The sequence below is a fragment of the Herbiconiux liangxiaofengii genome (assembly GCF_041927335.1).
Lineage (GTDB): Bacteria > Actinomycetota > Actinomycetes > Actinomycetales > Microbacteriaceae > Herbiconiux > Herbiconiux liangxiaofengii.
Window position 1 is genome coordinate 56,157 of sequence record NZ_JBHFHD010000006.1, and the last position, 111,411, is coordinate 167,567.

General features: G+C 68.8%; 112 protein-coding genes and 1 pseudogene (2 of these 113 running past the window's edge). 61 read left to right on the top strand and 52 right to left on the bottom strand.

The annotated features are described in order from the left end of the window. The 3 genes from ACEXOR_RS04010 to ACEXOR_RS04020 form a co-directional block, all read right to left on the bottom strand. On the bottom strand, positions 1-822 hold the 5' portion of the coding sequence (locus tag ACEXOR_RS04010; RefSeq protein ID WP_374848100.1) for a cupin domain-containing protein. It extends 471 nt beyond the left edge of the window; 822 of the gene's 1,293 nt are visible here — the first part of the coding sequence; its start codon is at positions 820-822; its stop codon lies off the left edge, out of view. Continuing rightward, positions 819-1,076 (bottom strand): BatC protein, encoded by a 258-nt coding sequence (locus ACEXOR_RS04015; RefSeq protein WP_374848101.1) that lies wholly within the window; start codon positions 1,074-1,076, stop codon positions 819-821. The genes ACEXOR_RS04010 and ACEXOR_RS04015 overlap by 4 nt, the downstream gene beginning before the upstream one ends. A 216-nt stretch (positions 1,077-1,292) precedes the next feature. Next, on the bottom strand, positions 1,293-1,520 hold the full coding sequence (locus tag ACEXOR_RS04020) for an RNA-binding S4 domain-containing protein (protein WP_374848102.1): 228 nt from the start codon (positions 1,518-1,520) through the stop codon (positions 1,293-1,295). A gap of 69 nt (positions 1,521-1,589) precedes the next feature. Here ACEXOR_RS04020 and ACEXOR_RS04025 point away from each other — a divergent pair, with 69 nt between their 5' ends. Next, positions 1,590-2,687, top strand: a complete 1,098-nt coding sequence (locus ACEXOR_RS04025; RefSeq protein WP_374848103.1) for a hypothetical protein — start codon at positions 1,590-1,592, stop codon at positions 2,685-2,687. 58 nt (positions 2,688-2,745) lie between these two features. On the opposite strand, the gene ACEXOR_RS04030 is transcribed toward ACEXOR_RS04025, so the two are convergent. Beyond that, on the bottom strand, positions 2,746-3,042 hold the full coding sequence (locus ACEXOR_RS04030; RefSeq protein ID WP_374848104.1) for a hypothetical protein: 297 nt from the start codon (positions 3,040-3,042) through the stop codon (positions 2,746-2,748). Positions 3,043-3,186: 144 nt separating this feature from the next. On the opposite strand from ACEXOR_RS04030, the gene ACEXOR_RS04035 reads away from it, so the two are divergent. Then, positions 3,187-4,470 (top strand): DUF445 domain-containing protein, encoded by a 1,284-nt coding sequence (locus ACEXOR_RS04035; protein ID WP_374848105.1) that lies wholly within the window; start codon positions 3,187-3,189, stop codon positions 4,468-4,470. A 37-nt stretch (positions 4,471-4,507) separates the two neighbouring features. On the opposite strand, the gene ACEXOR_RS04040 is transcribed toward ACEXOR_RS04035, so the two are convergent. The 3 genes from ACEXOR_RS04040 to ACEXOR_RS04050 form a co-directional block, all read right to left on the bottom strand. Beyond that, positions 4,508-4,882 (bottom strand): VOC family protein, encoded by a 375-nt coding sequence (locus tag ACEXOR_RS04040; protein WP_374848106.1) that lies wholly within the window; start codon positions 4,880-4,882, stop codon positions 4,508-4,510. A 111-nt stretch (positions 4,883-4,993) separates the two neighbouring features. Beyond that, the gene (locus ACEXOR_RS04045; RefSeq protein WP_374848107.1) at positions 4,994-5,701 is read right to left on the bottom strand and encodes a helix-turn-helix transcriptional regulator; all 708 of its coding nucleotides are present in this window, start codon (positions 5,699-5,701) and stop codon (positions 4,994-4,996) included. After that, on the bottom strand, positions 5,698-5,826 hold the full coding sequence (locus ACEXOR_RS04050) for a hypothetical protein (RefSeq protein ID WP_374848108.1): 129 nt from the start codon (positions 5,824-5,826) through the stop codon (positions 5,698-5,700). The genes ACEXOR_RS04045 and ACEXOR_RS04050 overlap by 4 nt, the downstream gene beginning before the upstream one ends. A 73-nt stretch (positions 5,827-5,899) precedes the next feature. Between ACEXOR_RS04050 and ACEXOR_RS04055 the strand changes: the two genes are divergently transcribed. Together ACEXOR_RS04055 and ACEXOR_RS04060 are read left to right on the top strand one after the other, a co-directional pair. Next, on the top strand, positions 5,900-6,232 hold the full coding sequence (locus tag ACEXOR_RS04055) for a hypothetical protein (RefSeq protein WP_374848109.1): 333 nt from the start codon (positions 5,900-5,902) through the stop codon (positions 6,230-6,232). A 44-nt stretch (positions 6,233-6,276) separates the two neighbouring features. Further along, on the top strand, positions 6,277-7,515 hold the full coding sequence (locus tag ACEXOR_RS04060) for an MFS transporter (protein WP_374848110.1): 1,239 nt from the start codon (positions 6,277-6,279) through the stop codon (positions 7,513-7,515). A gap of 4 nt (positions 7,516-7,519) precedes the next feature. Here the strand turns inward: ACEXOR_RS04060 and ACEXOR_RS04065 are convergent, their stop codons facing one another. Beyond that, positions 7,520-7,879 carry a nuclear transport factor 2 family protein gene (locus tag ACEXOR_RS04065; RefSeq protein WP_374848111.1) on the bottom strand — a complete coding sequence of 120 codons (360 nt, stop codon included), beginning with the start codon at positions 7,877-7,879 and terminating at the stop codon, positions 7,520-7,522. 47 nt (positions 7,880-7,926) lie between these two features. After that, positions 7,927-8,385, bottom strand: coding sequence for a nuclear transport factor 2 family protein (locus ACEXOR_RS04070; RefSeq protein WP_374848112.1), 459 nt, complete (start codon positions 8,383-8,385; stop codon positions 7,927-7,929). A 116-nt stretch (positions 8,386-8,501) separates the two neighbouring features. On the opposite strand from ACEXOR_RS04070, the gene ACEXOR_RS04075 reads away from it, so the two are divergent. The 3 genes from ACEXOR_RS04075 to ACEXOR_RS04085 all read left to right on the top strand — a co-directional run bounded on the left by ACEXOR_RS04075 (position 8,502) and on the right by ACEXOR_RS04085 (position 11,214). Then, positions 8,502-9,560, top strand: coding sequence for a DNA topoisomerase IB-related protein (locus ACEXOR_RS04075; RefSeq protein WP_374848113.1), 1,059 nt, complete (start codon positions 8,502-8,504; stop codon positions 9,558-9,560). Between the two features lie 108 nt (positions 9,561-9,668). Then, positions 9,669-10,271, top strand: a complete 603-nt coding sequence (locus tag ACEXOR_RS04080; protein WP_374848114.1) for a type 1 glutamine amidotransferase domain-containing protein — start codon at positions 9,669-9,671, stop codon at positions 10,269-10,271. Beyond that, positions 10,264-11,214 (top strand): SDR family NAD(P)-dependent oxidoreductase, encoded by a 951-nt coding sequence (locus ACEXOR_RS04085; protein ID WP_374848115.1) that lies wholly within the window; start codon positions 10,264-10,266, stop codon positions 11,212-11,214. The genes ACEXOR_RS04080 and ACEXOR_RS04085 overlap by 8 nt, the downstream gene beginning before the upstream one ends. A 16-nt stretch (positions 11,215-11,230) precedes the next feature. Here the strand turns inward: ACEXOR_RS04085 and ACEXOR_RS04090 are convergent, their stop codons facing one another. Beyond that, positions 11,231-12,190 carry an alpha/beta hydrolase gene (locus ACEXOR_RS04090; RefSeq protein WP_374848116.1) on the bottom strand — a complete coding sequence of 320 codons (960 nt, stop codon included), beginning with the start codon at positions 12,188-12,190 and terminating at the stop codon, positions 11,231-11,233. A gap of 138 nt (positions 12,191-12,328) precedes the next feature. On the opposite strand from ACEXOR_RS04090, the gene ACEXOR_RS04095 reads away from it, so the two are divergent. Both ACEXOR_RS04095 and ACEXOR_RS04100 read left to right on the top strand, forming a co-directional pair. Continuing rightward, entirely contained in the window at positions 12,329-15,079 is a 2,751-nt protein-coding gene (locus ACEXOR_RS04095; RefSeq protein WP_374848117.1) for a helix-turn-helix transcriptional regulator, read from the top strand. Further along, on the top strand, positions 15,076-15,594 hold the full coding sequence (locus ACEXOR_RS04100; RefSeq protein WP_374848118.1) for a MarR family winged helix-turn-helix transcriptional regulator: 519 nt from the start codon (positions 15,076-15,078) through the stop codon (positions 15,592-15,594). Before ACEXOR_RS04095 ends, ACEXOR_RS04100 begins: the two co-directional genes overlap by 4 nt. Here the strand turns inward: ACEXOR_RS04100 and ACEXOR_RS04105 are convergent. From ACEXOR_RS04105 to ACEXOR_RS04120, 4 genes are all read right to left on the bottom strand, one after another. Then, positions 15,585-16,790, bottom strand: a complete 1,206-nt coding sequence (locus tag ACEXOR_RS04105; RefSeq protein WP_374848119.1) for a low temperature requirement protein A — start codon at positions 16,788-16,790, stop codon at positions 15,585-15,587. The genes ACEXOR_RS04100 and ACEXOR_RS04105 overlap by 10 nt on opposite strands. Before the next feature lie 100 nt (positions 16,791-16,890). Beyond that, a complete protein-coding gene (locus tag ACEXOR_RS04110) occupies positions 16,891-17,598 on the bottom strand; it encodes an MBL fold metallo-hydrolase (RefSeq protein WP_374848120.1) in 708 nt (235 codons plus the stop codon). Positions 17,599-17,608: 10 nt separating this feature from the next. Beyond that, positions 17,609-18,163, bottom strand: a complete 555-nt coding sequence (locus ACEXOR_RS04115; protein ID WP_374848121.1) for a TetR/AcrR family transcriptional regulator — start codon at positions 18,161-18,163, stop codon at positions 17,609-17,611. Next, entirely contained in the window at positions 18,160-19,167 is a 1,008-nt protein-coding gene (locus ACEXOR_RS04120) for a hypothetical protein (RefSeq protein ID WP_374848122.1), read from the bottom strand. Before ACEXOR_RS04120 ends, ACEXOR_RS04115 begins: the two co-directional genes overlap by 4 nt. 189 nt (positions 19,168-19,356) lie before the next feature. Between ACEXOR_RS04120 and ACEXOR_RS04125 the strand changes: the two genes are divergently transcribed. From ACEXOR_RS04125 to ACEXOR_RS04135, 3 genes are read left to right on the top strand one after another with little or no spacing between them, the layout of a single operon-like run. Further along, positions 19,357-20,121, top strand: a complete 765-nt coding sequence (locus tag ACEXOR_RS04125; RefSeq protein ID WP_374848123.1) for an ABC transporter ATP-binding protein — start codon at positions 19,357-19,359, stop codon at positions 20,119-20,121. Continuing rightward, a complete protein-coding gene (locus ACEXOR_RS04130; RefSeq protein ID WP_374848124.1) occupies positions 20,118-21,461 on the top strand; it encodes an FtsX-like permease family protein in 1,344 nt (447 codons plus the stop codon). Before ACEXOR_RS04125 ends, ACEXOR_RS04130 begins: the two co-directional genes overlap by 4 nt. Before the next feature lie 57 nt (positions 21,462-21,518). Next, the gene (locus tag ACEXOR_RS04135) at positions 21,519-22,217 is read left to right on the top strand and encodes an NADPH-dependent F420 reductase (RefSeq protein ID WP_374848125.1); all 699 of its coding nucleotides are present in this window, start codon (positions 21,519-21,521) and stop codon (positions 22,215-22,217) included. A gap of 33 nt (positions 22,218-22,250) precedes the next feature. Here ACEXOR_RS04135 and ACEXOR_RS04140 read toward each other — a convergent pair whose 3' ends face one another. After that, positions 22,251-22,874, bottom strand: a complete 624-nt coding sequence (locus ACEXOR_RS04140; RefSeq protein ID WP_374848126.1) for an N-acyl homoserine lactonase family protein — start codon at positions 22,872-22,874, stop codon at positions 22,251-22,253. Between the two features lie 113 nt (positions 22,875-22,987). On the opposite strand from ACEXOR_RS04140, the gene ACEXOR_RS04145 reads away from it, so the two are divergent. Beyond that, on the top strand, positions 22,988-23,551 hold the full coding sequence (locus tag ACEXOR_RS04145) for a dihydrofolate reductase family protein (protein WP_374848127.1): 564 nt from the start codon (positions 22,988-22,990) through the stop codon (positions 23,549-23,551). A gap of 61 nt (positions 23,552-23,612) precedes the next feature. Here the strand turns inward: ACEXOR_RS04145 and ACEXOR_RS04150 are convergent, their stop codons facing one another. The 6 genes from ACEXOR_RS04150 to ACEXOR_RS04175 all read right to left on the bottom strand — a co-directional run bounded on the left by ACEXOR_RS04150 (position 23,613) and on the right by ACEXOR_RS04175 (position 26,710). Then, positions 23,613-24,071, bottom strand: coding sequence for a hypothetical protein (locus ACEXOR_RS04150; protein ID WP_374848128.1), 459 nt, complete (start codon positions 24,069-24,071; stop codon positions 23,613-23,615). A gap of 123 nt (positions 24,072-24,194) precedes the next feature. Beyond that, entirely contained in the window at positions 24,195-24,542 is a 348-nt protein-coding gene (locus ACEXOR_RS04155; protein ID WP_374848129.1) for a type II toxin-antitoxin system PemK/MazF family toxin, read from the bottom strand. After that, positions 24,536-24,781 (bottom strand): CopG family transcriptional regulator, encoded by a 246-nt coding sequence (locus ACEXOR_RS04160; RefSeq protein WP_374848130.1) that lies wholly within the window; start codon positions 24,779-24,781, stop codon positions 24,536-24,538. Before ACEXOR_RS04160 ends, ACEXOR_RS04155 begins: the two co-directional genes overlap by 7 nt. Positions 24,782-24,870: 89 nt before the next feature. After that, positions 24,871-25,281 (bottom strand): putative quinol monooxygenase, encoded by a 411-nt coding sequence (locus tag ACEXOR_RS04165; protein ID WP_374848131.1) that lies wholly within the window; start codon positions 25,279-25,281, stop codon positions 24,871-24,873. Then, positions 25,278-26,351, bottom strand: a complete 1,074-nt coding sequence (locus ACEXOR_RS04170; protein WP_374848132.1) for a hypothetical protein — start codon at positions 26,349-26,351, stop codon at positions 25,278-25,280. Before ACEXOR_RS04170 ends, ACEXOR_RS04165 begins: the two co-directional genes overlap by 4 nt. Continuing rightward, positions 26,348-26,710, bottom strand: a complete 363-nt coding sequence (locus ACEXOR_RS04175; protein WP_374848133.1) for a PadR family transcriptional regulator — start codon at positions 26,708-26,710, stop codon at positions 26,348-26,350. The genes ACEXOR_RS04170 and ACEXOR_RS04175 overlap by 4 nt, the downstream gene beginning before the upstream one ends. A 227-nt stretch (positions 26,711-26,937) precedes the next feature. Between ACEXOR_RS04175 and ACEXOR_RS04180 the strand changes: the two genes are divergently transcribed. Both ACEXOR_RS04180 and ACEXOR_RS04185 read left to right on the top strand, forming a co-directional pair. Continuing rightward, entirely contained in the window at positions 26,938-27,792 is an 855-nt protein-coding gene (locus ACEXOR_RS04180; RefSeq protein ID WP_374848134.1) for an SDR family oxidoreductase, read from the top strand. A gap of 22 nt (positions 27,793-27,814) precedes the next feature. Further along, the gene (locus tag ACEXOR_RS04185; RefSeq protein ID WP_374848135.1) at positions 27,815-28,693 is read left to right on the top strand and encodes a helix-turn-helix domain-containing protein; all 879 of its coding nucleotides are present in this window, start codon (positions 27,815-27,817) and stop codon (positions 28,691-28,693) included. A 45-nt stretch (positions 28,694-28,738) separates the two neighbouring features. On the opposite strand, the gene ACEXOR_RS04190 is transcribed toward ACEXOR_RS04185, so the two are convergent. Further along, a complete protein-coding gene (locus ACEXOR_RS04190; protein ID WP_374848136.1) occupies positions 28,739-29,857 on the bottom strand; it encodes a Fic family protein in 1,119 nt (372 codons plus the stop codon). Positions 29,858-30,112: 255 nt separating this feature from the next. Between ACEXOR_RS04190 and ACEXOR_RS04195 the strand changes: the two genes are divergently transcribed. Both ACEXOR_RS04195 and ACEXOR_RS04200 read left to right on the top strand, forming a co-directional pair. After that, the gene (locus tag ACEXOR_RS04195) at positions 30,113-30,625 is read left to right on the top strand and encodes a hypothetical protein (RefSeq protein WP_374848137.1); all 513 of its coding nucleotides are present in this window, start codon (positions 30,113-30,115) and stop codon (positions 30,623-30,625) included. A 29-nt stretch (positions 30,626-30,654) separates the two neighbouring features. Next, positions 30,655-31,299, top strand: coding sequence for a hypothetical protein (locus ACEXOR_RS04200; RefSeq protein WP_374848138.1), 645 nt, complete (start codon positions 30,655-30,657; stop codon positions 31,297-31,299). A 95-nt stretch (positions 31,300-31,394) separates the two neighbouring features. Here ACEXOR_RS04200 and ACEXOR_RS04205 read toward each other — a convergent pair whose 3' ends face one another. The 4 genes from ACEXOR_RS04205 to ACEXOR_RS04220 form a co-directional block, all read right to left on the bottom strand. Next, complete coding sequence (locus tag ACEXOR_RS04205) at positions 31,395-31,814, bottom strand: hypothetical protein (protein ID WP_374848139.1); 420 nt, start codon at positions 31,812-31,814, stop codon at positions 31,395-31,397. Positions 31,815-31,857: 43 nt separating this feature from the next. After that, on the bottom strand, positions 31,858-32,016 hold the full coding sequence (locus tag ACEXOR_RS04210) for a hypothetical protein (RefSeq protein WP_374848140.1): 159 nt from the start codon (positions 32,014-32,016) through the stop codon (positions 31,858-31,860). Then, positions 32,013-32,159, bottom strand: coding sequence for a hypothetical protein (locus ACEXOR_RS04215; RefSeq protein ID WP_374848141.1), 147 nt, complete (start codon positions 32,157-32,159; stop codon positions 32,013-32,015). Before ACEXOR_RS04215 ends, ACEXOR_RS04210 begins: the two co-directional genes overlap by 4 nt. A gap of 859 nt (positions 32,160-33,018) precedes the next feature. Continuing rightward, entirely contained in the window at positions 33,019-33,597 is a 579-nt protein-coding gene (locus ACEXOR_RS04220; protein ID WP_374848142.1) for a hypothetical protein, read from the bottom strand. A 173-nt stretch (positions 33,598-33,770) separates the two neighbouring features. Between ACEXOR_RS04220 and ACEXOR_RS04225 the strand changes: the two genes are divergently transcribed. From ACEXOR_RS04225 to ACEXOR_RS04250, 6 genes and pseudogenes are all read left to right on the top strand, one after another. Further along, positions 33,771-34,799 (top strand): DNA adenine methylase, encoded by a 1,029-nt coding sequence (locus tag ACEXOR_RS04225; protein WP_374848430.1) that lies wholly within the window; start codon positions 33,771-33,773, stop codon positions 34,797-34,799. 50 nt (positions 34,800-34,849) lie between these two features. Continuing rightward, on the top strand, positions 34,850-35,641 hold the full coding sequence (locus tag ACEXOR_RS04230) for a hypothetical protein (protein ID WP_374848143.1): 792 nt from the start codon (positions 34,850-34,852) through the stop codon (positions 35,639-35,641). A 276-nt stretch (positions 35,642-35,917) separates the two neighbouring features. Beyond that, a pseudogene (locus ACEXOR_RS04235) lies at positions 35,918-36,343 on the top strand (recombinase family protein); the annotation flags it as partial. 214 nt (positions 36,344-36,557) lie between these two features. Further along, a complete protein-coding gene (locus ACEXOR_RS04240) occupies positions 36,558-37,430 on the top strand; it encodes a hypothetical protein (protein WP_374848144.1) in 873 nt (290 codons plus the stop codon). Between the two features lie 159 nt (positions 37,431-37,589). Then, positions 37,590-37,970, top strand: a complete 381-nt coding sequence (locus tag ACEXOR_RS04245) for a hypothetical protein (RefSeq protein ID WP_374848145.1) — start codon at positions 37,590-37,592, stop codon at positions 37,968-37,970. An 800-nt stretch (positions 37,971-38,770) separates the two neighbouring features. Beyond that, positions 38,771-39,151, top strand: coding sequence for a hypothetical protein (locus ACEXOR_RS04250; RefSeq protein ID WP_374848146.1), 381 nt, complete (start codon positions 38,771-38,773; stop codon positions 39,149-39,151). 166 nt (positions 39,152-39,317) lie between these two features. Here the strand turns inward: ACEXOR_RS04250 and ACEXOR_RS04255 are convergent, their stop codons facing one another. Further along, complete coding sequence (locus ACEXOR_RS04255; RefSeq protein ID WP_374848147.1) at positions 39,318-40,844, bottom strand: LA2681 family HEPN domain-containing protein; 1,527 nt, start codon at positions 40,842-40,844, stop codon at positions 39,318-39,320. Between the two features lie 605 nt (positions 40,845-41,449). Between ACEXOR_RS04255 and ACEXOR_RS04260 the strand changes: the two genes are divergently transcribed. From ACEXOR_RS04260 to ACEXOR_RS04275, 4 genes are all read left to right on the top strand, one after another. Beyond that, complete coding sequence (locus tag ACEXOR_RS04260) at positions 41,450-42,457, top strand: nucleoid-associated protein (protein ID WP_374848148.1); 1,008 nt, start codon at positions 41,450-41,452, stop codon at positions 42,455-42,457. A 92-nt stretch (positions 42,458-42,549) separates the two neighbouring features. Continuing rightward, positions 42,550-43,443, top strand: a complete 894-nt coding sequence (locus ACEXOR_RS04265; protein ID WP_374848149.1) for a RelA/SpoT-related domain-containing protein — start codon at positions 42,550-42,552, stop codon at positions 43,441-43,443. A 276-nt stretch (positions 43,444-43,719) separates the two neighbouring features. Next, positions 43,720-43,986 carry a hypothetical protein gene (locus tag ACEXOR_RS04270; protein WP_374848150.1) on the top strand — a complete coding sequence of 89 codons (267 nt, stop codon included), beginning with the start codon at positions 43,720-43,722 and terminating at the stop codon, positions 43,984-43,986. Positions 43,987-44,234: 248 nt separating this feature from the next. Next, a complete protein-coding gene (locus ACEXOR_RS04275) occupies positions 44,235-45,023 on the top strand; it encodes an MFS transporter (RefSeq protein ID WP_374848151.1) in 789 nt (262 codons plus the stop codon). Positions 45,024-45,261: 238 nt separating this feature from the next. Here ACEXOR_RS04275 and ACEXOR_RS04280 read toward each other — a convergent pair whose 3' ends face one another. The 3 genes from ACEXOR_RS04280 to ACEXOR_RS04290 all read right to left on the bottom strand — a co-directional run bounded on the left by ACEXOR_RS04280 (position 45,262) and on the right by ACEXOR_RS04290 (position 48,017). Then, a complete protein-coding gene (locus ACEXOR_RS04280; protein WP_374848152.1) occupies positions 45,262-45,819 on the bottom strand; it encodes a hypothetical protein in 558 nt (185 codons plus the stop codon). Positions 45,820-46,281: 462 nt separating this feature from the next. Further along, positions 46,282-47,130, bottom strand: a complete 849-nt coding sequence (locus ACEXOR_RS04285; RefSeq protein ID WP_374848153.1) for a hypothetical protein — start codon at positions 47,128-47,130, stop codon at positions 46,282-46,284. A 383-nt stretch (positions 47,131-47,513) separates the two neighbouring features. Then, positions 47,514-48,017 (bottom strand): DinB family protein, encoded by a 504-nt coding sequence (locus tag ACEXOR_RS04290; protein ID WP_374848154.1) that lies wholly within the window; start codon positions 48,015-48,017, stop codon positions 47,514-47,516. A gap of 237 nt (positions 48,018-48,254) precedes the next feature. Between ACEXOR_RS04290 and ACEXOR_RS04295 the strand changes: the two genes are divergently transcribed. The 3 genes from ACEXOR_RS04295 (at position 48,255) to ACEXOR_RS04305 (ending at position 49,160) form a co-directional block, all read left to right on the top strand. Beyond that, on the top strand, positions 48,255-48,590 hold the full coding sequence (locus ACEXOR_RS04295) for a VOC family protein (protein WP_374848155.1): 336 nt from the start codon (positions 48,255-48,257) through the stop codon (positions 48,588-48,590). Further along, complete coding sequence (locus ACEXOR_RS04300) at positions 48,587-48,868, top strand: ArsR/SmtB family transcription factor (RefSeq protein WP_374848156.1); 282 nt, start codon at positions 48,587-48,589, stop codon at positions 48,866-48,868. Before ACEXOR_RS04295 ends, ACEXOR_RS04300 begins: the two co-directional genes overlap by 4 nt. A gap of 73 nt (positions 48,869-48,941) precedes the next feature. Next, complete coding sequence (locus ACEXOR_RS04305; RefSeq protein WP_374848157.1) at positions 48,942-49,160, top strand: hypothetical protein; 219 nt, start codon at positions 48,942-48,944, stop codon at positions 49,158-49,160. A 9-nt stretch (positions 49,161-49,169) separates the two neighbouring features. Here the strand turns inward: ACEXOR_RS04305 and ACEXOR_RS04310 are convergent, their stop codons facing one another. The 4 genes from ACEXOR_RS04310 to ACEXOR_RS04325 form a co-directional block, all read right to left on the bottom strand. Then, on the bottom strand, positions 49,170-49,517 hold the full coding sequence (locus ACEXOR_RS04310; RefSeq protein WP_374848158.1) for a pyridoxamine 5'-phosphate oxidase family protein: 348 nt from the start codon (positions 49,515-49,517) through the stop codon (positions 49,170-49,172). 110 nt (positions 49,518-49,627) lie between these two features. Continuing rightward, positions 49,628-50,893, bottom strand: a complete 1,266-nt coding sequence (locus tag ACEXOR_RS04315) for an NAD(P)/FAD-dependent oxidoreductase (protein ID WP_374848159.1) — start codon at positions 50,891-50,893, stop codon at positions 49,628-49,630. Between the two features lie 5 nt (positions 50,894-50,898). After that, complete coding sequence (locus ACEXOR_RS04320; protein ID WP_374848160.1) at positions 50,899-51,651, bottom strand: hypothetical protein; 753 nt, start codon at positions 51,649-51,651, stop codon at positions 50,899-50,901. A 61-nt stretch (positions 51,652-51,712) separates the two neighbouring features. After that, entirely contained in the window at positions 51,713-53,221 is a 1,509-nt protein-coding gene (locus tag ACEXOR_RS04325) for a helix-turn-helix domain-containing protein (RefSeq protein WP_374848161.1), read from the bottom strand. Positions 53,222-53,363: 142 nt separating this feature from the next. Between ACEXOR_RS04325 and aceA the strand changes: the two genes are divergently transcribed. The 4 genes from aceA (at position 53,364) to ACEXOR_RS04345 (ending at position 58,671) form a co-directional block, all read left to right on the top strand. Next, a complete protein-coding gene (gene aceA / locus ACEXOR_RS04330) occupies positions 53,364-54,656 on the top strand; it encodes an isocitrate lyase (RefSeq protein WP_374848162.1) in 1,293 nt (430 codons plus the stop codon). A gap of 29 nt (positions 54,657-54,685) precedes the next feature. Next, a complete protein-coding gene (gene aceB / locus ACEXOR_RS04335; RefSeq protein WP_374848163.1) occupies positions 54,686-56,314 on the top strand; it encodes a malate synthase A in 1,629 nt (542 codons plus the stop codon). 153 nt (positions 56,315-56,467) lie between these two features. Then, the gene (locus tag ACEXOR_RS04340; RefSeq protein WP_374848164.1) at positions 56,468-58,066 is read left to right on the top strand and encodes a Na+/H+ antiporter; all 1,599 of its coding nucleotides are present in this window, start codon (positions 56,468-56,470) and stop codon (positions 58,064-58,066) included. After that, positions 58,063-58,671 (top strand): DUF2127 domain-containing protein, encoded by a 609-nt coding sequence (locus tag ACEXOR_RS04345; RefSeq protein ID WP_374848165.1) that lies wholly within the window; start codon positions 58,063-58,065, stop codon positions 58,669-58,671. The genes ACEXOR_RS04340 and ACEXOR_RS04345 overlap by 4 nt, the downstream gene beginning before the upstream one ends. On the opposite strand, the gene ACEXOR_RS04350 is transcribed toward ACEXOR_RS04345, so the two are convergent. The 3 genes from ACEXOR_RS04350 to ACEXOR_RS04360 all read right to left on the bottom strand — a co-directional run bounded on the left by ACEXOR_RS04350 (position 58,640) and on the right by ACEXOR_RS04360 (position 62,865). Further along, positions 58,640-59,398, bottom strand: coding sequence for an HAD-IIB family hydrolase (locus ACEXOR_RS04350; protein WP_374848166.1), 759 nt, complete (start codon positions 59,396-59,398; stop codon positions 58,640-58,642). The genes ACEXOR_RS04345 and ACEXOR_RS04350 overlap by 32 nt on opposite strands. A gap of 46 nt (positions 59,399-59,444) precedes the next feature. Beyond that, entirely contained in the window at positions 59,445-61,199 is a 1,755-nt protein-coding gene (locus ACEXOR_RS04355; RefSeq protein WP_374848167.1) for an EAL domain-containing protein, read from the bottom strand. 70 nt (positions 61,200-61,269) lie between these two features. Beyond that, positions 61,270-62,865 carry a carboxylesterase/lipase family protein gene (locus tag ACEXOR_RS04360; protein ID WP_374848168.1) on the bottom strand — a complete coding sequence of 532 codons (1,596 nt, stop codon included), beginning with the start codon at positions 62,863-62,865 and terminating at the stop codon, positions 61,270-61,272. A gap of 28 nt (positions 62,866-62,893) precedes the next feature. Between ACEXOR_RS04360 and ACEXOR_RS04365 the strand changes: the two genes are divergently transcribed. From ACEXOR_RS04365 to ACEXOR_RS04380, 4 genes are all read left to right on the top strand, one after another. Continuing rightward, positions 62,894-64,507: a DUF7059 domain-containing protein gene (locus tag ACEXOR_RS04365; RefSeq protein ID WP_374848169.1), complete on the top strand. Its 1,614-nt coding sequence runs from the start codon at positions 62,894-62,896 to the stop codon at positions 64,505-64,507. 143 nt (positions 64,508-64,650) lie between these two features. Then, positions 64,651-65,391 carry a hypothetical protein gene (locus ACEXOR_RS04370; RefSeq protein WP_374848431.1) on the top strand — a complete coding sequence of 247 codons (741 nt, stop codon included), beginning with the start codon at positions 64,651-64,653 and terminating at the stop codon, positions 65,389-65,391. 50 nt (positions 65,392-65,441) lie between these two features. Further along, on the top strand, positions 65,442-65,654 hold the full coding sequence (locus ACEXOR_RS04375; protein WP_374848170.1) for a hypothetical protein: 213 nt from the start codon (positions 65,442-65,444) through the stop codon (positions 65,652-65,654). A 12-nt stretch (positions 65,655-65,666) separates the two neighbouring features. Further along, positions 65,667-67,343, top strand: coding sequence for an AMP-binding protein (locus ACEXOR_RS04380; RefSeq protein ID WP_374848171.1), 1,677 nt, complete (start codon positions 65,667-65,669; stop codon positions 67,341-67,343). A gap of 41 nt (positions 67,344-67,384) precedes the next feature. Here ACEXOR_RS04380 and ACEXOR_RS04385 read toward each other — a convergent pair whose 3' ends face one another. From ACEXOR_RS04385 to ACEXOR_RS04395, 3 genes are all read right to left on the bottom strand, one after another. Continuing rightward, the gene (locus tag ACEXOR_RS04385; RefSeq protein ID WP_374848172.1) at positions 67,385-68,188 is read right to left on the bottom strand and encodes a MerR family transcriptional regulator; all 804 of its coding nucleotides are present in this window, start codon (positions 68,186-68,188) and stop codon (positions 67,385-67,387) included. After that, positions 68,181-68,717, bottom strand: a complete 537-nt coding sequence (locus ACEXOR_RS04390) for a VOC family protein (protein WP_374848173.1) — start codon at positions 68,715-68,717, stop codon at positions 68,181-68,183. Before ACEXOR_RS04390 ends, ACEXOR_RS04385 begins: the two co-directional genes overlap by 8 nt. A gap of 77 nt (positions 68,718-68,794) precedes the next feature. Further along, positions 68,795-69,661: a ferritin-like domain-containing protein gene (locus ACEXOR_RS04395; protein ID WP_374848174.1), complete on the bottom strand. Its 867-nt coding sequence runs from the start codon at positions 69,659-69,661 to the stop codon at positions 68,795-68,797. 93 nt (positions 69,662-69,754) lie between these two features. Here ACEXOR_RS04395 and ACEXOR_RS04400 point away from each other — a divergent pair, with 93 nt between their 5' ends. Both ACEXOR_RS04400 and ACEXOR_RS04405 read left to right on the top strand, forming a co-directional pair. Then, entirely contained in the window at positions 69,755-70,231 is a 477-nt protein-coding gene (locus tag ACEXOR_RS04400) for a DUF2975 domain-containing protein (protein ID WP_374848175.1), read from the top strand. After that, positions 70,231-70,461 carry a helix-turn-helix domain-containing protein gene (locus ACEXOR_RS04405; RefSeq protein WP_374848176.1) on the top strand — a complete coding sequence of 77 codons (231 nt, stop codon included), beginning with the start codon at positions 70,231-70,233 and terminating at the stop codon, positions 70,459-70,461. Before ACEXOR_RS04400 ends, ACEXOR_RS04405 begins: the two co-directional genes overlap by 1 nt. Here the strand turns inward: ACEXOR_RS04405 and ACEXOR_RS04410 are convergent. Then, on the bottom strand, positions 70,458-71,684 hold the full coding sequence (locus ACEXOR_RS04410) for a low temperature requirement protein A (RefSeq protein WP_374848177.1): 1,227 nt from the start codon (positions 71,682-71,684) through the stop codon (positions 70,458-70,460). The two genes, ACEXOR_RS04405 and ACEXOR_RS04410, sit on opposite strands and share 4 nt — an antisense overlap. An 11-nt stretch (positions 71,685-71,695) precedes the next feature. Continuing rightward, entirely contained in the window at positions 71,696-72,109 is a 414-nt protein-coding gene (locus ACEXOR_RS04415; RefSeq protein WP_374848178.1) for a DUF3592 domain-containing protein, read from the bottom strand. A gap of 43 nt (positions 72,110-72,152) precedes the next feature. Here ACEXOR_RS04415 and ACEXOR_RS04420 point away from each other — a divergent pair, with 43 nt between their 5' ends. From ACEXOR_RS04420 to ACEXOR_RS04435, 4 genes are read left to right on the top strand one after another with little or no spacing between them, the layout of a single operon-like run. Then, a complete protein-coding gene (locus tag ACEXOR_RS04420) occupies positions 72,153-73,844 on the top strand; it encodes a cation:proton antiporter (RefSeq protein WP_374848179.1) in 1,692 nt (563 codons plus the stop codon). 19 nt (positions 73,845-73,863) lie between these two features. Beyond that, positions 73,864-74,388 carry a gamma carbonic anhydrase family protein gene (locus ACEXOR_RS04425; protein WP_374848180.1) on the top strand — a complete coding sequence of 175 codons (525 nt, stop codon included), beginning with the start codon at positions 73,864-73,866 and terminating at the stop codon, positions 74,386-74,388. 9 nt (positions 74,389-74,397) lie between these two features. Beyond that, the gene (locus ACEXOR_RS04430; protein ID WP_374848181.1) at positions 74,398-75,381 is read left to right on the top strand and encodes an ATP-grasp domain-containing protein; all 984 of its coding nucleotides are present in this window, start codon (positions 74,398-74,400) and stop codon (positions 75,379-75,381) included. Beyond that, positions 75,381-76,430, top strand: a complete 1,050-nt coding sequence (locus ACEXOR_RS04435; RefSeq protein ID WP_374848182.1) for an LLM class flavin-dependent oxidoreductase — start codon at positions 75,381-75,383, stop codon at positions 76,428-76,430. Before ACEXOR_RS04430 ends, ACEXOR_RS04435 begins: the two co-directional genes overlap by 1 nt. Positions 76,431-76,524: 94 nt before the next feature. Here ACEXOR_RS04435 and ACEXOR_RS04440 read toward each other — a convergent pair whose 3' ends face one another. Then, on the bottom strand, positions 76,525-78,456 hold the full coding sequence (locus ACEXOR_RS04440; RefSeq protein WP_374848183.1) for a chymotrypsin family serine protease: 1,932 nt from the start codon (positions 78,454-78,456) through the stop codon (positions 76,525-76,527). Between the two features lie 231 nt (positions 78,457-78,687). Between ACEXOR_RS04440 and ACEXOR_RS04445 the strand changes: the two genes are divergently transcribed. The 3 genes from ACEXOR_RS04445 to ACEXOR_RS04455 are packed head-to-tail and all read left to right on the top strand — an operon-like array spanning position 78,688 to position 81,582. Further along, positions 78,688-79,110, top strand: coding sequence for an META domain-containing protein (locus ACEXOR_RS04445; RefSeq protein ID WP_374848184.1), 423 nt, complete (start codon positions 78,688-78,690; stop codon positions 79,108-79,110). A 49-nt stretch (positions 79,111-79,159) separates the two neighbouring features. After that, entirely contained in the window at positions 79,160-80,338 is a 1,179-nt protein-coding gene (locus ACEXOR_RS04450) for an acyl-CoA dehydrogenase family protein (RefSeq protein WP_374848185.1), read from the top strand. Further along, a complete protein-coding gene (locus ACEXOR_RS04455) occupies positions 80,335-81,582 on the top strand; it encodes a glycoside hydrolase family 3 N-terminal domain-containing protein (RefSeq protein WP_374848186.1) in 1,248 nt (415 codons plus the stop codon). The genes ACEXOR_RS04450 and ACEXOR_RS04455 overlap by 4 nt, the downstream gene beginning before the upstream one ends. A gap of 66 nt (positions 81,583-81,648) precedes the next feature. Here the strand turns inward: ACEXOR_RS04455 and ACEXOR_RS04460 are convergent, their stop codons facing one another. Further along, positions 81,649-82,614, bottom strand: a complete 966-nt coding sequence (locus tag ACEXOR_RS04460; protein ID WP_374848187.1) for a DUF4349 domain-containing protein — start codon at positions 82,612-82,614, stop codon at positions 81,649-81,651. A 106-nt stretch (positions 82,615-82,720) separates the two neighbouring features. Between ACEXOR_RS04460 and ACEXOR_RS04465 the strand changes: the two genes are divergently transcribed. Both ACEXOR_RS04465 and ACEXOR_RS04470 read left to right on the top strand, forming a co-directional pair. After that, the gene (locus tag ACEXOR_RS04465) at positions 82,721-83,701 is read left to right on the top strand and encodes an aldo/keto reductase (protein ID WP_374848188.1); all 981 of its coding nucleotides are present in this window, start codon (positions 82,721-82,723) and stop codon (positions 83,699-83,701) included. A gap of 93 nt (positions 83,702-83,794) precedes the next feature. Then, positions 83,795-84,760: a DMT family transporter gene (locus ACEXOR_RS04470; RefSeq protein ID WP_374848189.1), complete on the top strand. Its 966-nt coding sequence runs from the start codon at positions 83,795-83,797 to the stop codon at positions 84,758-84,760. A 100-nt stretch (positions 84,761-84,860) separates the two neighbouring features. Here ACEXOR_RS04470 and ACEXOR_RS04475 read toward each other — a convergent pair whose 3' ends face one another. From ACEXOR_RS04475 to hrpA, 3 genes are read right to left on the bottom strand one after another with little or no spacing between them, the layout of a single operon-like run. Continuing rightward, a complete protein-coding gene (locus ACEXOR_RS04475; RefSeq protein WP_374848190.1) occupies positions 84,861-85,691 on the bottom strand; it encodes an aldo/keto reductase in 831 nt (276 codons plus the stop codon). Between the two features lie 59 nt (positions 85,692-85,750). Continuing rightward, positions 85,751-86,959: an MFS transporter gene (locus ACEXOR_RS04480; RefSeq protein ID WP_374848191.1), complete on the bottom strand. Its 1,209-nt coding sequence runs from the start codon at positions 86,957-86,959 to the stop codon at positions 85,751-85,753. Positions 86,960-87,016: 57 nt separating this feature from the next. Beyond that, positions 87,017-91,099 (bottom strand): ATP-dependent RNA helicase HrpA, encoded by a 4,083-nt coding sequence (gene hrpA, locus ACEXOR_RS04485; protein WP_374848192.1) that lies wholly within the window; start codon positions 91,097-91,099, stop codon positions 87,017-87,019. Positions 91,100-91,160: 61 nt separating this feature from the next. Here hrpA and ACEXOR_RS04490 point away from each other — a divergent pair, with 61 nt between their 5' ends. Both ACEXOR_RS04490 and ACEXOR_RS04495 read left to right on the top strand, forming a co-directional pair. Next, the gene (locus ACEXOR_RS04490) at positions 91,161-91,895 is read left to right on the top strand and encodes a DUF1684 domain-containing protein (protein ID WP_374848193.1); all 735 of its coding nucleotides are present in this window, start codon (positions 91,161-91,163) and stop codon (positions 91,893-91,895) included. A 37-nt stretch (positions 91,896-91,932) separates the two neighbouring features. Further along, a complete protein-coding gene (locus ACEXOR_RS04495) occupies positions 91,933-94,026 on the top strand; it encodes a thioredoxin domain-containing protein (protein ID WP_374848194.1) in 2,094 nt (697 codons plus the stop codon). A 17-nt stretch (positions 94,027-94,043) separates the two neighbouring features. Here ACEXOR_RS04495 and ACEXOR_RS04500 read toward each other — a convergent pair whose 3' ends face one another. Beyond that, entirely contained in the window at positions 94,044-94,325 is a 282-nt protein-coding gene (locus ACEXOR_RS04500; protein ID WP_374848195.1) for an HNH endonuclease, read from the bottom strand. Positions 94,326-94,735: 410 nt separating this feature from the next. Here ACEXOR_RS04500 and ACEXOR_RS04505 point away from each other — a divergent pair, with 410 nt between their 5' ends. After that, the gene (locus ACEXOR_RS04505; protein ID WP_374848196.1) at positions 94,736-95,767 is read left to right on the top strand and encodes an ATP-binding cassette domain-containing protein; all 1,032 of its coding nucleotides are present in this window, start codon (positions 94,736-94,738) and stop codon (positions 95,765-95,767) included. Continuing rightward, complete coding sequence (locus tag ACEXOR_RS04510) at positions 95,764-96,579, top strand: ABC transporter permease (RefSeq protein ID WP_374848197.1); 816 nt, start codon at positions 95,764-95,766, stop codon at positions 96,577-96,579. Before ACEXOR_RS04505 ends, ACEXOR_RS04510 begins: the two co-directional genes overlap by 4 nt. 3 nt (positions 96,580-96,582) lie before the next feature. Here the strand turns inward: ACEXOR_RS04510 and ACEXOR_RS04515 are convergent, their stop codons facing one another. From ACEXOR_RS04515 to ACEXOR_RS04530, 4 genes are all read right to left on the bottom strand, one after another. Further along, a complete protein-coding gene (locus tag ACEXOR_RS04515) occupies positions 96,583-100,326 on the bottom strand; it encodes an AfsR/SARP family transcriptional regulator (RefSeq protein WP_374848198.1) in 3,744 nt (1,247 codons plus the stop codon). 118 nt (positions 100,327-100,444) lie between these two features. Continuing rightward, positions 100,445-101,491, bottom strand: a complete 1,047-nt coding sequence (locus ACEXOR_RS04520) for a YeiH family protein (RefSeq protein ID WP_374848199.1) — start codon at positions 101,489-101,491, stop codon at positions 100,445-100,447. Between the two features lie 5 nt (positions 101,492-101,496). Further along, on the bottom strand, positions 101,497-101,670 hold the full coding sequence (locus ACEXOR_RS04525) for a hypothetical protein (RefSeq protein WP_374848200.1): 174 nt from the start codon (positions 101,668-101,670) through the stop codon (positions 101,497-101,499). Further along, the gene (locus ACEXOR_RS04530) at positions 101,667-103,367 is read right to left on the bottom strand and encodes a dolichyl-phosphate-mannose--protein mannosyltransferase (RefSeq protein WP_374848201.1); all 1,701 of its coding nucleotides are present in this window, start codon (positions 103,365-103,367) and stop codon (positions 101,667-101,669) included. Before ACEXOR_RS04530 ends, ACEXOR_RS04525 begins: the two co-directional genes overlap by 4 nt. Positions 103,368-103,501: 134 nt before the next feature. On the opposite strand from ACEXOR_RS04530, the gene rsmI reads away from it, so the two are divergent. The 8 genes from rsmI to ACEXOR_RS04570 form a co-directional block, all read left to right on the top strand. Further along, positions 103,502-104,323, top strand: coding sequence for a 16S rRNA (cytidine(1402)-2'-O)-methyltransferase (gene rsmI, locus ACEXOR_RS04535; protein WP_374848202.1), 822 nt, complete (start codon positions 103,502-103,504; stop codon positions 104,321-104,323). Positions 104,324-104,422: 99 nt separating this feature from the next. Then, positions 104,423-105,595 carry an ATP-binding protein gene (locus ACEXOR_RS04540; protein WP_374848203.1) on the top strand — a complete coding sequence of 391 codons (1,173 nt, stop codon included), beginning with the start codon at positions 104,423-104,425 and terminating at the stop codon, positions 105,593-105,595. A 102-nt stretch (positions 105,596-105,697) separates the two neighbouring features. Further along, positions 105,698-107,266, top strand: a complete 1,569-nt coding sequence (metG, locus tag ACEXOR_RS04545) for a methionine--tRNA ligase (protein ID WP_374848204.1) — start codon at positions 105,698-105,700, stop codon at positions 107,264-107,266. Further along, the gene (locus ACEXOR_RS04550) at positions 107,263-108,177 is read left to right on the top strand and encodes a TatD family hydrolase (protein WP_374848205.1); all 915 of its coding nucleotides are present in this window, start codon (positions 107,263-107,265) and stop codon (positions 108,175-108,177) included. The genes metG and ACEXOR_RS04550 overlap by 4 nt, the downstream gene beginning before the upstream one ends. Further along, a complete protein-coding gene (rsmA, locus tag ACEXOR_RS04555; protein ID WP_374848206.1) occupies positions 108,174-109,082 on the top strand; it encodes a 16S rRNA (adenine(1518)-N(6)/adenine(1519)-N(6))-dimethyltransferase RsmA in 909 nt (302 codons plus the stop codon). Before ACEXOR_RS04550 ends, rsmA begins: the two co-directional genes overlap by 4 nt. Before the next feature lie 10 nt (positions 109,083-109,092). After that, on the top strand, positions 109,093-109,878 hold the full coding sequence (locus ACEXOR_RS04560) for an alpha/beta fold hydrolase (RefSeq protein ID WP_374848207.1): 786 nt from the start codon (positions 109,093-109,095) through the stop codon (positions 109,876-109,878). Positions 109,879-110,007: 129 nt separating this feature from the next. Next, positions 110,008-111,069, top strand: a complete 1,062-nt coding sequence (locus ACEXOR_RS04565) for a BMP family ABC transporter substrate-binding protein (RefSeq protein ID WP_374848208.1) — start codon at positions 110,008-110,010, stop codon at positions 111,067-111,069. A gap of 12 nt (positions 111,070-111,081) precedes the next feature. Further along, positions 111,082-111,411, top strand: partial view of an ABC transporter ATP-binding protein gene (locus tag ACEXOR_RS04570; protein ID WP_374848209.1) — the 5' end (the start) only. 1,308 nt of this gene lie beyond the right edge of the window; the window shows 330 of its 1,638 coding nt (coding positions 1-330); its start codon is at positions 111,082-111,084; its stop codon lies off the right edge, out of view.

Sequence of the window (111,411 nt, forward strand, 5' to 3'; positions counted from 1 at the left end):
GGAGAAGTCGAGCCCGGCCGGCAGCGACGACCGCAGCGCAGCCACGTCGCCGAGCGATGCGATGAGCGCCTGCACCACGTCGGCGCGGGTGTACGCGGCGACGCCGATGGTGAGGTGCACGCTGGTGCCGCCGAGGGCTTCGGCCGAGTGGATCCAGCCTCGGGGCAGGTAGAGCGCGTCGCCCGGCCGGAACACAGCATCGATCACCGGTTCGTGCGTGGCGGCCTCGGCGACCGCGGCACGATGGTCGCCCCAGGGCTGGTCGCGAAGCGGGTCGGGGTGCACGGGGGAGTGGATGCGCCAGTGCTTCTCGCCGGCGATCTGCAGCACGAACACGTCGTGCACGTCGTAGTGCGGATCGAAGCCGCGCGACGAGGCCGGCGTGATGTAGGCGTTCACCTGGATCGGATGCCCGAGGTCGTCGACCAGGTGCCGGGTGAAGTCGATCAGCGGCGGCCAGGTGCGGTGCAGCCCCTGCAGCACGATCGTGGCACCGGCGGCGAACTCGGCGAGCACCTTCTCGGAGCTCACCTGGTCGCCCACTTCGGCGCCGAACCCGCCCGGGGCGGTGTACGTCGACGGAGCCAGCACGGAGCCCTCGTGGGCCATGCGAATGAACGGGGTGCGCAGTCCGCGCTCGCTCACGAGCTCGTCGACCGCGGCCTCGGTGATCAGGTCGCCGAACGCCTCGGGCAGGGTCTCCGAGCGAGACAGCAAGGGCTTCCGCCCCCAGAACTCACGGTCGAACTCCTCAGGAGCGACCGAGATGCAGCGGGAGAGCGCGGGCCGGGCGACCGACCCGCGCTCGAACTCGATCGTCACGCCGAGCCGTCTGCCCCGCCGTCGTGGCCACCGGGGTTGGCGCCGCCGTCAGCGGTGCCCTCGCCCTCGTCGGCCGAGCCGTCGGCCCCGCCGTCGTGACCGTCGGCGTTCGCGCCGCCGTCTGCGGTGCCCTCGCCCTCGTCGGCCGAGCCGTCGGCCCCGCCGTCGTGCCCGCCCGGGTTGGCCCCGCCGTCAGCGGTGCCCTCTCCGCCTGCAGCTGCGTCGGTCGTGATGTCGTCGTCGTCGATTGCCATCTGAATCTCCTCTCACCGGCGGCATGATGCCGTCGTTCGAAGCGTACGCCCGGCCCCCGACGGCGCGCATCCGTCGTTCGTCGCATTCCCACTAGACCACGTTGTCCCAGTCGCCCCTCACACCCACGCCCCCCGCCGCCGAGCCGTCGCAAGTCGCCCTCTGGGGCCGCTGGCAGGGCGGTTTGCGACGGCTCGGTGACGTCGCGGGTAGACGCCTTACGGGCAGACTCGTGCTCGGCGGCCCTCGAAGCCCACGACGTCGCCGAGCTGGAGCTGCCTGCCACGGCGCCGGTCGACCTCGCCGTTCACGGTCACGAAGCCGTCGATGATGGCCTCCTTGCCTGTTCCGCCGCTGTCAAGCAGACCGGCGAACTTCACGAACTGCCCGAGCCTGATGCTGTCCCCGCCGATCGACACGTCGTCGGTTTCGGCCGGTTTCGTCATGCCGAAAGGCTAGCCGACCGAGCCCGGCGGTTCGCCGCTTCGCGCCCGACCTCGGTACGGTGAATACCCGTGGACGCACACTGGCTCACCGCCCCTCCGGCCGAGGTCGCCGCAGCGATGGCGACCCAGCGCCGCACCGCCCGGCCACCGTGGCTGCCCACCTGGCGCCGCATGCTCGTGCACGTCACCTGGAGCCTGCTGCTCTGGTACTGCTTCATCGCGTTCATGGCCATCGGCATCCGGGTCGACGGCTACGGCGACAACGACACCGGCCCAGACGACTGGCGCGACCTCGCGATCGCCGTGCTCGTGCTGCTGCTCGGGATGGCCGGAGCCCTGCTGCTCCAGCGCTGGTCGAGGCGCCCGCCTTCTCCCCGCGCCCGGCTCGCCGAGTGGCGCCAGACCCTCACCGCGCTGGCGAACGGCTTCGAGCCGCAGCCTCGCTCGGGCTCGCCGCTGCCGACTCTCATCGCGCAGCCGGCTGGGCGCGCATCCGCCTACCCGCGTTTCACGGCGCTCGGCGGCGCGGGGGTCGAGTTCGGCAACCTCGTCTTCCGCACCGGACTTCACGGAAAACCCGTGACGCGCGGCTACCTCGCGGTCAAGCTGCCCTCGGCGCTGCCGCACCTCTACCTCGACTCGTTGGCGAACGGCCGCTCGCCCGGCGACCTGCCCACGAGCGTCGACCGGCAGCAGCGCCTCTCGCTCGAGGGCGACTTCGACCGCCACTTCGCCGCCTACGCGCCGACCACCTACGGCACCGATGCGCTCTACGCGCTGACCCCGGATGTGATGGCCGCCCTCATCGACGACGCCTCGGCCTTCGACGTCGAGATCATCGACGACCGGGTGATCTTCTCCACGCCGTCGGCGGCCGACTACTCGGATGCCGCCACGTGGGCGCGCATCGAGACGATCCTGAGCGGTGTCGCCCTCCGCATCGCCAAGCGCGCGGCCGCCTACCGGGACGATCGCGTGCCCCGCCAGTACACCCGCCCGGCCCGCATCATCGGCCCCGACGGCCGCCGTCTGAGCAACGCCTACCGCAGCCGCGGACTCTGGCCACTGCTCGGGAGGGTGGGCTGGGTGTTCACACTGGTGCTGCTCTATGCGGTGCCGGGCATCTTCGCCTTCGCGGGCTTCATGTCGATCATCGACGACAAGTGACTTGCGAGCACGCCTGACCGCAGTCGTTGCCGGATGCGCGGCCCTGAAGGCTGAAGCGCTATCGCCCAGCTGCGAGCACGATCAGACCCGCGAGGGCGATCGGCAGGGCCGCGAACACCAGCACCCGCACCGGCACTCCAGGCCGAGGCCGACCCTTGGCGCCACCGGTGCCGATCTGGTAGCCGGCCACGACAATCAGGGGTCCGCCCACGAGCCCGAAGAACGTCGCGGCCGACGGGGCCTCACCCACCTCGGCGAGGGTCGCCAGCAACCCGAGAGCGCCGATCGTAGCGAGCACGAACCCCAGTGGACGCGCGATCGACAGCCACCACGGGCGCACCTCTGAATTGCTCACCTGATTCGCTCCCTCGTCGTGCTCATTCAAGCCGAGGGATCGCCTGGCCGCCAGGCGACGGCGGTGCGTCGGTGTCGCGTGCCCGACGGATGCGCGTCGCCCGTGTGACCTACGGTGGTCTGAGCGGCGTCCGGGAGGAACACGATGACCAGCACCACGCGCGACCCCCAGCTCGGCGAGGCCGACCTCGGGCGTCGAGCCGCGCTCCGGCGGATGAAGACGATCGCGACATCCCTTCTGGTGATCTCGGCGATCGTGTTCGCGGTCGCTTTCGCCCTGCAAGACCAGTACCCGTGGCTCGGGTACGTGCGGGCCGCGGCCGAAGGCGCCATGGTGGGTGCCCTCGCCGACTGGTTCGCCGTGACCGCGCTGTTCCGGCATCCGCTCGGGCTGCGCATCCCGCACACCGCGATCATCCCGAACCGCAAAGACGAGATCGGAGTGAGCCTCGGCGAGTTCGTCGAGGAGAACTTCCTCTCCGACGAGGTGGTGCGCAGCAAGCTCGCCACCTTCAGCGTGGCCGACCGGCTGGGGGAGTGGCTCGCCGATCCGGTGAATGCGGAGCGGGCGAGCGCCGAGGGAGCCGTGATGGCGCAGGGGCTGCTGCGCTTCCTCAGCGACGGCGACGTGGAGAGCCTGATCGAGAGGCTGGCCCGCAAGCACCTCTTCGACCAGGACTGGGCGCCCACGCTCGGCCGCGTCGGGTCGGAGCTCGTGGCCGCCGACCAGCAGCGCGCGATCGTGGACGCTCTCGTGGATGCCGCGGAGACCTGGCTCGTCGCGCATCCGGATGCGCTCGGTACGGTCGTGTCCACCCGGATGCCCCGCTGGGTTCCCGGGTTCGTCGGTGGCCTCGCCGACGACCGCGCCCACCGGGAGCTCGTCGGCCTGTTGCAGGCCGTGCGAGACGACCCCGAGCATCCGCTTCGGCTGGCGATCGACGGCTACCTCGTCGATCTCACCGACCGGCTGCAGCACGATCCCGAGATGGCCGGCCGGGTGGAGCAGGTCAAGACCGAGTTCCTCGAGAGCCCCCGGCTGCGCTCGTTCGCCGGCCAGCTGTGGAACGCGGTGAAGGCGAGCCTCGCGGAGTCGCTCGCCGACCCGAGGAGCGAGCTGCGGTCGGCGGCGGCATCCGCTCTGGTGGATGTGGGCGTGCGGCTCTCGAACGACCGCACGCTCTCGGCGAAGATCGACGCGTGGATCGCCGACGCGGCGGGGTATGCGGTGCAGAAGTACCGCCACGACCTCGCCTCGGTGATCAGCGACACGGTGCAGCGGTGGGATGCCCGCGAGACCACGCAGAAGATCGAACTGCAGGTGGGCCGCGACCTGCAGTTCATCCGCATCAACGGCACGGTGGTGGGGGCGCTCGCCGGGGTCGGCATCTACGCGATCGCGACGGGCCTGCACGCGCTGCTCGCCTGATCGGTCGGTGTGGCGCCGACTCGGCGAGGCACCGGCCTCATGCCGCCGGGCGGCTGAAGAGGTTCACGAGGTTGCCGTCGGGATCCCGGAAGAGAACCGACCGGTTTCCCCACGGCATGGTGGTCGGCTGGAGCACGACGTCATCGAGACGACCCTGCAGGCGGGCGAACTCCGCGTCGACGTCGGCGACGAGGAACTCGATGATGACCGAGTCGTTGCTTCCCGGCTTCGGTGCGGCGTCGCCCAGCATGGCGACCGTGGCGGTGCTCGCGATCGCCAGGGTGCCCGACGCTGTTCGGAACTCGGCGAACACCGGTGCGGGGCGTGACGCGGACGTGCCGGTCACCGCCTCGTAGAAGCCGGCGAGCCGGTCGACGTCGTGCGTGATGATGCGGATCGATGCGAGTTCCATGGTCTTCCTCTCAGCCGCGCCATCCGGCCCGACGACGCCATTCTCGGCATACCCGGCGACACCGTCGTGTCGGTGTTTCCCGGCAGCCCCTGAACTCCGTCGTGTCGGTGTTCAGGGCCGATCTCCGCTCGGACCGACTTCTCGCAGCCGCCCGTCGACGATGCCGAGATCCTCCGCGTGGAGCGGTCGCCGCGGTGGCCGCTCGGCCTGCGGCTCCGCCTGGGCGATGCGGTCTCCGCGGAACGCTCGGAGGCCGTCGCGAAGGCGGCACCATGCGATCAGGTACCAGTCGTCACCCTTGCCCACGAATCCCATGGGCTCGACGTCTCGCACGGTCGCGGCTCCCTCTCGGTCGATGTAGGAGAGGCGGAGGACGTGCCCGGTGCGCAGTGCGCGGGCGAGGCTCGGCGGCGCGACATCCGGGGCTTCGCCGCTCAGCAGGTGGATGCGGGTCGCGAGCTCTGCGGTCTGCTGCAGGCTGCGATCCTCCGTGACGGCGATGACCTTGCGCAGGGCCGAGTCGGCGGCATCGCGGAACGGGCTCGTGCCCAATGTGCCCAAGGCGACCATCACGGCCAGGGCCTCGTCGACCGTGAACCCGAGGGGTGCCAGAGTGTGCGCCGTGTCGAGGCAGTACCCGCCGGTGCGGCCGGGCTCCGCCCAGATGGGCACGCCGCTCTGCTGCAACGCCGACAGATCCCGTTCGATCGTTCGCGAGCTCACCCCGAACCTCTCGGCGAGCCAGCGAGCGCTCCGGGGGCGGGGTGCCACGGCCCGCAGCTCCTCCACGAGGGCGTAGAGCCTGTCGGTGCGGGTCACTCCGCGGTGGCCGGAGCGGCGTCGGAGTAGAAGGCGGTCGCGCGCTCGACGCTCTCGACCGGGCAGGTGATGGAGAGGCTCATGGCGCCATGCTGGCGAACCGCCCCGACGGCGTCAAGGCTCACAGGTCTCAGCGCGCGTGATCCCGGCGGTGTGGACTGAGCGGCGTTTTTCAGGCTCGGCTCCTAGGGTTCTTCCATGAGTTCGACAACTGTGGCGGGAAAGGTGAGGCCGACGACGGGCTTCTTGAGTTGGAGCGCCTTGCTCGTGGGCGTGTTCGCGGTGGCGCAATTCGTGCTGAGCTACCCGTTGCTCGCCTGGGTCTGGCCGGGTGCACCGCTGGCGATCGCGATTCTCACGACGCTCGCCTACGCGGTTCCGGTGGTGGGAGTCGTGGTCGGGCATCTCGCCCGGCGTCGCGAGGGCGCCACGGCGATGTCGAGCATCGGACTCGTGCTGTCGTATCTGACCCTCGCGGGGGTGGTCGTGCCGCTCCTCATCGGTCTGGTGACTCTGCTGATCACGTCGTGACGAGCGCGCACGGCCGCGGCACCGACCTCCACCAGACTGGGTAGGTGACCCGCTCCTCCTACCCCGTCGTCGACGTGCTGCGCACCAGGCACACCGGCTACCTGCTCGTCACCTCGCTGCTCGGTCGCCTGCCCGGCGCCATGGCCGCTCTCGCGATCGTGCAGCTCGTGCGCTCGACGAGCGGCGACTTCGCCTTCGCCGGGCTCATCACCGCGGTCTACGTGGTCGCCGGCGCGGTGGGCCAGCCGCTTCTCGGACGACTGATCGACCGCTTCGGACAGGTGACCGTTCTCACCGTCAGCGGCATCCTGAGCTTTCTCGCGTTCACCGGAATGGCCCTGACGCTCGAACCGCTGCCCGGCCTGGCGGTGGCGCTCGCCGCGGCCGCCGGAGTGTTCACGCCGCCGCTCGAGCCGGCCCTTCGGGCGTTGTGGCCGCGACTCGTCACTCCGGGCCCGCAGCTGAAGGCGGCCTTCAGCCTGGATGCGGGCGCCCAGGAGATCATCTTCATCCTCGGCCCGCTGCTCACCGTGGCCGGCATCGCGGCGTTCGGCCCCGTCGGCAACCTGCTCTTCGCGGGAGCGCTCGGTCTGGTCGGCGCGCTCGCCTTCGTCATCAACCCCGCCCCACGAGCTGCCCCGATTCACCGGCGTACGGATGTCGCGGCCCACCCCGGCCGACGCTCGCCCATCCTCATCCCGGCTGTCGCGCGGGTCGCGGCGTTCACGTTCGGCATCGGCGTGCCTGTGGGTGCGCTGACGATCGTCGCGACCGCCTCGGAGGCGGCGCGCTCGAGCGAGGGGCTCGCCGGGTGGATGCTTGCCGTGAACGCGGTCGGCGCCCTCATCGGCGCGACGATCGTCGGCGTCCGGCCCCTCGGCTCCACCCCGGCGCGGCTCCTCGCCCTGTGCGGGGTGCTTCTCGCTATCGGCTATCTGCCGCTCGCCGCGACCGCGCTCCCCACGTGGGCGTACCTCGTCGTCGCCGGCGTCTCGGGGGTGATGCTCCCGCCGACCCTGGGCCAGGTGTTCGAACGGATCTCGCAGCTCAGCCCCGCCGCCGCCCTCACCGAGGCGAACGGCTGGGTCGTCAGTGCCATGACGCTCGGGGTCGGAGCGGGCACCCTCGTGGCGGGGGCGGTCGTGGGTGGTGCCGGTACGTCTGTGGTGATGGGGATCGTGCTCGGTGCATCCGCTCTCACTGCGCTGCTGTCGCTGATCGCGCTGCCCCGCCGCGCCACTGTGGCCCCGACGGATGCCTCCGCCCGAACCCTCGAGCGGTGAGCCCTCAGCCCATCAGGAGCAGGGTGTAGACCTTCGCGATGCGGCCGTCGCGGATGAAGCACGTGTCCACGCCACGAACGACGGGCGGTTGGCCCTCGGGGCCGAAGTTCCACGCCAGGTACCCCATGTCGTGATTGACGTACACGGGACCGCCGGGCGAGAACACGAAGCCGGGTGCGTCGTCGAGGAGCTTGCCGGCTTTGGTGTCGAGCGCGTCGTAGCCTTCGACGATCTCGTCGGGATCGAGGAACACCACGTCGTCGGTGTAGGTGCGTTCGATCGCTGCTCGCCGCAGTGCGGGGTCGCGCTGGCCGAACACCTCGAGGAGGTTGGCGTTCATCAGGTCTTCGGTGCTGTCGGTCATGGTCTCTCTTTCGTGAGGGTCGCGAGGTTCGTGAGGATCGGAGGTCGCTATGGGTGCGACGGGCGTCGGTCGGTCCAGTCGAAGATCAGCTTGCGTTCGGCGATGAGCCAGCTGCCGTCGATCTTGGTGAAGCTGTCGAGGTAGCGGATCGACATGGTCAGCAGCATCCGCTGATCGTTCTCCCGGAGCACGTGGTACGCCAGGCAGTAGGTCTCGCCCGTCGCGGAGGCCGGCCCGGTTCTTTCGATGGTCGACTGACCGTTGAGGTACGTCGTCGCGTCGTACTGTGCGATCAGCCCCGCGAAGGTCGACGTGAGGTCATCCCGGCCCGACACCGTCTGCACGGGTGCTGTGGCATTCGGGTCGCCTTCGTACAGCAGCACCGTTCCATCGGCGGTGAAGACGGCTGCCTGCTCCTTCGGCTGCCGCCGATCCGCGTGGTGGGCGTAGCGATCGATGACGTCGCGGATCTCCAGGCGCTCTGCGACCCAGTCGTCGGAGCTCATACGGCCCGCCTGTCGATGATGGTTCTGTTCACATCAGCAACCTCCCGCAGACCGCCGCGGCGACACAACCGTCAATTGACGTACGGCGTACGAACCCGCACTGGATACCGTTGAGCATGCCGTCTTCACCGTCGTCCGCAGCGCGGCTGTGCCGCGCATCGGGGCTGCACCGAGCCGATTCGACGACCGACGGATGGGTCGACGACATCGGCGAGCCCGTCACGGATGAGGACGTGCTCGCGCGCCTGCGCGGTCTCCGCCTACCGCCCGCGTGGCGAGACGTCTGGGCGTCGCCCGACGCCGAGGCGCGAGTGCAGGCCACCGGGATCGATGCTCGCGGCCGCACGCAGTACCGCTACTCGGCGACGGCCGAGAGCGAGGCCGCCGAGGACAAGTTCGCGCACCTGCTGCCTTTCGGGAGCACGCTCCCGCACCTCCGCACGCAGGTCGAGCGGCACCTCGAACACCTGCCGGACGACACGATCTCCCATCGGGTCAAGCGGGCGACGGCGGCGGCGGTTCGGCTGATCGATCGGGGGCTCTTCCGGGTGGGCACGAGTCGGTACGCCCGCGACAACCACACCTACGGTCTGACCACGCTCACCCGAGACCATGTGCGGGTGAGCGGCGCCGAGATCCAGTTCACGTTCATCGGCAAGGAGCACCGCCCGTGGCACCTGGCCATCGAGGACGAGCAGGTAGCGCGGGTCATGGCCGATCTACTGATCGGCGCCTCCGTCGACCAGCCGGTCTTCGCCGTCGCCTCGGCCGGCGGTGGTCATTACCTCGTCAACAGCGCCGCCGTGAACTCCTACATCCATGGCGCGACGACCGCGCCGGCCACGGCGAAGACCTTCAGAACCTGGGGCGGGACGGCCGCGGCCGCCGCGGTGAGCGGAGGTGCGACCTCCCCGACCCTGGTGGCCTCGAGGCGGCCGGATCTCATCGCCTACGACGCGGCCGCTCAGCTGCTGGGCAACACGCGTGCCGTGGCGCGGCGCTCGTATGTTCACCCTCACGCGATCGAAGCCGGGCGGGCGGCGGCCGTCGCCGAGGCGATCGAGGCGTCGATCCGGCAGAACGGCACCAGCGACGTGAGGGTGCTGCTCCGAGACGATGCCGTCGTGACCGCGGTGGCCGACGAGCTCACTCGGCTGACGCGGCAGCAGGGCTGACACCCCTGGTCTCCCGAGCGCGCGACGAACCCGTGCCCGGGAATGTTCGACGCCTGTCGAGCGTTCTGGTTCGCGATAGGTGAAACATCACCGAAAGGAATCGTTGCCATGAGCACCACCACCGACTTCGCCGTCTCCGACAACCGCGCGGCGATCAGAGAGAACGCCCGGCCGCTGGGCAGGATCGCCATCCTGACCGCCGACCGCGTGGAGGACGTCGAGTTCTTCTACCCCTACTACCGCTTCACCGAGGCCGGCTACGACGTCGACGTGCTGGCGCCCGACGGTATCGAGGTCACCGGCTACAAGGGGCTGGCGCTCCGCACGGGCGTGCAGCCGATCATCGGGGCCCGGGCTGCCGACTACGACGCCCTCTTCATTCCCGGCGGGCTTGCGCCGTCGGAGCTCAGGGAGCTTCCCGAGGCGCTCGCCTTCGTCTCCGACTTCGCCGCCACCGGCCGTCTCGTCGGTGCCGTGTGCCACGGCCCTCAGGTGCTCATCTCCGCGGGGCTCGCGAACGGGCGCCGGATGACCTCGTGGAAGGACGTCGCCCCCGAGGTGCGTGCAGCGGGTGCCGAGTACGTCGACGAACCCGTCGTCGAAGACGGGCAGTTCATCACCGCCCGGAAGCCAGGAGACATGCCGCTCGAGCTGGCACGGTTCCTCGAGCGGCTCGCCGAGGAGAAGAACGAAGGCGCCTCGCATGAGTGAGCGCGTGACCACACCCTTCGGCGCGAAGGCGACGGCCGACGAGGTTCTCGACGGCCTCGACCTCGTCGGAAAGACGTTCGTGGTGACCGGCGGCGCGTCGGGGATCGGTCGGGAGACGACATCCGCTCTCGCCCGTCGCGGTGCCCGCGTGGTCGTCGGAGTGCGCAACCCGGAAGCTGCACAAGGCGCCTTCGCGTCGCTCGAGGGCGGTTCGGGCGGGAGCATCTCGCTGCGGCCGCTGGATCTGAGCGCGCCGGCGAGCATCGAGCGCTTCGTCGACGACTGGGCCGGAGGGCTCGACGGGCTCGTGGCGAACGCCGGCATCATGGCGCTGCCCACGAGGGAGGTCGACTCCCACGGCTGGGAGCTGCAGCTGGCCACCAACTACCTCGGGCACTTCGCTCTCGCGGTAGGGCTGCACGCGGCGCTCGCCTCGGCCGGAGGGAGGGTGGTGGCTCTGAGCTCGACCGCCCATCTGCGAGCGGCGGTCGACTTCGACGACCCGCACTACGTCGACCGCCCGTACGACCGGTGGAACGCCTACTCGCAGTCGAAGACAGCCGACGTGCTGCTGGCGGCCGGTATCGCCTCCCGGTGGAAGACGGATGGCGTCACCGCCAACGCCGTGATGCCCGGCTGGATCACGACGAACCTCCAGCGCCATCTCGACGATGACACCCTCCGGGCCATGGGTGCGATGGACGAGAACGGGAATCGGATCGAGCAGGCGTTCTTCAAGACGCCCGCACAGGGTGCCGCGACATCCGTTCTGCTGGCCGCGTCGCCGCTCGTGGCCGGCGTCTCGGGCGCCTACTTCGAGGACAACCAGGAGGCGGAGGTGGTCGAATCGGGCGACGGCCACTCGACCGGTGTCGCGCGCTACGCCCTCGACCCCGAGAATGCGGATCGGTTGTGGGAGATGGCGGGCCGGGCGCTCGAGTAGCGCCCGGCCGCCGGGCTCAGCGGAACGCGTCGGCGAGGGAGGCGTTCGCCAGCCAGAGCGCGTGCTTGGCCGACTCGGTGCCGTGCAACGAGTTGACCATCACGAAGTCGTGCGTGATGCCGCCGAAGCGCACATTCGCCGTCGGCACCCCGGCTTCGCGCAGCCGTGCGGCGAACGCCTCGCCCTCGTCGCGGAGCACGTCGGCCTCGCCCGTGATGATGAGGGTGTCGGGCAGGCCGGCGAGCTCGTCGAGGCTCGCCCGGAGGGGTGAGGCCGTGCTCTCGGCGCGCTGGGCCTCGTCGAGGGTGTACTGATCCCAGAACCAGCGCATGCCCTCGCGGCCGAGGAAGTAGCCCACCTCGAACTCGTCGTACGACTCCGTGTCGAAGGCGGCGTTCGTCACCGGATAGAAGAGCACCATCTTCGAGATCGCCACGTCTCCGCGCTGTTTCGCGAGGAGGGCGACGGCGATGGCCATGTTGCCGCCGACGGAGTCGCCCGACACGGCGATCCGGCTCGCATCCAGGCCCCTGCTCGCGCCATCGGTGACGACCCACTGCGCTGCGGCGTACGACTGCTCGATGGCGACCGGGTACTTCGCCTCGGGTGAGCGGTCGTACTCCGGAAAGACGACGGCCGCGTTCGAGCCGATCGCGAGATCGCGCACGAGGCGGTCGTGAGTGTGGGCGTCGCCGAACACCCAGCCGGCACCGTGGATGTACAGGATGACCGGCAGATCGCCCTGGGCGTCGAGCGGCTTGACGATCCGCAGCCTCACCGTTCCGGTCGGCCCTCCGGCGATGTCGATCCACTCGTCCTGCACCTCAGGCTTCTCGATGGGTGAATCCTGCACGGAGTCGACGGCCTTGCGCCCCTGCTCGGGCGTGAGCTGGTAGAGGAACGGGGGAGCGGATGTCGCGTCGGCGAACTCCTGCGCCGCAGGTTCGAGTGCGATGTTCTTCGGATTTCCGGCCATGATGCCTCCAATGACGAATGGGTTGTCTCGACCAATCTGCAGGGGCCGGTGTTCGGCGTCATCCGTGACCTGACGTACCTTCTCGTCCTCTCGGCGTCACCTGTCGACTTCCGTCGGTCTTCCGCCTAGAATGGTGAAATGTCACTGACCATGGCGTCGAGCTCCGGTGGAGGGCCCCTGATCGGCCGTTCGGCCGAGCTGAAGGAGCTCGAAGACGCGGTGATCCACTCGAAGCCGGTTGGAGTGGCGGTTCTCCTCGAGGGCGACGCCGGTATCGGCAAATCCGCGCTTCTCACCGAGATCACGGATCGAGCGGTCGACGGCCACTACCGGGTTCTGACCTGCACGGGGCTGGAGCGAGCGTCGCCGGTCGGGTATGCCGCCCTGCACCAGATGCTGCAGCCTGTGCTCCGCCACCGGAACCGTCTTCCCAGCCGGCAGCGGGATGCTCTGGAGTCGGCCTTCGGCCTGGCCGAAGGCTCCTCTCCGGACAGGCTGCTCGTCAGCGTGGCAGCCTTGGGCCTGCTCGAGGAGGTGGCCTCCTCGACACCTCTGTTCATCGCGGTGGAGGACCTGCAGTGGGTCGACAAGTCCACGCAGCACGTGGTGGAGTTCATCGGTCTGCGCCTGGGCGGTTCGCACGTGTCTCTCGTCGCCACCGCCCGCCCCACGTGGAACGGGGAGATCGGCTTCCCGGGCCTTGACCGGATGCTCCTGGGCCCGCTCGGCGACGCCGCATCACGAGAACTGCTGGCCGAGGTGTCGCCCGAGCTGAGCGAAGCGCAGAGGGGCCGCGTGCTGCGAGAAGCCGGCGGCAACCCGTTGGCGCTCCGCGAACTGGCGATCGCGGTGGGCGGGCCGTCGAGGAGAACCGGGCTCCGCAGCGTCATCCCGACCACTCAGAGGCTGGAACAGGCGTTCCTCGGTCAGCTGGTCGACGTGCCCGAGCGAAGCCGCACGCTGTTGCTGCTCGCCGCTGTCGCCGACGACTCCCGCATGCCCGACGTGCTGGATGCGGCCCGGATCATGGGACTCGACCTCGCCGACCTGGCACCCCTGGAGACGTCCGGCATGCTCCGCGTGGTCGATGAGCGGCCGCACTTCCGCCACCCCCTGCTTCGCGCCGCCATCCTGGGCGCCTCGCCGACCGAGGCTCTGCAGAGGGCGCATTCCGTGCTCGCCCAGACGGTTCGCGACCCGGCGCGCGCGGCGTGGCACAAGGCGGCGTCGACCTTCGAACGCAACGACTCCGTTGCGCAGGACCTGGAGGACGCGGGAGCGCAGGCCCAACTGCGGGGGGCTCTCGTCGAAGCCGCCGCGGCCTACCAGCGCGCCGCCGAGCTCTCGGAATCGCAGGACGGCCGAGCAGCCCGCCTCGCCCGGGCCGCCGACGTCTCCCGGGCCGCGGGTCTCGGCGCCGACGCCCTCGAATCGGTCGAGGAGGCGGAGCGCATCGCCACCCGCCCGGAGACGATCGCGCTCCTGGCCACCACCCGCAACGGTCTGGCGCTGACGACCGGCTTGACCGGGCACTCGCCGGCCGACATCGAACGCACGATCGCGAGGCTGTCGGGGCCCGAGAACGCCGACCGTCGGATGGACGTGCTGTGGGCCGCGGCCATGACCGTTCGAGGCCGTAACCTCCCGCCGACGGAATGGCGCAAGGTCGAGCGGCAGGTGCGGGCCATCCACACCCAGAACCCGCTCAAGCCGATCGTTCTGGCGCTGATGTCGCCGCTCGGCCAGGTCGATGAGGATGTGAGATCTGCGCTCCCGCAGCTCGTTCCAGAGCTGGACCAGTCGCCGATCGGCATGTTGAGCCTGGCGATCGCTGCAGAGTCGCTGCACGACATCGAGACGGCTCTGACCTGCTGGGGGCTCGCTCGAGAACGCTTCCACGAACGCGGGGCCCCGGCCGACGAGGCACAGGCGCTGCGGGGCAAGGCGACCCTGCTGATGCTCCGCGGACGCATCAGGGAGGGGCTGGCCGAGGCCGAATTCGCCGCCCGGATGGCGCACGACACCGCGCAGCCCCTGGTGGAGGGGATGTGCATCGCCACCATCGCCCGGGGGTACGCGACCCTCGGCGATTCGGAGATGACCGCTGCCACTCTGCAGCGTCAGCAGGCGCTCGCCTCGGTGCATCCGCTGGCCATGGCCACCGCGGATGCGCGCTGGGCCGCCGGAATCGTGGCGCTCGCCGAGAACCGGTACCGCGACGCGCTCATCGATCTCACGCATGTCACGGTCCACCCGACGAGAGGTCTGTGGGCCATCGCCGATCGCACGGAGGCCGCGGTGCGGGCGGGCCGGGCCGACACCGTCCGCGACAGCGTCGAGGCGGCCGACGGTGCAGCGCGCGCCTACCGTTCCCCGTTCCTCGGCTCGCTGGTCGCCCGCAGCAAGGCCCTGCTGTCGGATTCGGAGGGCAACGTGAAGAAAGCGGAAGAGCACTTCGCGGCCGCGATCGGCATGGGAGAATTCAGCGAGTCGCCGTTCTCGCTGGCGCGCACCGAGCTCCTGTTCGGTGAGTGGCTGCGGAGGGAGCGGCGCCCCGTCGAAGCCCGCCCGCACCTCAAGCGGGCGATGGACGCCTTCGACGCGAGCTCCGCGGTGGGGCTCGCCGAGAGGGCGGCCGCCGAACTGCGAGCGGCGGGGGAAGCCCCGCGCCGAGGGCCGGCGGCAGCCGAGTTCTCACCCCTGACCCCCCAAGAGCTCCAGGTCGCCCTCCTGGCGGCCAAGGGCATGAGCAACAAGGAGATCGCAGACAGGGTGTACCTCTCGCATCGCACGGTGAGCACGCACCTCTACAAGACGTTCCCGAAGCTCGCCATCTCGAGTCGGTCGCAGCTGCGGGATGCCCTCGAACAGGGTGGCTACTTCCGGTGACGGGGCCCCAGCAGAATCCGCCCGAGGGCTCTCCGTACTCGCTGATGAGCGACGAGCAGATCCGGGCCTGGTACGCGTACATGAAGGTGCAGCTGCGCCTTCGGTACGAGATGAACCGGCAGTTGCAGGCCGACAGCGACCTCTCCCTTCCCGACTACGACGTTCTCGTGGCACTCACGAGCGAGCCGAGCGGAACGATGCGCATCGCGGCTCTCGCGACGCGTCTGGGCTGGGAACGGAGCCGCACCTCGCACCACGTGCGGCGGATGCAGACACGGTCCCTCCTCGAGACCACCACGGGGGTCGACGATCGTCGTGCCACCGACGTGCGTCTGACTGCAGAAGGATGGCGGGCGTTGCACGCCGCAACGCCCTCTCACGTCGAGCTGGTGAAGTCGATCTTCCTGGACGCCCTCGACGGGTCCGACCTCGAACAGCTCGCGGGCATCATGGAGCGCGTCTACGAGCAACTCATCCAGCACGGAACCCTGCCGCGCCCGAACGATCACCCCTGAGCCGAACCCTCACCGGGGCGGTCGTCGACCGCACGCCCGAGCTGGTCTCGGGATGCCACGACCACGGCCGCGGCGCAGGTGATCGCTCCGAGGGCGACGACGCCGACAGGGTGCAGCTGCTCCGCCCAGAGCGGGAGCACGGCCGCGACCAGTGCCGCGGGGAGCAGCACGCGGGCACGAAGCGCCAGTGCCGGAACCAGTTGTGCGTTCACCGCCCAGAGCGTGACGAGGAAGGCCGCGATCGGTGTGGTGACCGCTGATCCCATGACCCATGAGGAGATCGCGGTGTGGTCGTTCGTCGCCGCCACGGCGACCTCCAAGCCGGCGCCCAGCACGGCGAGGGCCGCGAAGACCATGTAGTGGCCGTACGCCCAGATGTACGAGAACCGTCGGCGCAGCGCCAGGCCCTCCGCCGACGGCTGGAGGTAGTAGAGCCACCACAGGGCGAACAGCGTCACCACCGCGGAGAGCGCGACGACCGTCGACTCCGGGCTCAGCCCGTTCTGCGTGATCGAGCGCTGGAATCCGGTCATCGCCGCGAGCACGCTCTCGCCCAACAGGATGATGGTGAACAGACCGAAGCGTTCGGCGATGTGTCCGGGGTTCCAGCCCGGGTCGCCTGCGCGTGCGGCCCAGAGGGGCACCGAGAGCTCGAGCGCGATCAGCGCCACCGAGACCCAGAGGCCCGACGGATCGGGCACGAGGAGCCTCGCGAGCCAGCCGGCCTGCAGGGTGCCGTAGCCGACGATCGTGCGCACCGCACTGCGCCGGTGGGCGGGATCAGCGTGGGCCGCGCGCACCCACTGCGAGATCAGCCCGGCTCTCATCACGAAGTAGCCGAGGGTGAGGGTCGAATAGTCGCCCTCCTCGAATGCAGCCGGAACGCCGGAACCCAGAATGAGCACCCCGACCATCTGCACCATCGTGGTCACCCGGTAGAGGGCATCGTCGTTGTCGTAGCCCGACGAGAACCAGGTGAAGTTCATCCACGCCCACCAGATGGCGAAGAACGTGAGACCGAACGGGATGAGGGCCGACTCGACCTCGCCCCCTTCGATGCCGTGCACGAGTTGGGCGACGGCCTGAGCGATCGCCACGACGAACGTCAGATCGAAGAGCAGCTCGAGGGGTGACGAGGCTCGGTCGACCTCATCGATGCGTCTCGCCACGAGCGGCACGCGGAACTTCACCGTCATGGGCCCGGGGTGGTGCCGTGCATCCGTCTGCCTTCCTTTGGAAGGTCATCCTGCACGCCCGCGGCGGCCTGAGAATCCGTCGTCTGACGTACGGCTCGGGTCAGATCCCTTCGGCGGGGCCGTGACCCGGCAGGATGATCCGCGGATCGGCGAGCAGGGTGTCGGCTTCTCTGCGGGCCCGGTCGGCGTCCCAGTGCCACATCGGCTCCAGCATCTGCCGGCCCGATGTCGTCGACGTGGGATGTCCGGTGATGAGGGCGTCGCCGGTCACGAGGATCCGCTGTTCCGGGAGCTCGAACACGAGATGGCCGGGCGTGTGCCCGGGGGTGAGGCGGGGAACGACGGTGTGCCCGCTCAGCCGAACCGCGGCATCCGGATCGAGGACCCGGATGCCGCCTCGAATGCCGGGATCCTTCAGGCCGCCTGCGCGCACGGCGTGGAGGGTCCACGCGAGATAACGAGGTCGCCACAGGTGCGGGATGATCTGGCGGATGCCGATCTGATGGAGCTCGGCGCGGGTGATGTTCGGGATCTCCTCGCGCGCGGCCCAGACGGTCACGTCTCCGGCCTCGGTGAGGCGGCGAACCGAGCCGATGTGGTCGGAGTGCCCGTGCGTCACCAGGATGTTCCGCAGCGGAGCGCCGTTCGCAGCCTCCGCGAGCGAATCGTCGAGCAGCGCCGCGTCGGCGGGGTAGCCGGTGTCGATCAGCGTCGCGGTGCCCTCCCCGACCAGCACGACCCAGTTCGATGCCGGGCCCTCCGTGAAGAACACCCCGGATGCGACCTCTCGTGTGGTGCGCGCATTCATCTTCGGCCCCCTACGACGTCGAGCTTTTGAGAACCCGCGCGATCAGATCCTTCGCGTCGGAGCTCGCACCGGTGGGGAGGTCGATCGCCATCACCGTGTTGATGAGCATGCCGCGCGCGAGGAACGTCTCGGCCTCGTCTGCGGAGAGGTTTGCGGTGTGCAGCAGGAAGTCGAGCAGTTCCTCGAAACCCGCGCGAGCGGCAGGCCCGACCGCCGGGTCGGCGCTGGCCGCGAAGGCCTGCAGAAGGATGAGATGCACCTGCTCCTTCTGGGCCAGCGTGACGTAGGCCGCTCCCAGCGCCGAGAGCGGCTGGGCGGGGTTCTCCTCCAGGGCGGCTCGGAAGCCGCTCATGATGCGGTCGAGTGACTGACGGATGACCTCGATGAAGAGGGCCTCCTTGCCGCCGAACATGCGAACCACGTAGGGCTGGCTGATTCCGGCGACGCGGGCGATCTGATCCGTGCTGGCCCCGAAGTACCCCCGAGCGGCGAACACGCCCGTCGCGGCCTCGATGGTGAGCGCGCGCCTCTCGGGGCCCGGAACTCGAGTCACAGGATCAGTCACTCGGCCACTGTACCCGCGGCCTGGCGCGCGGTTCGGCGCGAGGTTCGGCGCGAGGCGAAGAACAGGAGCCCCGCAGCCGCGACGTTCCACGCCACGAGCACCAGAACCGGCCCGAGGGTGGTGGTGCCACCGAAATACCCGGCGCTCACGATGAGCCGGAAGGCCGCACCCTGGGGGAGCAGAGCGCCCACGGTCGCCACCACCGGCGGCATCAGGAACGGGCTCACCGTCGCTCCTCCGGTCGCATTGCCCGCGACCGTGAACAGCAGGGTCGAGATCACGTTGCCGATGGGCCCGATCGCCGCGGCGATCGCCATCGTCGAGATCGACACGGCCGCCGACAGCAGCGCGAGTCCGGGGATGACCACCCCAAGGCCGGCCGGTACGGCGCCCAGCATGGGGCCGGCGATGACAGCGGTGATCACGGCGCTGACGACGGCGCCTCCCACGACGGCGATGATGCGTGCGCGGAGGGTGAGGAAGGCCATGGCGGTCAGGATCTGGGCCAGGATGAACGCGGCGAGCGTCACCCCGAACACCAGGTAGAAGCTCGACAGGCCCTGGCGGTCGTACTGCGCGAGGGGCACGACGTCCGTGGTCGACTGAACGGGCAGACCGGCCGCGTCGGCGAGCCCGTCGATCAGACCGGTGGCGGCCATCGTCACGCTGCGGCCGTTCGCACCGGCGGTGTACACGTCGAGGCCGGTCGCGGTCGGGATGAAGGCGGCGACGGCGGCCTCGGAGCGCAGAAGATCCTGCGCTTCGGCTGCGGTGTCGACCACCGTCACGTCGGCTTTGTCGCCCCAGGCGGACTCGGCCGACGCGGCCAGTTCCTGACTGGTCGTGACGACGGGGACGTCGAGGGGGCCGGGGTCGCGCTGGAGCCCCAGGTAGATTCCGACGAACGCCGATGCGACGAGTGCGGAAAGGACGATCTGGATCGCCAGAATGGGCAGCGCCTTCGGCCGAGCGGCCGGGCGGGCATGGGTGGGCTGGTGGGTCACGATGTCTCCTTGGTAGTCGGTGCACTCTCGCTTAAGGAATGCATCAATGCATAACTTAGACCGAGACGAGACTATTCCCGCGCCTCGCCTGTCGAGTCATACGTCAACTCACGGATGTGCCCGGGCGCCCTTTCCGCGATGCTGATCGACACGGGCCGATTCCGGCCAGGGAACCACAGGAGACATTCGATGAGGCAATCTGCCGGCAGCACCGACGGAACTCTGCTGCTCGACGCGCACCACCTCACGAAGGCCTATCCCGCTGCCGACGGTTCATCGGTCGAGGTTCTGCGCGACGTCTCGCTGACTGTGCAGGCGGGCGAATTCGTCGCCATCGTGGGGCCGAGCGGCTCAGGCAAGTCGACGTTGCTGTACTGCCTCGCGGGTTTGGAGCCGTATACGTCCGGCAAGGTGCTCCTGCGTGGCCGGCAGCTGGATCAGCTCACGCCGAAGGCGCTCGCCGCCATCCGGCGCGACGAGGTGGGGTTCGTGTTCCAGTCGTTCAACCTCATCCCGTCACTCACCGCGCACCAGAACGTGGCGCTGCCGGCACGGCTCGCGCACAAAGCGGTCTCCGCATCCGCCGTCGACGAGGTGCTCGCCTCGGTGGGGCTGCAGGGCCGTGAAGGATTCCGCCCCGGACAGCTCTCCGGCGGCCAGCAGCAGCGCGTCGCCATCGCCCGGGTTCTGGCCGCGAGCCCGTCGCTCGTGTTCGCCGACGAGCCGACCGGGGCTCTGGACACGCAGGCGGGCGCGGCGGTGCTGGAGCTGCTCCGCCGCGTGGCCGGGGGCGAGCGCTCCGTGGTGATGGTCACCCACGACCTCGAGGCGGCCGCACGGGCCGACCGCGTGCTCGTGCTGCGCGACGGCATGGTGCACCGCGAGCTGCTCCGCCCCTCCGCGAGCGAGGTGCTCGAGGCGCTGACCGCGGCGGCCGACGAGGCGTCACGATGATCCGCCTGGTCTTCCGCGACCTCGTGGCCAATGTGCCCATCTGGCTCGGGGTGCTCGTCGTCACCGCCGCCGCGGGTGCGGCCGTCTCGGTCGCGGCCGGCCTCGTCACCTCGGGCCTCGGACTCGAACTCGTCTATGTCGCGGGGCTCGCGACCCTCGCGTTGATCTCCACCGTCTTGACGGCCATCTCGATCATCGCGGTCCTGGGCACCGTCGCGCGCCTGACGGTCGACCTCCAGCGCCGGAGCTATGCGCTCTGGCAGCTCGTCGGCGTCTCGGCGGCGCGGGTCACCTGGATCGTCCGGGCGCAGCTGACGATCGTCGCCTTGCTCGGGTCTGTGCTCGGCACCACCATCGCGGCCGCGTTCATCCCCGCCGTGCTCCGCTTCGGGCTGTCGGACTCCTCGGGCCTGCAGCAGATCGAGCCCCGCACTCAGCCGGCCGCCCAGCTCATCGTCATCCTGTTCGTCACCGCGGTGGTCGTGCTAGGCGGCTTGAAGGCGTCGAGACGAGCCGGGCAGGTGCGCGCCATCGAGGTGCTCCGGGATGCCGGCGGGGGAGCGGCCCGGATGGGAGTCGCGCGGTGGATCCTGCTCGCTCTCACGCTCGCCCTGGCAGTTCTCTCGACCTGGAGCGTCGGCAACAGTTCGGGAGGCGGTGCCGGGCAGCTCCTGCTCATTGGACCTCTGTTCACGGCCGTCGCGGTCGCCGCGATCCCGCTCGTCGCACCTCCTTTATTGCGGGGGTGGACCAAGGTCATCCCGGATCGGGTCTCGACCTCGTGGTTCCTGGCGCGCAACGCGGCCTCCTTCAGCGTGGGCCGCAGCACCGCCACCATCAGCGCTCTCGTCGTGACGATCGCTCTGCCCGGCAGCTTCTACGCCGCCTTCTCCACGAACGGCAACTTCGTGAGGGCGGCCACCGGCGAGGCGATGGGAACCCTCGGGCCCGGCAGCTTCCTGCTGCTGCTCGGCGGACCGCTGCTGGTGTCGCTGGCGGGAGCGACGGCGACCGTTCTGATGGCCACCCGAACCCGCGAGCAGGAGACGGCTCTGGTGCAGGCCGCGGGTGGCGGTCGTGGCCTGGTGCTTCTTCGTGCGACCTGGGAGGCGTTGATCCTCGTCGTGACGTCGGCTCTCATCGCCGTCGGCGTGCAGCTCGTCACGGGCGTGGGCATGGCGCTCAGCCTCAGCCGGATCACCGCGACGACGCCGTCGTTCGGGCTCGCGCCGGCGGCTCTCGCGGCGGCCGTCAGCATCCTGGCCATCACGGCGGCCAGCGCCCTGCCGGTGGCCTCCGCACTCCGCCGCCCGGTCAGGGCCGTTCTCGCGGCCGAGTAAGGCGCAGCGCGGTGCGTCACGCGCATCCCATCGACTGCAATCAGAAAGGACATCACCATGTCAGTCATCGCCGTAATCGGTACCGGTCGAGTCGGGCTCGGATTCGCCCAGGCGGCGGTGGCCGCCAGTCATCGTGTCGTGCTGGCCAACTCGCGAGGCCCCGAGACTCTGGCGGATGCCGTCGCGTCGCTGGGCGCTTCGGCGACGGCGGACACCGTCGAGGGTGCGGTGTCGCAGGCCGACCTGGTGCTGCTCGCCGTGCCTCTGCACAGCTACGCCGACCTCCCGCCGACGGCACTGAACGGCCGCATCGTGATGGATGCGGGCAACTATTACACCGACTGGTCGGGCCACATTCAGGAGCTGGATGACGAGACCACGACAACCTCGGAGCGGCTGCAGGCCCTGTTCCCCTCGGCCCGGGTTGTGAAGGCCTTCAACAGCATCTACGCCGAGGACATCGCGGCCAATGCGCGGCCGGGTGGTTCGCCGGTGCGTGCACTCCCGGTCGCGAGTGACGATGCGTCGGCGAAAGTGGCCGTCGCCCAGCTCATCGAGAGCATCGGCTACGACGTCGTGGATGCGGGCCCCCTCAGCGAGGGATGGCGCTTCCAGCGCGGCACGCCCGCCTACGTCGTGCCATTGACTCGGAGCGAACTGATCGAGGCCCTGCAGCAGGCTCGTCGCTATCGCGACATGGCGTCGGACGAGATGACCACGGCGCGTACGCACCGGATGCCGGAGGGTGACGCGTAGCCCCAGCCCGCCCGCAGAGGCCCCGGCGGCATCCTATTCTCGGGCAGGGCGCCAGGCGGCGGTCTCGTGCGAGAGCCAGACCTGGTGCGGGTCGAGCGACACGATGAGGCGCTGGCCCTCGGTGGTCGGCTCGTCGAGCTCGCCCGACCAGACCGCGGTGTCGCCGGCGATCACCACCAGGCCGTCGTCGGTCTGCACGGTCACGATCTGCGAGCCGGGGGTGTGGCCGGGTGCCGGAAGCAACCGCACTCCGGGCAGCAGCTCGTGCTCGCCGTCGATCTCGACGTACTCGACTTCGGGAGCGTCCACCCACTCGCGGATCGTGTAGTCGGCCTGAGTGCGTGCATCCTCGAGCTCGCGGCGCTGCACGTAGACCGGAGTTCCGGCGAAGAGGTGGTTGCCGCCGCAGTGGTCGAAGTGCAGGTGGGTGTTCACCACCGCGGTGATGCTGCCCAGGTCGAGGCTGTGCGACGAGAGCGGTTCGAGCTGGGGATCCATGTCGGCCACGGCGGGATGGAGCTCCGTCAGGCCGGTGTCGACGAGCACCTGACCGGCGGGGTGCGAGATGAGGTGCACGTACACGGGCATCCGCTCGTCTTCGGCGAGCAGCGTGGCGACGCGGATCGGCGTCACGGTGATGGGGTCTCCGGATGGCATGAGCGCTCCTTCGCGCAGTGAGGTGGGGCGCCAGCGCACCTAATGTGGACAGTGTACACTTCAAAGACCATGCATCAGTGAAACGCTCCGCACGCATCATGGGAGAGCACCGGATGAGACCACTGCGCTACGGCATCAACGTCACCCTCGACGGCTGCGTGCACCACGAGGCGGGCATCGCCCCCGACGAGGAGTCGATGCGCTTCTGGACCGCCCAGATCGACCGAGCAGACGCCCTGCTGTACGGCAGGGTGACCTACGAGATGATGCGGTCGGCCTGGCGTCGGCCGGCCTCGGGCGCCTGGCCGGATTGGATGGGGGAGTGGGACATCCCCTTCGCCGAGAGCATCGACAGCACGAGGAAGTACGTCGTGTCGAGCACCCTGGGCGAGGTCGACTGGAACGCGGAACTCGTGCGCGGCGACCTGGGTGACGCCGTTCGGCAGCTCAAGCACGAGCCGGGGGAGGGCCTGTCGGTCGGGGGCGTGACGCTGCCGCTGGCGCTGGCCGACCTGGGGCTGATCGACGAGTACGCGTTCGTCGTGCATCCGGTGATCGCAGGCCACGGGCCGACCTTGCTCGCCGGCCTGCGCGAGCGTGTGCAGCTCGAGCTCGTGGAGCGGCAGGAGTTCCGGTCGGGGGCGGTGGCCCTGCTCTACCGCCCCGTCGCCGCGTGAGTGCTGTCACGCTCGATGCGACGGTCGAAGAACGTCGATGGCCACCGTGCGCTGAAGAAGCTCAGACCGCGGGCGGGTTCGAGGCCATGTAGTCGCGCATGGGGACGAGGTTCTCCAGTGGCGCGAAGAAGCCGGCCGCGGGCAGGTCGAACGCGATGCCCTTCACCCCGACGGCCGAGAACGAGGCCGCCCATTCGATCGCCGACGGAAGCGGGATGGCGAGCAGCATCGACGCCTCCTCCTCTGAGAGCCCCGCGCCGAGCGCCGCGGTCTTCGCGCGCTCGCCGGTGGTGAAGGCGAAGAGCATCGGGCCCTGCGGGAGCTCTCCCGCATAGGGTGCCGGCTGGTCCAGCGTGCCCCGGGCGATGAAGATCCAGCGTTCGAGCGAATAGATGGCGCGCCACAGGTTGTCCATCGCCGCGAAGCTGTCGGGCTGTTCCCTCAGCAGGGCGGCCCGCCGGTCGATCTCCGCGATCTCGTCGGGCGAGGGGTCCAGACGTGGTGTCTCAGGGTTCTCCATACACCGAGCCTTTCACGCAGAGGGTTCCCTAGCGCCTCGCCGACACGATCGTCGCTGTCGTGTCCCCGGGCTGCTGACACGATTTGATCGCATCTCCTAGGGTGCCCGGATGCGCACGAGTCCTCAGACGCCGGTTACGAGTCGCACCCCGGCTCCGATCTTGGCCAACAAATATGCCGGAACCCGGCCGACTGGGTAGGGGTCGAGGTACTCGCGACTCACCGGACCGAGCTGCGACACTACGGCGACCGAATCCTTATCCAGCCCGGACGCCTCGACCGGAATCGCTACGTTGCCGGGGAATCCTTCCAGTGCCGTGTTGGAGGTCAGCGGAATCACGAGCACGGTGTTGATGTCGGTCGCCAGCAGCCAGTCCTCCTGCAGCACGACCGCGGGCCGGATCTTCGCCGGCTCCGAGCCCCGAGGTGATCCGAAGTCCACCCACACGACATCGCCGTACGCAATCACCATTCGGTGGACTCGAGCTGTCGACGAGCGTTCTCACCTACGAACACGCCATCTCCCGAGGGTTGTCCTGCCCGCTTTATTACCGCGTTCGCCAGAGCGGTGAGCTCTCGTTCGCCTTCCAGCTCATCGGCCAGCCGGCTGGCGGCGAGGCGATAGAACTCTGATCGGTTCATGCCATGGCGCGAAGCGATCCTCTCGAACCGGTCGAAGTCACCGTCGGGAACTGAGATCGCAGTCTTCATATGGGGAGTATAACAAGTCATACCGAAGTCGGTAGCCTTGGCGCATCGAGCCCAGTAGATCGAATAGAGCGTCCTGATGGCACATGAGGTCAGTGATGCGCGACGCGCCGGATCTCGTACCGCCGCTCGATGCCGGCGGTGCTCCGGCCCCACTCGCTCGCGGCGACCCGCGCCTGGTGGGTGGCGAACGCGTCTTCGCTCGCGAAACGTTCCTCGACCGTCCACACGAGGGGGTCATCCGTCGCAGCGACCTCGAACGCGAGGCAGCCGGGCTCGGCCCGGGTGAGCTCGATGTGCTCCGGCAGATGGGTGGCGACGATCGCGGCCTCGGCGGCGTTCCGGCACACGAGCTGTCCGCTGAGCCGGATGTCGTCGGAGGTCGTGTCGGGTTCGTCGTCCGACCGCCCCCGAGCGGGTCGGGATCGCTCGGGGTCGGGGCGCAGGAGCGCTTCGGTGACCAGGTAGGTGACGTCGAGGGAGATCAATCGAGGGGTCGTCATGGCGCGACATCCGGTGCCGTGCTCGGCTCAGCAGTCGGGGTGGGGGAGGGAGTAGGAGTAGCGGTGGGTGTGGGTGTGGGTGTGGGAGTCGGGGTGGGGGCGGCCGGCTCGGGCACGGCGTTGGTGGTGCGGAACGGCGGTGTCGCCGGCTGCGCGTCGCGAGGGTCTACGGCGCCGCGGTCGTCGATGGGTGCCTCCTTCAATGGGTAGACGTTCCACGCGTTTCCGAGAGGGCTGCTCGCGGAGGGCAGCACCGCAGTGCTGCCGTCGTTGCTGAAACTGAAGTCTTCCGAGACGAGCGCCGACCCGACGGTCACCAGCGGGTCGCCGTTCTGATCGAACAGCTGGAGGTCGGTGACGGGGTTGCCCTCGGCGTCGTAGCCGAAGATGTTCGTGACGCGCTCGCCGTCGAGCCACAGTCCGCTCGGATCGGTGTACGAGACCGCGGACGAGTACCCTTCGTTCGCCCTGGCCTCGTTCAGCGCCCACACGGCCACGAACGGGGTGGCCACGATCGCGATCACCGAGACCACCACCCGCAGAACCCGCAAGAACGACCCGGGCGCCCACCGCCCGCGCCCCCACTGCACGCTCACCACGAGAGCGGCCAGCAGCATCCCCCATTGGATGAGCCCCGACGGCACCAGCGCGCTCTGGCCCAGCAGCACCACCGTGAGCAGCTGGTAGACGACCCACCCGCGCAGCACCCACCACACAGGCCGCACGGCGAGGGCGAACTCGACCAGCCACGACCCGACGCGGCTCGAGTGGGTGATCCTCCGTGTCGCCGCCTCGAGCGAGTCGAGCCTCTGCTGCACACGCCGCCGCAACGGCAGGCTCGAACTGGCGCGGGGCGGCAGGCCGGCGGATGCGCGTAGCTCGGCCGCATAGGAGGCCGGGTCGTCGAGATGCAGGTCGCCCTGCTCATCGGAGGCCTGCTCGGAGAGGTCGGCCTCGAGCCCGCCGGTGAGGTCGTCGACCTCGTCCAGAGGAAGGTCGTCGAGGTGGCGCCGCACCGCGGCGGCGAACTCCGCGATCGTGCTGTCGAGGGTGGCCGTTGATTCGCTCACTTGTTCTCTCCGATCGTGCGAAGCGCGGTCTTGTTCGGTGGGGTCTCGGCCAGTAGTGCAGACATCGCACCGGCGAAGTCCGACCAGATGATGCGCTGGCGCGACAGCATGTCGCGACCCTCGCTGTTGATGGCGTAGTACTTGCGGTGCGGGCCTCCGTCAGACGGCACCACGTAGCTCGACAGCGCTCCGGCCGTATAGAGCCGGCGCAGCGTTCCGTAGACCGACGCGTCACCGACGTCGCCCAGCCCCGCATCGCGCAGGCGCCGCACGATGTCGTACCCGTACCCGTCATCGTGCTGCACGACGGCCAGCACGGCCACGTCGAGCACGCCCTTGAGCAGTTGCGTCGTATCCATTGAACCTCCACTGTGTCGAGAGACACGGTACCACGGAGTGCGCGGTAGTGCGCACTGGGAAGGTCGACACGTCGACACTCGGTCGCGAGTGGGCGCCGCGGCGGCATCAGGGCTCGAGGGCCGTGCGGGTGGGACTGGCAGACCTAGGTGCGAGTGGGCCAGGTATGGCGTGAGTGCGCGGCCGGCGCCAGAGGAGGCTGGAAGCACCCCAAGGAAAGGAACCCCTGATGACCTACCCCACAGACCGTCCAGCCGTCTGGTTCGTGACCGGCGCTTCGCGCGGCCTCGGCCTCGCGCTGGTGAAGCACCTCCTCGGTCGCGGCGATCAGGTCGCGGCGACCACGCGTTCTGCCGAGCGTCTCCTCGCCGGCCTCACCGATGTGGAGACCACGAGCCTGCTCGCACTGGAGGTGGAGCTGAACGACGAGACGCAGGTGAGCGCCGCGATCGCCGAGGCGACCGAGAGGTTCGGCCGCATCGATGTCGTGGTGAACAACGCCGGCTACGGCATCCTCGGCGCCGTCGAGAACACCAGCACCGAAGACATCCGCGCGATGTTCGAGGTGCAGGTGATCGGCGCCTGGAACGTCATCCGCTCTGTTCTGCCGCAGCTGCGCGCGGCCGGCAGCGGGCACATCATCACCGTGTCCTCGATCGTGGGCCTGCTCGCGTTCCCGGGCTGGGGCCTCTACAGCGCGGCGAAGTTCGCCGTCGAGGGTCTCTCCGAGTCGCTCGCCGCCGAGGTAGCAGGTCTCGGAGTCAACGTCACCGTCGTCGAGCCCGGCTACTTCGACACCGCGTTCCTGACGGCGGACTCCCTCGTGCTGACGGATGATCGCTCGAACGCGTATCCGGAGATCGCCGAGATGATCGCCGCGCACAAGGCGATGCCCGGCACCCAGCCTGGCGACCCGGCCAAGGCCGCCGCGGCGTTCGTCACCATCGCTCAGCGGGAGAGCGGTCCGCTGCATCAGCAGCTCGGTTCGGACTCCTCCGGCCTGGCCGAAAGCAAGGCCGACTCGCTGAAGGCCGACATCCTCGCCGGCCGTGAGCTCGCGCGCAGCACCGATTACGTGCGCTGATCGACATGGGGAGAATGGAGGCATGACCGATCCGCACCGGGAGCTGGGGGAGTTCCTGCGTCGTGCTCGCGCACGCCGCAACCCCGAGACGACGGGGCTGCTCCCTGACGGCCGGATCCGGCGGGTTGCCGGCTTGCGCCGAGAAGAGGTCGCCCTGCTTGCCGGCGTCTCCTCCGACTACTACACGCGCCTCGAACAGGGCCGCAGCGTCACTCCATCGGTGCAGGTCATCGATGCTCTGATCAGGGCTCTGGACCTCGACGCCGCGGGTGAGAACTATCTCCGCACCCTGGTCGGCACCGCGGGAGCCCCGACCGCCCGTTCTCGCCCTTCCGTGCAGCGCGTTCGGCCGGGGCTCCATCGACTCCTCGACTCCTTCAGCACTCAGCCGGCGCTGATCCTGGGCCGTCGCACCGACATCCTCGCCTCGAACGCGCTCGCCCGGGCGCTGTTCGAGGACTTCGAATCGATGCCCGCCAAGCACCGCAACTACGCCCGCTGGATGCTGCTGGACGACGCCGCGCGAACGTTGTTCAGAGACTGGGATGAGCAGGCCCGCAACGCGGTCGAGGCGCTGCGCCTGGACGCGGCGATGACGCCGGACGACAAGGGCACCCAGCAGCTCGTGGGTGAGTTGTCCGTGGCGAGCAGCGAGTTCCGCCAGTGGTGGTCGGCGCACCGGGTGCATCAGCGCACACACGGCACCAAACGCCTGAATCATCCCCTGGTGGGCGAGCTCGAGATCCACTTCGAAACCCTCACCCTCCCCGGAGAGTCGTCCCAGACGCTCTACGTCTACACGACGGAACCCGGCTCCGCGTCGGAGCAGTCGCTCTCCTTGCTGGCGAGCTGGGCGGGAACCGTCCCCGGTGGGCGCCAGGCGGGAGGTGAGAGCCGATGACGACTCTCCTGGTGGCGTCGGCTGTCGCCAGCCACGCGGCAGTCGTCAGCTGAGTTCGCGTCGCCCAGCGCGCTCGGCGAAGCGGTCGATGGCGCCGAGGATCTCATCGCTGCGCCAGAACGGCCCCGCCCGGTGCTCGGCCTTCGACCTCAGGATGCCGGCTTCCGTGAGTGCCTGCAGTGCCGGGTAGATGTTCGGCTGCTTCACTCCGAGCGCGGCAGCGGCTGTGGCGGAATCGATGACCGGCCGTTGAGCGATCACGTCGAGCAACACCCAGGCGTTGCTGGATCGTCGTGCTGTCAGCCGCCCCTGCCAGCTCTCCTTGATCGCGTCGATATCGGCGACGAGCTCTCGCGAATTGGCGACTGCTCGGAGCGACGCTTCCGCGAACGCCAGAACGATGGGAGAGATGTCGCCCTCACGATAGGCGGTGAGGGCGTGGTGATACCCCTCGACGTCGGCGAGCAATCCCGCCGACACCGGCACAGCGACATTGCGGGTCACCCCGCGGTGCCGCAACAGCGCCTGGGCGAACGCCCGTCCGGTTCGACCGTTTCCATCGGTGAACGGGTGAATGGTCTCGAATTGTGCGTGTGCGATCGCGGTCGAGATGAGAGCGGGGATGTCGCGCCTAGCCGAGAAGCCGATGACATCGTCGACGAGCGTCGGTAATCGTTCGAAGTGCGGCGCAACGAATTCGGCACCGATGGGGCTGTTCGACTTCATCCCGATCCACACCGCTTCGCGGCGCCACTCACCCGGGGTGTGACGCGTCTGATCGCCCATGAGCACGCGGTGCATCTCGGCCAGGGCGGCTGGTGACAGTGCATCCGACAGGTCGATAGCGGCCTGCATGGCGCGTGTGTTCGCGGCGATCAGCTCGGCATTGCGACTGCTTGTTGACCCGAGCTCGGCACTGAAGATGGCGCGAGCACTGGCTGTGAGGTTCTCGATCTGAGACGAGGATGCGGCCTCCGACCGCAGAAGCACCGGAGCGAACCCGGCAACCCGTGCACCCAGCTCGGCATCGAACCGGCTCAACTCCTGCACCGCGGCCTCGGCGGCTTCGCGTGCCTCGATGTCAGGTTCGGGAGTCAGGGCGGCGATGGTCGGCGGAATCGAGGACTTGTAGGGCTGACCACCACCCTCGAACTCGGCGTTCACGCTCCAGCCCGATGTGGGCAACCACACCTGGCGCTCCCACGCAAGGCTCGGCCACTGTTTCGGCGTTGGCTCGGAGCCGCGGTTACCCATAATGCCGATCGGTCTACTTTATGACTAAAGCGGTTACTCATAAAAGCAATTCTGCTGGTTCTGACATCGATCGGATGGGCCGTCGCAAGAAACCATTCGCCTAATTGAATATGAATCATATTAATGGGAGCCTTCCTTCAACTCTTCGATCGAAGGAGATCCAGCATGAAAAGACGGCGATCCACTGCCGCCTCGTTCCTCGTAGTAGTCAGCGTCGTGACGGGAGGGCTCCTCGCAGCAACACCTGCACAAGCCGCATCAGGGCCCGGCGGCTCGGTCATCACCTGCACCTTGAAGGTCAACTATCCGCACAACTCCACTCACGTCGGCGGCACGGTCAACGTGACGTCCGAGATCAAGTGCACCTCGAACGTCGACTCGATCTACCTGTCCACAGGACTTCGCGGCGCGCAGTCGAGCAACGGCTGGTCACAGAAGTTCAGAACCAACTACCACTCGTCCAACGCTGCCGCGACCTGCAAGAACGGCACGTACTGGGGAGTGGGTTCCGGAACGGTTACATTCCCCTCCGGCTACTCGCCCCGGGTTCAGAACGTTGACGGCGCGGGTGGTTCGCGTGCTGTGAACTGCAAGGTCGCCGGCGTATCGGGAGGCGAGGGCGAGGGCCCGGATGCAGATGCCGCAATCTTCGAGTTCTCGGCGACGCTCACTGAGTAACCTGTCATCCATCAAGCGAGGGGGTCTGGATGCGTCCGTTGTCGCAGTCATCTGCCGCTGATTGGGTCGCGGCCGGAACGAATCACTGGAACCTCACGATCCAGGGGTTCGTTCCGGCTGAGTATGACGCGTATACCCGTGTGCTGCACGAGGTCGAACAGGGCGACGAGTCCGCCACGTGGGCATCTGTCGCGGCTGCCAACGGCCACCGATTCGACCCGCTCGCTCAGTGGACGAGGATGAACGTCGACCGCGACGGCGAGGATCGGCGCGGTCGACCGCGGCTCGGCTCGCTCACTCCCTCCGTGGCGCGGTCGCTCTCGAAGGTGCTTGCTGCCTTCACCACCACTCCGGAAACGTGTTTCTTCGGCCTGTGGGAGGGCTTCGGCGGCAGCGAGCTTCCTCCGAACGCGCAGCTTTTCGAGTCGAACCGCCGCGTCATGGGCTTGTTCGAAGGCCAGATCCAGGATGCGACACACTCGTTCAGCTCGTGGCCCTGGTCACAGCTCGCGAACCTCTGGTGGCCGGCGGACCGTGCCTGGTTCGTCGTCTCGGAGATCGACTACGACAGCACGATCGTGGCCGGCAGCCGCGAGTGCATCGACACCCTGTTGCGCACCTCCGGCGTCGAGGCCGTCGAGATTGGCCCGGGGGACACACTTGCCATCTCTTAGCCAACGCAGGCTCCAGCGGCAACGCGCGACCCAGGGACGATTCGTCTCGAGAAGGGCGCCCACGCACAGCTACCGCGTCCCCCGAGCGTGGGCGGTCAGGCTTCTATTTTCAGGACGGCGCGTTCTCGGGTAGAAGATTGCCCGAACCATATCCACAGGGGGCGAGCCGTGACGAGGATGAGCACCGCAAACAGGCTCTGACTGATGACGCCGAACAACGAGAGTCCGCCGACCATAACGAAGACGGTCCAGTTCACTGCGATGTCGGCGACCATCACGGCGATGCCGAGCACGATGCCGGAGCGCCGTCGAAAGATGATCAGCGCAGCGGCGGCCGGATCCAGGATGGTCAGTGACACCCAGAACAGCCGGACACCGAGAGGGAAGCCACTGTAGGCGTTCACTCCGCCGACGATCAGATCCGCCGTGTGAGTGGTTGTTCCCACGAGGAAGCCGAGCACCCACAGGACTTGGAACACGCTGAGCGCTCGTGCTGATGCGGCGAGAGCGGACATGCGCTCATGCTACCGAGCCAGATGGTGCCGTCGAGTCCTTCGTCTAGTCCACGAAAGCGTCGAACGTCTCCTTGAACCAGAGGTTGTTGGCGCAGTCTTCGGAGCAGGCGCGGTGGCCGTAGACCATCTCGCCGCGGGGCACCCGGATGCCGCATTGCCGGCAGCGCCGGAGCCGGCCGCTGAACCGCTCGTGCGCGCTCACAGTGGCACCGCCCCGACGTACTCGCGCAGGGCCTTGCAGACCACTGCATTGATGTCCTCGCCTCGTGCCGCGGCAATAAGACGAGCCGTCCGTTCGAGCTGGTTGGGAACCCCGACGATCAGCTCCGATTTGTTGGCTGTCATGAGTCAATTTTATGAGGTGCTATAGCACCTGCGCAAGGGCAAAGTGATGCTTTGTCAGATTGATGAGTGGCACACTGATTGCGTGCCGAATCAGCCGAAGACCCCAATGCGAGGGTTCAGAATCCCCACAGATCTCTATAAGGCGGCGCAGGCCAAGGCTGCGAGCGAAGGGCGGACTGTCACGGACGTCGTTCGGGATGCGCTGGCCCGATACGTCGAGAATGAGACGGGATCGTGGACAGAGCGGTTGCAATGAGGGAAGGTGCGCATCGCCTGCGCTCCGGAATTGCGTGTTGCTAACGAACCGTGCCGCTAAAGGATTGGTCGGCGGTCGCAGGTGGCCAGTCAGCGTGGGATGGCCCGAGTGACTGAACATCGATAGATTCGTGCGCTCCAGCAGCGATCAGCCTAAAGCGGGCGGACGCGGTCGACGTCGGGAGGTATCTCGGATGTGCCAGCAGCTCCGGATTAGTTTCGGACGGGTTGCCCGAGACGCAAAATCGACCCAACCCCGAAGCAGACAATGGTGCATTGCCAAATTTAGTCAAATGACTTTGAGCCAACCCGCAGGAGTCATCGCAATCATGTCTCGTAAAGCCGACTGATCACACGTGCAACATTTGGACGGCGGAGACGACATTGTGAGACATAGGGTTGTCAAGGCCTCTCACAGAGGGATCGACCAGTTGGGCGCCCGATGGGTGTCTCGTAAATCTATTGTTTTTCGAGTCGCGATCCGGACTGCTGGCATGGCCTCTTGCCTCGATCTCGACCCCGCGCTGCGCTGTCGGTCTGGCCTGCAGGCATTGTCCGGACGGCATCCGCCCTCGCTCGTTCACGTACACTGCTTCAACCAGCTCTAGATCTGAGCGGCTGAAGGATCTTGACGATTCGCTTTGAGCAGACGCTCCGCTAACCAGGATTCATCGCCGCCACTCCTCATTCGCTCGAGAATCTCGCCACTAACGAACCCGGAGGCTACGCGTAGGGCGGCGATCGCTTCCGTCGCGGCCGAACTAAGTTTGTCCGCAACGGCAACCGCCTCATCATCGCTGAACGACGTTGTTGTGAAACCCTTTCTCTGTTCGAGTACGACGTTCCGCTTTCCATCTGTTGAAACCCAGGTGCCATGCAGCAGGTGGTTGCGGCTGCTCAGGGCGTCAAGAGCTCGGTCGAGGCGGGCTGCGATATAGGCGACGTCATCCGGGGATGGCGCAACATGGCCCAGGAGAACTCGAGCAAAGCGATTCAGCTCATTTATAGGAGCGCCGCGAACAAGTAGCCGCACCATCTGCTCGTCGTTGTAAGGATCTCGTGAGGCCAACGCTGCCACGATCTCTCGCAGCGAGGACTCGATGGCCGCGGACCAGTACGCAACCCGCCCCAATTCGAGAAGCTGCCCATCCGTCAGATCCGTGTCGTTGGTGTTGGAAGTCATTGAAGAAGTACAGCATTCTCCAACCCGGGGCGGCAGCTGGATGGCTTTACCGGCAAACACGAGTTCAATGACTGAGGGTCTGACACACTGGTGTCGTGCCCACTCGAATCACAGCTGCTTCTGGCCACCCCGCTCCAATTCCTCGCCTCGGGTTGAAGGGCACCGTGACCACGATGAGCGTCCTCGAGCGAGCTCAGTACTTCCCGAGGCTCCGCTACATGGGGAGCAAGTACAAGCTTTTACCCCATCTCGAGCGCACCTTCGCACAGCTTGGCGGGGCTACGGCAGTGGATGCTTTTTCTGGTTCCGGTGTAGTGAGCTACCTGATGAAGGCGCAGGGCTTCAACGTTGTCTCGAACGACTTCATGTTGTTCAGTTCCACGATTGCGCGCGCAACCGTGGAAAATTCTACGGAGTTGCTGAGCCTTGAGGCCGTTGAGAAGATCTGTGGACCCGCTGCCGACGATCGCGACTTCATTCAGACCACCTATCGCGACCTCTACTTCACCCACGACGATCTCATGTTCCTCGATTCCGCCTGGTCTCACATAGATCAGCTGGAGGGTCACCAACGCGACATTGCAATCTCCGCGCTTGTCTTGTCGGCTGCGCGCAAGCAACCCCGCGGGGTGTTCACCTTCACAGGTTATCGCTACGACGACGGCCGACGAGATATCAGGATGAGCCTGAAGGAGCACTTCCGCGAGCGGGTCTCGGAGTACAACGGGGTTGTCTTTGACATGAACACAACCAGTACGGCAGTGCACGGAGACGTGTTCGATCTCCCGACAATGACGCCCGACATCGTGTATCTAGATCCGCCTTATGCGCCGCCGAAAGATGACGCTGACTACACGAAGAGATACTGGTTCTTGGAGGGACTGTCGAATTATTGGCGGGGTATGGAAATCATGCCCGAGACCAAGACGAAGAAGCTCGTAAAAAAGTACACACCCTTCGCTTACCCGCGCAGCATCGAAGATGCGCTCACTAGGACCTTCCGCAAGTTCGAGGGCGCGGGCGCCATTGTGCTTTCCTACTCATCGAATGCACTGCCACATGCGGATCGTATTGTGGAGCTCCTCCGGGAAGTCAAGCCAAGCGTTGAAGTCCAGGCCATCGACCACACCTACCATTTCGGCACCCACGCGGCAGCGACTCGACGTAACGCCTCGGAATACATCTTTATCGGTCGCGACTGATGCCAAGAGCGGTCCCGACATTCGATGAGTATCTCGCTAGTCTCGGCAGTTTGAAAACGCACGTCGACCCAACGATCTCCACGCCGGAAACCGAAGACATCAAACGGGCTTACTACTCGCTCGGGGCTATTGAAACGCTCTCTATTGGCTCACTTACGGCCTGGGTAGAAGCTAATCCTCGATGGGTTCCTGTGCTCGGCCTGACGGTGGGACTTGGCCAGGAACGGCTGAAGAACGAGCTAAAACACCAATTTGATACCAGCGGTTGGATCACGCTCGCCCGGCGCAAACCAGCCGAGCTCATACATTGGCTCGACAACGACTTCAACCTTGTGCACTTGCTCTCAATTCAAAGATTCGCAGACTACAACTTCGCCGACGTCCTGGTCGAACGAGCCGGCACCCGCGTGACTGCTACCCAGGCCGGGCAATCGGGTCGAAGGGTGGAAGACCTGATCGAAGCTATCGCAGATGAACTCGGATTGCCCTACCAGACGCGAACCCGATTCACTGGCCGCAACAATCAGACGGCACCGTGCGACCTCGTCGTGCCTAATACCGGAGATGCACAAATTGTCGTTGCGGCGAAAGGATTCAACAGCACTGGCTCGAAATTGAGTGATGCCGTTCGTGAAATTCAGGAGATGGCAGATGTGCGAAAACCAACGCAGTTCGTCATGGCGGTCATCGACGGCATCGGCTGGAAGTCACGCGTCTCGGATTTGAAGCGCATTTACCAGCTTTGGGGGAATGGGTCGATTGACGGAATGTACACACTGGCGACGCTGGACGTGTTCCGAGAGGATCTAGAAGAGGCTGCGCGGCTACGACGTCTCATCTAGAATTCGACTCCACGGAAATCAAGCCGGTTCCGGCGGGGCGCGTTGACCCGCAGCCGATGTCTACCGCCCTAGCTGAGACCATGTTTATGTCGCTTGAGGTATCGAAGATGACCACTACTGGGTAGTGCAAGAAGTGGACGGCGGTCTTATCGAGACCCCCTGGCGCATCGAGAGCGAGGCCGACGGATGCCGGCTCAGCCACTCCGACGACAGCTCCCTAACTGATACAGCCTTTGCCCTTAGGGCGTTCAGCAGCCTCGAAGCGGCCATCCAAGCGCTCCGAGCGCCGGTGACACGCTCGTGGTGACCAAACTCGATCGGCTTGCCCGGTCGATCCCGGATGCTCGCGACATCGCCACCGAGCTGGCTGGCGGCGGCGTCCGGTTGAGCCTCGGGGGAGCCGCGCACGACCCCAACGACCCCATCGGTCGGCTGCTGTTCAACGTGCTCGCAATGGTCGCTGAGTTCCAGGTCGACTTACTCCGCGCTCGAACCCGGGAGGGCATGCAGATCGCCAAGAGCAAGGGCCGGCTGCAAGGTCGACGCCCGAAGCTCAGCGCGGCGCAAGAGCGCCACCTGGTGGCGCTGCACGCTGCCGGCGCCCACAGTATCGCCGAGCTGTGCGAACTGTTCGGTATTGGCCGCGCCACCGTCTACCGCGCAATCGATCGCTCTCAGGTAGCTGCCCACGACGCGGGATAGCACTGCGGCTGCCAATATCGATCCATGGTGTTTCCGATTGATCTGACTCAATGGCGCGTCTATTCGGCAGAGCAGTCGGTTCCCCTCGGGCAGGAGTTCGCTGACCTAGACGAAGCAGCCACCTATCTCTGGTGGGTCCAATCCACGCAGTGGTGGAAAGCGAGCGTTCCCAATCCGCCAAGCATCAGCGTTGTGCTCGGTGGAGACTCCAACCGTGCCGGCGAACGGCTCTCCTTTGCCCACAACGACGGAGAGGGATTTTGGACGATTATCCCTGCACCCGCGGATGATGAACGCCACAGTTCTACTGCACGAGGTCGCTCACTGTCTTGCTTCAACCCAATTCGGAAATCTGAAACAAATCCGGAAGGGAAAGTTCGACAGCGGCCGGCATCACGATCACGGTGAGCACTTCCGGGGGGCGTTCGCGGCACCCGCCGAGCGCTACAGGATTGGCGTCGATCCGCTGGAGTTGCGACGGGCGTACCTACATTTCGAGCTGGAGACTTCAAGCCTTGAAGAAGTAGCTGACGCCCGTGCGCATTCGGCCGAGGTTGAGCGGGCCCATGCGGAGCTCTGGGCGCGGCTTGAGCGGGAACGGGAGAGTGACCCCGAGCGAGTTAAGAAGCGAAAGCGTATGGAAGAGGCGCGCCTGGCCCATGAAGCCGAAGTCGCGCTCGGGGAAGCCGACCAGGGCCGATCGTCGAAGGACTGGCCCCCATCGAGCTTCTGGGGAGAGTGGATCTGGTTCAATCGCTCCATTCGCTTCCGGCCGCGCGTCAGTCAGAAGCGCCTCGCTGCCGGAGTAGCCCAGGTCGTGCGCTGCACGGCGCGGGACATATCTCGACTCGAATGGTCAGAAGAGAAACCCGAATCGAGCCTAGATATGAAGCGGTGCGCTGCAATCGCGGCAGTTCTTCGGGTCGACCCCGTATGGGCCGAAACACACCGCGGTGTCGCTCCAGGGTCACTCACACTGACACTCGAGGAGCTGGAACCTATAGCGAGCGAATGGGTGGAGCAAATTCGACATCTCAACTTGTTGCTGAAGCAACGCCCGCAACGGTGGCGTGTTGAGGGGGATTGATAACATGAAGCATCTGCATTACGGGTCAATGGTCATCACGATCTCGGATCAGCTGGCGAGAACGTTCGAGACTGCAGCAACAGATCTCATAGCCGCCGGCGTTCCGGAGTCTGGCCTATCTCGGGATACCGCGACGATCGAGATGAAATCTCGATTCAATTGGCAGTCGGCCCAGGCATCCCCTTTGCGATCACCGATACCTGGCTCTCGGACGATCGTCAACCGTCGCGCCACGACGCGGACTCGATCAGCTACATAGAGGGCGAACACGAATCGCTCGAGAAAGATCAATTGCGCGAGCGTATTCGCAACGTCCTAGTGCATGGACGCTTTGAGAAGAGGGACCCACGAGGACACGGAAATTGGCGATTCAGCGGGCACCCGGCGGTCTCACAAGCGCGCGATCCGCAAGAGGCGGTCGAGATGTTGAACGGCCACGACATCGAAGTGGTCAGCATCTCCGAGAACGGAGCTCCTGGCGAACTCGCCTGGTCCAACGTTTACATTGTTGGCAAGCATTTGGAGGAGCCGAACGGTTAGCGGGCGGACATGTCTTAAATGATCCAGTCCCCTAGGGTTGGAATCCCAGGGGACTGGACTCTACTACGCCGCTCAAGTGAGCCCAGCATCTCCTCAGAGGTCCTGTTGGGCTTGATCACCGTGGTTCCTATCCCTTGCGGGGTTGGAAGCCGCCGAGCCGGAACCCGGTAGTAGCACGACCTAAGCCGCCTGCCAAAATTCTGTCATCCTTTTCTGGGAAATTGCTGTGAACTGATCTATTGCGGAGCCAACCCGATAGCCTTATCGGAACCCCTCACTTTAATTCGTTTCCGGGAGACCTTGTGGATGCCCCTCTGGCCGTCAGTGTCAAGCGAGACTCATCGCCTCTGCGGCGGTCGTTTGTTGAGCGGGAGAGTGGATCGACCGAACCCACTCCTTTAGCAAAGCTGCTGCGTACGCAGGATTCTCTGGGCGGCCGGGGTGGTGGTCTGCGGATAACGCTTCTCCTCAGTTTGATTTGGCTGTGTGCGCGGGAGCCGTTCATTACGACTCGAGTCGCCGCCTATTGGGCCGCCCTCCTGGATAGGGAGGATCCCAGGGGTGAGGGGGCCCGCGCCATTCGCGATTGCTTGCACGAACTGCAAGATCGAGACTTCGTGCGACTTTTGCCAAGCGGCGGTCAGGTCGTCATCATTCTCCTTAATGAGTCGCTAGAGCGGTCTGAAGAAGGTGATGTTCGTCCATATCGCCCTCCCTATGACGTTGCGCCCTACATATCTGTGCCGCGATCGTTCTGGACGACCGGTCTCGCGGGTCGATTGTCGGGCGCTGGAGTCGCGATGTACCTGGTGAGCCTCGCGATGACCCGGCACAATGATCCTGAGTTCTGGCTCTCGGGGGCGTTTTTTGATGATCGATTTGGAATCTCACGTTCGACGCGAAAGCGGGGACTCGCCGAACTGGCCGAAAATGGCGTGCTCACGAGCCGAAGCGTCTCAACCGTTGATATCGGCACTTTCCGAATCGTTCGCCGCAACGTGTACACCGTTGCGGATGAGTATCTCCAGCCTGCCCCCAAGGAGAATCCAGCAACCGTGGCTTCGGTGGGCTCGGACCAGACTGCGGGTATTGAGCAGGCGGTCCCGGCGAATCCCGAGAGAGCCCCGATGCGGCGGCAGCGCTCGGCGCGGTCCGAGGATGCCGGCTACGACCAGGGGTAGATCGCCCGGAATTTGCAGCCAAACGACGATTCGCGTACAGTCATCGCTGTACTGAGCGACGATGAAGGAAGCACCTCTAGAGGGGTTCCGATAGGGCCAGGCGCAGTGTTCCACAAGGCGTGTGGGAAGGGTTCTCCGATAAGACCCGGAACAACTCTCAGGCCAGTTACCACAGATCGAGGTTCTGGTTCGTCCAGGCCGGGAGCTCGCCGGTGAGCTTGCCGCTAACCTTTTCCGTCTCCGCCGCGTGAATGTACTGCGACACATAGATGACAGCACACTTCACTTTGAACAGAACTTCCGCTGTTGTATCGATCAACTTTTCGAAGTCGTAGCCGCCTTTCGGCACCGGGCCATCCCTGAAGACCCGCGCATATCGATGCGTCATGGCGTTCCTGAGGTTCGAATACCGTGATCCGCGGAGCTCTAGGCATAGTAAGTACGGTCCGAAGAGTCTGTAGCCCGCCGCTCGCACTGGCTCTGCGATGCGGCGCTCTCCCTCTTGCTGGCCTGGGGCAAACCAAACGTTTCCGTAATAGACACGGTTCTCGTCATGTCCGATGCTCAAGTAGTGGTTGAGGAGTACGGCCAGCTTGTCGAGCGTGGAAAAGGCCTCTTTGTAGGCGGACTTCAGAAGGCCAACGTAGAGGTTGCTGGCCGCATAATCGAGCGTGTTTATGAGTGTGGTCTGCTCCGAAATTATGCGTGTGTCTGCGTCGGTGTACTGGGCGCGCACGAAGTAGTAGCGGGCACTCGCAAACGTCTCATGGATCTCGTTTAGGCGGAATGCTAAGTCACGGAACTCTTCGTCTCCGTTCGTGACTGACGAGATGAAGCTTGGCAGATAGGTATCGCCGACTGATGCCTCCGCTTGCTGATCCATCAAATGAAGGTTGATATACAGATCTCGCTCGATGCAGAGCCTTGTGTAGAACCTGACGAAGTCACTGTTCGCCGAATCGTCCCGGGGCTCGTGATGATGGTCGGCGTCGAGCAGATGCCCCTGTTCATGCTCCACGAAATGCGCTTCGATGCGTTCTTGTGCATTGAGAAAGCTGTCGAGAGCTGCATAGCCTCCGATCTCGATCACAGACGTGGGGCGGTCGAGGGCTTCTTGAAGCATTTGGTACGCGTTGAGTAAAAATCCCCCCGAGTACTGACCGCTCATGGCGAGTCGCTCGAGTGTGATGCCCCAATTGCCCCACGCCATGCCGAACTCGGGGTCTATGAATAAGGCCTCTCGATAGGCGTTCAGTGCCTCAATTGGGCGGCCTACCGTATCTAGTAGGTTGCCGAGGTTGGTCTTGGCCTCGGGCGCATTTGCACGGGCGAAGTACTTGATCGCCGAGTTGGCCTCGTTGCCCATCTCGAAGGCCCGGTCACCAGTGGTGCCGGCTCCTTCCTCGTAGAGGATTTGATACCCATTTGCGACGTCGTAGTAATAGTCGGAGTCAGGTTTGGCGCCTCGCTTGATTCTCTCGAACGCCCTTAGAGCCGCGCGCGTGAGAGTTGCGTCTTGGTAGTGCTGCCCAGACGAGATGATGGTTCGAATAAGCATGTCACGAGTAAAGTCGCCGTGCGATTTGTATGAAATCAGTTTCTCGACGGCTTCGTCTTCTTTGTCGGCGGCCACTAGCTCGATGACCCGAAGTGCAGCTTCTCGGAGTTCACTTGAATCCGATTCTTCAGCCATTGCCCACCCTCGTCCTTTATCAAGCTACTGCGTGGCTACTAAATAAGCTGATCGGTCGAGTTGCTACCGCGCGAGCTCGACCCGGGGGGATCGGAAATTTAGATCTGTTATTGACATAAGAGATATCATCCGCGCTTCCCCTGGAAGTCTGTTATCAGAGGTAACAGACAGTGCTGGGCTTATCCCCTATGCCGGATGCCCGACCCTCATCGGCTGCGAATAGTCCACGCTCGGACGATCACCATTGAAGATCTGTGCCACCTGCGTCACGATGGGAACGCTCGCGTCGCGGGGCCGCTGAGGATCTGTGGATCGTCCTGCAGGGGTACCTCTATGGCGATCTCGTCGAGCTAGGAAGCCCTGGGTTCTGGTTCGATGCGCTGATTCTTGGTGAGTCGGACAGAAGAGCGAGGAGTCTTCTCTCCCCGCCGTGACCCGGCGGATCACAGCCGGCCGGTCCCCGCCCGTCCGTCGTGTTTCGCGCGACGGGGTGCTGCCTAACTACGTCCGTTCGCCGCCGCGCGCGGGGCGCGTTGCGACTCCGGCGAGAACTGTACGGGTAGCATGTGGCCAACATGTTTGGGGGGAACTGAACAATGCCGATAGTGCCGACGCTGACACTCTCAGAGACGATGATTCACGAAGTCCCGCGCGGCAAACGGAAAGATGACGGAGAGGATGTGGTCCTTTCCGTCACTCCAACCGATCTCAACGCCGCAACTGATCGATTCATCCGTGAGGAGATGCTGCAGCCCTCCTTCGCGTCGGGGCGAGAGATCGTGCATTCGGATCCGGCGACTGACCCGATCCCCGGTCTGCTGCGTGGAGTGCTGGAAAATCCGGCTCTGCTGATTGTGAACTCCGCGGCTATGGCCAGGCACCTTCATGCGACGCAACCGGGTGGCGCATCCGCGGGAATCTTCCTGTGTTCTCGGGCTGTCTCGGACGGGATTGACCGCGTGGTGCTGATGAAGGCAGAGCACAGCGAGGGCATGCGCTTGCAGCAGGTGCGCGATGCGAATGGTGACGTGGCGTTCGTGGCCGAGCACCTGGACGAGCTCATACTTGGCCAAAAGGCGCAGGTCTACAAGATTGCCCTCGTGTGGCTGGATGAAGCGGACCGGCTAGTCGGACTCATGGTGGATCGCCAGAATGGGGTTGGCTATGCCGAGTACTTCCTCCAGTACCTTGGCTTCGACCTCGTGCACCAAGCCGAGAAGCTGGTCTTGGAGTTCACCAAGGGGATGACAACCCACATCAACGCCTCCAACTACTCGCCAGAGAAGAAGGGCCGCTACCTCAGCGCCCTGGCCGCTGTCCTGCAGAGTCCCAATCAACGCCTAAACCCGAGTGTCTTCATCCGGGAGTTCATCGACCCGGAGGACCGCCACACGGCGCATGCAGCTCTGCCCACACAGGTCGAGAACATAGAGTTTCGGAAGGACACCACGCTTGTCCACCATCTCATTGGCGGTCTGAAGCTCTCGACCGACAACGGGGTGACAATCTCGGCTTCGGCCTCAGCCATCGAGTCCGGCGTACTTGAAGTGAAGGAAGAAGAGATCGTCGTTCACGCACCGGCTTCGGGCTACAAGCTCGGGAAGGCGCCGTGACAACCGCGTCGGGGGCGAGCCTCTCAAGCGCGGACATCTACACGGCTTCCAAACCGGCGTTGGACGCAGCGCTTCTCGCGTACGAAACCGCTGTGAAGACCATCGTCAAGCCGGTAGCTGGTGAGCACTACGTAAGTGGTCGGGTCAAGGCTAAGCGCAGCCTCATTCGCAAGCTTGCGAAGGACGGCAACGGAAGTCTGCGGAGCTGGGAGCAGATCACTGACAAGGTCGGCGTGCGAGTCATCTGCTCCACGAAACGCGACCGGAGGGCAGCAGCCGTAGCCCTAGAGCAGCACGGCTGGGCCGAGTGTAAGCGCGAGGATAAGAAAGCGAAGAAGCAAACACTGGCCTATACCGGGGTCCACCTAACTGTCCACGACGGCACGCAACTGGACTCGGAGCGCCTTCCCATTCTTTGCGAGGTTCAGGTGCGAACCCGTGCCCAGGACGCGTGGTCGGTCGTCTCTCATAAGCTCACGTATAAGGGCCTGATCGATCTCCCCAAGAAGTTTCAGCGCGTTGTCTGGCGATTGACGGTCCTGACCGAGATTTTCGACGATGACATTCAACGGATGTTCAAGAAGAGGGAGTCCTTGCCTGCATACGAGGTGGCGCGAGCAATTGAGTACTTGGATGACAAGTACGACACGCTACTTGGCGAGCCCGGCGGGGTCCCTGATGACCTCGACATCATGAACGTCCTTTGGAACGCCTACACAGCAGACGAGCGCACCCGGTTCAGCGACATCATCGCTTCCTTCGTAGAAGAGTCGCCCAACCTGTCGAAGCAAATCGCAGACCACCAGCCTGGCAAGCCGGGATACATGGATTCACGCGACTGGCTATTTACACAGCCCGAAGTCCTGGCGGTGCTGGAGCGCGGCACACGCAACGAGCACATGCTTGTTCATGCGGTATCGGACACAGACTTAGCCGATGTCGTTACGAAGACATGCGCGGCCTATGGGATAGTGCTGCCTGCTTGATTCGTGCCAAAGGAACAGGGAAGTCTTCGTCGGCAGAAGATTTCCTAGTGTCGAATGGGGCTAGTACGCAATCTTAGGACCGCACCCCGTGATCGGTCGCGACGTCGCCTCGTCTGCGTTCATCGCCTTCCGTGACAGTTTCGACATGCAGCTGACAGGTTCGCGCCCAACTCCCCAGGTAGGGGGGCGAACCCCGATGTTGCTTTGACGGACTCGGTCTCGATCAGCTTGAGGATTCTCGATCGAGGAGCGGCCTGGCTGTGTCATGCTCGGGGCATGGGCAAGGGAGCGAGACTAAAAGCGGAACGCGCGGCAACGGTGCCGGCCGCGACTCATGAACCAATGATTCCGACGAACTGGCCTTACGGCCATGTTGGGGTCGCGATTACCGATCCGAGCGACGATGAATGCATCGAAGTCACAATTCACGGCGTCAGGCACTATCTGCACTCTTCGACAGCTCGCGAGTTGAGCAACATGCTCTCGGAACGTCTGGATGAGTGGAACGGCATCGCACAGCAGCAAGGCCTTCCAGGAGTCTGACCTCGCGTCGTTGACCGCCAGCAGGTCAAGCGAGCGCGAGACGTCAAACCAGGCCGAAGAAGCGATCAAAGTAATTGGTCAGGCGCTCCACCGCCGCGCTTCCCTGTAAGGCGTGATCAGCTCCGGCGGCAGAGAACCTTGATACCGGTGGCATGGCTAACGCCCCGAGCTTCGTGAGTCTGATCGCCGACGCTTTGTGGCTGTGCGGAGATCGGCAGCCCGGGGAGCACCATCGGTGGGGCCGTCGAGTGATTCCCACGCCGTCGGCCGCAGCCGGGTCGCAGCCGGATCGGCGCGCTCAGGTGGGGGTCATCCTGGCCGGTTCGGTGCCCAATCTCGTGCAGTGGTTCAACCTCTATCTCTACGCCACCTTCGCTCCGTACTTCCGCACCGAGTTCTTCGATCCCGACTCGCCCGATTCACTGATCTACGTCTACGGGCTCTTCGCTCTGACGTTCGTGGTTCGCCCGCTCGGCTCCTGGCTCTTCGGCCGACTCGCCGACACGCGAGGCAGGCAACGGGTACTCGTGGCGGCGGTCACGATGATGTCGGCCGGATCCGTCGCTCTCGCGCTTTCCCCGACCGAGCGCGCGGTCGGGGCATGGGCGGCCGTGATCCTCGTGGTCGTGAGCCTGCTCCAGGGCATCGCCACCGGGGGTGAGTACGCGGCCAGCGACGGTGTTGTTGTCGGAGTCGGGCACGCGGGGCCACCGCGGATGCTTCGCCTCGTTCCAGGCCACCACGATCGTCGGTGGTCTCGTGCTCGCTCAGGCCTGCCTGCTGGTGCTGCTGCTGATCAGCGATCGTGCGGGCATTTCGGAGTGGGGTGGCGGGTCGCATTCGTGATCGGCGGGGTGGCCGGGCTCGCGTCGCTGTGGTGGGCGCGCGCAGCCAAGCGCGGCGCATCCGGTGCCGGCACCGCCTCATCTGCCGCCGCGTCATTCGCTGCCGCTGCCGCCGCCGTCTCCTCCTCGCCGAGGCCGGCGAGCTCAGACCAGGAGCCCGCATCATCGAAGCCACCCCAAGGGACGACGTGAGTGCCTGGTACGAGGAGCTCGCCGAGTACACCACCCGCCTCTACGGCCGATACCCCGAAGCGCCGAGGAAGCCCCGCGTGGCGAAGCCCCGTCGCTGCCCCGTCTGCGACGAGCTCGAGGTGCGGGCCGTGTTCCTCGCGGCCGGTGCCGAGGTGCGGTGCACACACTGCGGGTGGACCGCAGACGAGACCCGAAACCGAGAAGTACGTCGATTGGAATGAAGCGTGAGGAACCCGTACTAGTGAGCACCCAGCTCTGGCATGTTCTCAACGAACCACGAGGTTGGCCGTTCCCCTACCTGCCAGTCCAGCAGCACCTGGAGGGCTTCAGCGCATTGCCGGCCGATTTCTGCTCTCTCCGGGCCAACCGTCTTGGTGCGAAGCTCGGCGCCGGCGAGGTCCGTCTTTGCCTGCTCGCGGATGCTGGCTTCCCAAGCCTCGTACTTGCGAGTCAGGCCCGCGTTGGTGCGGGCCACCCACTGACCGACGGGTCGATCTGCGCCGGTCAGGTGCGAGTGCATCTTCACGACAAGCAGATTCCCCTCCATGCGAATGGCAGGGGTTGGGCCAGCACCCGCTGCCCAAGTACCGGTCTTGATCAGAAGCTCGCTGGCGGCCTGGATGCCTGCACCACGCCGCTCCTCGGCTCGCTGAGCATCACCCCGTCGGATCTGATGAATGACCAATCCAGCAGCTACCCCGGCTGCCGTCAACGGAACCAGCAGTCTCGCCGTGAACTCCCACAACGCACTGCCAGCTGTCCCCAGCACCATCCATACGAACGCTTCGCACTCCATGTCGATAATGTACTGGCCACGCTCGAACTCGATACATCGGCATGACAGCATCAGTCGAAGACCGCGAGTTCTACGTCATCCGGAGCGCTTCGCGCCGGGTCCGCCGCTCGCGCCCGATCGCTCTACTACTGGATGCGCCATGGCATGCCCTTCACCATGATCGGAGACCGCCGCTACATCGCCCACGACGACCTGCTGCAGATGCTCCGAACGAAGTACGCCAACGGGCGCCGACACCAGTTCGTGAAAAGATTAGTCCGCCTACTTGACGCCCATGGCTTTGCACAGTTTCACTACAGGGTAAGCACTACTGCACCCGCCGCTCAGTGCCCCGCTCGCGGCGGGTGTCGTGCATGTAGAACCCGTCACCGTCCTCTCTCGGTGACGACACAGCCTGACAGCCTGGCGCGTGGGGCGCGAACTCGTCAACGGGCGGCCGCGACCTCGAACCGCGGTCGCCCCTCAGTCGTGCATCAAGCGAGCAATCGCCTCCGACTGATCAAGGACGGACGCGAGGAAACCGCGATCCGTATGGTGCAAGTTCGCCAACTTGAAGAGTCTCATGCTCGCGACAAGTACACCGCCTCCGACCGCCATCCAGCACCTCAGAATCAGATTGCTTGGCATCTGTAACTTCGTGGTGTTGAGTCCTTCGGGGCCGGTACCCGTAGATACGACTGTCGTGAAGGTCTCCGTGGCACTGTTGTCGCCGTGTGACATCGACGAGAGGAACGAGTACTCGCTACTACCGGTGGTGGACTTGAATACCTTATCCAGGAGAGTAACCGCCACCGATCCGTGTGTTACGCCCCGGGCCTTGCCGGTGAGCTTCAGCCCGTCGAGAATTGCCTCGATCTCGCCCGCGATTCGTTTGGCCATCGCATGGCCGGAATCGTCACTGGCCGCGAGGGATGAGGCATAGCTAGCGTGACTCAACTTACGAGCGCGAGTCCAACGCGCCAGCAGATCTTGCTGATCGGTGTAACTGAGAATGTAGTCCGCTCGTCCTGACGCCTCCGCAGCGGAACGCGCCACAGAACCGAATGCGAAGCCGATCTGGTTGTGCTGACGGAGTAGCCCAGCAAATGCTTTCGCGAAGTCGGCCGCCACGACGATCGACATGCGAGCTGATGCGAGACCCACGGAAAGCTCATTCGGCCGTGCCCCAAGCTTCTCCTGGTTCTTCGTGATGGCCCAAAGCGGACCCTCCGAGGGGGCCTGAGTCATGGCAACCCCGGTCTGTAGATCGAGCATGAGCTTCTCGATGAGCCGGGCAATCTGCTCGCGTTCTGCGATCGTGTAGTCGCTCATGGCGCTCCTCATCAGGTGTGTTGTTGGGTCCACAGAGTCAAGGCTTGGTGCGAAGTGCTTCTGCAGCTCAAGTTTCAAGCAAGCAACAACGGTTGCATGAAGGCAACTCGAGTTGTCGGTCGCAGTGGAACGATAGAGAGCTCCGGCGGTATCGGGATGAACGCGAATTCCTGGGGGGCGGACGGCGAGGGATCGAAGACGATGCCCTACCCCGTCGAGAGTAATGACGGCGCCGATGAGCCGGCGACCATCAGATCCTAGGCTGTGCCGCCATCGCCATCATGGGCGTTGCTGTTCTCCTCACCCTGTTCGCCCGGCGGATGGATCGCAGGGGCTAGCGCTCCTGCCGCTCTTCAGACCCGACGCTGGCGTGCGCCACGCGGTCAGTCGCCCGTGGTGCCGTCGGCCAGCTCGCGGAGGATGTCGAGGTGGCCGTTGTGGCGGGCGTTCTCCTCGATGAGGTGCAGGATCACCCAGCGGAGCGTCGGATGGTCGCCCGACCGGAACGCCGTCTGCGAGCGGTCGTCGAGCTGCAGGCCGGCGATGATCGCGTCGGTCGTGACGGCCTGCGCGCGGTAGCCGTCGATCATGGTCTGCAGGGGGAGGGTGGAGCCGTCGATGAACTCCTGGTCGGGGGACTCTTCGGTCCAGGGGCCGAGGTCGGGGCCGCCGACGAAGCGGTTCTCGATCCAGGAGTGCTCGACCCAACGCAGGTGGTTGAGCACTCCGCCGACGCTCATCAACGGCGAGGTGGCGATCGGGGCGGCTGCGGCCTGTGCGTCCGTCAGGCCCGTCGACTTCTCGATGGCGGTGTCGCGGGTGTACTGCAGCATCGTGAGCAGGGTCGTTCGTTCGTCCCAGGCGGCAGGGTGGTCGGTGCGTTCCATGCGTCGAGTATCTCCGAGCGGGGCCGGGAGCGCACTTCTTCGGGCCTCGAACGCCTGGCCTGCCGAGTGTGGAGGTGGCCGAGGAGGAGGCGCACCATGCGGTTCAGGTGGCAGTCGGAGGGAGGGTGAAGGCGGACGCGGACGCTGGATGTGCTGGCCGGCAGCACTCTTGACGTTTCGGGAATATCCGAAATAACATGAGCTCGGCAGAGGATTCGCAGACCACGGAGGCACGTCATGGGTACAGCATCAGGAGTCATCGGGCACGTCGACATCGCGGGGGATGACATCGGTCGTCTCTCCGCCTTCTACCGCGGGGTGTTCGGCTGGGCGGTCCAGGAGCGCGGGCCCGGTTACTCGCAGGTCGAGACCCCGTCACTTCGCGGCGCGCTCGTGGAGGCGCCCGAGGCATCCGTGACACTGGGGATCGTCGTCGACGACCTCGATGCCGCTCTCGTCGACGCGGCATCCGCGGGCGGTGCCGTGGTGATGCCCGTGACGGACAACGGATGGGTGCGCAAAGCGCAGGTGGCGGATCCGGCCGGCAATGTGCTGACGCTGATCCAGAAGTGAACGAAGAGGAGCTCAGTGAGGCTCTTCGTGCGCTGGGTCATCCCGACCGCCGCGCTTTCGTGCGGGAGTGCCGCGACGGTGAGCGATCGGCGGGTGACCTGGCCGAGATCTCGCGGCTCTCCCTGGCCTCGGTGTCGGAGCATCTGAAGGTGCTGCGCAAGTCGGGGCTGCTCATCCTCGATCGGCGGGGGCGGCACTGGATGTATCGAACGGACTCGGCGCGACTCGACGCCGTGGTCAGCGCGGTCTCGGCCCTCGGGCGGAGCGACGGGGTGTGAGATCCGGATGACGCCCGGCGCGCTGGATGGGGCGCGGCCGAGCTAGTAGGGTCGCTCGTGATTGGGGGATCAGATGGCTGGATTGGGTTGGAAAGCGACCGTCGCGATCGGCGTCGTGTTCTTGGTGGTGGCGGTGGTGACCTCGCCGCTCTTCTTCGGCGGGGCGGACACGCAACCGTGGCGATGGCTGCTGACCGTGGGGTGGTTCGTTCTCGGTGTCGCTCAGCTGGTGCGGGCGCGGAGGAAGTACGTGGCCGAGAAGCGCGACGGGGCGAAGTCCGTCGAACCGTGAGCGCAGCGCTCAGCGCGCGTCGAGGCGCGCGGCGACGTCGGGCGGGAAACCGCCCGTGGAGATGGGGCTCCAGCGGGTGGGCGTGATGCGCAGCAGCGACTTGTTCTGCAGCGCCATCGCCTCGCGGTACTCCTGCCAGTCGGGGTGCTCGCCCGCGATGCGGCGGTAGTAGTCGACCAGGCCGTCGGCGGCCTCGGGCATGTGGAGCACCTCGTCGTCGACGCCGCCGCTGACCGGCGACATCTGGGGGCGGCCGTCGGCGCGCGTGGTGGCCACCAGCATCCGGTGCCGGGGTCGCACGAAGTCGAGCATGCCGGCGCGGTCGACGGTGGTGTTGGTGGAGATCGTTCTGGCCATGGGGCAACGCTAGGCGGTCGGGCGCGGATGTCCCCCTCCGCACGGTGGGGGATCGCCGTGGTGCACGGCGCTGACGGCACCGTGGCCCATCGGTGAGGCGGGAGGCGCGGTCAGTGCTCGCGGAGGTCGTCGATGACGGCACGCGCCGCACGGTCGCCCGACACGAGGGCACCCTGGATCGACGCCGTGTCGCGGTGATCGCCCGCGAGGTACACGCGTGGGCCGACCCGGGGCGGTCTGGCCCGCAGCGGCGGCGACTGCGCGGGGAGGGCATGCGGGATGTCGTCGCGGCGGAGCAACCGCCAGGCCGCCACGTCGACACCCCAGATGGCGGAGAGGTGGGCACGCACGGAACGCTCGTCGGGTGCCGCGACGGCGGGTCGCGGCAGCAGGCAGGTCGCCTCGATCAGGTGCTGCCCCTGCGGCGCATAGCTCGGCGCCGTGTGGGAGATGACGGCCGTGTTGACCACCGGACCCCGGCCTCGCCCGTCGACGGCCAGCATCCCGGATGCGGTCGGTGGCGCATCGGCGTGGAACCACCAGGTCTGCAGGCCCCGCGTCGCGCGGCGCGGGGTTCCGGTCAGACCGGCGGCGGCTTCCGGGCCGACCGCCACGACCACCGAACCCGCTCGCAGGGTGTCGGCCCCATCGACGTCGACCTCGACTCCTCCAAGCCCGGCGCGCACTCGTCGCACGGTACTGCCCAGACGGATGTCCACGGAGAGCTCCCGGGCGCGTGCCGCGAGCTGCGTCGGAAGTGCCTGGATGCCCCGTTCGGGTAGGCCGGGCGAGCCGAGCGCGAACAGGCGCACGAGCATCCGCACGAACGCGTCTGAGGTGTCGAACCTCGAATCGGCGACGACGCCCGACAGGAACTGCTCCAGCACCTCGTCGCGAAGCGGCCCCGAGAATCCCGCGCGGTCCCAGCCGTCGCGCACCGCGCGGTCGGGCGCGTGGAGTGTTCGCCGAGGTGCGATCAGCGCGGGGGTGATCCAGCGCGCGAGCCCCACGATTCCGCTGGGGGTGATGAGCCCGCTCCGGAGCGACGACACGATGCTCGAGGGCTGACGCAGCGGGTCGGCGATCGCGACGAGTCCTCGCTCGCGCCGCACCTGCACCCCGGCGGGGAGACTCCGCAGCCGGAGAGCCTCGACATCGGCCCACTTCCTGACCGCGGGATAGGCCGGGTTCAGAACCTGAAATCCACGATCGAGGAGGAACCCGTCGACCTCGTCGGTGCGTTGCCGACCCCCGACGGCATCGCCGGCTTCGAGGATGACGACGCCGTACCCCTCGTGCGCGAGCCGGATCGCCGCCCGCAGACCCGCGAGGCCCGCGCCGATGACCGCCACGTCATGATGTGAATCCGCTGTCACGGCCGTCATCCGTTCTCGTGTGAAGGTGCCAGTATGACGAAGGCAACGATGGCCCAGACGACTACCGAGAGCACCGCGGCCATGACGGCGACGTCGGCCGCCCGGGCGGCGTGGGGGCGGCGCCAACCGATCGACCAGCTCACGGCGGCCAGCACGAGTGCGGCGATCGTGACGATCCGCACACCGGAGGAGGGCGCGCCGAGAGTGATCGTGGCGCCGATCTGCGCGAGCGCGACGACGCCCCAGGGAACGATGCCGATCACCGCGGCCCAGGCGGCCGGCCGGCGCCATCGGGGCGCCGTTCCGTCGTCGATTCCGAGCAGGCACACGCACCCTGCGCTGAGCGCGAAGAGAGGAACGAGCGCCACGGGGTTGGAGATACCGTTCAACTGGGCCACCAGGAAGACCACGATGCCCAGGCCCTGCGACCACCCCGCCACCACGAGCGCGCTCGCCCGCCCGACGCCGGCCCGCTCCATACCTGGATTCTCAGTGCGGGGCTGCTCGCCGGGCCCCGCCTTGGCTGCAGCCAGCGCGTGCGTCGCAGCGCCGCCGATAAGGATCGCGACGAGCGCCCACCCGAGATCCACAGCCCCGAGCGAGGTCGTGACCGCCCGCGCGCCGTCGACGAAGCCGGCGTCGATCGGCAGGGCGACGACCCGCTGCGTGCCGAGGAGGACGCCAGCGAGAACCACGGCTTGCGCGGAGTAGACCAGGCTCAGCCAGCCCGTGGCGGTGCGCATCGTGGTGGCTGCCATGCTCCGAACATATCCGGATGCAGCGAGTTCGGGTCGCGGACCGCAGCGCGAGACGCCCGGCCTACTTCGTCGTAGCCTCGTCGACGACGACTGTGCTGAGCCGGTGGTCCGGCGCGTGGCGGTCCAGGAACTCGAACACCTCCGTGGTGTCGACGCCCGTGAAGCCCGACGTGGGCATCGCCGCGTGCAGCGACGAGTTGAGGCGCGCCGAGGGGTAGGCGTGGCCCGACCAGCGCGAGGCGAGGCCCGCGGGCGGGCGGCGGCAGCAGGATTCGTCGGGGCATCCGGAGGCGAAGCGGTTGGGGGTGTCGCGGCCGCGGAACCACTTCGCGTGCGCGAACGCCGTGCCCACCGACACCGAGAACTGGCCCCGCGATGACGGCTGGATGCGCGACGTGCACCAGTACGTGCCCGCGGGTTTGTCGGTGTACTGGTGGTAGGGGCTGAAGCGGTCCTCCACGTCGAACACGCGGCGTGCACTCCAGAAGCGGCACACCGTCTGGCCCTCCACCGCGCCGAGCGCGTCGGTGGGGAACTGCACGCTGTCGTTCTCGTAGGCCTTCGAGATGGTTCCCGACTCGTGCACCTTCAAGAAGTGCACCGGGATGCCGAGGTGCTCCGTCGCCAGGTTCGTGAACCGGTGCGCCGCCGTCTCGTAGCTCACCCCGAACGCGTCGCGCAGGTCTTCGACCGACAGCTCACGGGCCGAACGCGCCGCCGAGAGGATGTCGACCGCTCCTGCCTCGGGGATGAGCAGGGCTGCGGCGAGGTAGTTCGTCTGCACCCGCTGCTGCAGGAACTCCGCGTAGTCGTGCGGTTCGCCGAGTTGCAAGACGTGCGACGACAACGCCTGCAGCACGACCGACCGTGGATCCGCATCCGGTGACTGGCCGAGCGGCACGTAGATGCGGCCGTGGCGCAGGTCGGTGACCGAGCGCGTCGAACCCGGCAGGTCGCCCACGTAGTGCAGCGTGAAGCCCAGGTGCGACGCCAGATCGGATGCGACGCGTTGCGACAGCGGGCCGCCCCGGTGTCCGACGGCCGCGTGCAGGCCGGCCGCCACCTGCTCGAGCTCGGAGAAGTAGTTGTGGCGCTGGCGCATCGATCGGCGCAGCGAGGTGTTGGCGCGCCGGGCCTCCTCGGGGGTGGCGGCCCGCTCCCCGTGGATGCGCTCCAGCTCGCGGTGCAGGCTGAGGATGGTGCGGATGGCGTCGTCGCTGAGCGACTTGCGCACCGGGAGCGGCGGCAGGCCGAGCGAGGCGAAGAGCGGCCCCCGCTGGGCACGCTCGAGCGCGATCTCGAGAGCCGCCCGGCCGGTGGGCGGCTCGGCGCTCATCAGCTGATCGACGCCCACGCCGAGCGCCTCCGCGAAGCGGTGCAGTTCGCCGAGCTTGAGCTCGCGCTTGCCGTTCTCGACCACCGACACCTGCGAGGGCGCGCGTCCGATGGCGGCGCCCAGGTCGTCGAGGGTGAGGCCGCGCTCGGTGCGCAGCTGGCGGATGCGGCGGCCGATGGTGAGCGAGTCGAGCATGTAGCCATCATCGAAGGCCGGGGGAGACGTCGTCGTCATGGCGACATCCTCGCAGACGCGGTTCTTCGTGAAAACAGAAGAACCGCAGAACTTCTGCAGACGTAACCGCTCAAGACGGGCGTTCGGAGCCTCAGCGTCGAAGCCAGCAGAACCTTCCCGGCAACGACGCAAGGAGCCAAACATGACCACCCGCCCCGGTGACCAGAACCAGACCATCGCCGACCTCGAGCGCGAATGGAAGACCGACGCCCGCTGGAACGGCATCGAGCGCGACTACACCGCCGCCGACGTGATCGCCCTGCGCGGCCGGGTCGCCGAGCAGAACACCCTCGCCGCCCGCGGAGCCGAGAACCTCTGGAACCTCGTCCACGACGAGTCGAGCTGGGTCGCCGCCCTCGGCGCCCTCACCGGCAACCAGGCCGTGCAGCAGGTGCGCGCCGGACTCAAGGCCATCTACCTCTCGGGCTGGCAGGTGGCCGCCGACGCCAACCTCAGCGGCCAGACCTACCCCGACCAGAGCCTCTACCCGGCCAACTCGGTGCCGGCCGTCGTGCGGCGCATCAACAACGCCCTGCTGCGCGCCGACCAGATCGAGTTCGCGGAAGGCCTGCCGGAGCGCGAGTGGATCGTGCCCATCGTCGCGGATGCTGAGGCGGGCTTCGGTGGACCGCTCAACGCCTACGAGCTCATGAGGTCGATGATCCAGGCCGGCGCCGCGGGTGTGCACTGGGAGGACCAGCTGGCCAGCGAGAAGAAGTGCGGCCACATGGGCGGCAAGGTGCTCATCCCCACGTCGCAGCACATCCGAACGCTCAACGCGGCCCGGCTCGCCGCCGACGTCGCCGGCGTGCCGACCGTGATCATCGCGCGCACCGACTCGCTCGCCGCGAACCTCATCACGAGCGACGTCGACGAGCGCGACCAGCCCTTCCTCGACGGCACCCGCACCCCCGAGGGCTTCTACGGCACCACGCCCGGCGTCGAAACCGTCATCGCGCGCGGCCTGGCCTACGCCCCCTACGCCGACCTGCTCTGGGTGGAGTCGTCAGAGCCCGACATCGAGCTGGCCCGCCGCTTCGCCGCGGCCATCCACGCCGAGTTCCCCGGCAAGCTGCTCGCCTACAACTGCTCGCCGTCGTTCAACTGGAAGTCGAAGCTGACGGACGCGCAGATCGCCACCTTCCAGAGCGACCTGGCGGCGATGGGCTACCGGTTCCAGTTCATCACCCTCGCGGGTTTCCACGCCCTCAACCACTCCATGTACACCCTCGCCCGCGGCTACGGCGAGCGGCACATGAGCGCCTACGTCGAGCTGCAGGAGGCCGAATTCGCCTCCGAAGCCGACGGGTACACCGCCACGCGACACCAGCGTGAGGTGGGCACCGGCTACTTCGACCGGATCGCCACGGCCCTGAACCCCTCGAGCGCCACCCTCGCGCTCGTGGGGTCGACCGAGTCCGAGCAGTTCCACTAGACCCGCATCCTCTTCTGAAAGGCACGATCATGACCCACCTCACCATCCAGGCCGATCCGGGCGAGCGGCACGACGAGATCCTGACTCCGGATGCCCTCGCCTTCGTCACCCGCCTGCACGACCAGTTCGCGGGCCGACGCCAGGAGCGCCTCGCCGCCCGCATGGCCGCGCGCAAGGCCATCGAGAACGGACGGGACCTCCGCTTCCTGCCCGAGACCGCCGGCATCCGCGAGAACACCTCGTGGCGGGTGGCGGGCCCCGGCCCGGGCCTGGAGGACCGCCGCGTCGAGATCACCGGGCCCACCGACCGCAAGATGACGGTGAACGCGCTGAACTCCGGTGCGAAGGCCTGGCTCGCCGACCTCGAAGACGCCACGAGCCCCACCTGGGCGAACATCGTGGGCGGGCAGCTGTCGCTCCGCGACGCCATCCGCGGTGAGATCGACTTCGTGAGCCCCGAGGGCAAGCAGTACCGGGTGACGGCGACCGAGACGCCGACCATCATCATGCGGCCGCGCGGCTGGCACCTGGTGGAGAAGCACCTCGCCTACACCGACCGTGCCGGCAGCCGCCGGTCGGCCAGTGCGTCGCTCGTGGACTTCGGGCTCTACCTCTTCCACAACGCGCAGGCGCTGATCGACGGCGGAAGGGGCCCGTACTTCTACCTGCCGAAGCTCGAGAACCACCTCGAGGCGCGACTGTGGGACGACGTGTTCACGTACTCCGAGAATGCGCTCGGCATCCCGCACGGCACGATCCGTGCGACCGTGCTGATCGAGACCATCTCGGCCGCCTACGAGATGGACGAGATCCTGTACGAGCTTCGGGATCACGCCGCGGGCCTGAACGCCGGGCGCTGGGACTACATCTTCAGCCTGATCAAGACCTACCGCGACCGCGGCCGCTCGTTCGTGCTGCCCGACCGGAGCCGCATCACCATGACGGTGCCGTTCATGCGCGCCTACACCGAGCTGCTCGTGCAGACCTGCCACAAGCGGGGAGCCCATGCCATCGGAGGCATGAGCGCCTTCATCCCCAACCGCCGCAACCCGGAGGTGACGGAACGGGCCCTGGCGAGGGTGGCCGACGACAAGCGGCGCGAGGCGGGCGACGGGTTCGACGGCACCTGGGTGGCGCATCCGGATCTCATCGTCACCGCCCGCGCGGAGTTCGACGCCGTGCTCGGCGACCGCCCCAACCAGGTCGACCGGCAGCGACCCGAGGTGTCGGTGTCGGCCCGCGACCTGGTCGACCTCAGCACCATCGAGGCGACGGTGACGGATGCGGGGGTGCGGTCGAACGTGTCCGTCGCCCTGCGCTACCTCGAGAGCTGGCTGCGCGGGGTCGGTGCCGCGGCCATCGACGACCTGATGGAGGACGCCGCCACCGCCGAGATCTCCCGCTCGCAGCTCTGGCAGTGGATGCACCAGGGCGTCGTGACCGAGGAGGGCACGCCCGTCACCCGGGCGTTCGTGGAGGGTGTGCTGCACGACGTGTTGCGGTCGGTCGACCGCTCGCTCGCCGACCGATTCGACGACGCCGAGGACATCCTGCGCCGGGTGGCCCTGGAGGAGGAGTTCCCGACCTTCCTCACCATCCCGGCCTACACCCACTACCTGGTGGAGCCGGCCCCGGCCCTGGAGGCCGTCGCCGCCTGACGCCGGCGCCGACCACGGCGGTAGCGACGGAGGCTACCGGCCGATCGCGCGAACGACGGATCCTCGGCCCGAACCGGGCCCGAGGGTCCGTCGTTGCGCGGCGCCCGTCCGGGGGCGGTGCCGGCCGGAACCGGTGGCCGCCATAATGGGGGCATGGAGGCGGACGCGGTCGGAACCATCGTGTGGATCGTGTCGTTCGTGGCCATCACGGTCACCGTCACCGGGCTCGCGGGGCGCGTGGGCTGGTCGGCTCCGGTGGTGCTCGTGGCAGTGGGTGCCGTGGTGTCGTTCATCCCGGGGGTGCCCACCATCGAGGTGGAGCCCGACCTCGTGCTGTACGGGCTGCTGCCGCCGCTGCTGTTCGCCGCCGCCATCCGCACCTCGTTCGCCGATGTGCGCGCCCGGCGCGACGGCATCCTGCTGCTCTCGGTGGGGCTCGTGGCCTTCACCGTGCTGACCGTGGGGCTCACCGCCTGGTGGATCATTCCCGGCATCACGCTGGCCGCCGCCTTCGCCTTCGGGGCCGTGGTGGCGCCGACGGATGCGGTGGCCGTGACCGCAATCGCCGGCCGGCTCAAGCTGCCCCGCCGGCTCGTGACCGTGCTCGAGGGCGAGAGCCTGCTCAACGACGCCACCGCGCTGGTGGCCCTGAACGCCGCGATCGCCGCCATCATCAGCGCCTCCACTCCGAGTGCCGAGCCTCTGACGCCCTGGGGCATCGGGCTCGAGTTCGTGATCGCCGTCACCGTGGGGGTGGGCGTGGGCTTCGGGGTGGGGTTCGTGTTCGCGTTCATCCGTAAGCAGCTGCACTCGCCCGTGCTCGACACGAGCCTGTCGCTCATCACGCCCTACGTCGCGTTCATCCCGGCGCAGTTCCTGCACGGCTCGGGGGTGCTGGCGGTGGTGGTGGCCGGTCTGTTCCTGGGCTTCCGGGCCCCGGTCATCCAGACCGCCGAGTCGCGCATCGCCGAGTCGCTGAACTGGCGCACCATCCAGTTCCTGCTTGAGAACGCCGTGTTCCTGTTCATCGGGCTGAGCCTGTTCGGCATCTTCCAGGGTGTGGCCGACAGCGGCCCGGGGCTCTGGCCGACGGTGATCATCTCGGTGGTGCTGCTGCTCGCCATCTTCCTGTCGCGCTTCGGCTGGATGATGCTCACCACCTCGGTGTACCGCTACGGCCCGCAGTGGCTGCGCAACCGGGGGTGGAGCTGGCGCAACGGCATCGCGGTGTCGTTCGCGGGCATCCGGGGTGTGGTGACGCTCGCGGCGGTGTTCCTCTTGCCCGAGGAGACGCCGGAGCGGTCGTTCCTGCAGTTCCTCGCGTTCGTGGTGGTGGTGGGCACGCTCGTCGAGGGAGCCTTGCTGCCCTTCGTCATCCGTCGCCTGCGCCTGCCGCCGCCCGACTTCTCGCAGGAGATGACCGAGGTGCACATGCTCATGGCCGAGGCCCAGAGTCAGGGTCTCGCCCGGCTCGAGAACGAGGTGACGGATGCGGTCGACCAGCGAGTGGTCGACCGTCTGCGCCTGAACGCCCGGTTTCTCACCGATGCGCTCGAGAACCCCGCGCCCGACGGCGTCGAACCGCCCGCGAAGGACTACAACCGGCTGCGCCGCCTGATGATCGAGGCCGAACGCCAGGCCGTGCTGCAGGCGAGGTCGGAGGGGCGGTACCAGGAGCGGGCCGTGAAGTCGGTGCTGGCGAAGATCGACGTGGAGGAGACGGAACTCAACATCGGGAAGCCGCCGCGGTGAGCAGGTCGGGCGGGGCCGCTGCGGGCTCGCGCCGCTTTCAGTTCGTCTATCGCGCGGGACTCGTGCTCAAGGGTGTGGACGGCTCGCTCGAACTGCTCGCGGGGCTGGCCCTGCTGCTGTTCCCGCACGCCCTGGCGCGGCTGATCGCACCGCTCGCCGTCTCGGAGGCGGGGCCGCATCCGTATCTGAACGCGGTGGCCTACTGGGTGGGGCGGGCCGACCACGAACTGCTGGCCGGAGACCACCTGTTCGCGGTGGTGTTCCTGCTGCTGCACGGGATCGTGAAGCTCGTGCTGGTGTACTGCCTGCTGCGGCGGTTCCAATGGGTGTACCCGTGGGCGCTCGGGGTGCTCGGCGCGTTCGCGCTGTATCAGGGGTACGTACTGGTGGTGAGGCCCACCGTGGGCATGGCCGTGCTCACCGTGATCGACCTCGTGATCATCTGGCTGGTGTGGCGGGAGTGGCGGATGGTGCGACGCCAAGCGGCCGAGCCGCCCGGTGCAGACGCGGCCGAGCCGCCCGGTGCAGACGCGGCCGAGCCGCCCGGCACCGGCGACGGAGCCGGAGCCGGCGTCAGCGGCGCGCGGCCAGGAAGCCCTCGATGAACGCGGCCGTGTCGTGCCAGTTCTCGACCGCGAACGTGTCGACGCCCATGGCCTTCACGGGGTAGTCGTTGCCGCCCTCGTCGAGGCGGTCGCCCACGAAGAGCATGTCGTCGAGCGCGATGCCCGTGAGCTCGGAGAGGCGGTTCATGCCGTAGGCCTTGTCGATGCCCTCGCGGGTGATGTCGACCGAGGTCGACCCGCCCGAGCGTACCTCGAGGTCGGGCAGCAGGGCCGCGACGGCGGCGCGCAGGCGCTCCTTCTTCTCGCCCGACGGGTCCCAGGCCGACTTGATGTCGACCGGGGCGGCCTGCCCGAGCGCCGAGAACGTGATCTGCGAACCGCGGTCTTCGAGCACGGGGCCCCAGGTCTCGGTCTCCCAGAGGCCCAGGCGCTTGGCCTCGGACTCGAGGGCCTGCTGGGCGCGCTGCTTCTGGTCGTCGCTGAGGTTCTCGGCGTAGACCTGCGTCCAGCCGCCCTCGTAGCGGTAGTACTGGGTGCCGCAGGTGGGCATGAGGTGCAGGCGTTCGAGCCGGTCGCCCGCCTCCGCCGGGAGGTTGGCCACCAGCTGCGACTCGAACTGGCCGAACTGGCCGCCCGAGATGACGCACACTGGTACAGCGTCGAGCAACTCGACCAGCAGTTCGGCCATGCGGGGGTCGAGGGGCGCCTTGGAGGGCGCGAGCGTGTCGTCGAGGTCGAAGGCGACCAGGCGGACGTTCGTCGTCACAGGGGAGTACTCCTCGCGTCGCGATCCGGCCCGGCCGAAGGGGCCGTCAGATCGAAGGGGGCTGGGTTCCTGGCGAGGATAGCAGGTCGTCGATCCTGCTCGCGGGCAGCGGAGGCGCGATCAGGAAGCCCTGCGCGAAGGTGCAGCCCATGTCGCGCAGCAGCGACCGCTGGGCCTCCTCCTGCACACCCTCGGCCACGCTGTCGCAGCCGAGTTCACGGGCGAGGCCGACGGTGGCCCGCACCAGCGATTGGGCGCGCGCATCCGTTTCCATCGAGGAGACGAAGCTGCGGTCGATCTTGATCTCGTCGACCGCCAGGCCGTGCAGGGCGCTGAGCGAGTTGAACCCGGTGCCGAAGTCGTCCAGCGAGAGCCGCACCCCCGCAGCCCGAAGCGGTTCCAGGGCCGCCAGCGCCTGGTCGATCTCGGCCACCTGGGTCTGCTCGGTGATCTCGAGCGTGAGCGCCGACGGCGGCAGCGACCGGCGGGCGAGGGCGGGCAGCACGTCGGCCACGGCGGCCTCCGCTCCGATCCAGGCCGCCGAGACGTTCACGGCCACGGTCAGGGGGGTGCCCCGCGCAGCCCATCGTGCCGCGTCGTCGAGCGCGAGCGACAGGATGCGCGTGGTCCACTGCTCGGTGGCCTCGGCCTCGTCCAGCAGCGGCACGAAGTCCTCCGCGCCGAGCAGGCCGCGCCCGGGGTGGTTCCACCTCGCCAGGGTCTCGACCCCCTCGATCGCTCCCGTGGACAGGCGGGTCTTGGGCTGGTAGAGCACCACGATCTGCTCGAGCGAGGCCGGGTCGCGCAACTGGTTCAGCGTTCGCCGGAGCCGCGCCCGTTCGGCGTTCAGTGCCGCGCTCCGCCGCCGCACCGTCACCGACACCACGGTGGCCAGCAGCGCCGCCGTGGCCAGGGCGACCGCGATGACCGAACCACCCACGAGCGGGCCCACCACGAGAACCACGAGGGCGGCCACCATCGACGCGAGGGACAGCAGGGTGCCGGTGGTGGTGGCCGAAGCCCGACGCACCACCGGATGCGGGTGCTCGGTGCTCCGGCAGATCCAGACGACGATCAGGAGCACCCCCACCACCCACCCCGCATCGAGGGGCGTGCCGGTGCCGGTGTCCCCGGCGGCCGAGCGGAGGGCGAACAGCACGTCGGTCACCCCGAACAGGGCGATCCCCAGCACCAGCGGCACCCAGGGCGTGTGGGTGCGGTCGGAGGCACGCAGGCCCACGAGCGCCGCCAGCAGCAGCAGGTCGAGCGCGGGGAACGCCACCGAGAACGCGATCAGCACGGTACCGGTGCCGGAGGCCGCCACCTCGAACACCGGGGTGAGCACGAGCGCCAGCACCGCGGCGAACCCGAGCGAGCCGATCAGGGCGTCGAAGACGATGGCCGAGCTGCGGCTCCGCAGATGCCGGCTCGCCAGCACGACGACGGCGGCGAGCAGCAGCAGCGAGAAGGCCAGATAGGCCACGTCGGCCAGGAGCGTCGACTCGTCCCGGCCGTCACCCACGAGCACATCGGCCACGAGCGCCGTCGTGATGGCCGCGGAGGCGAGTGCCGGGGCTGCGGACGGCCCCCGGCTGAGCAGTACCGCCGTCCAGCAGGTCGCCACGACGGCCAGCTCCGCGGCCAGCCGCACGACGGTGCTGACGACGGGAGGAACGCCCGGTACGACCAGTGTGACGACGACGGCGAGCATCAGCGCCCCGAGCAGCCACCCGAGCGCGCGGACGGACGGCCGTGAGTCTCCTCGCAGCAGGGTGCGTGTGCGCTCTCGCCACCGAGTCATCGCGTCAGCCACCACCCCCGCCCGATGCTGAGCGTAGCGGCCCGCGGCCCCGCCCGACCAGAAACACGGGTCAGTCGAAGCCGACGACCGTGTCTCCCCAGGCCGCCCGGATGGCCCGATCGGGGTCGTCGACCACGCGCTCGCCGTGATCGAACACCATCGTCGCCCGGCGATCGGTGTCGTACTGCGGCCACTCCGGCCCGGCCTCGCCCTCGAACGCCGTGAGGCCGGCGGGGTCGCCCGATTCGGCGAAGCACAGCCAGCGGCGCTGGATGGCCTCCGACAGCCGGCGCGCCTCGGCGAGCCCGCCCAGGCGGAAGCTCGGGTCGCGTCGCGTGAGTGCCAAGGTGCCGAACACATAGGCGATCTCGGCTCCGTGGGTGGCTCCGATGCCGAGCAGCGTGAGGGCGGGGGTGGAGTGGTCGAAGCGGTACATCCAGGTCGGGGCCGCCCGGCTGTGGGCGGCGGCGAGCCACACCGAGGGCATCCTGAACCCGGCGTCGCGCGACAGCTCGGCGGGTGTGCGGTGCCGGGGGAAGCGCGGGTACGCGGCCTCCACCCGGCCCTCCACGTCGGCGAACTCCGGATGCCCGTCGGCCAGCTCCACGAACATGGCATGCACCGAATCGGCCGTGATGGGCATCAGGGGCGACTTCATCAGGCGGAACAGCGACGCCTCGTCGTGGTTGGTGCCGATGATGAGCGGAACCGGCAGCTGCCGGCCGGCCTCGTACACCTGCACCGGATGCGCGGGCACGAGCTCGCCGTCGACCACGGGCGCGAAGGCGAGCGTGCCTGGTGCCTCGGCCGAGACGTTCTGCACGAGTTCGAAGGCCGCGCCGCTGAGTCGCTCGGCGGGCAGGGCGCGCAGCCGTTCGCCGGCGTCGGCCGCATCCGGATCGATGCCGACCAGCCCGAGGAAGCGGCGGGCGACCATCGTGGCCCGGGCGAGCCCGTAGACGCTCGTGGCGGGGGAGCTCTCGGCGATGGCGCGGTGCACGAGGCCCTCGGCGGCCGGCGAGGCGAGCAGCGTGGTGACGCACCCGGCCCCCGCGGACTCGCCGAACAGGGTCACGTTGCCCGGGTCGCCGCCGAAGGCCTCGATGTTCTGCTGCACCCAGGTGAGGGCCGCGACGAGATCGCGCAGCGCCACGTTGGGTTCGAACGGCGCGTTGCCCTCGCCGGGGTGGATGGTCGAGAAGTCGAGGAAACCGAGGGCGCCGAGCCGGTAGTTCACGCTCACCAGCACCACCTCGCCGCGCTGCACGAGCTGGGTGCCGTCGAAGAGCGGTTGGGCGCTCGTGCCCGCCACGTAGGCGCCGCCGTGCACCCACACCATCACCGGGCGGGGAGCGGCGGCGGGGCCGAGGGCGGCATCGGGCGACGGTGCCAGTACGTTCAGACTCAGGCAGTCCTCCGACTGGCCGAGGCCTTCGGGCAGCCGCATGGCGGGGTTCTCGTGCTGCGGCGCAGCCGGGCCGAACTGCACCGCGTCGCGCACACCTGGCCAGGGGGCGACCGGCTGCGGTGACCGGAAGCGCAACGGTCCCACCGGAGCGGCCGCATACGGGATGCCCCGCCAGCTGCGCAGACCCTGCCGGAGCGTGCCGCGCACGGCACCCGAGGAGGTCTCGACGAGGAGCGGATCGCCCGGGGCGGCTGGCATGGGGCCACTGTAGCGATTGAATGGAGGGGTGAACCACGATTCCCCCGCCCTGCCCGCCGCACTCTCCGCCGACGACGCGGCATCCGTCGCCCTGGTGCAGGCCCTCCGCGACGACCTCGTGGCGGCGCGGTACCGCGTGGACGTGCTCGACGGGCTGTGGGGCCCGTCGGCCGCGGCCGCCCTGTTCCGCGGGCGGCGGCTGCCGGCCTCGCGCGCCATCGGGCGGGCCCGCGCCTCGGGATCGGGCGTCTCAGCCGTGATGACGCTGGCGCAGCTCTTCCTGCTGGGCGAGACGGTGTCGGCCGACGACCTGGCGGCGGCGCTGCCACGGCTCGGGGTCGACGGCGCCGTGGCGCTCGGCTTCGTCGGCGAGGCGCCGGCACCCGGCACGGGCTACCGGGCCCTGCTCGACCTGCGCCCCTACAGCTTCGTCGACACGCTCGGGGCGGGCAGCTGGTGGATCGCCTCCGACCTCGGCGAGACCGTGCTCGGCCGCGCCCTCGACGAAGACCACGTGCTGGGTATCGGCGGGGCGTCGACCACGCTCTCGGGCCTCATGATCGCCTCGCCTGTCGACTCGGTGCTCGACCTGGGCACCGGATGCGGCATCCAGGCCCTGCACGCGGCGCGTCATGCACGCCGGGTGGTGGCCACCGACATCTCGCGCCGGGCCCTCGCCATCGCCGCGTTCAACGCGCGGCTGAACGGGGTGACGAGCATCGAGTTCCGGCATGGCAGCCTGTTCGAGCCGGTGGTGGGGGAGCGGTTCGACCGCATCGTGTCGAACCCGCCGTTCGTGATCACCCCGCGGCGGGAGGGCGTGCCGGTTTACGAGTACCGTGACGGCGGGCTCGTGGGCGACGCGCTGGTGGCCTCGGTGGTGCGCTCGGCCGGCGAGCACCTCACGCCGGGTGGCATCGCCCAGATGCTCGGCAACTGGGAGTACGGAGCGGAAGACGGGCTCGAGCGGGTGCGCGGCTGGATCGAGGGCGGCCCCGTGCCGCTGGACGCCTGGGTGATCGAACGCGATCGGCAGGATGCCCCGCTGTACGCCGAGACCTGGATCCGCGACGGAGGCACCCGGGCCGGCACCGACGACTTCGACGCGCTCTACGCCGAGTGGCTCGACGACTTCGAAGAGCGCTCGGTGCGCGAGGTGGGGTTCGGCTACCTGCTGCTGCGCCGGCCGCCGGAGCCCTCGGGCCCGGCGAGGCCGGCCGCTCCCACGCTCGCCCGGTACGAACGGCTCGAGGCTGCGGTGGGCAGCAACCCGGTGGGCCTCGGCGCCCATCTCGCGGCCTGCCTCGCCGGTCACGACTGGCAGGTGCACCGCACCGACGACGAGGTGCTGGCCGCGGTGCTGGTGTACGCCTCCGACATCACCGAGGAGCGGCACTACTGGCCGGGCCACGACGACCCGGTGGTGATGACGCTCCGGCAGGGCGGCGGGTTCTCCCGCTCCGTCGACCTCGACACCGGGCTCGCCGCGTTCATCGGCGCCTGCGACGGCGACCTCTCCGCCGCCGCGATCATCGGGGCCATCTCGCAGGTGCTCGAGGTCGACGAGGCGGCGCTGCGGGGCGAACTGGTGCCGCGCATCCGCTCGCTCGTCGACGACGCCATCCTGCTGCCGGCCTCCTGACTCCGGATGCGCGGCACCGGTCGCGACCGGTGTCGCACGCGGCGGGTCGGCTTCAGCGGGCCCACAGTCAAAGCACAGAAGCCGTGACCAGACTTGAGTCGAGCGACCGGCACACGGCGCCGGCGCAGATCGGAGCGATCAGCATGGGATTCCTTGACCGACTGCTTGGCCGGGAAGAACCGCAGAACACTCCCGCGTACGGTGCGCCGGCCCAGGCCGGCTACGGCCGGTCGGCGCCTCCGGCGGCTCCGGCCGATCCGCAGAACGCCCCGCAGCGCTCCGACGACGAGATCGCGGTCGAGCGCTACCGCTATCTGCTCCGCACCGCGCCGCCCGAGACCATCGAACAGGTGCACGAGGAGGCGTTCACGAAGCTGACCCCCGAGCAGCGACGCATCCTGTTCACGCAGCTCAGTGAGAACGCGCCGGCCGGCGAGCAGCCGCGCGGCGACGATCCCCGATCGCTCGCGCAGGCGGCCACCCGCTCCGAGATCCGCCAGCCCGGCACCATGGAGCGCGCCTTCGGCGGTGCCGGCCGCGCCGGCGGAGGTGGCGGCATGGGCTTCGGCTCGATGGTGGCCGGTTCGCTGCTGGGCACCGTGGCGGGCTACGTGATCGGTTCGGCGCTCGTGAGCGCCTTCCTGCCGCCGATGGGCGGAGAAGACCAGGCCGCGGCCGACGGCGGCGACACCGGCGACGGCAGCGGTGACGCCGGGTCCGACGGCGGCGACGCCGGAGCGGGCGACGCCGGCAGCACCGACGCCTCGGCGGCGGGCGACGGCGGCGGCGACTGGTCGGGCGGAAGCGGCGACTTCGGTGGTGGCGACTTCGGTGGCGGCGGCGATTTCGGCGGGGGCGACTTCGGCGGCGGCTTCGACTTCTGACCCGTGCTGTTCATGAGCGCGGCGCGCCGCGGGATGGATAGGGTGACTGTATGACCGACCTGCGCATCGTCGAGCACGAGCAAGACGACATCGTGACCTACTACGTCACCACCGATCTCAACCCCGACGACTTCCCGGGTGCGCCTTCGCTCGGCCCGTTCGACACGCGGGCCGAGGCCGAGCAGGCGCAGAAGGAGTGGGACCAGGAACTCGTCGACGACGCGGACACCGATCCCGCCACCGGCGCTCCGACGGTTCTCTGAGCCTTGCCGGGAATGAACGACTACGACAGTCGCCCCTGGCTGAAGAGCTTCTCGCCCGAGCTCGCCCCCACCATCGGCGAGCCCGAGTTCGGTTCGCTCGGCGAACTGGTCGACGCCACCTGCCGTCGCTTCGCCGACAAGACCGCCTACTCCAACCTCGGCCATGAGCTGAGCTTCGCCGACGTCGGGCGGCTGAGCGACCAGTTCGCCGCCTTCCTGATCGGTGAGCTGGGCCTGGCCAAGGGCGACCGCATCGTGGTGCAGAGCCCGAACCTGCTGCAGTACCCGGTGGCGGTGTACGGAGCCCTCAAGGCGGGCCTCGTGGTGGTGGGCGCGAATCCGCTCTACAGCGCGAGCGAGATGAAGAAGGTGTTCATCGACTCCGGCGCCGTGGCCATCGTGGCGCTGGCCAACTTCGCCGACAAGCTCGAGAAGATCATCGCCGAGACGTCGCTCAAGCACGTGGTGCTCACCGAGGTCGGCGACCTGCTGCCGCCCGTGAAGCGCGTGGTCACCAACTTCGTGGTGAAGCGGGTGCGCAAGCTGGTTCCGGCGCACGGGTTGCAGGCCACCATCTCGTTCCGTGACGCCCTCGCGGCCGGCGCTCGCCGCGCATCCGTCGCCCTGCCCGCCGTGGCGGCCGGCGACACCGCACTGCTGCAGTACACCGGCGGCACCACGGGCGGCACGAAAGCCGCGGTGATCACCCATGCCAACCTGCTCGCCAACCAGGCCCAGATGCTCGCGCCCATGAAGCTGCGGCTCACAGCCGGCGAGGAGACCATTCTCACCGCGCTGCCGCTCTACCACATCTTCTCGCTCACGGTGAACGGCCTGGCCTTCTTCGCGTTCGGCTCGCACAACGTGCTCGTGACGAACCCGCGCGAGACCGCCGACCTGGTGAAGACGCTGGGCGCCACCAAGCCCACCGTCTACATCCTGGTGTCGACGCTCGCGGCCCAGCTGCTCGAGAGCGAGGCCTTCAAGGCGCTCGACTTCACCCGGCTGAAGCTCGCGGTGGCCGGCGGCATGGCGGTGCGCGGCGCCACCGCGACGGCCTGGCGCGAGGCCACCGGCAGCGACATGCTCGAGGGCTACGGCCTCACCGAGGCCTCACCCGTGGTGTGCGTGAACCCCACCTGGGAGCATCCGCGGGTGGGCACCATCGGCCTGCCGCTGCCCTCCACCGACATCGAGCTGCGCGACGACGACGGAAACCCCGTGCCCCTCGGCGAGCCCGGCGAGCTCTGCGTGCGCGGCCCGCAGGTGATGGCGGGCTACTGGAACCAGCCCGAGAACACCGACGAGGTGCTCGCCGACGGCTGGCTGCGCACGGGAGACGTGGGCACCATGAGCGACGACGGCTACATCACCATCGTCGACCGCAAGAAAGACCTCGTGGTGGTGTCGGGCTTCAACGTGTACCCCAGCGAGATCGAAGAGGTCGCGATGGCGCACCCGAAGGTGAAGGACGCGGGGGCCATCGGGGTGCCCGACGAGCACTCAGGCGAGGTGGTGGTGCTCTTCGTGGTGCCGGCCGACCCGTCGCTCACCGAGGACGAACTGCGCCAGTACTTCAAGGGCGAGCTCGCGGGGTACAAGCGACCCAAGCGCATCGTCTTTCGCGACGAGCTGCCGAAGACGAACGTGGGCAAGGTGCTGCGCCGCGAGCTGAAGGCGCTGCTCTAGCTGCCGTCGGCCGCCACGCGCGCGACCGCAACCAGCGACTCCTATTGCCAGGTGGCGGTGTCGGGGTCGATGCCACGCGCGCGTGCGCCGGCGTCGATGATGCGACGCAACCACGAGGCGAGCCCGGTGCGGACGCCGTCGTAGTGTGCGGTGTATGCGGGATCGGCTTCATACATGCGGCCGAGGACGACCTGCATCTGCCGGGTGATCGGGAAGTAGGCGGAGAATACCTCGCGGTGCAGCTCGACGAGAGCGTCCGCGGCTGGGCTGCCGGGTTCGACACCAGCATCCATGGCGTCGGCAAGGGCCTGATCAAGCGCGGCCGACGCATCGGCGACGGCCTGCCAGTCGTCCACGGTGCGTGATGCGGAGCGTTCGGCGTAGTGCCTCCACTCCGGCGTATCGCCGTAGAGTTGCCGCGCCTCAGCCGGCCACTGCGGATTCCATCCAGGCCCGAACGTCGCGGTCTGCTCCTCAGCGGTCATGAGCAGCCCGTGCTCGTGGGCGTCGACCATCCGGGCCAGGTCATCGCCCAGCCTGCTGAGATGCTCGATCCGCGCCGCAAGCCGGGCCTGCTGGGCACGCAGCGCACTGACGACAGCCGCACTCGGATCGTCGAGGACGCTCCGAATGGCTTCCAGGTCGAGCCCCAGCTCGCGGTAGACGACGATGCGCCGCAGTCGCTCGAGGTCGCCTTCGGCATAGAGCCGGTACCCGGCAGCTGACCGTGACGACGGCCTCGCAAGGGCGATCTCGTCCCAGTGATGCAGCGTCCGGACCGTCACGCCCAGGCGCGCTGCGGCCTGACCGACGGTCAGGTGCACGGCGTCGCTGTCATCAGGCATGCACTCCATTCTTCTCGCCCTCGGTGTCCGGGGCGGTGATGCCGATCGCTTCGAGGTTCTTGGCGGTCTGGCCGGCCGGCTCGAAGGGTTTCGCGGCAGTGAAGACGACCCGCACCTTCTCCGGCGTGATCACCTCGACATCCCGGGTGCCCCAGGGCGTGTCCCGCGGCTCGCTCACCACGCCCGCGTCGTGGGCTCGGCACGCGGCGACGAGGGCGTCGATCTGGTTCAGGACGCACGCGAAGCTGAAGCTCACCGGCGGTACCTCACCCGGAGCCGACGCGGTCGGGACCAGCAGGACGTCCTGAAAGGCCCACCGGCGCAGGTGCACGAGCGTGCCCGGCGCGGTGAACAGCTCGAAGAAGTCCAGGCCGCGGGTCCAGAAGTCGACGGAAGCGGCCAGGTCGGTTGTCGGGATCGTCACGAACGACGGCATCCCGTAGATGCCGTGGAATGGCTCAGGCGCGACCGCGTCGGGGCTGGGGGCCGGGACCGGGCTCATCTCGAAGGCGTCGTAATAGTTGCTCATGGGCTCCATGCTCTGCCCTGACGCAGCGTGAGGGTCAACTCGGGGAGCTCTGGGACCAACCGGTTGGCCCGGCACGACTAGGCGACAGCCGACTCGATTCCGGATGCGCGCCGCTCGGCGACGGGGCCGGTCGTCGCAGCGCCGGCCACGACAGCGCCGGTCGTCACAGCGCTCGGGCCCATCACCGCCGCGGCACCCGCGCCTGTCCCGCGCCCCAGGAACGCGCTCGCGGCCGCCCGCCGGAAGTGCCGCATCGCCCGGCCCCAGAACACCGCGGGCCGCAGGCCTCCCGCCCGCAGCGCCGGCCCGTGGTCGACCGCCACCACCGTGGCCGCCCCGGCCGCCACCACCCAGGCGGCCGCGGCCGCGAGCATCCGCACGCCCGCGGGCACACGCCGGAGCCCCACCTGCAGCTGTGCGATCTGGAAACGGATGTGCTCGACCTCATCGGTGAGCACCCGGCGCGCCACCCCGCGCAGAACCGGGTCGGCCGAGCGTTCGAGCGCGGCGAAGTACTCCAGCGCCACCGTCTCGGCGATCAGGAACAGGGTCACCTCGGTGCGCAGGCCCATCAGCCGGCGCAGACGCACGAACGCGGCATCCGACCAGTGCTCGTGCAGCGGGCCCACTCCGAACCGCCGCAACGCCCGGCCGAACAGGGCGGAATGCTTCTGCTCCTCGGCCACGAAGAGCTCCAGCGCCGTGTCGTAGTCGCGGTCGAACCGCCGGCGCGCCTTCGACCGGAGCCCTTCGCCCTCGCCGCTCTCGCCGAGCTCGAAGCGCTGCAGCGACCGGGCGATCGCTGCGATGTCGGCCGCCGGGAGCGGCGAGATCGCGCCCCACGGGATGGTGCGATCGAGCCGGTCGTGCCGGGCGGTGTTGCGCGAGAAGTACTCGGCCCACGCGGTGAAAGGCCCGGTCTCGGAGAATTCGTGCGTCGTCATGATCGCTCCTTGCGGTAGTCTGTGAGCGGTTAACGTATCGAATAACGATATGAAATGCACGACTTTCGATAGAAATTCAGCCGAGGAGGCACAATGTCACGACCGCTCATCGGCGCGCTCCGAGCCATGCTCGTGCTGCTGTTCGCGGGGGCCGTTCTCGCTCAGGTGTTCACCCGGCAGCTCTCCGGAGCCGTGCTCGTCGACCCGGCCGCCACCGTCGTCGCGGTGCTCACCGTGCTGGGGCTCGTCTGCATCGAGGTGGTGCTGGTGTGCGTGTGGGCTCTCGTGGGCCTCGCGGGCGATGCACGGCTGTTCGCCACCGGCCGGCACTCCGAGCGCTGGGTCGACATCGCCATCGGTGCGCTGTCGGTGGGCGCGGCGCTGTCGACCGTGGGCCTGGTCTACCTGCTCGCCACGGGTGCGGCCGGCAGCTCCGAGGGTCTCACCGTGGTGGTGCTCGCCGCCGCGGTCGCCGCCGCGGCCTGCGCCCTCGCGCTCCTGGTCACGGTGATGCGGCACCTGCTGCACGCCGCGGCCGAGCTGCACGACGAGCTCGCCGAGGTGGTGTGATGCCCATCGTCATCAACCTCGACGTGGAGCTGGCGAAGAAGAAGATGTCGGTCGGCGACCTCGCCGCCGCCGTGGGCATCACCCCGGCGAACATCTCCATCCTCAAGAACGGCCGCGCCAAGGCGGTGCGCTTCTCCACGCTCGACGCCATCTGCTCGGTGCTGGGCTGCCAGCCGGGCGACATCCTGAGCTACGTCGACAACGCCAGCCCGGGCGGGCAGCAGCCCTAGGCGGATGCGCGCCGCAGCACGACGGTGACGGCGACCACGGCGGCCACCACCACCGCGATCAGCAGCACCACCACCCCCAGCGACAGCGCCGGAGCCGCCAGGGGGAGCAGCAGCAGGATCACGGCGGCACCGAGGCTGAGCGCCGGCGGGATGACGGTGGGCCCCGTGAGCGGCCGGTAGAGCACCCACATCAGCACCACGAACACCGCAACCGGAACCGCCACCGCGTACGCCGCGACCGTGACGGGCGCCTCGACGTGGTGGCCGATCGACTCGACGCCCACCTCGAGGCCGGCACCCAGCGCCGCGAGCGCGGCGAACAGCAGGTAGTGCCCGTAGCCCCAGAAGTACGACCAGGAGCGCCGTCGCTCGAGCCCCTCGTGGGCCGGTTCGAGAAAGTACACCCACCACAGACCGAACAGCAGCGCCAGGCCCGAGGCGGCCACGAGCACGAACTCGCCGGTGGCCGAGCCCGCGCTCAGCACGCCCTGCACGGCCGAGCTCGAGGCCGCCACCGACTCACCGAGCAGGATGATGGTGAACAGCGAATAGCGCTCGGCCACGTGATGCGGGTGCCAGGCGATGCGACGGTTGCGCTCGGCGAAGGCCGGCACGGCCAGCTCGCAGAGCGCGAGCAGCACGAACACGGCCGTCTGCGCTGCGGTCGGCCAGCCGGCGGTGGCGAACAGCCGAACGATCCAGAGGGCCTGCACCACCGAGATGCCGATCGCATAGCCCAGCGCCGTCGATCGGCCGTCGGCATCCTGAACTGCTGCGCGCAGCCACTGCGCCACCATCGCCAGCCGCATGATGAAGTAACCCAGCGTGATGAGACGCCAGTCGTCGTCGTCGAAGGCCCCCGGCACCCCGGAGGCCAGCACGAGCACGCCGCCCATCTGAAGCATGGTGAGCAGCCGGTAGGGCACGTCGTCGGTGTCGTACGCCGAGGCGAACCAGGTGAAATTGAGCCAGGCCAGCCAGATGGCGAAGAAGACCATCAGGAAGTTCGGCAGGGCCGACGAGATCTCGTTCTCGGCGATGGCCGCCGCCAGCTGGGCGACGATTGAGGCCACCGCCACCACGAAGGTGAGGTCGAAGAGCAGTTCGAGGGGCGTGGAGACGCGACCCTCTTCGTGGATGCTGCGTCCGCGCATCCGGAGCACGGGCACGATGGCGCGGCGCCGGCCCGGGGGAGCGGCGGCGGTGCTCGAGGCCCCGCTCACGCCACCCTCGCTCACTGCCCCGAGGTGACGATCAGCAGCACGAACTGCGCCACGACGGCGCCCACCCCGAGCGCGAGCAGGATCCAGCCCGTGGTGCGCAGGGCCCGGCCCTCGTGCGACGGGTCGTCGATGCGCCCGATGGCGGGGTCGCGCGGGTTCACGTGCACCGTCACGTCGTCTCCGGGCTCGGGGGAGTGCGACTGATCGTCATCGCACGGAGCCTCGTAGAGAGCGCCGTCGTCACCCAGCCAGCGGTACACGAGCGCGCCGCTGTCGTTCAGCACCACCACCCCGAGGGTCTCGGGCCAGTTGCGGTAGAACGCACCGCGCACGTAGCCCACCACCAGCAGCACCGCGCCGAGGGCCACCCCGATCCAGCTGAACAGCTCGGTGATCAACGAGGCTGCGTCGACCGGATCGTCCATGCTGCAACCCTATTGGCTGGCGTGGCGTCAGTAGAGTGTCGGCATGAACGGCGTTCAGCTCCTGCTCGTGATCGTCGGCGCGATCGCTGTGACGGGAATCGCCCAGCGGCGCGGCCTGCAGCCGGCGTTGGTGATCACTCTGGTGGGCTTCGCGGCCTCGTTCATCCCGGGGTTCACCGGCCTCGAGCTCGATTCCGAGATCATCCTCGGCATCGTGCTGCCGCCGCTGCTCTACTCGGCGGCCCTGAACTTCTCGTTCATCTCCTTCCTGAAGAACCTGCGGCCGATCATCGGGCTCGGCGTCGGCCTCGTGGTGGTCACGGCGCTGGTGGTCGGCGTCTTCGCCTCGTGGGTCGTGCCGGCGCTCACCCTCGGCACGGCGATCGTGCTCGGCGCGATCGTGGCGCCCCCGGATGCGGTGACGGCCGTCGCGATCGGCACGAAGCTGGGCCTACCGAGACGGGTGATGTCGATCCTCACCGGTGAGAGCCTCGTGAACGACGCGGCCGCCCTCACCCTGTTCTCCATCGCGGTGTCGGCCGTGGTGGGCACGCACGCCTTCATCGACAGCCCGGTGCTGCTGTTCCTCTACAGCGCGGGCGTCGGCATCGGAGTGGGTCTCGTGCTCGCGGGGGTGGCCACGCTCATCCGTCGCTTCCTGAACGACCCGCCGCTGGAGACCGTGCTCGGCCTGATCGTGCCGTTCGCGGCCTACCTGCTGGCCGAGCAGTTCGAGGCCTCCGGCGTGCTCGCGGTGGTGGCGGCGGGCTTCGCCATCGGCGCCACCTCGCGGCGCGCCGGCTACGCCACCCGCCTGCAGGAGCGCGACGTGTGGTCGTCGATCGACGTGCTGCTCGAGGCCTTCGTATTCGCCTACATGGGGCTTCAGCTGCGGTTCGTCATCCAGGACGTTCAGGAGGCGGGTGGCGACGACTCGCTCTGGCAGGTGTTCGGGGCAGCACTGCTCGTGCTCGTCGTGGTGCTGCTCATCCGGCCCGTCTGGGTGTTCGCGTCGTTCGGGCGCAACATCGTCACCGACCGGTTGATGCGGCGCAAGGTGGCGAGCGACGAACGGATGCGCGCGCGAATCGAGCGCGAGAACGCCGCCAGGGCGGCCCGCGGGCGCAAGCCGCGACAGTTCCCCGTTTTCCTGTCGTGGAAGGAGAGCGTGGTGGTGTCGTGGACCGGCATGCGGGGCGTGGTGACGCTGGCCGCCGCCGCCGGTGTGCCGCTCGCGCTGGCCGACGGCACGCCGTTCCCGGGGCGCGCGGAGATCCAGGCCATCGCCTTCACGGTCGCCGTGGGCACCCTGCTGGTGCAGGGGCTGACGCTGCCGGTGCTGATCCGCTCGCTGAAGCTGAGCGACCCCGAACAGGAGGCCATCGACCTGGAGCAGGCGGAGCACGCCGTCACGGTGGCCCGGGAGGCCTCGACGGAGGTATTCGCCGAGTTCATGCGGAACCCGCCGCCCGGTCTGCCCCCGGAGGTGGTGAAGGGGCTCGAGGAGCGCGTGGCGCAGCGCTCGGAGCAGGCGGAGCGGGAGGTCGACCCCGCCACCACGGAGTTCGGGCAGCAGATGGGGGCGCTGCAGCGGCGGGTCATCCGGGCGCAGCGACTGGCGATCCTCCGGGAGCGCGACCGCAACCAGCTCGACGACGAGGCGGCGAGGGACTACCTGAAGAAGCTCGACTACCAGGAGGCGGCCATCGAGTCGCGGCTCGGCGACCGGCTGTGAGCAGCCAGAGGAGGACGACTTGATCATCACGGTGGGTGGGCACACGCCGGCGGTGCACGGCACGGCATGGATCGCGCCGACGGCGACCGTGATCGGCGACGTGCAGCTGGCGCCGGGCTCGAGCGTGTTCTACGGCGCCGTGCTGCGCGCCGACGGCGACCGCATCGTGCTCGGCGAGAACTCCAACCTGCAGGACAACGTGGTGGTGCACGTCGACCCCGGTCATCCGGCGGTCATCGGCTCGGGGGTGAGCGTGGGCCACGGCGCGGTTCTGCACGGCTGCACGGTGCAGGACGACTGCCTGATCGGCATGAACGCCACGGTGCTGAACGGCGCCGTGATCGGTGAGAGGTCGCTCGTGGCCGCCGGGGCGGTGGTGCTCGAGGGCACCGTGGTGCCGCCGGGGTCGCTCGTGGCGGGAGTTCCGGCGAAGGTGCGCCGGTCGCTCGGCGACGACGAGCGTGCCGGCATCCGTCGTAACGCGGAGACATATCTCGGGCATGTGACGGCCCACGCCCGCGCGGTGGTCGAGGACGGTACCTAGACTCGGAGGATGTCTGCACCACGCGTGTTCGTGATCCACGAGAACCCGGAGTGGCTGCCGCCGCTCGCCGCCGCCTTCGAGGCCGAGGGGGTGCCGCTCGAGGAGATCCTGCTCACCGAGGAGTCGCCGTTCGGCGGCATCGATCTCTCGTCGCCACCTGCGCCCGGCGTGTACTGGTCACGGATGAGCGCGTCGGCGCACACCCGCGGCAACCCGCACGCGAAGGAATACACCCGCGCCGTGCTGGCGTGGTTGCAGGCCGGCGGCGCCCGGGTCGTGAACGGCAACCCCGGGGCGTCGTCGGCCTCCGGGCTGCCCGTGATCGACCTCGAGGTGAGCAAGATCGCTCAGCACCTGCTGCTGTCGCAAGCGGGCTTCGACGTGCCGCGAACGGTCGCCGTGTTCGGCCGCGGCGGGCTGCCGGCGGCGGCGCGGCAGTTCGGGCTGCCGTTCATCTCGAAACACAACCAGGGCGGCAAGGGCCTCGGAGTGCGGCGCTTCGACTCGTACGAGCAGTTCGACGCCTACGTGGCCGGCCCGGAGTTCGAGGAGCCGATCGACGGCATCACCCTGCTGCAGGAGTACCTCGTCGCCGCCGAGCCCTTCATCACCCGGGCCGAGTTCGTGGGCGGCCGCTTCGTGTACGCCGTGCGCGTCGACACGTCGGCGGGCAGCTTCGAGCTGTGCCCGGCGGATGCCTGCGCAGTGCCCGGCTCGGCACCCCTGTTCTCGGTGCGGGACGGCTTCGAGACCGACCCGCTGGTGGCGCGGTACGAGGAGTTCCTCGCCGTGAACGGCATCGAGATCGCGGGCATCGAGTTCATGGAGACGCTCGACGGGCGGCGCGTGACGTACGACATCAACACGAACACGAACTACAACCCCGACGTCGAGGCGTCGAGTCCGGTGTCGGGGCCGCGGCGCATCGCCCAGTTCCTCGGCGGGTTGCTGGCGTCATCCGGTTCGGCCTCGCTCACCGGGGTGAGCGCCTGATGGCCGGCCTGCGATTCGGGTACTGGACCCCTGTTTTCGGTGGGTGGCTGCGCAACGTCGACGACGAGGAGACGCCGTTCAGTTTCGAGCACGTCAAGCGCATCGCGCAGACGGCCGAGCGCATCGGTTTCGATCTCACGCTCATCGCCGAGCTCAACCTCAACGACATCAAGGGCCAGGAGGCGCCGAGTTTCGACGCGTGGGAGCTCGCGGCGGCGATCGCGGCCGTGACCTCGACGCAGGAGATCATGACCGCCATCCGGCCGGGCTATCACCTGCCGGCGGTGGCCGCCAAGCGCGCTGCCACCATCGACGAGATCTCGGGCGGCCGCTTCTCGCTCAACGTGGTGTCGGCCTGGTGGGCCGAGGAGGCGCGCCAGTACGGCGGCATCTTCTCGGAGCACGATGACCGCTACCGGCGCAGCCTCGAGTTCGTGTCGGTGCTGAAGGGACTGTGGAGCGAGACGCCGTTCAGCTTCGACGGCGAGTACTACTCGCTCGAGGGCACCTACCTCTCACCCAAACCCCGACGTGCGCCCACGATCTATGCGGGCGGCGAAAGCGAGGGCGGCAAGCAGGCCATCTCGCGGTTCGCCGACGCCTACGTCACCCACGGCGGCACGCCCGACGAGCTGCGGGCGAAGGTGGCCGACCTCACCGCGCGGCGGGCAGCGGTGACCTCCACGCCCTTCTCGGCGTTCGGCATGGCGGCCTACGCCATCGTGCGCGACACCGAGGAGGAGGCGCAGGCCGAGCTCGAGCGCATCACCGACGTGCGCGGGGGAGCGGCCTACGAGTCGTACCAGGACTTCGTGTCGAAGTCGCAGCTCGACACCGCCGTCGACCTGCGCGACTACTCGGTGTCGAACCGGGGACTGCGGCCGAACCTGGTGGGCACTCCCGACCAGGTCGCGCGTCGCATCCGCTCGTTCTCGGAGGCCGGCGTCGATCTGCTGCTGCTTCAGTTCTCGCCCCACCTGCGCGAGATGGAGCGATTCGGCGAGCAGGTCATCCCGCGGGTGCGCGAGCTCGAGGCGCGAGCGGGCTGAGGCCAGGCATGCAGAAGGGGCGGTGACCGTTGTGGTCACCGCCCCTTCGTGGTGAGTCCGGCCGACGGATGACGCCGGCCGGACTCACCCGGTGTTACTCCGCGCGGGCTGCGCGGGTGCGGCGGGCCACCAGGAGCAGGCCGCCGGCAGCGAGCAGGAGGGCGATGCCTCCACCCGCCAGCGGTGCGACCGGGGCGCCGGTGTTGGCCAGCGAACCGTTCGAACCGTTACCGGCGGGGGTGCTGCCCGCGTTGACCGCCGTGATGGCGATCGTCGAGGTGGCGGTGGCGCTGACGGCCGAGTTGATCGTCTGCGTCGCGGTGATGCTCACCGAACCGGCGGCCAGCTGGCCGACCAGGGCGATCTTCCAGGTGCCGTTGGCCACGGTGGTGGTGCCGGCCGGCGAACCGTTCACCGCGAGGGTGACGGTGGCGCCGTCGATGCCGGTGCCGCTGACCGAGGTCGGGCCCTGGCCCTGGTCGTAGCCGGAGCCGTTCACCGGGTCGGTGATGGCCGGGGCGACCGGGACGACCGCGAACTTCACGGTCGAGGCGAGCGAGGTGAAGCCATCGGCGGTCTGCGTGGCGTTGACGGCGAACTGGCCGTAGCCGAGCTTCACATCGAACTTCCAGGTGCCGTCGGCACCGACCGTGGTGGTGCCTTCGACGTCACCCGTGAGGGTGATGACGGCGCCGGGCTCGCCCTTGCCGCTGATTCCCGAGACCGAGGTCACGACCGACTCGCCGTCAGTCGGGGAGGTGAACAGCGGAGAGGCCGGAACGACCTCGACCGAGAAGGTGCTGCTGGCCGACTTGTCGAAGCCGCGCTCGGCGTAGACCGTGTAGGTGTAGTCGCCTTCCTCGGCCGGAGCGGGGAACGCCCAGGTGCCGTCAGCCGCCGTGGTGGTCTTGAACGGTGCGCCCGAACCCTGCGCGGCGAAGACGGTCGAGCCGGCCGGAGCCGTACCCGTGATGGCTGCGCTGGTCGCGACCTTGCCGCCGTCGGCGGGCGAGGTCAGCGTGGGTGCGTCGAGGTGCAGTGCGACGGCGTAGCCGCCGGTCAGTGCGAGGCCGGCCTTGAGGTCGGCAGCCCAGACGAAGTCCTGGCCGTCGACGACGCCACCGCCGGAGAGCACGCCGACAGCAGCGCCGCCCTGCATGATGGCTCCACCCGAGTCACCGGGTGCCGCCTTCAGCAGGTTGCCGAAGCCGTAGACCTGGCGCTTCTCGCCCGCGTCGTTCGTGATGGTCGCCCAGCCTTCGACGGAGTCGACCGTTCCGGTGGTGAAGCCGGTGGTGCGGCCGCTCTTGAGCACCGGCTGACCGAGCTGAGCGGAGCCGACCGAGTCGACCGTGATGGTCGACGCGGAGAGGTCTTCACTGGCGGCGGTGCTCCAGTCGGTGACCTCGGGCAGAAGCGACAGGTCGTCGTTCGTCACGTCGATCGTCGAGATGTCGACGCTCTTCGTGTCGCCCTTGGTGCCGGGGGAGTTGTCCGCTCCGCCGAACTGCGCGAAGGCGAGAACACCGAGGTTCTGGGTGGGCTCGGCTTCGGAGCTGTCCGACGCGCCGCCGCCGGCAGGGTCGCCGGAGGGGAGGGTCAGGATGCTCTGCGTCGCGGTGCCGTCGAGCGTGCAGTGGCCGGCGGAGATCACGGCGGGGTCGCCCTCGGGCGACCAGCCGGTGAAGCCGATCGAGCAGAAGCCGCCCGACGAGGCGCCGGGAGCTCCGGCGAAGTAGCCGGCTCCGCCGACCACATCATCGGTGTCGTATGCCTGCAGCGGTGCGTCGAGAACGCGCACGGTCACGTTGCTCTTCGACTCCACGAGCGAGCGGGCGTCGGACGCGATCTGGTCGGCCGGCACGGTGCTGTAGATCACGACGTCGCCGTCAGCGCCCTTGGCCACGGCCTGGATCTGGTCGTCGACCAGCAGCGACTGCGCCAGCGTGTCGAAGGCCGGGCCGGATGTCGGTGCGACATCGTCTCCGTCAGCCGCGAAGGCGACCTGCCCGAATGCGCCGGTCATTCCGGCGATGGCAACTGTACCGACTGCGAGATACGCAAGTCTCTTCTTCAACGTCATCTATGACTTCCCCTGGTTCCATATATATGCAATCGGGGGCATAGCACTAGTTCAATTGAATGAAACTTCCCCCGGCTCTCGACCATATACAACAACTGTCCGAGAAGACAGGGGTACTGCGAAGAAACTCGCAGGTTTGTTGTGCTGGTGCGTTTTGACTGATCGGATGGGGAAATGTCTTCTCGTCCCGTTCTCTCGCTCGCCGCCCTCTCCTTCGCGGTGCTCGCCATAGCCGGCTGCGCATCGTCGCCGGCCACCGATTCGAGCGGCGCGGGGGAGGCGCCCGAGCCGGGTTCGAGTTCGGCGGCGGGGCCGGCGTCGGTGTCGGGCGAGTGGCGAGCGGATGCGCCACAGGAAGCGTGGCTGACGATCGACGAGGCGGGTGCCGTGACCGGGAGCGACGGCTGCAACGGGGTGAGCGGCACCGCCACGTTCGACACGGACGAGGTGACCTTCTCCCTGAACCCATCGACCCTCCGGGCGTGCATGGGGGTGACCGTGTCGTTCTCCCAGCTCGGGAGTGCGGTGGTCGACGGCGACGTGATGACGACGCGGGATGTGGCGGGGGCCGAGATCGTGGAGCTGCGCCGGCAGTAGGGAACCTCGTCGTCCGGTGCCTGTCAGGGGGCGGCGGTAGCGTGGATGCATGGTCTTTCCCCTGTCTGCACTGCCGGCCGCCGAGTCTGTGGTCGACGACGCGTTGCTGGCGCGCATCCGTTCTCGGGCCGCGGTGCACGACCGGGAGAACACCTTCCCGTTCGATGATCTTCGCGAGCTGACCGAAGTCGGTTACCTGCGCATGTTCGCGCCCGTCGAGCTCGGCGGGCTCGGCTTCGGCCTGGAGCGGGTCGCTCGCGAGCAGACCCGGCTGGCCACGGCAGCGCCGGCCACGGCCCTGGCCATCAACATGCATCTCGTGTGGACGGGCACGGCGAAGGTACTGCTCGATCGCGGCGACGACTCGCTCGCCTGGCTGCTGGACGACGCGGTGGCGGGCGAGGTGTTCGCCTTCGGCAACAGTGAGGCGGGCAACGACCTGGTGCTCTTCGGCTCCCGCACCCGGGCGGTGCCCCGGTCTGATGGGTCGTATGCCTTCACGGGTACGAAGATCTTCACCTCGCTCTCTCCGGTGTGGACGAGGCTCGGGGTGTTCGGCCTCGACGACTCCGACCCTGCGGCGCCGCTGCTCGTGCACGCGTTCCTCGACCGGCAGCCGGGCGTCGAGACCCTCTCCGACTGGGACACGCTGGCCATGCGCGCCAGCCAGAGCAACACCACGGTGCTGACGGATGCGGTGGCGGTGCCCTCGCGTGTCTTCCGGAAGCTGCCGGCCGGGCCGAGCGCCGACCCGCTCGTCTTCGGCATCTTCGCGAACTTCGAGGTGCTGGTCGCTGCCGTGTACACGGGCATCAGCCAGCGTGCCATCGAGTTGGCCGTCGAAGCGGCGCATCGGCGCACGTCGATGAAGGCAGCCGGCCGGGCCTATGCGCTCGACCCCGACATCCGGTGGAAGGTGGCCGAGGCGGCCATCGCGCACGACGGCATCCCCCCGCAGATCGAGGTGCTCGCCGCCGCGGTCGACCGGCTCGAGAACCGCGGGGCGGCCTGGTTCCCGGCACTCGTCGGCCTGAAGGTGCGCGCCACCGAGAGCGCCCGGTTCGTGGTGGATCAGGCGCTGCGAGTGTCGGGTGGATCGGCGATCTCGTCGTCGAGCGAACTCGGACGGCTGTACCGCGACGTGGTGGCAGGGCTGTTCCACCCGTCCGACGGGGAGTCGGCACACGCCACGGTCGCCAACGCGCTGCTCGGGCCCGTGCCGGAGTGAGCGGCGGGGTTCGTGGGCGGGCCTGGGCGCTCGCGGCGATGTTCGTGGCGGTGGCGATCACGGCGGCGGGATGCACGGGATTGGTGCTGTTCGGGTCGTCGGCATCGCCGGGGCCGGCCGGCTCGCCCGGGTCGGTGGCGGGCCATTCGGCGTCGTCGGGGGTCGAGGCGGCCGGGGCGGGCCGGGTTCGCGCTGCGTTCCCGGTGATGGCGCCGCGGGAGCGCATCCGGTTGTATGCCGAGATGCGGCTGTCGACGATGACGCTCGAACAGAAGCTCGCATCGCTGTTCATGGTGCACGTGGGCGGCACCGACCCGGTCACCCTGAACGCGTACCTCGCGGCCGAGCAGCCGGGGGGATTGCTGCTGCTGGGCGACAACGTGCGGGGGTCCAGCGCCGATGCGGCGGCGTTGACCGCGTCACTCACCGGCAGCCAGGGTCTCGGCACCCTCGTGGCCATCGACGAGGAGGGCGGCATCGTGGCCAGGCTCGGCGACGACGTGTTCCCGTCGGCGGTCACCCTGAAGAACGAGCCGGCCGATTCCACAGGCGCGGCCTTCGCCTCACGGGCCGACCTGCTGCAGGCCACCGGCATGACCGTGAACTTCGGTGTGGTGGCCGACGTCACCGCCGATCCGGCCTCGTTCATCTTCGAGCGCGCGCTCGGCACGGATGCGGCGTCGGCCGCACCCCGGGTGGCCGCCGCGGTGTCGGCCGAGCGCGGGCACGTCTTCAGCACGCTCAAGCACTTTCCGGGCCACGGGGCGGCGGCGGGCGACTCGCACACCTCCGTCCCCTCGACCTCGATGGGGCTGGAGCAGTGGCGCACCGACGTGGCGCCCCCGTTCGAGGCGGGCATCGACGCGGGAGCCGAGCTGGTGATGTTCGGGCACCTGGCGTACACGGCGGTCGACCCGGCGCCGGCATCGCTGTCGGCGGAGTGGCACCGCATCCTTCGGGACGACCTGGGGTTCGACGGCGTCGCAGTGACCGACGATCTGCTCATGCTCGAGTCGTCGGGCGTGCCCGCCTACGCCGATCGCTCGGCGAACGCGGCGGCGGCTCTCAGGGCGGGCAACGACCTGCTGCTCTACGACACGACGCTCGATCTGCCGCCGCTCGTGGCCTCGCTCGCGGCGGGCGTGCGTGCGGGCACCATCCCCGCCGAGCGCGTCGACGAGGCGGCCCTGCGCGTGCTCACCCTGCGCCGCATCCTCTGGGTGCAGCAGCACCCCACCCCGTAGCCGCCCCCGCGACTCGTCCTGTTTGGGTGGGTCTGCGGGCTTTTCGGCCCGATTCGGGACGAGTGGCTACTCGCTGGGGGTGGGTGTGGGTGTGGGTGCGGGTGCGGGTGCGGGCTCGGCGGGGGTCGGTGCCGCGGGGGTCGCCGCGGGGGCCGGGCGGCGCGGGCGGCGGCGCGTGAGCGTCACGGCCAGCACGATCACAGCCGCGATCACCGCGAGCGGAAGCAACCACGGGATGAGCACGCCCGCCAGCACCAGCAGCCCCGAGGCCGCCGCGCCGAGCGACGCCCAGCCGGTGGCGAGCCCGCTCCAGAAGTCGCCGGGAGCAGCCGAGGGCAGCGCGCCCTTCTGCTGCAGGTCGAGCGTGATGGTGGAGTAGTCGATCTGGTCGGCGAGGTACTGCTGCTGCGACTTCAGGCTGTCGAGCTGGCCCTGCCGGTCGGAGATGGCGGTCTCGAGCTCGATCAGGTCGGCCGTCGTGGCCGCGCTGCCCACCAGCGCGAGCAGCCGGTCGACGGATGCCTGCAATGCGGTGATCTGCGCATCCAGATCACGCACCTGCAGCGTGACGTCGCTCGCGCTGATCGACACCGAGTCGACGTCGCCGAGCTCGCGCAGCCGCTCGACCGCCTCGTCGACCGAGTCGGCCGGCACCCGGATGGTGAGGGAGGAGCTCGCCCGCTGGTCGTCGCTGCCTGCCTGTTGCGAACGGGAGTCGATGCGCCCGTCGAGCTCGGCCACGAGTGACACGGCCTGGTCGGCGGCCACGATCGGGTCGTCGACCCGCACCGAGATCCACCCGGTGGTGATGACGCTCTGGTCGGCGGCGGCGGCGGAGCCGTCCGCGCTCTCGGCGCTCGAGTCGTCTTGCGCGAAGCCGCCGTCGGCCGGCGACCCGGGGTCGACCCGGCCCGGCTCGGCCACCCCGACCGGCCCCGACGAGGAACTCGACCCGTTAGAGCACCCCGACAGGGTGAGGGCGAGCCCCATGACGAGCACACCGGCGGTGGAAGCGAGGATCTTTCGTCTCATGCCGCTCACGCTAGGGGCGCTTGACTGAAGGTCGCCTGAGATGCCGCGGAAGGTTATCCGGTCGTTACCGCGTGGCACCGTCGGGCCCTCGCGTTAGGGTCGAAGCATGCAGCAGCGAACCCTCGGCCGTACCGGCCGCCCCGTCTCCATCATCGGCCTCGGCACCTGGCAGCTCGGTGCCGATTGGGGTGATGTCGACGAGAGCGCCGCACTCGACGTGCTCGCCGCATCCGTCGACGCCGGCGTCACGTTCTTCGACACGGCCGACGTCTACGGCGACGGCCGCAGCGAGTCGCTGATCGGCACGTTCCGCCGGGAGAATCCGGATGCGGAGGTGTTCGTCGCCACCAAGATGGGCCGCCGCGGCCCGCAGGATCCGGCCGAGTTCACGCTCGCCAACTTCCGGGAGTGGACCGACCGTTCGCGTCAGAACCTCGGCGTCGACACGCTCGACCTGGTGCAGTTGCACTGCCCGCCCACCCCGGTGTTCTCGAACGACGCCGTCTACGACGCGCTCGACACCCTGGTGGAGGAGGGTGCTATCGCGAACTACGGCGTGAGCGTCGAGACGGCCGACGAGGCGCTGTCCGCCATCGCGCGGCCGGGCACCGCGTCCGTGCAGATCATCTTCAACGCCTTCCGGCTGAAGCCACTCGACGCCGTGCTCCCGGCGGCGCGCGAGGCCGGTGTGGGCATCATCGCCCGGGTTCCCCTGGCCTCAGGGCTGCTCAGCGGCAAGTACACCCGCGACACCACGTTCGCCGCGAACGACCACCGCACCTACAACCGTGACGGCAGCGCCTTCGACGTGGGCGAGACGTTCTCGGGCGTCGACTTCGGCACCGGCGTCGAGGCAGCGCAGGCGTTCGCGGCGGCCCTGCCCGAGGGCGTGGCTCCCGCCGCTGCCGCGCTGGCATGGGTGGCCGCTCAGGATGGCGTGACGAGCGTCATCCCCGGCGCCCGCAACCGCGCTCAGGCCGAGTCGAACGCGGCCGCGGGCCTGCTCGAGCTGCCCGAGGGTCTCGATGCCACGGTGCACGAGATCTACGACCGCTCGTTCCGCGCTGCCGTGCACGACCGCTGGTGACCTGCCCCGCGTGCAGACCAGTTCCGTCACTTTCGGCCCTAAAGCGGCCGTTATGGGGCGGAAAGTGACGGGTCTGGGCTCTGTGAGGGTCGAGTGGGAGCGGGAGCGGGCGCGGGCGTGGGCGCGGGCGTGAGCGCGGGCGCGGGTGCGGGCGTGAGGCGGCCCGGCGTGGTCGCCGCCGTGTCGCTGGTGCTCGCCACGGCGTTCTGGGCCGGCAACTACGTGGTCGGAGCCGTCGCGGTCGAGCAGCTCGACCCCGTGAGCTTGGTGCTGCTGCGCTGGGGGCTCGCGGTGGTGCCGCTCGTGGTCATCGCCCAGCTCGTGGAGCGGCCGCACTGGCGCGAGCTGCTGCGGCACTGGCCGTGGCTGCTCGCGCAGGCGGTGACGGGGCTGCTCGGCTACACGCTGCTGCTGTACTCGGCGCTGCAGTTCACCGACCCGCTGAGCGCCTCGCTCGTGAACGCCTTCAACCCGGCGCTGATCAGCCTCGCCGCCGTGCTCTTCCTGCGCGAGCGGCTCTCCCGCACCGGCGTGATCGGCATCGTGGTGGCGCTCGTGGGCGTGCTGATCGTGCTGAGCAAGGGCTCGGTCGAGACCCTCGTGAGCGGCGGGTTCGGAGTGGGCGACCTGCTGATGGTCGGCGCCATCCTCGCGTGGACCGTCTACACCGTGCTGGGCCGGCGGGCGCCACGCGTGCCGGCCATCAGCTCCACCGCGGTCCAGGCGGTGATCGCGGTGGTGCTGCTGCTTCCGGTGTCGCTGCTCCTCGGCGGCCCGGCGCTGCCGCTGAACGGTGACGGCTGGTGGGCGCTGGCGTTCATCGCGGTGTTCCCGTCGGTGCTGTCGTACCTGCTGTGGAACCGGGCGCTCGTGGTCATCCCGCCCGCGCGCGCCGGGGTGTTCCTCAACCTGATCACGGTGTTCACGGCGCTGTTCGCGGTGCTGGCCGGGCATCCGCTCAGCGTTCCCCAGCTGGTCGGCGGGGTGATCGTGCTCGGAGGAGTCGCCCTGGCGAACAGCGCCGCCTTCCGCCGATCGCCGGTGGCCCCCGCCCCCTAGCCCCCGCCCCCTAGCCCCGCCACCCCCGTTACTCGTCCCATCTCGCCTCGAAACGCCCCCACTCGTCCCGAAATGGGACGAGTCGCGGGGGCGCCAGGGGTCAGTTGCGGTCGTTCGGATCGACCCCGGTGCGCTCGCCCGTCTCGAGGGACGCGATCACCGCCAGGTCGTCGGCATCGAGCACGAAGTCGAACACGTCGAGGTTCTCGAGCATGCGCGAGGGCGTCACCGACTTCGGGATGACGGACACCCCCAGCTGCACGTGCCAGCGCAGCACGATCTGCGCGGGCGACCGCCCGTGCTTCCGCGCGATCGAAGCCAGCGCGGGCGACGACAGCACTCCGCCGCGGGCGAGCGGCGACCACGCCTGCGTCACGATGCCGAGCGACTCGTCGAACGCGCGCAACGCGGTCTGCGGCAGCGCCGGGTGCAGCTCCACCTGGTTCACGGCGGGCACGACCCCCGTCTCCGCGATCACCCGCTGCACGTGCTCGGGGTGGAAGTTCGCCACCCCGATCGACCGAACCCGTCCCTCCTGCTGCAGCCGGATCAGTGCCCGCCAGGCGTCGACGTAGCGGTCGTTCTTCGGAGCCGGCCAGTGGATCAGGTACAGGTCGAGGTAGTCGAACCCGAGCCGCTCGAGGGATTCGTCGAACGAGCGCAGCGTGGAGTCGAAGCCGTTCTCGGTGAACCACACCTTCGTCGTCACGAACACGTCGCTGCGGTCGATTCCGGATGCGCGCACGCCGTCTCCGACGCCCGACTCGTTGAGATACATCGACGCCGTGTCGACGTGCCGGTAGCCGTGCCGGAGGGCGAACGAGACCGCCTCGGCGGCCTCGTCATCCGTCGTCTTGTACACGCCCAGCCCGAGCTGGGGGATGCGGTTGCCGTCGTTCAGTTCGAGCAGGGGGGAGAGCGTGTCGGCCATGCCTCAAACCTATCGAGCGGATGCGACGGCCGGCGCGTGTGGCCGGCTCGCGGGAGCGCTCAGCCCGTGATGGTGGCGACCGGCTCCGTGTCGGGCAGCGGACTCGCGTCGCGACCCCGGAGGTCGGGGTGGAAGCGCTTGCCGACGAGCGGCACGAGGAACCCGAACAGCGCCAGCACGGCGGCCACGATGAAGGCGCCCACCGCGCCGATGCCGTCGATCAGGAACCCGGCCAGCGCCGATCCCACCGCGGCGCCGATCAGCTGCCCGGTGCCCACCCAGCCATAGGCCTCGGCAGTGTCGCTGAACCGCACGCTCGACGACACGATCGCGAACATCACCGCGAGAGCCGGAGCGATGCCGATGCCGGCGATGAAGAGCGTGATCGCCAGCCACCAGATGTTCAGCCACGCGGCTGCGAGAGCCGTGCCGATGAAGACGACCGCCATCCGCCTGGCCAGCGCCCACGGACCGATCGGCTTGTGACCGAGCGAGAGACCGCCGACCAGGGAACCGACCGCGAAGATGGCCAGCACGATTCCGGCCTCCGCGCCGCCCTCGCCGAACGTCGACACCACGCCCGCCTCGATGGCGGCGCAGGCGGCCACGAGCAGGAACCCGACGATGGTGGCCAGCAGCACCGGCGGCTTCTTCAGCACCACGCCGAGCTTGCGCTTCGAGCGGGGGATGCGCACCCGCCCGAGCTCGGGACTGGTGAGGAACCAGATGCCGCCGCCCACGAGGAACGCCACCGCGAGCATGATGCCCCACACGGTGCCGATCTGGATGGAGACGAACGTGACGATCACGGGGCCGAGCACCCAGATGATCTCTTGCGCCGAGGCGTCGAGGGAGAATAGCGGGGTGAGCTGCGAGGAGTTCACCATCTTGGGGTAGATGGTGCGCACGGCAGGCTGGATGGGCGGAGTGCTGAGACCCGCGATCAGCGCGATGCCCATGTCGGCGGCGATGCCCAGCGGGAAGAGCGCGATGCTCGTGATGGCCAGGGAGCACACGATCATGGCGGTGAGGATGACCGGGCGCATGCCCCACACGCCCATCAGCCGGCTCGTGAGGGGGCCCGCGATCGCCTGCCCGATGCTGAGCGCGGCCAGCACGAGGCCGGCCACCCCGTAGGAGTCGTAGGTGTGCTCGATGTGCAGCAGGAACGCCAGGGAGAGCATGCCGTTCGGGAAGCGCGCGGTCAGCTGGGCCGCGATGATGCGGGCGACGCCGCGCGTCTTCAGGAGGCTCCGGTAGCTGCTCATAACTGATCTAGTTTACTTGCCGCGCAGCCGCTACAGCGGCGCGGGGGTGCGTGGGGATCAGGGGGTGGCGAGGAGTTTGGTGACGCGTTGGAGGGAGGCCGGCTCGGCGGTGCCCAGGGGCTGGGCGAACAGGCCCACGCGCAGTTCCTCGAGCAGCCAGCGCGCGCGCACGATGTTCTCGGGCGAGTGCGGGGCCAGCGGGATGCGGCCGCCCGCGTCCACGAAGCGGGCCGTGGCGGTCTGCACCTCCGTCATCCACACGCGGTCGCGGGCCGGGTTGTCGGGCAGCTTCTCCAGGCGGTACACGATCGCCGCCAGATACCGCGGCAGATGCCCGAGACGCGCCAGACCCGTCTGGCTGATGAAGCCCGGCCGCACCAGCGCGGCGAGCTGCTCTCGCGCATCCGAGATCGCCGGCAGCAGCGCCATGCTCGTCACCGACTTGATGGCCCGCTCCACGTCGCGCACCCCGTTCAGGATGCGCACCACCGTCGCCACGGTCTGATCCAGCAGCGGCAGCACGGCCTTCGAGAGCCGGTCGCGCACCGCCTCGAACTCGCCCGGTGTCCACACCAGCCCGTCGGGGTGCAGCGCCGTGAGCGCCTCGTCGGCACAGGCCTGCAGGGCGTCGTCGAAGAGGGCGTTCACGTTCTGGTAGGGGCTGGTGGCCAGCAGCAGCTTCTCGTTCTGCGTGAGATGGTCGCGAACGTAGGATGCGGGGCTCGGCACCGCGAGCCGCAGCAGCCGGCGCACCCCGGCCGGCGTCTCGCGGGCCTGCTCTTCCGGGGTCGCCATCAGTCGCAGGGCCACCCCGGTCTTCTCGTCGACGATCGCGGGGTAGGCCCGGATCACCCCGCCGTGCTGGCGGGTGTCGACGTGGCGCGGGAGGTCGCCGAAGTTCCAGGCCGTGAGCCCGGTGCGCTCGCGGAAGCCGCCGGCGGCACCCGCGGCCGCGCCGCTGCCGGCGGGGCCGCTCGCGGCGGCCACCCGGTCGAGCGGATTCTCCGAACGTCGGCCGCCCTCGCCGGCGCCACGGGCATCGCCCTTCGCGCGCGGGGCGGAACGGGCATCCGTGCCCCGCACCGCCCGCGAGATCGAGTCGCGCGCGGCGTCGGAGAGGCTCTGCTGCAATGCCCGCAGGTCTTTGTCGGAACCGACCGTTCGGCCGCGCTCGTCGACCACGCGGAACGTGACCCGCAGGTGCTCGGGCAGCTTCGACTCGTCGAAGTCGGCGGCCGACACCGGGGTGTGCGCCAGCCTGGTCATCAGCGCGGCGAGGCGGTCGATGAAGTCGTCGCCGGCCTCGGGCCCGAGCTCGTCGAGCAGACGGCCCGCCCAATCGGTGGCCGGCACGAAGTTCACCCGCAGCCGCTTCGGCATCGACCGGATGAGCGCGGTCACGAGATCGCGCCGCAGCCCCGGCACCTGCGCCCGGAAGCCGGCCGGCGACAACCGCGGCAGCAGAGCGAGCGGCACCGTGGCCGTGACGCCGTCGTCGGCCGCCCCCGGCTCGAACCGGTAGCTCAGCGCGAGCCGCTGATCGCCCTGCTGCCACTCGGCCGGGAACTCGTTCTCGTCGACGTCGGGCGCGCCTTCGGGCAGCAGGTTCTCGACGGTCATCGTGAGCAGCTCGGGGTCGTCGGCGCGAGCCTTCTTCCACCAGCCCTCGAAGCTGCGCTGCGACACGATGTCGCGTGGGACACGGGCCTGGTAGAACTCGAACACGGCCTCGTCGTCGAGCAGGATGTCGCGGCGGCGGCTGCGCTCCTCCAGCTGCTCGAGGTCGCGCCGGAAGGCCCGGTTCGCCCGGTCGAACGCCTGCTGCGACTCCCACTCGCCCTCGACCAGGGCGTGCCGGATGAACAACTCCCGCGCGTACTCGGGGTCGATGCGGGCGAACTGCACCCGGCGCCGGGCCACGATGGGCACCCCGAACAGGGTCACCCGCTCGTAGGCGACGGCCGCGCCCTGACTCTTCTCCCAGTGCGGCTCGGAATAGTTTCGCTTCACGAGATCGCCGGCGAGCGGCTCGGCCCAGGTTGGGTCGATGGCGGCGTTCATGCGCGCGAACAGCCGGCTCGTCTCCACCAGCTCGGCACTCATCACCGCGGCCGGCTGCTTCTTCGACAGCGTCGACCCCGGAAAGATCGAGAACCTCGTCTGCCGGGCGCCCGCGTAATCCTTCTTGGCGAGGTCGCGCAGACCGATCTGACTGAGCAGCCCCGACAGGATCGACTTGTGGATGCCGTCGGGGTTCACGCTCGGCTCGCCGATCTCGAGCCCGAGGGGCTTGGCGAGCTGGCGCAGCTGGCGGTACACGTCCTGCCACTCCCGGATGCGCAGGTAGTTCAAGAACTCCGCCTTGCAGAGGCGGCGGAAGGCGCTCGACCCCAGCTCCCGCTGTTTCTCCTCGAGGTAGTTCCAGAGGTTGAGCAGGGTGAGGAAGTCGCTCGTGGGGTCGGCGAAGCGGCCGTGCAGCTCGTCGGCCCGGCCGCGCTTCTCGAGCGGCCGCTCGCGCGGATCCTGGATGGTGAGACCGGCCACGATGGCCAGCACCTCGCGGCTCGTGCCGGTGCGCTTGGACTCCACCACCATGCGGGCGAACCGCGGCTCGATCGGCAGGCGAGCCAGGTCGCGGCCGATGCCGCTCAACCGCGGAGGTTCCCCGGGTTTCGCGGGCTTGGTGGCGTTCAGCTCGCTGAGCAGATCGAGCCCGTCTTTGATGCCGCGCGAATCCGGTGGCTGCAGGAACGGGAACGAGGCGATGTCGCCGAGCCCGAGCGAGATCATCTGCAGGATGACCGCGGCGAGGTTGGTGCGGATGATCTCGGGGTCGGTGAACTCGGGTCGGCGGGCGAAGTCCTCCTCGGAGTAGAGGCGGATGGCGATGCCGTCGCTGGTGCGGCCACTCCGGCCGCTGCGCTGGTTGGCGCTCGCCTGCGAGATGGGCTCGATGGGCAGCCGCTGCACCTTCGACCGCACGGAGTAGCGGCTGATGCGGGCCGTGCCCGCGTCGACCACGTACTTGATGCCGGGCACCGTGAGGCTCGTCTCGGCCACGTTCGTGGCGAGCACCACCCGACGACGGATGCCGGGGGTGCTGCCGCGCTGGAACACCCGGTGCTGCTCGGCCGCCGTCAACCGCCCGTAGAGGGGCAGCACCTCCACCCCGTTGCCCGAGGCGGCGCTGCGGCCGGAGTACTTGCCGCGAAGGGCGTCTTCGGCGTCGCGGATCTCGTTCTCGCCGCTGAGGAAGACGAGCACGTCGCCGGGGGCCTCGCGCTCGAGCTCGTCGAGGGCGTCGCCGATGGCCTCGAAGAGGTCTTTGGGCTCGCGCTGGCCGCCTTGGCGCTCACCCTGGGCGCGCTGGCCACCTCCGCCGAGTTGCGCCGAACTGCCCCGTCCGGGGCCCTTTGAGGGGCGATTCGGCGCGACTCGGCGAGACGGGTCGCGGGAGGCCTCGGGGGCGTCGGCGTCTGCGTCTGCCTCGGGGTCGTCGTCGGCCGGGTCGTCGGACGCGGCATCCGGAGCCAGCGGGCGGTAGCGGATCTCGACGGGATAGGTGCGGCCCGAGACCTCGACGATGGGGGCGGGGGTGCCGTCGGGCTTCGCGAAGTGGCGGGCGAAGCTCTCGGGATCGATGGTGGCGCTGGTGATGATGACCTTGAGGTCGGGGCGGCGGGGGAGCAGCTGCTTGAGGTAGCCCAGCAGGAAGTCGATGTTGAGGCTGCGCTCGTGCGCCTCGTCGATGATGATCGTGTCGTAGCGGCTCAGCAGCCGGTCGTGGTTCATCTCGTTGAGCAGGATGCCGTCGGTCATCAGCTTGATGCGCGTCTCTTTGCTCGCGCGATCGGTGAAGCGCACCTGGTAGCCGACGAGGCCGCCCACCTCCTGGCCCAGCTCCTCGGCGATGCGCTCGGCAATGGTGCGGGCGGCGAGCCTCCGGGGCTGGGTGTGGCCGATGCTCTCGCGGCCGAGCTCGAGACAGATCTTCGGCAGCTGGGTGGTCTTTCCCGAACCGGTCTCGCCGGCGACGATCACCACCTGGTTGCCCTCGATGGCGCGCGCGATCTCCTCCCGCTTCTGGCTGACGGGCAGCTCGGGCGGGAAGACGATGCGGAGCGGAGGGGCGGCAGACATGAGCCTTCCATCGTACCGCGCGCCCTCGATCCCCTGTTCCGGCGAGGCATAGGCTCGGAGGGTGAGCGATCGAGTGGTCTACCCCTCCGAGTTCGAGCAGGCCTGGAACGCCTGGCATGAGGCGCGGTTGCGGGTGGTCACCGCACCGCACGGTCTCGCCTCGCTCGTGGCCACCCACTGGCTGAGCCCGGAACCACAGCAGCTCGAGGGGCTCGAGGGTGACTGGTACCTCGACGGTGCCGCCATCGTGGGCGACGGCTTCACCCTCGAGGAGGGTGGCGAGGTTCTGGTGGGCTCGCGCCTGCTGCGCCACTTCCGGCGCGACGACGAGGTGGCGCTGCGTGTGCTCGACTCCGAGGCGGTATCCCGCGCATCCGTCGCAGGCATCGACGCCTACATTCCCGACGAGGCATGGGTTCTGAAGGGGCAGTTCACGCCGGCCGCCGAGGGGTCGACCGTCGACCTCGAGGAGATCGACGGGTACTCCGAGTCGACCGAGCTCGCCGGCACCGTCGCGGTGGAAATCGAGGGGGAGCAGGTCGAGTTCGTGGCGACCGGCCCGCGCACGGGCATGCAGGTGGTCTTCGCCGACGCCACCAGCGGCGCCGAGACGTACCGGTTCCGCTTCCTGAAGCTGCGGGCGGATGGCGGGGCCGGCCCGATCGAGGTCGACTTCAACCGCGCCTACCTGCCGCCGTGCGCCTTCGCCGACTTCTACGTGTGCCCGCTGCCGCCCGCGCAGAACCGCCTGGCCGTGCCGGTCCGCGCCGGTGAGAGTCACGTCACCCGCGCCTGACGTGCCGCCCACGACTCGGGGTGCGAGGGTGGTGGGTATGACGAATCGTCTTGCCGGAGCGATCAGCCCGTACTTGCGCTCGCACGCCGAGAACCCCGTCGACTGGTACCCCTGGGGCGAGGAGGCGTTCGCCGCGGCCCGCGAGCGCGACGTGCCCGTGCTCGTGTCGATCGGCTACTCCACCTGCCACTGGTGCCACGTGATGGCGCGCGAGAGCTTCAGCGATCCGGCGCTGGCGGGGTACCTGAACGAGCGGTTCGTGGCGATCAAGGTCGACCGCGAGGAGCATCCCGAGGTCGATTCGGCGTACCTGGCCGCCGCGGGCGCGTTCACGCAGAACCTCGGCTGGCCGCTGAACGTCTTCGTCACCCCCGACGGTCAGGCTTTTCACGCCGGAACGTATTCGCCCCCGACGCCGGTCGACGGACATCCGGCGTTCTCGCAGGTGCTCGCGGCGGTCGACGACGCCTGGACGAACCGCCGCGCCGAGGTGGAGCGCTCCGCCGCCGGGCTCGCCGAGATGCTCGCCGAGGGTCAGCAGCGGCTGCGGTCGCGTGGCGCGGTGTCGATTCCGGATGCCCAGGGCCCGGAGGCCCTCGGTCTCGAACCAGAGCAGCTCGCCTCGATCGTGTCCGAGCTCGCGCAGTTCGAGGACGCGACCCACGGTGGATTCGGCGGAGCCCCCAAGTTCCCGGTGGCGCCCGTGCTGCGCTTCCTGCTCGAGGTGGCCGCGATCCCCAGCGGCGATGCCGTCTCGCGCGATGCGGGCGCGCTCGCGGTGCGTACGCTGCGGGCGATGGCGGCGTCGCCCCTGCGCGACCCGGTGGAGGGCGGGTTCTTCCGCTACGCCACCCGGCGCGACTGGAGCGAGCCCCATTACGAGCGCATGCTCTACGACAACGCACTCCTGCTGGACGCGTACACGGCGGCCTGGACGCTCGACCCCACCTCGGCCTGGGCGCGCGACGCGGCTCTGGGGGTCGGCCGTTTCCTCACCGACGTGATGCAGCTGCCCTCGGGCGGCTTCGCCTCGGCGCAGGACTCCGAGAGCACGGTCGACGGCCGCCGCGTGGAGGGCGGCTATTACGCGCTCGATGCCGCCGAGCGCTCGTCGCAGACGCCCCCGGCCCTGGATGAGAAGGTGCTCTCGGGCTGGAACGGCCTCGCCATCGGCTCCCTCGCCCGGGCCGGGTTCGTGTTCGACCGGCCCGACCTCACCCTCGCGGCCCAGCACGCGGCCGACTACCTGCTGGCCGCCCACCTCTCGGCCGCGGCGCCCCCGACCTCGGGGCCCGAGGCCCCGCCCCCGTCACCGTCGTCGGCCCCGGTTCCGGATGCGCCCCGGCTCGCGCGGTCACAGCTTCTCCGGGCGTCGATCGACGGTCGCGCCTCGTCGGCCGTGGCCACCCTCGAGGACTACGGCATGCTCGCCGACGGACTCCTGCGGCTGGCCGCGGTCACCGGCTCCACCCGCTACGCCGTGGCGGGCCGCATGCTCGTCGACGCGGTGCTCAGCGACCCGGCCACCGAGGTACCTGCGTTCGAGGTGCCGGGAGGCGGCGACCCCGTGCTCGGTGCTCAGGGTCTGGCGAGTGAGCTCGACCCCTCGGAAGGCGCCTATCCGTCGGGGAACAGCGCCGCCGCATCCGCCGCCCTGCTGCTGCACGCCCTCACCGCCGAACCGCGGCATCGTGCCGCAGCCCTGCGGGCACTCGCCCCGTTGGCGGCCGACGCGGGGGCGCAGCCCATCGCCTTCGGCGCCACGCTCGAACTGCTCACCCGGCTGGCCCGCCCGTCGGAGCAGCTCGTGCTGATCGAACCCGATCCGGAGCCCGATCTGGCGCTCGACCCCGGACACGGGCCCGCGCCCGCCGCCCCGCCCGCCGCCGAACCTTCCCGCGAACCCGAGCGCGAGGTGCCCACCGCGTCACCGCTCCGCGACCGCGTGCGCGTCTGGACCGGCGCCGTCGTCGCCCGCGCCAGTGAGGCCGAGGCCGAGATGCTCGCCCGGGCCGGCTTCGAGCTCTTCGCCGACCGCACGACGCGGGGCGGGCATCCCACCGCCTACCTCTGCCGCGACTTCGTCTGCCGCCTGCCCGTCACCGCCCCCGCCGATCTCCACCGCACCTGACGAGGCCACGAGGCGCATCAGACACCCGGTTCATCACGCGAACCACTCTCGCCGCATCGACAGCCCGCGCAGTGATAGTCGTCAGCCCTGATTCCGTACGGCTGCTTGGTCTTCCAGAGCTCGAGATTGTCGGGACGATTGTCGTCTCTTCGGCCGTTCTTGTGATGCACCTGCTCCGTCGGCAGGAGGTGTCGGCCAAGCGTCTGCTCCATCACCAGACGATGCTCTCGCACATAGCCCGCCTTGGTTGCATGAGGGTGATCTGGCGCGAGAATGCGCACATAGCCATCCGCATCCACGATGCGGCCACCCTTGTAGCTTCCGGAGTGACCGTCGTTTCGGCTGTGCTGACGACGTCGGCCGCATGCCCGGGAGCATGTCGTTGGAGACCCATCTGTGCGCTGAAGGAAGTGGGTGCCGCACATTAAGCAGACGGCGTCATGTAGGCGGCGTCCCCGCCTCCGGTCGCCATCTTCTCTCCGCGATATCTCTGCCATGCCTCAATAGTCGATGCAGCCTCCGACAGCCTCCCCCCGCCAGATCAGACGGCATGCTGACGTTCGCCGTGTGATCTCCGACGCTGTTCTGACCACGCCGCTGACACGGCCTCGACACCGTGTCAGCGGCGCGTCAGCGCGACGTCGGTGCCGCGTCAGCGCACCCCGGGAGAGTGAGGACATCCACAACGACAGTACGAAAGGACGTCCTCATGACGCACTCCACCGACTGGGCCGTCGAGGCCCACGGTCTCGTCAAGGTCTTCGGCGACAACCGGGCGGTCGACGGTGTCGACCTGAGCGTGCGCACGGGCACCGTCTACGGCGTGCTCGGCCCGAACGGCGCCGGCAAGACCACCACCATCCGCATGCTCGCCACCCTGCTCAAGCCCGACGGTGGCGAGGCCACGGTGTTCGGTCACGACATCCGTCGCGAACCTCAGATCGTGCGGCAGCTGATCGGCGTCACCGGCCAGTACGCCAGCGTCGACGAGACGCTCTCCGCCACCGAGAACCTCGTGCTCTTCTCCCGCCTCAACGGGCTCAGCCGAGCGGATGCGCGGCGCAAATCCACCGAGTTGCTCGAGGAGTTCGGGCTCACCGAGGCCGCCACGCGCCCGCTGAAGAAGTTCTCGGGCGGAATGCGCCGGCGCCTCGACCTCGCCGCCAGCCTCATCTCGCAGCCGCCCCTGATCTTCCTCGACGAGCCCACCACGGGTCTTGACCCCCGCACCCGCTCCCAGATGTGGGACACCATCCGCCGGCTCGTCGCGACCGGCTCGACCGTGCTGCTCACCACCCAGTACCTCGACGAGGCCGACCAGCTGGCCGACCGCATCGCCGTGATCGACCGCGGCATCGTGGTGGCCGAGGGCACCGCCGGCGAGCTCAAGGCCTCGGTCGGCACCTCCTCCCTGCTGCTGCGACTCGCGGATGCGGGCTCGCTGGAGCGAGCCCGTCACGCCATCCTCGACGTGCTGGGCGTCGAATCGGTGCTCACCCCCGAAGCCGGGCGCATCACCGCCCCGATGAGCGACCCCGACTCGGTCACCGACCTGCTGATCCGCCTGCGCGCCGACGGGATCGCCGTCGAGGAGCTCTCGGTGCAGCAGCCCACCCTCGACGAGGTCTTCCTCGCCCTCACCGGCCACCCGGCCGACGACGACGCCACGGCCGGGCCGGGCGACGCCGCGACCGGCGCATCCGGAGCCGCACCGACCCCCGAACTGGAGACCGCACGATGACCACCATGACCATCACCCCCGGTGCCACGCGCACCCTCAAGAACCACGTGAGCGTCGCGCAGACCGTGCGCAACTCGTTCAGCATGGCCGGGCGCGGGCTGATCAAGATGCGCCGCACGCCCGAGCAGCTCATCGACGTGACGGTGCAGCCCATCATCTTCACGCTGATGTTCACCTACATCTTCGGCGGGGCGATCGCGGGCAGCGTGGCCGACTACCTGCCGCTGCTCATTCCCGGGATCCTCGTGCAGACGGTGGTGACCACCAGCGTCGTCACCGGCGTGCAGCTTCGCGAGGACATGGACAAGGGCGTGTTCGATCGGTTCAAGTCGCTGCCGATCGCCCGGATCGCCCCGCTCGCCGGCGCGCTGCTGGCCGACACCGTGCGCTACGCCATCGCCACCACGCTCACCTTCGCGATGGGCTTCGTTCTGGGCTACCGGCCCGAGGGCGGGCTCGGCGCGGTGGTGGTCGCCGGGCTGCTCGTGATCGTGTGCTCGTGGGCCATCAGCTGGATCTTCGCGTTCTTCGGCGTGATCGCGCGGAGCGCGGCGAGCGTGCAGGGCATCTCGTTCCTGGTGCTGTTCCCGTTGACGTTCCTCTCGAACGCCTTCGTCTCGCCCGACACCATGCCTTCGTGGCTCCAGGTGTTCGTCAACGCCAACCCGGTCTCCCACCTGGTGACGGGCGTGCGAGACCTCGCCAACAACGGGGTCTTCTCGGCTGACGCCTGGATCTCACTCCTGGGTGCCACTGTGATCGTGGCGATCTTCGCCCCGCTCACAGTACGCGCCTACATGAAGAAGGCCTAGCCCTCAGGTCGCTTCTTTCCAGCCCCACGACCACGGCCCGGGTGTGCGCAGCAGTGCTGCGACACGCTCGGGCCGTTCGGCGTGGTGCACCAGTCGAGCGGATGCGCGGGCCGCTGCCATGGGGTCGTCCCCGAGCGCATCGCCGCCGAGAGCATGGCGGCCGACTTCCTCGGCGCTCAAGCGGGCGAACAGCGGGGCGAGGTGCAGGCCCGGGTTGTCCTGACGGGCGCCCATCGCCTCGGCCAGGGCGAGGAGCTCGGCGGCGACGGCCCGCAGGCCGGGCTCGGTGCTCGTCGACGCCCAGGAGGCGAGGCCGACGGCCGAGGCGCCGAGCACGGGGTTGTCGGTGAAGCTTCCGGCGAGGCCCCCGATGCTGCCTCCGGTGCCGCCGGTGATGCGGAGCACCGCCAGAACGCGCGATCGCAGGCGCCTCGCGAGCGCGCGCGTCTCGCCGGGCTCGCCCGTTCCGTCGGCGATCAGGGTGGCCAGAACGCTCGAGAGGATCAGCTGGTACCAGGGCGAGGCCTTCGTGCGGGGTACCCGGAACGACGCGAGCACCTCGCGATTCACGCCGGCTGCCTCGGCGAGGAGGCCGCGGGCCCGCAGCACCTCGGCGCGCCCGGCCAGGCCGATCGAGACGATGTCGACGCCATCCGCTTGGCCGGGGGTGCGCACGAGGTCTTCGAAGACTCGGCTCGCGTCGTCGATGCGGCCGAGGGCGAGCTCGTTCACCGCGATCATCCAGTCGAGCTGGCGCAGGTCTTCGACCGCCGCGATGCGCACCATGCCGACTCGGCTGCGTCGGGCCCAGCGCAGGGCCTCGACCGGCTCGGCGCTCTGACTGTGCAGCTGGGCGAGCAGCTGGCCGGCGGTGGCGGCGCCCCAGGTGTCGCCGAGCGACTCGGCGATCGCCACCGCGCGCCGGGCCAGGGCCCCCGCATCGCGCGGCCGGCCGGCGTTCTCGGCGGCGGCGGCGCCGGCGATGCAGCCGAGCAGGGCGGCCTGCGGATCGGGGGAGGACTGGAGGGTGTCGACGGCCGCGAGCACCCGGGCGGAATCGCCCATCGCCAGCAGGAGGGAGCTCATCGCGAGGAGGCGGGGGGCGCCGGGGTCGTGCTCGCGGCGGGTGTCGCGCCCGCCGCGGAGGTCGTGCTCACGGGTGCCGAGGGTCTTGCGCAACTGGGAGAGCACTGCAGCGAACCGGCGATCGCCGGTGGAGAGCAGGCCGATACCGGTGAAGACCAAGGTCCAGGCGAGGGCATCGACCCTCTCCGGCTCCGGACGATAGCGCCGAACGCTGTCGAGCACGGGCTGGGCGAAGGCCACCACCTCGGTGGGCGTGCTCCGCAGCACCCAGTGGTTGGCCAGCAGAGGGAACACCCCGGCCACGATGTCGGGCCGCTCGGCGGCGATCGCACGTCGCAGCAGATCGATGAGGTTGTCCTCCTCCAGGCCCACCAGAGCGAACACCTCCACCTGGCGGGGACCGCTGAGCTGCGGCTGCAGCGAGCGGCCGGTGATGTCGGCCCAGTCGAACAGCGCGTCGCGCGCGGCATCGCTCTCGCCGAGCCGGGCCAGCTGCAGACGACCGAACTCGCGAACGGTCTCCAGCATCCGGAATCGGAGCCCGCCGCCCGCGGTGCCGGGCAGCTCGGCGACGGTGACGAGCGACTGGGCGACGAGTGAGTCGAGGGCGTCGTCGACCGCGCTGCCGTCTGACGCGGGGGCCACGACGGCTCGGGCGGCGTCGGCGCTGAAACCGTCGGCGAAGTCGGAGAGGTAGGCGAGCGTGCGCTGCTCGTCGGTGTCGAGCAGGTTCCAGCTCCATTCGATCACCGCCAGCAGGGTGCGGTGGCGTTCGGGCGCACCGCGGTCGCCACCGGTGAGCAGCGAGAAACGGTTGCCGAGGCGGCGTTCGATCTCGTCCAGTGACATCGACCGGATGCGCGCCGCCGCGAGTTCGATGGCCAGCGGCAGGCCGTCGAGACGCTCGCAGAGCCGCGCCACGACGTCACGGGGCAGGGCGGCGCCCGGGCGGGCGGCGGTGGCGCGGTCGATGAAGAGGCGCACGGCGGGGTCGTCGTCGGCCTCGCCGGCGGTTTTACCGGTGCTGGTCTGTTCGGCGCCCGGCGCGCGGTCGCCGCTTCGGCCGAGCGGTTGCAGGGCGAAGACCCGTTCGCTCGAGAGTGCCAGCGGCGTGCGGCTCGTGGCGAGCACGGTCAGCTGCGGCAGCTCGGCCGTGAGCTCGGCCACCCATCCGGCGGCGGCATCGATGAGGTGCTCGCAGTTGTCGACCACCAGCAGGGTCGGCTGCTCGGCCAACCGGGTCAGGATGCGCGTGCGCAGGTCGGCGCGCGCGACCTGATCTCCCACCCGGCGTGAGGTGGCGAGCTCACGGATGCCGAGGGCGGTCGCGAGCGCGATCACCACGTCGCCAGGGTCACGCACGCTGGCGAGCTCGACGACGACCACGAACCCGAAGCGTGCGAGCGCCCGCCCGGCGACCTCGTGCGCCAACCTCGTCTTGCCGAGCCCGCCCGGGCCGAGAATCGTGGTCACCCGCGCCTGATCGAGCGACCGGAGCACGTCGGCCACGGCGGCATCGCGCCCGATCAGCGCGTTCGGCGCCGCCCGGATGCCGCGCCCGATGCCGCGGGGTGAAGGGTCGCCGGCCGTGCTGTCGGTCTCCGGGGCGGCCGGGGCGGCCGGGGTGGCTGGGTTGCCTGGGGTGGCCGGGGTGGCTGGGTTGCCCGAGGCGGCCGGGGCCACCGCGCCGTTCGGGGTGGCGGCGGTGGGGTTGCCGTTCGCCGGGTTGCTGCCCGTGTCCGCACCGGCGGCGGATGCGTGCTCGCCCGGCCCGGTGAGCTGCCTGTCGGCGTGCTCGCCCGTTCGCGACGGCGGTCGGCCGGCGTCGTCACCCGCGCTCCGCGCCTCGTCCGTCGACGGCGCGACGCGCGGCGGCGAGACCGACGGCAACCGGCTCACCGGCCTGCCGCCGTCCAGCAGCTCGAGATTCAGCGCCTGGAGTTCGGCGGAGGGGCTGGTGCCGAACGCGTCCTGCACCCGGGCGCGGAACTCCGCGTACACGGCTACTGCATCCGTCGACCGCCCGAGCGCGTCGAGCGCGCGCATGAGCAGTAGGTGCGCGTTGTCGTCGAAGGGTGACCGGGTGGCCAGCCGCAGGGCGAGGTCCGCCGCCTCCGAGTTCGCGCCTCGTGCCAGCGCGGCCGAGGCCGCCGTGAGCTCGAGCGATTCCAGCACCCTGATGGCGCGGGCGGCCAGCTCATCGGCGACAGCGCCTGGGGCGAGATCTGCTCCCGGATCACCGCGCCACAGCCCGAGCCCGGAGTGCGCGTGGCGGCCGGCGTCGTCGACATCGTTCCGGGCGAGGGCATCCCGGCCCGCGGTGGCCGACGCGGCGGCCTCGCCGAGATCGGTCGCCGTCTGGCGCGCCCCGAGCCGGTAGCCCGAGCCGGTGGACTCGATGAGCCCTTCTCCGAACGCGCCGCGCACGCGGGACACCAGAGCCTGAAGCGCCCCCCGCGCATCACGCGGCAGGTCATCGCCCCAGATGTCGTCGCGGAGCGCATCGATCGACAGGGCGCGCGGTGCGGCCAGCACGAGCGCCACGATCAAGCCTTTGGCGCGGGCGCCCGACGGCTCCACCCAGACCCCATCGCGCCGAACCACCACCGGGCCGAGTACGCCGACGCGTAACTCGGGCTGTCCGGCCACCGCATCACTCACTCTGCCGAGCCTACTGACCGCCGACCGACCCGGCTCATCCACCGCGCGAGCCGAACCCCGGGCTCACCGAGCCGGCGCCGTTCGCGCGACCGTGAAGGCGGCAGCGGGAGGGAGCGCGTCAGGTGAGCAACTCGACAGCGGCGAGCGAGAGCACGGCGATCAACGCCCACGAGACTAGCCCCACGACGAGGGCCCGCCAGCCGGTGCGGGCGAGCTGAGCGAAGCGGATGCCGGTTCCCAGGGCGAATAGCGCCATGCCGAACAGCGCCGCCTGCAGCAGATCGGCCGCCGCGAGAACGACGCTCGCCGCCCCGGTCTCGACTCCGGATGGCCCAGCACCCAGGAGTGGCAGCACCAGCGAGCGCACCAGCACCGCCGCGACGAACCCCACCACGAACAGCGGCACGATGGCGGGCCTCTTTGCCGGCGCCGGTGCGCCGCGCGTCGCCGCGGCCGCTCGGCCGTCAACGCGTCGCTGGAGGAGGCCTGCGGTCGCCACCATCGGCGCCAGCGTCAGCACCCGGGTGAGCTTCACCACCACGGCCACGGCGAGCGCCGCCGGCCCGGCGATCTGCGCCGTCGCGACCACCTGGCCCACGTCGTGCACGCTCAGGCCCACCCACAGGCCGAACTCCTCCGGCGACATCCCGAGCGGGATGCTCAGCACCGGCAGCACGGCGATCGCGAGCGTTCCGCACAGGGTGACCAGCGCGACGGCCGTGGCGGAGTCTTCGTCCTTGCTGCGGGTGACGGCGCTCATGGCCCCGATCGCCGAGGCACCGCAGATGGAGAAGCCTGCCGCGATCAGGATCGGTTGGGTGCCGGGGAGTCGCATCCAGCGACCGAGCCCGAGGGTCGCGAGGAACGTGAGCAGGACGATCGCGACGATGACGCCGATGGTCGGCCACCCCAGCCCGGCGATGTCGATCAGGCTGAGCTTGAGCCCGAGCAGCACGATGCCGATGCGCAGCAGCCTCCGCGCCGCGAGGCCCAGCCCGGGCTTGAGCAGCCCGTCGACCTGTCGCCTGAGCGCCGGGACCTGCGCCACGGCCACACCGAGCACCACGGCCACAGTGAGCATCGGCGCCGCCGGCAGCGCGAGATGCACCCCGAAGGACGCCAGGGCCGCACCGCCCGCGACGACGACCCCGGGCACCCACGCCATCCGCGTCACGACGGCCCGCCCGTCGCGCCCGAGGCCCCCGTGCCTGAGGCCGCCGTGCCTGAGGCCGTCGTGCCCGACGCCACCCAGCCGCGCTCGCGGCCGAGCACCTCGCTCGCGCTGCCCGAACCCGCCCATCCGTCGCGCCCGCAGCCGACCCAGCCGGAGGCGGCCTCCCTCACCGCCAGCTCGGCAGCCAGTAGTGCAGGCTCAGGAACCACGCGGGAATGGGCATCCCGACCCACACCGGGTAGAACCATGCCGACACCAGCACGCAGATGACGAAGAACGCCCCCACGATCAGCAGCGCCCGGGTGCGAACCCGTCGCGGGTCGCTCCGTGAGCCCAGCGCCAGCCCGATCACGAAGGTGAGGGCCAGGATCATGTAGGGCTCGAACGCGATGGTATAGAACTGGAAGATGGTGCGGTTCGTGTAGAGCAGCCAGGGCAGATAACCCGCGGCCATGCCCATCAGCACGAGCCCCACCTGCCACTCCCGCCGGCGCACGAGACGGTAGAGGAGGTAGAACACCGCCGCCGTGGCGCACCACCAGATGATGGGGTTCGCGATGGAGGTGATGTTCTCGTAGCAGGTCGTGCCGCCGCAGACCGAGTCGTCGACCTGGTTCACGTACATCTGGGTGGGGCGCACCAGGAAGAGCCAGGTGAACGGGTTGGCCTGGTAGGGGTGGGGCGAGTTCTCGCCGACGTGGTAGTTGTACACTGCCACTTCGAGGTGCCAGAAGTTCTGCACCGCGAGCGGCACCCAGCTGAGCGCCCCCGTCCACTCGCCGTTGGAGGTCTGCGCCCAGGTGCGGTACATGCCGCCCGTCGTGGCGAACCAGCCGATCCAGCTGAGCAGATAGGTGAACACCGCGACCGGCACGAGCAGCACCGCGGTGACGGGCCCCTGCTTCAGCACCGCCGAGCTGAACCAGAACGGGATGCCCAGCCGCCGCCGGGCGAGCGCGTCGACCACCACGAGGTACACGCCGAACGCGGCGATGAAGTACAGCCCCGACCACTTCACGCTCGACGCGGCACCGAAGGCCACTGCGGCAGCGAGCAGCCACGGCCGCTTCCACAGCACCGGACCCCAGGCCGGCGCTCGTCCCGGCTCGCCATCCGCCCCGGGCGGCGAGGTGCGGGCAGCGACGGCTGCCGCGAGGCGCACCGCGTGCCACTCCCGATCCATCAGCACGGCGCCGACGCCCAGCAACAGGAACAGCGCCACGATCCCGTCGAGGATGGCCACCCGGCTCATCACGATGGCGTGACCGTCGATGGCGAGCAGGAACCCCGCGATGGTGCCGAGCAACGTCGACCGGAACAGTTTCGTGGCGATCAGCGCCGTGAGCAGCACCAGCAGGATGCCGCACACCGCCACCGCGATGCGCCAGCCGAACGAGCTGTCGGCCCCGAAGAGCTCCATGCCGAGCCCGATGATCCACTTGCCGAGCGGCGGATGCACGGCGAACGACCCGTTCGTCTGGAAGATGTCGGTGGCGCCCTGATTGAACTGCGCATCGGCGTCGGCAGGCCAGGAGGCCTCGTAGCCGAGGTTCCAGGTCGTCCAGGCGTCTTTCACGTAGAAGGTCTCGTCGAAGACCAGGCTGTGCGGATGCGCCAGATTCACCAGCCGGAGCACAGCCGCCAGCAGCGTCACCGCCAGCGGACCGCCCCACCGCCACAGCCGTTCGCGTGCGGGCGTGGCCATCAGCCGCACCCACCAGTCGTCGAGCCGAGAACCGGTGGGCTCGGAGCCGAGAGTCGATGCCGACCGCGGCTGCGGCGAATCGGCCTTCGCGGCAGCGGCAGCGCCCTCACCACGACCAGGGGCCGTGGTGCTCGCGGTGGGGACCGGCTCCTGCGTGCTCACCGGGCCATGCTAATGCGTGCGGGTGCTCCGTTCCGGCTGGGTGGTGCGGCTGTGGATGAGGGGGAGGCGACCCGCTCCGGTGTGGAGAGGTGCGCGCCGGCCGCGCGCATCCGTTCGACTGAGAGACTGGGGGCATGCTCATCCTCGCCGCGACGCCCATCGGCAACCTGAAGGACGCCTCGACCCGGCTGGTCGAGCTCCTCGAGGCGGCCGAGGTGGTGGCGGCCGAGGACACGCGTGTGACCGTGAAGCTCCTCCGCGGACTCGGCATCGAGAACCGGCCGCGGCTCATCCCGCTGCACGAGCACAACGAGCGCGAGAAGGCGGCGTCGCTCGTGGAGCTGGCGCGGGAGGGCGACCTCGTGCTGCTCTCCGATGCGGGGATGCCGACCGTCTCCGATCCGGGGTACCTGCTGGTCGCCGCCGCCATCGAGGCCGGCGTCGACGTGACCGCGGTGCCCGGGCCGTCGGCCGTGATCACCGCACTGGCCCTTTCGGGACTGGCCACCGACCGGTTCACCTTCGAGGGCTTCCTGCCCCGCAAGCGCGGTGACCGCCTCAGCACGTTCCGGATGCTCGAACGAGAAGCACGCACCATGGTCTTCTTCGAGTCGCCGAACCGCATCGCCGACTCACTCATCGACCTCGCCGAGGTTTTGGGGGCCGATCGCCGAGTCGCCGTCGTGCGCGAGCTGACGAAGCTGTACGAAGAGGCGCGGCGCGGCACGGCAGCCGAACTCGCGGAGTGGGCGGCGGCGGGAGTTCGCGGGGAGATCGTGGTGGTGGTGGCCGGAGCGACGCCGCTCGCCGCCGATCTGCCGACGGCGCTCGCCGAGGTGCAGCAGCTCGTGGCGGCGGGGGAGCGACTCAAGGAGGCCACGGCCTCGGTGGCCGAGGCCACCGGGCTCTCGCGGCGTGATCTCTACGAGGCGGCGCTCGCGGCCCGGCGCCCCTGACCGGCGCGGATGCGCGACCACCACTCCTCCACATCGGCGGATCATCGGTTTTTATCCACAAATATTCTGGATACGCAATAAAGCTCGTAAAGTGCAATCGTGCATCCTGAGTTGAACCCATTCGCCCCTGGTTCCGGCCTGACCCCACCCCACCTCGTGGGTCGGCAAGCGGAGGTCGACGCCTTCGACCTCACCGTCGCGCGCAGCCGTCGCAGGATGCCGAGCAGAGGGATCGTGCTGCACGGCCTTCGTGGGGTCGGGAAGACAGTGCTCCTCAATCAATTCAGGGAACAGGCGGAGCGGGCCGAGTGGTTCACTGTTGGGATCGAGGGCCGCACAACGGAGAGCGGCCGCCAATCCGCCCGCCAAAAGCTCGGCCGAGCCATGCTGCTCGCCGCTCACAAGCTCCATCGGCGCCGAAGAACAGAGCAGGTGGTGAACGCTCTGAGAAGCATCAAGTCGTTCAGCCTCTCGCTCGGCGTCGCGTCGATCGAACTAGGCGTGGAGCCGGCACAAGGCCGGGCCGATTCGGGCGAGATCGAGATCGACCTCGAGGAGGTTCTCGAAGATCTGGCACCCGCGTTGACGTCCGCCGATTCGGCATTCGGTCTCTTCATCGACGAGATGCAGGACATCGACGGCGAACTGCTCTCCGCACTTCTCGCAGCCCAGCATCGAGCAGGCCAGAAGGGGTGGCCGTTCTACATCGTCGGAGCGGGACTGCCGGCCCTTCCCTCGACGCTGAGCGCGGCGCGGTCGTATGCCGAGCGTCTCTTCGACTACCGGGAGATCGGCGCACTCGATCCAGTGGCGGCAGCCGACGCGCTCGCCGTCCCAGCGGGGCGTCACGGCGTCGCCTTCACCGCTCCCGCTTTGGAGATCTTGGTCGAGGCCTCGGGCGGGTACCCGTACTTCCTTCAGACCTTTGGGAAGTCGGCGTGGGATGCGGCACTCGACCGCACCATCACCGAAGAGGACGCGACGTTGGCCGTCGTCGAGGGAACGGCGGCACTGGACATGGGCTTCTATCCTGCCCGGTGGGACCGCGCCACCCGGGCTGAACGGAACTATCTCCGCGCGATGGCCGCGGATGGCGACGTGGGTTCCCGAACGGCCACAGTTGCCGAGAGGCTCGTGCTGCCCGCCACGAGCTTGAGCCCCGCGCGACAGAGCCTCATCGACAAGGGCGTGATCTACATGCCGGAGCGAGGACGCGTGGCCTTCACCGTTCCGGGTATGGCTGCGTTCATCCACCGCCAGTACGCCGAGTGACGTCGCCGCCACCACTCCTCCACAATCTCGGGGATAGTGCGGGTTCTCCACCGTCCGTAACGGGGCCGGGCCGGGGTATCCGCCCCGCTTAGGATGGTCAGCATGTCCGACGGCTCCGCGTTCTACATCACCACGCCGATCTTCTATGTGAACGACGTGCCCCACATCGGGCATGCCTACACCGAGGTCGCCGCCGACGTCCTCGCGCGCTGGCACCGCCAGGCGGGCGACGACACCTGGTTCCTCACCGGCACCGACGAGCACGGCCAGAAGATCCTGCGCACGGCCACGGCGAACGGAGTGACGCCGAAGGAATGGGCCGACAAGCTCGTGGCCGAGGCCTGGCAGCCGCTGCTGGAGACCATCGACATCTCCAACGACGACTTCATCCGCACCACCGACGAGCGGCACGAGGTGAACGTGCAGCTGTTCCTGCAGCGTCTCTACGACGCCGGGTACATCTATACCGGTGAGTACGAGGGCTACTACTGCGTGGGCTGCGAGGAATACAAGCAGACCACCGACCTCGTCGACGGCACCGGGCAGTACGAAGGCCAGCTGGTCTGCGCCATCCACTCCAAGCCGGTGGAGCTGCTGAAGGAGCGCAACTACTTCTTCCGCATGAGCGACTTCACGCAGAAGCTGCTCGACCTCTACGAGGAGCGGCCCGACTTCGTGCAGCCCGAGAGCGTGCGCAACGAGATCGTGTCCTTCGTGCGCCGCGGCCTCACCGACCTCTCCATCTCCCGGCAGACCTTCGACTGGGGCGTCAAAGTGCCGTGGGACGAGTCGCACGTGGTCTACGTGTGGTTCGACGCCCTGCTCAACTACGCCACCGCGGTGGGCTACGGCTCCGACGAGGAGCAGTTCGCCCGCCGCTGGCCGGCCACCCACATCGTGGGCAAGGACATCGCGCGCTTCCACGCCGTGATCTGGCCCGCCATGCTGATGGCCGCCGGTCTCGAGGTGCCCCACCAGGTCTACGGCCACGGGTGGCTGCTGGTGGGCGGAGAGAAGATGTCCAAGTCGAAGCTCACCGGCATCGCCCCCGAGCAGATCACCGACACCTTCGGGTCGGACGCGTTCCGCTATTACTTCATGCGCGCCATCAGCTTCGGTCAAGACGGCTCCTTCTCGTGGGAAGACCTGTCGGCGCGGTACCAGGCCGAGCTCGCCAACGGCTTCGGCAACCTCGCCTCGCGCGTGGTGGCCATGGTCACGCGGTACTTCGACGGTGCCCTGCCCGCCGCGGTCGAGGCTCAGGTGACGGATGCGGAACGCGCCATCCGAGACACCGAACGCCGCGTCACCGCCGCCGCCGACGAAGCGATCCAGCGACTCGCCGTGCATGAGGCGATCGCCCGCATCTGGGAGCTCGTCGACGAACTGAACGGCTACATCACCACGCAGGAACCCTGGGCCCTCGCGAAAGACCCGGCGAACGCCGACCGGCTCGCCACCGTGCTGCACACGGCGGTGCGCGGCATCGGCACACTCGCCGTGCTGCTCTCGCCCGTGGTTCCCGAGGCCTCGGCGAAACTGTGGACGGCGCTCTCGGGTACCGGTTCCGTGCAGGAGCAGCGCATCCGTTCGGCGTGGGAGTGGCAAGGCGGTGAGCGGGTCGAGCCGCTCGTGGCGCTGTTCCCCCGCATCGAGGTGGAGCCGTCGTGACCGACGCCTCCGACCTGCCGACCCACCTGCGCTCCCGCGAGGCCTCCGACCGGGGAGATCAGAGCTACCCGCCGCTGCCCGAGGCGCTCGTGGTGCCGGTGTACGACAACCACACCCACCTCGAGATCGCCGACGGCCTCGAGCCGATCGACTACCGCGAGCAGCTCGACCGGGCGTCGGCCGTCGGGGTGCGCGGCGTGGTGCAGGTGGGCACCGATCTCGAGACCAGCCGCTGGTCGGCCGAGCAGGCGGCCCGCGAGCCGCGCATGCTGGCGGCTGTCGCCCTGCATCCCAACGAGGCTCCGTCGTACGACGAAGCAGGCGGGCTCGACGCGGCGCTCGCCGAGATCGCCGAACTGGCGACCTGGCCGCGGGTGCGCGCCGTGGGGGAGACGGGGCTCGACTTCTACCGCACCGAGTCCGAGGCGGGCATCGCAGCCCAGTACCGCTCCTTCGAGGCTCACATCGAGATCGCGAAGCAGAACGGCATCGCGTTGCAGATCCACGATCGCGACGCGCACGCTGAGGTCATCGCCACCCTGAAGCGCGTGGGCGCTCCTGAACGCACGGTCTTCCACTGCTTCTCGGGCGACGCCGAGCTCGCTCGCATCTGCACGGACAACGGCTGGTACATGTCCTTCGCGGGCAACGTGACGTTCAAGAACGCGCACAACCTGCGCGAGGCGCTCGAGGTCGCTCCCCGCGCGCTGCTCCTCGTCGAGACCGACGCCCCCTACCTCACCCCGGCGCCCTACCGGGGCCGCCCCAACGCCCCGTACCTGATCCCGCACACCCTGCGGGCCATGGCCGCTCATCTCGGCACCGATGTGTCGATGCTCGCGGCGCAGATCTCGTCGAATACCGAGCTGGTCTACGGCCGCTGGGAGGACGAGCCGGTGCAGGCGTCATGACCGAGGCGGCGGAGGCAGCCCGACCCGACGACGGGGATGCCGGTACCGACCCCGGCGCCGGCCCCGCGGTCGCCTTGCTCGGCCCGGCCGAGATCCGCGACCTGGCCGGCTTGCTGAACCTCACCCCCACCAAGAAGCTCGGTCAGAACTTCGTCATCGACGCCAACACCGTGCGCAAGATCGTGCGGGTGGCCAAGGTCGAGGCGGGCGACGTCGTGGTCGAGGTGGGCCCCGGCCTCGGCTCCCTCACGCTCGGCCTCCTCGAGGCCGGCGCCGAGGTGGTGGCGGTCGAGATCGACCACCGGCTGGCCGAACAGCTCCCGCTCACGGTGTCGCAGCTGGCTCCGGATGCGCGGCTCACGGTCATCCGCGACGATGCGCTGCGCATCCGTTCCCTGCCGGGAGATCCGGCCCGGCTCGTGGCCAACCTGCCGTACAACGTCTCGGTGCCGGTTCTGCTGCACCTGCTGGAGCACTTCCCCTCGATCCGCTCCGGCGTGGTGATGGTGCAGGCCGAAGTGGGTCACCGCCTCGCGGCCGAGCCCGGATCGAAGGTCTACGGCTCGCCGTCGGTCAAGGCCGCCTGGTACGGCGACTGGCGCACGGCCGGTCAGGTGAGCCGGCAGGTGTTCTGGCCGGTGCCCAACGTCGACTCGGTGCTCGTGGCCTTCGACCGCGTGGGCTCGGGCCTGGACACCGAAGAACTCCGCGTGCGCACCTTCGCTCTGGTGGACGCGGCCTTCGGCCAGCGTCGCAAGATGCTCCGCCAGTCGCTCAGCGAGGTGCTCGGTGACTCCGCGCGAGCCACCGCCGTTCTCGAGGCGGCCGGCGTCGCCCCCACGGCCCGCGGCGAGTCGCTCACGGTGCACGACTTCCTCGCCATAGCCCGCGCCGCCGCCGAATGACCCGCGCGTCATGACGTCCGAGGCGTTCGCCGTTCAGCTGGCGACCATGCACTGGGGCGACCGTGACGCGCGCCCCACTGCGTTGCTGCTGCACGGACTTCCATCGGCAGCCGGAACCTGGTGGCGCGTGGCCAGTGGGCTCGCAGCTGCGAGCTGGTCGGTGACGGCCGCCGATCTGAGGGGCCACGGGGCCTCGCCGCGCACCACGAGCTACGCCATCGCCGACTACGCAGCCGATGTCGCCGCGCTCGCCCCCTCCGGCAACCACGCCCGCAGCTGGGACCTCGTGATCGGCCACTCGCTCGGGGGTGCTGTCGCCACCGTCGCCGCCGACCGGCATCACCATTGGGCACGCGCGCTCCTGTTGCTCGACCCGGTGCTGGCCGTCGATGAGTCCGAGCACGACGCCTTGCTGGAGGATCTGCTCGGAGACCTGACCGACCTCGACCCGGCGGTGATCCTGGCCCGCAATCCGAGCTGGCACAGCGAAGACGCCACTCAGAAGGTCAACGCCGCCCGGGTGGTGAGCCCGTACGTGGTCGAGCGCACGGTGCGCGACAACCGCGAGTGGCAGCTCGAGCACGTCGCCGCCCGCATCCGTTCCCGAGTTCGGGTGCTGGCGGCCGACCCGCAGCGGGGAGCGCTCTTCAGCTCCGCCCAAGGGGAGCGGTTGAGCGTGGGGCCGTCGTTCGACTTCGCCGTCGTCGCGGGCTCCGGGCATTCGGTGCAACGCGACCATCCCGAGCTCGTCATCGCGGAAGCGCTCGAACTCCACCGGAGCCTGCCCGCCGTGTGACGAGTGTGTTTCGATATGTGTCCGCCGTCGGGGTTGGGACTACGGGTCTCTATACGATGGGAAAGCCCCGAGTGTCCATGCCTCGGCGGCGTCGCCAACCACAGCAGCCCCTTCCCCCCAGGAGACCCCATGTCGAAAATCGCGCGCCGAATCGGTGCCGTCGCCCTCGCGGCCGGCCTCGTCGCATCCGTCGCCGCCTGCTCGAGCGGAAACAGTGACGGCGGAAGCGGAAGCACCGGCGCCGCCGGTGGAGACGCCGAGAACTCGATCATCCTGATCACCCCGACCCCCATCGGCTCGAACAACTTCCTGCAGCTGGCGGCCGACGGCGCCACCGAGGCCGGCGACAAGTACGGCGCCAGCGTCGACGTGTACGAGAGCGAAGATCCCACCAGCATCCAGCAGAACATCGACGCCGCTGTGCGCGAGAAGCCGAGCATCATCATCGGTGTGAGCTTCAGCGTGCTCGACCAGATCACGCAGGCCGCGGCCGACTATCCCGACCAGCAGTTCCTGCTGATCGACACCTCGGCCGAGAACCCCACGCCGAACCTCACGGCCGCCGTGTTCAAAGAGTACGAGGCCACGTACCTCACCGGCGTCGAGGCCGGCCTCCTCAGCCAGACCGGCAACGTGGGCGTCGTCGCCTCGCTCGACACCCCGTTCCTGCACCGCTGGGTCGATCCGTTCTTCGCCGGCGCCCAGAGCGTCAAGCCCGACGTGAAGACGGCTGTGCAGTACGTCGGCGGCGACAACCCGTTCGGCGACCAGGCCCGCGCCAAGGCCCAGGCCCAGATCCTCGCCGACGGCGGCGCCGACTACGTTCAGGCTGCCGCCTCCGGCGGTAACCTCGGCGTGTTCGAGGCCGCTTCGGAGGCCGGCTTCAAGGCCTTCGGCGTCGACACCAACCAGTGCCTCGACTCGCCCGGCAACGTGGTCGACAACGCCATCAAGCGGGTCGACGTGGCCCTGGTGAACTCGGTCGGCGACATCCTCGACGGCACGACCGGCGGCTTCACCTCCTACGGCCTGGCCGAGGGCGGCGTGAGCCTCACCGGCCTGGAGGACGGCGTGGCCGACTCCCAGTGCCTCATCGCCGACCACCCCGACGTGATCGAGAAGGTCGCGGCCGTCCGCGATCAGATCGTCTCGGGCGAGATCACCGTCACCGACCCGCTGACCGCGGGCTAGCACCAGCACCGAATGGTCTCTGACGCATCCGCCGGCTCAGCCCGGCCCGGCACGCCCGGCCCTCCCGCAGCAGCGGGGGAGCCGGGCGTTCCCGCGGTCGAGCTCATCGGCATCGGCAAGCGCTTCGGCTCCGTCGTGGCGAACGACGGGGTCGACCTGGTGCTCCGCCGGGGCACCGTGCACGCGGTGATGGGTGAGAACGGAGCGGGCAAATCGACCCTCATGTCGATGCTCTTCGGTCTGCTCGCGCCCGACTCGGGTGAGATCCGCGTCGAGGGTCGGCCCGTCACGTTCGCCGGCCCGCTCGACGCCATCGCCGCCGGTCTCGGCATGGTGCACCAG

Excerpts from the sequence above, each read along its gene's own strand:
- ACEXOR_RS04015 (WP_374848101.1), bottom strand. The coding sequence starts at position 1,076 with ATGGCAATCGACGACGACGACATCACGACCGACGCAGCTGCAGGCGGA.
- ACEXOR_RS04020 (WP_374848102.1), bottom strand. The coding sequence starts at position 1,520 with ATGACGAAACCGGCCGAAACCGACGACGTGTCGATCGGCGGGGACAGC.
- ACEXOR_RS04035 (WP_374848105.1), top strand. The coding sequence starts at position 3,187 with ATGACCAGCACCACGCGCGACCCCCAGCTCGGCGAGGCCGACCTCGGG.
- ACEXOR_RS04040 (WP_374848106.1), bottom strand. The coding sequence starts at position 4,882 with ATGGAACTCGCATCGATCCGCATCATCACGCACGACGTCGACCGGCTC.
- ACEXOR_RS04055 (WP_374848109.1), top strand. The coding sequence starts at position 5,900 with ATGAGTTCGACAACTGTGGCGGGAAAGGTGAGGCCGACGACGGGCTTC.
- ACEXOR_RS04065 (WP_374848111.1), bottom strand. The coding sequence starts at position 7,879 with ATGACCGACAGCACCGAAGACCTGATGAACGCCAACCTCCTCGAGGTG.
- ACEXOR_RS04070 (WP_374848112.1), bottom strand. The coding sequence starts at position 8,385 with ATGAGCTCCGACGACTGGGTCGCAGAGCGCCTGGAGATCCGCGACGTC.
- ACEXOR_RS04075 (WP_374848113.1), top strand. The coding sequence starts at position 8,502 with ATGCCGTCTTCACCGTCGTCCGCAGCGCGGCTGTGCCGCGCATCGGGG.
- ACEXOR_RS04080 (WP_374848114.1), top strand. The coding sequence starts at position 9,669 with ATGAGCACCACCACCGACTTCGCCGTCTCCGACAACCGCGCGGCGATC.
- ACEXOR_RS04085 (WP_374848115.1), top strand. The coding sequence starts at position 10,264 with ATGAGTGAGCGCGTGACCACACCCTTCGGCGCGAAGGCGACGGCCGAC.
- ACEXOR_RS04090 (WP_374848116.1), bottom strand. The coding sequence starts at position 12,190 with ATGGCCGGAAATCCGAAGAACATCGCACTCGAACCTGCGGCGCAGGAG.
- ACEXOR_RS04095 (WP_374848117.1), top strand. The coding sequence starts at position 12,329 with ATGTCACTGACCATGGCGTCGAGCTCCGGTGGAGGGCCCCTGATCGGC.
- ACEXOR_RS04105 (WP_374848119.1), bottom strand. The coding sequence starts at position 16,790 with ATGACGGTGAAGTTCCGCGTGCCGCTCGTGGCGAGACGCATCGATGAG.
- ACEXOR_RS04110 (WP_374848120.1), bottom strand. The coding sequence starts at position 17,598 with ATGAATGCGCGCACCACACGAGAGGTCGCATCCGGGGTGTTCTTCACG.
- ACEXOR_RS04125 (WP_374848123.1), top strand. The coding sequence starts at position 19,357 with ATGAGGCAATCTGCCGGCAGCACCGACGGAACTCTGCTGCTCGACGCG.
- ACEXOR_RS04130 (WP_374848124.1), top strand. The coding sequence starts at position 20,118 with ATGATCCGCCTGGTCTTCCGCGACCTCGTGGCCAATGTGCCCATCTGG.
- ACEXOR_RS04135 (WP_374848125.1), top strand. The coding sequence starts at position 21,519 with ATGTCAGTCATCGCCGTAATCGGTACCGGTCGAGTCGGGCTCGGATTC.
- ACEXOR_RS04140 (WP_374848126.1), bottom strand. The coding sequence starts at position 22,874 with ATGCCATCCGGAGACCCCATCACCGTGACGCCGATCCGCGTCGCCACG.
- ACEXOR_RS04145 (WP_374848127.1), top strand. The coding sequence starts at position 22,988 with ATGAGACCACTGCGCTACGGCATCAACGTCACCCTCGACGGCTGCGTG.
- ACEXOR_RS04150 (WP_374848128.1), bottom strand. The coding sequence starts at position 24,071 with ATGGAGAACCCTGAGACACCACGTCTGGACCCCTCGCCCGACGAGATC.
- ACEXOR_RS04155 (WP_374848129.1), bottom strand. The coding sequence starts at position 24,542 with ATGGTGATTGCGTACGGCGATGTCGTGTGGGTGGACTTCGGATCACCT.
- ACEXOR_RS04160 (WP_374848130.1), bottom strand. The coding sequence starts at position 24,781 with ATGAAGACTGCGATCTCAGTTCCCGACGGTGACTTCGACCGGTTCGAG.
- ACEXOR_RS04165 (WP_374848131.1), bottom strand. The coding sequence starts at position 25,281 with ATGACGACCCCTCGATTGATCTCCCTCGACGTCACCTACCTGGTCACC.
- ACEXOR_RS04175 (WP_374848133.1), bottom strand. The coding sequence starts at position 26,710 with ATGGATACGACGCAACTGCTCAAGGGCGTGCTCGACGTGGCCGTGCTG.
- ACEXOR_RS04180 (WP_374848134.1), top strand. The coding sequence starts at position 26,938 with ATGACCTACCCCACAGACCGTCCAGCCGTCTGGTTCGTGACCGGCGCT.
- ACEXOR_RS04185 (WP_374848135.1), top strand. The coding sequence starts at position 27,815 with ATGACCGATCCGCACCGGGAGCTGGGGGAGTTCCTGCGTCGTGCTCGC.
- ACEXOR_RS04195 (WP_374848137.1), top strand. The coding sequence starts at position 30,113 with ATGAAAAGACGGCGATCCACTGCCGCCTCGTTCCTCGTAGTAGTCAGC.
- ACEXOR_RS04200 (WP_374848138.1), top strand. The coding sequence starts at position 30,655 with ATGCGTCCGTTGTCGCAGTCATCTGCCGCTGATTGGGTCGCGGCCGGA.
- ACEXOR_RS04205 (WP_374848139.1), bottom strand. The coding sequence starts at position 31,814 with ATGTCCGCTCTCGCCGCATCAGCACGAGCGCTCAGCGTGTTCCAAGTC.
- ACEXOR_RS04215 (WP_374848141.1), bottom strand. The coding sequence starts at position 32,159 with ATGACAGCCAACAAATCGGAGCTGATCGTCGGGGTTCCCAACCAGCTC.
- ACEXOR_RS04220 (WP_374848142.1), bottom strand. The coding sequence starts at position 33,597 with ATGACTTCCAACACCAACGACACGGATCTGACGGATGGGCAGCTTCTC.
- ACEXOR_RS04225 (WP_374848430.1), top strand. The coding sequence starts at position 33,771 with ATGAGCGTCCTCGAGCGAGCTCAGTACTTCCCGAGGCTCCGCTACATG.
- ACEXOR_RS04250 (WP_374848146.1), top strand. The coding sequence starts at position 38,771 with ATGTACCTGGTGAGCCTCGCGATGACCCGGCACAATGATCCTGAGTTC.
- ACEXOR_RS04255 (WP_374848147.1), bottom strand. The coding sequence starts at position 40,844 with ATGGCTGAAGAATCGGATTCAAGTGAACTCCGAGAAGCTGCACTTCGG.
- ACEXOR_RS04270 (WP_374848150.1), top strand. The coding sequence starts at position 43,720 with ATGGGCAAGGGAGCGAGACTAAAAGCGGAACGCGCGGCAACGGTGCCG.
- ACEXOR_RS04280 (WP_374848152.1), bottom strand. The coding sequence starts at position 45,819 with ATGGAGTGCGAAGCGTTCGTATGGATGGTGCTGGGGACAGCTGGCAGT.
- ACEXOR_RS04285 (WP_374848153.1), bottom strand. The coding sequence starts at position 47,130 with ATGAGCGACTACACGATCGCAGAACGCGAGCAGATTGCCCGGCTCATC.
- ACEXOR_RS04290 (WP_374848154.1), bottom strand. The coding sequence starts at position 48,017 with ATGGAACGCACCGACCACCCTGCCGCCTGGGACGAACGAACGACCCTG.
- ACEXOR_RS04295 (WP_374848155.1), top strand. The coding sequence starts at position 48,255 with ATGGGTACAGCATCAGGAGTCATCGGGCACGTCGACATCGCGGGGGAT.
- ACEXOR_RS04305 (WP_374848157.1), top strand. The coding sequence starts at position 48,942 with ATGGCTGGATTGGGTTGGAAAGCGACCGTCGCGATCGGCGTCGTGTTC.
- ACEXOR_RS04310 (WP_374848158.1), bottom strand. The coding sequence starts at position 49,517 with ATGGCCAGAACGATCTCCACCAACACCACCGTCGACCGCGCCGGCATG.
- ACEXOR_RS04320 (WP_374848160.1), bottom strand. The coding sequence starts at position 51,651 with ATGGCAGCCACCACGATGCGCACCGCCACGGGCTGGCTGAGCCTGGTC.
- ACEXOR_RS04325 (WP_374848161.1), bottom strand. The coding sequence starts at position 53,221 with ATGACGACGACGTCTCCCCCGGCCTTCGATGATGGCTACATGCTCGAC.
- aceA (WP_374848162.1), top strand. The coding sequence starts at position 53,364 with ATGACCACCCGCCCCGGTGACCAGAACCAGACCATCGCCGACCTCGAG.
- aceB (WP_374848163.1), top strand. The coding sequence starts at position 54,686 with ATGACCCACCTCACCATCCAGGCCGATCCGGGCGAGCGGCACGACGAG.
- ACEXOR_RS04340 (WP_374848164.1), top strand. The coding sequence starts at position 56,468 with ATGGAGGCGGACGCGGTCGGAACCATCGTGTGGATCGTGTCGTTCGTG.
- ACEXOR_RS04355 (WP_374848167.1), bottom strand. The coding sequence starts at position 61,199 with ATGACTCGGTGGCGAGAGCGCACACGCACCCTGCTGCGAGGAGACTCA.
- ACEXOR_RS04360 (WP_374848168.1), bottom strand. The coding sequence starts at position 62,865 with ATGCCAGCCGCCCCGGGCGATCCGCTCCTCGTCGAGACCTCCTCGGGT.
- ACEXOR_RS04370 (WP_374848431.1), top strand. The coding sequence starts at position 64,651 with ATGGGATTCCTTGACCGACTGCTTGGCCGGGAAGAACCGCAGAACACT.
- ACEXOR_RS04375 (WP_374848170.1), top strand. The coding sequence starts at position 65,442 with ATGACCGACCTGCGCATCGTCGAGCACGAGCAAGACGACATCGTGACC.
- ACEXOR_RS04380 (WP_374848171.1), top strand. The coding sequence starts at position 65,667 with ATGAACGACTACGACAGTCGCCCCTGGCTGAAGAGCTTCTCGCCCGAG.
- ACEXOR_RS04385 (WP_374848172.1), bottom strand. The coding sequence starts at position 68,188 with ATGCCTGATGACAGCGACGCCGTGCACCTGACCGTCGGTCAGGCCGCA.
- ACEXOR_RS04390 (WP_374848173.1), bottom strand. The coding sequence starts at position 68,717 with ATGAGCAACTATTACGACGCCTTCGAGATGAGCCCGGTCCCGGCCCCC.
- ACEXOR_RS04395 (WP_374848174.1), bottom strand. The coding sequence starts at position 69,661 with ATGACGACGCACGAATTCTCCGAGACCGGGCCTTTCACCGCGTGGGCC.
- ACEXOR_RS04400 (WP_374848175.1), top strand. The coding sequence starts at position 69,755 with ATGTCACGACCGCTCATCGGCGCGCTCCGAGCCATGCTCGTGCTGCTG.
- ACEXOR_RS04405 (WP_374848176.1), top strand. The coding sequence starts at position 70,231 with ATGCCCATCGTCATCAACCTCGACGTGGAGCTGGCGAAGAAGAAGATG.
- ACEXOR_RS04415 (WP_374848178.1), bottom strand. The coding sequence starts at position 72,109 with ATGGACGATCCGGTCGACGCAGCCTCGTTGATCACCGAGCTGTTCAGC.
- ACEXOR_RS04420 (WP_374848179.1), top strand. The coding sequence starts at position 72,153 with ATGAACGGCGTTCAGCTCCTGCTCGTGATCGTCGGCGCGATCGCTGTG.
- ACEXOR_RS04430 (WP_374848181.1), top strand. The coding sequence starts at position 74,398 with ATGTCTGCACCACGCGTGTTCGTGATCCACGAGAACCCGGAGTGGCTG.
- ACEXOR_RS04435 (WP_374848182.1), top strand. The coding sequence starts at position 75,381 with ATGGCCGGCCTGCGATTCGGGTACTGGACCCCTGTTTTCGGTGGGTGG.
- ACEXOR_RS04440 (WP_374848183.1), bottom strand. The coding sequence starts at position 78,456 with ATGACCGGCGCATTCGGGCAGGTCGCCTTCGCGGCTGACGGAGACGAT.
- ACEXOR_RS04445 (WP_374848184.1), top strand. The coding sequence starts at position 78,688 with ATGTCTTCTCGTCCCGTTCTCTCGCTCGCCGCCCTCTCCTTCGCGGTG.
- ACEXOR_RS04450 (WP_374848185.1), top strand. The coding sequence starts at position 79,160 with ATGGTCTTTCCCCTGTCTGCACTGCCGGCCGCCGAGTCTGTGGTCGAC.
- ACEXOR_RS04460 (WP_374848187.1), bottom strand. The coding sequence starts at position 82,614 with ATGAGACGAAAGATCCTCGCTTCCACCGCCGGTGTGCTCGTCATGGGG.
- ACEXOR_RS04465 (WP_374848188.1), top strand. The coding sequence starts at position 82,721 with ATGCAGCAGCGAACCCTCGGCCGTACCGGCCGCCCCGTCTCCATCATC.
- ACEXOR_RS04475 (WP_374848190.1), bottom strand. The coding sequence starts at position 85,691 with ATGGCCGACACGCTCTCCCCCCTGCTCGAACTGAACGACGGCAACCGC.
- ACEXOR_RS04480 (WP_374848191.1), bottom strand. The coding sequence starts at position 86,959 with ATGAGCAGCTACCGGAGCCTCCTGAAGACGCGCGGCGTCGCCCGCATC.
- hrpA (WP_374848192.1), bottom strand. The coding sequence starts at position 91,099 with ATGTCTGCCGCCCCTCCGCTCCGCATCGTCTTCCCGCCCGAGCTGCCC.
- ACEXOR_RS04495 (WP_374848194.1), top strand. The coding sequence starts at position 91,933 with ATGACGAATCGTCTTGCCGGAGCGATCAGCCCGTACTTGCGCTCGCAC.
- ACEXOR_RS04505 (WP_374848196.1), top strand. The coding sequence starts at position 94,736 with ATGACGCACTCCACCGACTGGGCCGTCGAGGCCCACGGTCTCGTCAAG.
- ACEXOR_RS04510 (WP_374848197.1), top strand. The coding sequence starts at position 95,764 with ATGACCACCATGACCATCACCCCCGGTGCCACGCGCACCCTCAAGAAC.
- ACEXOR_RS04520 (WP_374848199.1), bottom strand. The coding sequence starts at position 101,491 with ATGGCGTGGGTGCCCGGGGTCGTCGTCGCGGGCGGTGCGGCCCTGGCG.
- rsmI (WP_374848202.1), top strand. The coding sequence starts at position 103,502 with ATGCTCATCCTCGCCGCGACGCCCATCGGCAACCTGAAGGACGCCTCG.
- metG (WP_374848204.1), top strand. The coding sequence starts at position 105,698 with ATGTCCGACGGCTCCGCGTTCTACATCACCACGCCGATCTTCTATGTG.
- rsmA (WP_374848206.1), top strand. The coding sequence starts at position 108,174 with ATGACCGAGGCGGCGGAGGCAGCCCGACCCGACGACGGGGATGCCGGT.
- ACEXOR_RS04560 (WP_374848207.1), top strand. The coding sequence starts at position 109,093 with ATGACGTCCGAGGCGTTCGCCGTTCAGCTGGCGACCATGCACTGGGGC.
- ACEXOR_RS04565 (WP_374848208.1), top strand. The coding sequence starts at position 110,008 with ATGTCGAAAATCGCGCGCCGAATCGGTGCCGTCGCCCTCGCGGCCGGC.